Source organism: Arthrobacter sp. Leaf337 (assembly GCF_001423745.1).
GTDB lineage: Bacteria > Actinomycetota > Actinomycetes > Actinomycetales > Micrococcaceae > Arthrobacter.
The window spans coordinates 1-96977 of record NZ_LMPC01000009.1 but is presented as its reverse complement, the minus strand read 5'-3'; the positions used below and the strand labels follow the sequence as shown (position 1 = coordinate 96977).

Annotated in this window: 86 protein-coding genes and 1 tRNA gene; 64 read left to right on the top strand and 23 right to left on the bottom strand. The window is 65.3% G+C overall.

What is annotated here, in order from left to right:
• Positions 1–2595: 2595 nt before the first annotated feature.
• The 9 genes from ASF98_RS08570 to ASF98_RS08530 all read left to right on the top strand — a co-directional run bounded on the left by ASF98_RS08570 (position 2596) and on the right by ASF98_RS08530 (position 11594).
• The gene (locus tag ASF98_RS08570) at positions 2596–3588 is read left to right on the top strand and encodes an HAD-IIA family hydrolase (RefSeq protein ID WP_055800253.1); all 993 of its coding nucleotides are present in this window, start codon (positions 2596–2598) and stop codon (positions 3586–3588) included.
• A gap of 22 nt (positions 3589–3610) precedes the next feature.
• Complete coding sequence (locus ASF98_RS08565; protein ID WP_055800251.1) at positions 3611–3811, top strand: hypothetical protein; 201 nt, start codon at positions 3611–3613, stop codon at positions 3809–3811.
• Between the two features lie 2 nt (positions 3812–3813).
• On the top strand, positions 3814–4626 hold the full coding sequence (locus tag ASF98_RS08560) for a TlyA family RNA methyltransferase (protein ID WP_055800247.1): 813 nt from the start codon (positions 3814–3816) through the stop codon (positions 4624–4626).
• A 13-nt stretch (positions 4627–4639) separates the two neighbouring features.
• Complete coding sequence (locus tag ASF98_RS08555; RefSeq protein ID WP_055800244.1) at positions 4640–5662, top strand: NAD kinase; 1023 nt, start codon at positions 4640–4642, stop codon at positions 5660–5662.
• Between the two features lie 3 nt (positions 5663–5665).
• Positions 5666–7405: a DNA repair protein RecN gene (recN, locus tag ASF98_RS08550; RefSeq protein ID WP_055800240.1), complete on the top strand. Its 1740-nt coding sequence runs from the start codon at positions 5666–5668 to the stop codon at positions 7403–7405.
• A 145-nt stretch (positions 7406–7550) separates the two neighbouring features.
• Positions 7551–9359 carry a CTP synthase gene (locus ASF98_RS08545; RefSeq protein WP_055800237.1) on the top strand — a complete coding sequence of 603 codons (1809 nt, stop codon included), beginning with the start codon at positions 7551–7553 and terminating at the stop codon, positions 9357–9359.
• A 27-nt stretch (positions 9360–9386) separates the two neighbouring features.
• A complete protein-coding gene (locus ASF98_RS08540; RefSeq protein ID WP_055800232.1) occupies positions 9387–10049 on the top strand; it encodes an NUDIX domain-containing protein in 663 nt (220 codons plus the stop codon).
• Positions 10049–11071, top strand: a complete 1023-nt coding sequence (xerD, locus tag ASF98_RS08535; RefSeq protein WP_055800230.1) for a site-specific tyrosine recombinase XerD — start codon at positions 10049–10051, stop codon at positions 11069–11071. Before ASF98_RS08540 ends, xerD begins: the two co-directional genes overlap by 1 nt.
• A gap of 31 nt (positions 11072–11102) precedes the next feature.
• Positions 11103–11594: an 8-oxo-dGTP diphosphatase gene (locus ASF98_RS08530; protein ID WP_055800227.1), complete on the top strand. Its 492-nt coding sequence runs from the start codon at positions 11103–11105 to the stop codon at positions 11592–11594.
• Positions 11595–11682: 88 nt separating this feature from the next.
• On the opposite strand, the gene ASF98_RS08525 is transcribed toward ASF98_RS08530, so the two are convergent.
• From ASF98_RS08525 to ASF98_RS08510, 4 genes are all read right to left on the bottom strand, one after another.
• Positions 11683–12822, bottom strand: a complete 1140-nt coding sequence (locus ASF98_RS08525; RefSeq protein ID WP_055800224.1) for a bifunctional 2-methylcitrate synthase/citrate synthase — start codon at positions 12820–12822, stop codon at positions 11683–11685.
• Positions 12823–12887: 65 nt separating this feature from the next.
• A complete protein-coding gene (gene prpB / locus ASF98_RS08520) occupies positions 12888–13793 on the bottom strand; it encodes a methylisocitrate lyase (protein WP_055800220.1) in 906 nt (301 codons plus the stop codon).
• Entirely contained in the window at positions 13793–15313 is a 1521-nt protein-coding gene (locus ASF98_RS08515; RefSeq protein WP_055800217.1) for an MmgE/PrpD family protein, read from the bottom strand. Before ASF98_RS08515 ends, prpB begins: the two co-directional genes overlap by 1 nt.
• A 10-nt stretch (positions 15314–15323) precedes the next feature.
• Positions 15324–15965: a GntR family transcriptional regulator gene (locus ASF98_RS08510; protein ID WP_055800214.1), complete on the bottom strand. Its 642-nt coding sequence runs from the start codon at positions 15963–15965 to the stop codon at positions 15324–15326.
• A gap of 175 nt (positions 15966–16140) precedes the next feature.
• Between ASF98_RS08510 and ASF98_RS08505 the strand changes: the two genes are divergently transcribed.
• Positions 16141–18039, top strand: a complete 1899-nt coding sequence (locus ASF98_RS08505; RefSeq protein WP_055800268.1) for an AMP-binding protein — start codon at positions 16141–16143, stop codon at positions 18037–18039.
• A 3-nt stretch (positions 18040–18042) separates the two neighbouring features.
• Here the strand turns inward: ASF98_RS08505 and ASF98_RS08500 are convergent, their stop codons facing one another.
• Complete coding sequence (locus ASF98_RS08500) at positions 18043–18753, bottom strand: response regulator (protein ID WP_055800212.1); 711 nt, start codon at positions 18751–18753, stop codon at positions 18043–18045.
• Positions 18750–20381: a sensor histidine kinase gene (locus ASF98_RS08495; protein ID WP_055800209.1), complete on the bottom strand. Its 1632-nt coding sequence runs from the start codon at positions 20379–20381 to the stop codon at positions 18750–18752. The genes ASF98_RS08500 and ASF98_RS08495 overlap by 4 nt, the downstream gene beginning before the upstream one ends.
• Before the next feature lie 140 nt (positions 20382–20521).
• Between ASF98_RS08495 and ASF98_RS08490 the strand changes: the two genes are divergently transcribed.
• From ASF98_RS08490 to ASF98_RS08445, 10 genes are all read left to right on the top strand, one after another.
• The gene (locus ASF98_RS08490; protein ID WP_055800208.1) at positions 20522–21859 is read left to right on the top strand and encodes a cation:dicarboxylate symporter family transporter; all 1338 of its coding nucleotides are present in this window, start codon (positions 20522–20524) and stop codon (positions 21857–21859) included.
• Between the two features lie 246 nt (positions 21860–22105).
• Entirely contained in the window at positions 22106–23005 is a 900-nt protein-coding gene (locus ASF98_RS08485) for a ParA family protein (protein WP_043480364.1), read from the top strand.
• An 8-nt stretch (positions 23006–23013) separates the two neighbouring features.
• The gene (locus tag ASF98_RS08480) at positions 23014–23865 is read left to right on the top strand and encodes a segregation and condensation protein A (protein ID WP_055800205.1); all 852 of its coding nucleotides are present in this window, start codon (positions 23014–23016) and stop codon (positions 23863–23865) included.
• On the top strand, positions 23862–24545 hold the full coding sequence (scpB, locus tag ASF98_RS08475) for an SMC-Scp complex subunit ScpB (RefSeq protein WP_055800200.1): 684 nt from the start codon (positions 23862–23864) through the stop codon (positions 24543–24545). Before ASF98_RS08480 ends, scpB begins: the two co-directional genes overlap by 4 nt.
• A gap of 109 nt (positions 24546–24654) precedes the next feature.
• The gene (locus ASF98_RS08470) at positions 24655–25854 is read left to right on the top strand and encodes a pseudouridine synthase (protein WP_055800197.1); all 1200 of its coding nucleotides are present in this window, start codon (positions 24655–24657) and stop codon (positions 25852–25854) included.
• Positions 25855–25857: 3 nt separating this feature from the next.
• The gene (locus tag ASF98_RS08465; RefSeq protein WP_055800195.1) at positions 25858–26967 is read left to right on the top strand and encodes a prephenate dehydrogenase; all 1110 of its coding nucleotides are present in this window, start codon (positions 25858–25860) and stop codon (positions 26965–26967) included.
• Positions 26967–27680 carry a (d)CMP kinase gene (gene cmk, locus ASF98_RS08460; protein ID WP_028271702.1) on the top strand — a complete coding sequence of 238 codons (714 nt, stop codon included), beginning with the start codon at positions 26967–26969 and terminating at the stop codon, positions 27678–27680. The genes ASF98_RS08465 and cmk overlap by 1 nt, the downstream gene beginning before the upstream one ends.
• A gap of 64 nt (positions 27681–27744) precedes the next feature.
• A complete protein-coding gene (locus ASF98_RS08455; RefSeq protein ID WP_055800265.1) occupies positions 27745–28428 on the top strand; it encodes a lysophospholipid acyltransferase family protein in 684 nt (227 codons plus the stop codon).
• A gap of 10 nt (positions 28429–28438) precedes the next feature.
• Positions 28439–29989 (top strand): ribosome biogenesis GTPase Der, encoded by a 1551-nt coding sequence (gene der / locus ASF98_RS08450; protein ID WP_055800193.1) that lies wholly within the window; start codon positions 28439–28441, stop codon positions 29987–29989.
• Between the two features lie 150 nt (positions 29990–30139).
• Positions 30140–30216: transfer RNA gene (locus tag ASF98_RS08445), tRNA-Pro, on the top strand.
• Between the two features lie 99 nt (positions 30217–30315).
• Here ASF98_RS08445 and ASF98_RS08440 read toward each other — a convergent pair.
• On the bottom strand, positions 30316–31200 hold the full coding sequence (locus ASF98_RS08440) for an Fpg/Nei family DNA glycosylase (protein ID WP_055800190.1): 885 nt from the start codon (positions 31198–31200) through the stop codon (positions 30316–30318).
• 147 nt (positions 31201–31347) lie between these two features.
• On the opposite strand from ASF98_RS08440, the gene gcvH reads away from it, so the two are divergent.
• The 5 genes from gcvH to ASF98_RS08415 all read left to right on the top strand — a co-directional run bounded on the left by gcvH (position 31348) and on the right by ASF98_RS08415 (position 34426).
• Positions 31348–31734 (top strand): glycine cleavage system protein GcvH, encoded by a 387-nt coding sequence (gene gcvH / locus ASF98_RS08435; RefSeq protein WP_055800187.1) that lies wholly within the window; start codon positions 31348–31350, stop codon positions 31732–31734.
• Positions 31735–31869: 135 nt separating this feature from the next.
• Positions 31870–32346 (top strand): FHA domain-containing protein, encoded by a 477-nt coding sequence (locus tag ASF98_RS08430; protein WP_055800185.1) that lies wholly within the window; start codon positions 31870–31872, stop codon positions 32344–32346.
• A gap of 23 nt (positions 32347–32369) precedes the next feature.
• On the top strand, positions 32370–33086 hold the full coding sequence (gene ftsR / locus ASF98_RS08425) for a transcriptional regulator FtsR (RefSeq protein ID WP_055800262.1): 717 nt from the start codon (positions 32370–32372) through the stop codon (positions 33084–33086).
• Complete coding sequence (locus tag ASF98_RS08420; RefSeq protein ID WP_043480385.1) at positions 33086–33589, top strand: bifunctional nuclease family protein; 504 nt, start codon at positions 33086–33088, stop codon at positions 33587–33589. Before ftsR ends, ASF98_RS08420 begins: the two co-directional genes overlap by 1 nt.
• Positions 33590–33829: 240 nt before the next feature.
• On the top strand, positions 33830–34426 hold the full coding sequence (locus ASF98_RS08415; protein ID WP_028271710.1) for a MerR family transcriptional regulator: 597 nt from the start codon (positions 33830–33832) through the stop codon (positions 34424–34426).
• Positions 34427–34555: 129 nt separating this feature from the next.
• On the opposite strand, the gene ASF98_RS08410 is transcribed toward ASF98_RS08415, so the two are convergent.
• On the bottom strand, positions 34556–35392 hold the full coding sequence (locus ASF98_RS08410; RefSeq protein ID WP_055800182.1) for a ParA family protein: 837 nt from the start codon (positions 35390–35392) through the stop codon (positions 34556–34558).
• Between the two features lie 307 nt (positions 35393–35699).
• Here ASF98_RS08410 and ASF98_RS08405 point away from each other — a divergent pair, with 307 nt between their 5' ends.
• Positions 35700–39095, top strand: a complete 3396-nt coding sequence (locus tag ASF98_RS08405; protein WP_055800178.1) for a pyruvate carboxylase — start codon at positions 35700–35702, stop codon at positions 39093–39095.
• Positions 39096–39165: 70 nt separating this feature from the next.
• On the opposite strand, the gene ASF98_RS08400 is transcribed toward ASF98_RS08405, so the two are convergent.
• Positions 39166–41004 (bottom strand): AMP-dependent synthetase/ligase, encoded by a 1839-nt coding sequence (locus ASF98_RS08400; protein WP_055800175.1) that lies wholly within the window; start codon positions 41002–41004, stop codon positions 39166–39168.
• A gap of 214 nt (positions 41005–41218) precedes the next feature.
• Between ASF98_RS08400 and ASF98_RS08395 the strand changes: the two genes are divergently transcribed.
• Positions 41219–42310, top strand: a complete 1092-nt coding sequence (locus ASF98_RS08395; RefSeq protein ID WP_156372335.1) for an ROK family glucokinase — start codon at positions 41219–41221, stop codon at positions 42308–42310.
• A gap of 30 nt (positions 42311–42340) precedes the next feature.
• On the opposite strand, the gene ASF98_RS08390 is transcribed toward ASF98_RS08395, so the two are convergent.
• The 3 genes from ASF98_RS08390 to ASF98_RS08380 are packed head-to-tail and all read right to left on the bottom strand — an operon-like array spanning position 42341 to position 44474.
• The gene (locus ASF98_RS08390; RefSeq protein ID WP_055800172.1) at positions 42341–42895 is read right to left on the bottom strand and encodes a hypothetical protein; all 555 of its coding nucleotides are present in this window, start codon (positions 42893–42895) and stop codon (positions 42341–42343) included.
• Positions 42892–43689, bottom strand: a complete 798-nt coding sequence (locus ASF98_RS08385; RefSeq protein WP_055800169.1) for an alpha/beta hydrolase — start codon at positions 43687–43689, stop codon at positions 42892–42894. The genes ASF98_RS08390 and ASF98_RS08385 overlap by 4 nt, the downstream gene beginning before the upstream one ends.
• Entirely contained in the window at positions 43686–44474 is a 789-nt protein-coding gene (locus ASF98_RS08380; protein ID WP_055800165.1) for an alpha/beta hydrolase, read from the bottom strand. The genes ASF98_RS08385 and ASF98_RS08380 overlap by 4 nt, the downstream gene beginning before the upstream one ends.
• A gap of 111 nt (positions 44475–44585) precedes the next feature.
• Here ASF98_RS08380 and ASF98_RS08375 point away from each other — a divergent pair, with 111 nt between their 5' ends.
• Together ASF98_RS08375 and ASF98_RS08370 are read left to right on the top strand one after the other, a co-directional pair.
• Positions 44586–45356, top strand: a complete 771-nt coding sequence (locus tag ASF98_RS08375; RefSeq protein WP_055800162.1) for a lysophospholipid acyltransferase family protein — start codon at positions 44586–44588, stop codon at positions 45354–45356.
• Positions 45357–45434: 78 nt separating this feature from the next.
• The gene (locus ASF98_RS08370; protein WP_055800159.1) at positions 45435–46829 is read left to right on the top strand and encodes a class II 3-deoxy-7-phosphoheptulonate synthase; all 1395 of its coding nucleotides are present in this window, start codon (positions 45435–45437) and stop codon (positions 46827–46829) included.
• A 95-nt stretch (positions 46830–46924) separates the two neighbouring features.
• On the opposite strand, the gene ASF98_RS08365 is transcribed toward ASF98_RS08370, so the two are convergent.
• Together ASF98_RS08365 and ASF98_RS08360 are read right to left on the bottom strand one after the other, a co-directional pair.
• On the bottom strand, positions 46925–49060 hold the full coding sequence (locus ASF98_RS08365) for a Stk1 family PASTA domain-containing Ser/Thr kinase (protein WP_055800156.1): 2136 nt from the start codon (positions 49058–49060) through the stop codon (positions 46925–46927).
• Positions 49061–49163: 103 nt separating this feature from the next.
• Positions 49164–50510, bottom strand: coding sequence for a lytic transglycosylase domain-containing protein (locus ASF98_RS08360; RefSeq protein ID WP_055800153.1), 1347 nt, complete (start codon positions 50508–50510; stop codon positions 49164–49166).
• A 243-nt stretch (positions 50511–50753) separates the two neighbouring features.
• Between ASF98_RS08360 and ASF98_RS08355 the strand changes: the two genes are divergently transcribed.
• Positions 50754–51107 (top strand): Rv2175c family DNA-binding protein, encoded by a 354-nt coding sequence (locus ASF98_RS08355; protein WP_055800152.1) that lies wholly within the window; start codon positions 50754–50756, stop codon positions 51105–51107.
• A 68-nt stretch (positions 51108–51175) separates the two neighbouring features.
• Here the strand turns inward: ASF98_RS08355 and ASF98_RS08350 are convergent, their stop codons facing one another.
• Together ASF98_RS08350 and ASF98_RS08345 are read right to left on the bottom strand one after the other, a co-directional pair.
• On the bottom strand, positions 51176–52270 hold the full coding sequence (locus tag ASF98_RS08350) for a polyprenyl synthetase family protein (RefSeq protein WP_055800149.1): 1095 nt from the start codon (positions 52268–52270) through the stop codon (positions 51176–51178).
• Positions 52267–52797, bottom strand: a complete 531-nt coding sequence (locus ASF98_RS08345; RefSeq protein ID WP_055800146.1) for a hypothetical protein — start codon at positions 52795–52797, stop codon at positions 52267–52269. Before ASF98_RS08345 ends, ASF98_RS08350 begins: the two co-directional genes overlap by 4 nt.
• A 140-nt stretch (positions 52798–52937) precedes the next feature.
• On the opposite strand from ASF98_RS08345, the gene dinB reads away from it, so the two are divergent.
• From dinB to ASF98_RS08225, 24 genes are all read left to right on the top strand, one after another.
• Positions 52938–54098, top strand: coding sequence for a DNA polymerase IV (dinB, locus tag ASF98_RS08340; RefSeq protein WP_156372340.1), 1161 nt, complete (start codon positions 52938–52940; stop codon positions 54096–54098).
• Positions 54099–54357: 259 nt separating this feature from the next.
• Complete coding sequence (locus ASF98_RS08335) at positions 54358–54729, top strand: DUF3040 domain-containing protein (RefSeq protein WP_055800140.1); 372 nt, start codon at positions 54358–54360, stop codon at positions 54727–54729.
• Between the two features lie 375 nt (positions 54730–55104).
• Positions 55105–55533, top strand: coding sequence for a division/cell wall cluster transcriptional repressor MraZ (gene mraZ, locus ASF98_RS08330; protein WP_028271726.1), 429 nt, complete (start codon positions 55105–55107; stop codon positions 55531–55533).
• A gap of 187 nt (positions 55534–55720) precedes the next feature.
• Positions 55721–56719, top strand: a complete 999-nt coding sequence (gene rsmH / locus ASF98_RS08325; protein WP_055800129.1) for a 16S rRNA (cytosine(1402)-N(4))-methyltransferase RsmH — start codon at positions 55721–55723, stop codon at positions 56717–56719.
• Positions 56716–57399 (top strand): hypothetical protein, encoded by a 684-nt coding sequence (locus ASF98_RS08320; protein ID WP_055800127.1) that lies wholly within the window; start codon positions 56716–56718, stop codon positions 57397–57399. The genes rsmH and ASF98_RS08320 overlap by 4 nt, the downstream gene beginning before the upstream one ends.
• Before the next feature lie 39 nt (positions 57400–57438).
• The gene (locus ASF98_RS08315; RefSeq protein ID WP_055800124.1) at positions 57439–59241 is read left to right on the top strand and encodes a peptidoglycan D,D-transpeptidase FtsI family protein; all 1803 of its coding nucleotides are present in this window, start codon (positions 57439–57441) and stop codon (positions 59239–59241) included.
• 77 nt (positions 59242–59318) lie between these two features.
• Entirely contained in the window at positions 59319–60971 is a 1653-nt protein-coding gene (locus ASF98_RS08310; RefSeq protein ID WP_055800120.1) for a UDP-N-acetylmuramoyl-L-alanyl-D-glutamate--2,6-diaminopimelate ligase, read from the top strand.
• 6 nt (positions 60972–60977) lie between these two features.
• Positions 60978–62453 carry a UDP-N-acetylmuramoyl-tripeptide--D-alanyl-D-alanine ligase gene (locus ASF98_RS08305; protein ID WP_055800116.1) on the top strand — a complete coding sequence of 492 codons (1476 nt, stop codon included), beginning with the start codon at positions 60978–60980 and terminating at the stop codon, positions 62451–62453.
• Positions 62450–63559 (top strand): phospho-N-acetylmuramoyl-pentapeptide-transferase, encoded by a 1110-nt coding sequence (gene mraY, locus ASF98_RS08300; protein WP_055800114.1) that lies wholly within the window; start codon positions 62450–62452, stop codon positions 63557–63559. The genes ASF98_RS08305 and mraY overlap by 4 nt, the downstream gene beginning before the upstream one ends.
• Positions 63541–65142 carry a UDP-N-acetylmuramoyl-L-alanine--D-glutamate ligase gene (murD, locus tag ASF98_RS08295; RefSeq protein WP_055800111.1) on the top strand — a complete coding sequence of 534 codons (1602 nt, stop codon included), beginning with the start codon at positions 63541–63543 and terminating at the stop codon, positions 65140–65142. Before mraY ends, murD begins: the two co-directional genes overlap by 19 nt.
• Before the next feature lie 2 nt (positions 65143–65144).
• Complete coding sequence (ftsW, locus tag ASF98_RS08290; RefSeq protein WP_055800108.1) at positions 65145–66527, top strand: putative lipid II flippase FtsW; 1383 nt, start codon at positions 65145–65147, stop codon at positions 66525–66527.
• Between the two features lie 6 nt (positions 66528–66533).
• Positions 66534–67634, top strand: coding sequence for an undecaprenyldiphospho-muramoylpentapeptide beta-N-acetylglucosaminyltransferase (murG, locus tag ASF98_RS08285; RefSeq protein WP_055800105.1), 1101 nt, complete (start codon positions 66534–66536; stop codon positions 67632–67634).
• The gene (gene murC, locus ASF98_RS08280; RefSeq protein ID WP_055800102.1) at positions 67631–69034 is read left to right on the top strand and encodes a UDP-N-acetylmuramate--L-alanine ligase; all 1404 of its coding nucleotides are present in this window, start codon (positions 67631–67633) and stop codon (positions 69032–69034) included. The genes murG and murC overlap by 4 nt, the downstream gene beginning before the upstream one ends.
• Positions 69027–69896 carry an FtsQ-type POTRA domain-containing protein gene (locus ASF98_RS08275; RefSeq protein WP_055800099.1) on the top strand — a complete coding sequence of 290 codons (870 nt, stop codon included), beginning with the start codon at positions 69027–69029 and terminating at the stop codon, positions 69894–69896. The genes murC and ASF98_RS08275 overlap by 8 nt, the downstream gene beginning before the upstream one ends.
• Before the next feature lie 274 nt (positions 69897–70170).
• Positions 70171–71394 carry a cell division protein FtsZ gene (gene ftsZ / locus ASF98_RS08270; RefSeq protein WP_055800096.1) on the top strand — a complete coding sequence of 408 codons (1224 nt, stop codon included), beginning with the start codon at positions 70171–70173 and terminating at the stop codon, positions 71392–71394.
• A 62-nt stretch (positions 71395–71456) separates the two neighbouring features.
• Positions 71457–72164 carry a polyphenol oxidase family protein gene (locus ASF98_RS08265; protein WP_055800093.1) on the top strand — a complete coding sequence of 236 codons (708 nt, stop codon included), beginning with the start codon at positions 71457–71459 and terminating at the stop codon, positions 72162–72164.
• Entirely contained in the window at positions 72157–72903 is a 747-nt protein-coding gene (locus tag ASF98_RS08260) for a YggS family pyridoxal phosphate-dependent enzyme (RefSeq protein ID WP_055800090.1), read from the top strand. The genes ASF98_RS08265 and ASF98_RS08260 overlap by 8 nt, the downstream gene beginning before the upstream one ends.
• 88 nt (positions 72904–72991) lie before the next feature.
• Positions 72992–73528, top strand: a complete 537-nt coding sequence (locus ASF98_RS08255; protein WP_055800087.1) for a cell division protein SepF — start codon at positions 72992–72994, stop codon at positions 73526–73528.
• A gap of 117 nt (positions 73529–73645) precedes the next feature.
• Positions 73646–73933, top strand: a complete 288-nt coding sequence (locus ASF98_RS08250; protein WP_028271742.1) for a YggT family protein — start codon at positions 73646–73648, stop codon at positions 73931–73933.
• 174 nt (positions 73934–74107) lie between these two features.
• Positions 74108–74809, top strand: coding sequence for a DivIVA domain-containing protein (locus ASF98_RS08245; RefSeq protein ID WP_055800084.1), 702 nt, complete (start codon positions 74108–74110; stop codon positions 74807–74809).
• 133 nt (positions 74810–74942) lie between these two features.
• The gene (lspA, locus tag ASF98_RS08240; protein ID WP_055800081.1) at positions 74943–75509 is read left to right on the top strand and encodes a signal peptidase II; all 567 of its coding nucleotides are present in this window, start codon (positions 74943–74945) and stop codon (positions 75507–75509) included.
• Entirely contained in the window at positions 75502–76428 is a 927-nt protein-coding gene (locus ASF98_RS08235) for an RluA family pseudouridine synthase (RefSeq protein WP_055800078.1), read from the top strand. The genes lspA and ASF98_RS08235 overlap by 8 nt, the downstream gene beginning before the upstream one ends.
• 36 nt (positions 76429–76464) lie before the next feature.
• Positions 76465–80022, top strand: a complete 3558-nt coding sequence (gene dnaE, locus ASF98_RS08230) for a DNA polymerase III subunit alpha (RefSeq protein WP_055800075.1) — start codon at positions 76465–76467, stop codon at positions 80020–80022.
• 79 nt (positions 80023–80101) lie between these two features.
• Entirely contained in the window at positions 80102–80620 is a 519-nt protein-coding gene (locus ASF98_RS08225) for an SDR family NAD(P)-dependent oxidoreductase (protein WP_055800072.1), read from the top strand.
• A 4-nt stretch (positions 80621–80624) separates the two neighbouring features.
• On the opposite strand, the gene ASF98_RS08220 is transcribed toward ASF98_RS08225, so the two are convergent.
• The gene (locus ASF98_RS08220) at positions 80625–81083 is read right to left on the bottom strand and encodes a flavin reductase family protein (RefSeq protein WP_436059294.1); all 459 of its coding nucleotides are present in this window, start codon (positions 81081–81083) and stop codon (positions 80625–80627) included.
• Positions 81084–81262: 179 nt separating this feature from the next.
• Here ASF98_RS08220 and ASF98_RS08215 point away from each other — a divergent pair, with 179 nt between their 5' ends.
• The 3 genes from ASF98_RS08215 to nrdR all read left to right on the top strand — a co-directional run bounded on the left by ASF98_RS08215 (position 81263) and on the right by nrdR (position 83813).
• Positions 81263–81835, top strand: coding sequence for a hypothetical protein (locus tag ASF98_RS08215; RefSeq protein WP_055800068.1), 573 nt, complete (start codon positions 81263–81265; stop codon positions 81833–81835).
• Positions 81832–83208 (top strand): histidinol dehydrogenase, encoded by a 1377-nt coding sequence (gene hisD / locus ASF98_RS08210; protein WP_055800066.1) that lies wholly within the window; start codon positions 81832–81834, stop codon positions 83206–83208. The genes ASF98_RS08215 and hisD overlap by 4 nt, the downstream gene beginning before the upstream one ends.
• Positions 83209–83315: 107 nt before the next feature.
• Entirely contained in the window at positions 83316–83813 is a 498-nt protein-coding gene (nrdR, locus tag ASF98_RS08205) for a transcriptional regulator NrdR (RefSeq protein WP_055800063.1), read from the top strand.
• 107 nt (positions 83814–83920) lie between these two features.
• Here nrdR and ppgK read toward each other — a convergent pair whose 3' ends face one another.
• Both ppgK and map read right to left on the bottom strand, forming a co-directional pair.
• Positions 83921–84724 (bottom strand): polyphosphate--glucose phosphotransferase, encoded by an 804-nt coding sequence (ppgK, locus tag ASF98_RS08200; RefSeq protein WP_028271751.1) that lies wholly within the window; start codon positions 84722–84724, stop codon positions 83921–83923.
• A 73-nt stretch (positions 84725–84797) separates the two neighbouring features.
• On the bottom strand, positions 84798–85676 hold the full coding sequence (gene map / locus ASF98_RS08195) for a type I methionyl aminopeptidase (RefSeq protein WP_055800060.1): 879 nt from the start codon (positions 85674–85676) through the stop codon (positions 84798–84800).
• A 125-nt stretch (positions 85677–85801) separates the two neighbouring features.
• On the opposite strand from map, the gene ASF98_RS24100 reads away from it, so the two are divergent.
• Together ASF98_RS24100 and ASF98_RS08190 are read left to right on the top strand one after the other, a co-directional pair.
• A complete protein-coding gene (locus tag ASF98_RS24100; RefSeq protein WP_156372338.1) occupies positions 85802–85966 on the top strand; it encodes an SPOR domain-containing protein in 165 nt (54 codons plus the stop codon).
• Positions 85967–86035: 69 nt separating this feature from the next.
• On the top strand, positions 86036–86608 hold the full coding sequence (locus ASF98_RS08190; protein ID WP_055800057.1) for a YceI family protein: 573 nt from the start codon (positions 86036–86038) through the stop codon (positions 86606–86608).
• Positions 86609–86631: 23 nt separating this feature from the next.
• Here ASF98_RS08190 and panB read toward each other — a convergent pair whose 3' ends face one another.
• The gene (panB, locus tag ASF98_RS08185) at positions 86632–87537 is read right to left on the bottom strand and encodes a 3-methyl-2-oxobutanoate hydroxymethyltransferase (RefSeq protein WP_055800054.1); all 906 of its coding nucleotides are present in this window, start codon (positions 87535–87537) and stop codon (positions 86632–86634) included.
• Positions 87538–87803: 266 nt separating this feature from the next.
• Between panB and glnA (ASF98_RS08180) the strand changes: the two genes are divergently transcribed.
• The 4 genes from glnA (ASF98_RS08180) to ASF98_RS08165 all read left to right on the top strand — a co-directional run bounded on the left by glnA (ASF98_RS08180) (position 87804) and on the right by ASF98_RS08165 (position 93285).
• Positions 87804–89144: a type I glutamate--ammonia ligase gene (glnA, locus tag ASF98_RS08180; RefSeq protein ID WP_011691452.1), complete on the top strand. Its 1341-nt coding sequence runs from the start codon at positions 87804–87806 to the stop codon at positions 89142–89144.
• Between the two features lie 9 nt (positions 89145–89153).
• Positions 89154–92165 (top strand): bifunctional [glutamine synthetase] adenylyltransferase/[glutamine synthetase]-adenylyl-L-tyrosine phosphorylase, encoded by a 3012-nt coding sequence (locus ASF98_RS08175; protein WP_055800051.1) that lies wholly within the window; start codon positions 89154–89156, stop codon positions 92163–92165.
• Between the two features lie 77 nt (positions 92166–92242).
• Positions 92243–92662, top strand: a complete 420-nt coding sequence (locus ASF98_RS08170) for a VOC family protein (protein ID WP_055800047.1) — start codon at positions 92243–92245, stop codon at positions 92660–92662.
• Positions 92663–92769: 107 nt separating this feature from the next.
• Positions 92770–93285, top strand: coding sequence for a GNAT family N-acetyltransferase (locus ASF98_RS08165; RefSeq protein WP_055800045.1), 516 nt, complete (start codon positions 92770–92772; stop codon positions 93283–93285).
• A 97-nt stretch (positions 93286–93382) separates the two neighbouring features.
• On the opposite strand, the gene glnA (ASF98_RS08160) is transcribed toward ASF98_RS08165, so the two are convergent.
• A complete protein-coding gene (gene glnA / locus ASF98_RS08160) occupies positions 93383–94807 on the bottom strand; it encodes a type I glutamate--ammonia ligase (RefSeq protein ID WP_011691460.1) in 1425 nt (474 codons plus the stop codon).
• A 273-nt stretch (positions 94808–95080) separates the two neighbouring features.
• On the opposite strand from glnA (ASF98_RS08160), the gene ASF98_RS08155 reads away from it, so the two are divergent.
• Positions 95081–95518 carry an RDD family protein gene (locus ASF98_RS08155; protein WP_055800042.1) on the top strand — a complete coding sequence of 146 codons (438 nt, stop codon included), beginning with the start codon at positions 95081–95083 and terminating at the stop codon, positions 95516–95518.
• Positions 95519–95528: 10 nt separating this feature from the next.
• Here the strand turns inward: ASF98_RS08155 and ASF98_RS08150 are convergent, their stop codons facing one another.
• Entirely contained in the window at positions 95529–95891 is a 363-nt protein-coding gene (locus ASF98_RS08150; RefSeq protein WP_055800040.1) for a DUF3817 domain-containing protein, read from the bottom strand.
• Between the two features lie 137 nt (positions 95892–96028).
• Positions 96029–96793, bottom strand: coding sequence for a DUF4191 domain-containing protein (locus ASF98_RS08145; protein WP_055800037.1), 765 nt, complete (start codon positions 96791–96793; stop codon positions 96029–96031).
• Positions 96794–96977 lie beyond the last annotated feature (184 nt).

Below are 96977 nucleotides of genomic sequence, written 5' to 3'. Positions count from 1 at the left end.
CGGCAAAACCGGCCAGGCACCCACGCCAGCCACCGCCGTCGAACCTCCCCCCAAGTGCGAGAGCGACGGGGAAAAACCCGCAGGAAGTGAGAGAGCGTCCGTAGGGGAGGAACGTCCGCTGCTCAGGGATTGCCCCGGAACGAAGCGGACTGGAAGCCCGGCCGTGCCCAAACGCTGAGTTGGGTTCGACGTCCTTGTGAGGCTTGCCACGGGAGCGGCTCATGGGGCTGCGGCAGTTAGTTCGTGAGCGGTGACTCGCCTAGAATTGCATGAGATGTACGGACTACGAAGCGCTTTATTTCGGGTTGCGTAGGATAACGAAACACGGATAAGAGCGGCTGCGATTGCGCCAGTGGTCGGCTCATAACAGGAGGAATCCAACATGGCTGAGCACAACGGCGGAAATCGAAGCGGAAAAGACCGCGGCAGTTCTGGAGGCGGCCGGCCCTCCGGCGGTGGCCCCTTCCGCCCATCGAACAACTCAGGCGGCGATCCCCGCGGATTCCGCGCCAGGGATGAGCGCGGTGAGCGTCCGTCCCGCGAAAGTGGGGGAGAGCGTCGCAGCTTTGGCGCCGGTGCTGGCGACCGTGACCGGAAGCCGTTTGGCGCCGGTGGCGATCGCGATCGTAAGCCGTTTGGCGCCGGTGGCGATCGTGACCGGAAGCCGTTTGGCGCCGGTGGCGATCGTGACCGGAAGCCGTTTGGCGCCGGTGGCGATCGTGACCGGAAGCCGTTTGGCGCCGGTGGCGATCGTGACCGGAAGCCGTTTGGCGCCGGTGGCGATCGTGNCCGGAAGCCGTTTGGCGCCGGTGGCGATCGTGACCGGAAGCCGTTTGGCGCCGGTGGCGATCGTGACCGGAAGCCGTTTGGCGCCGGTGGCGATCGTGACCGGAAGCCGTTTGGCGCCGGTGGCGACCGTGATCGTAAGCCGTTTGGTGACCGTCCGTCCCGTGAAGGCGGCGGGGAGCGTCGCAGCTTTGGTGGTGGCGATCGTGACCGNTGGCGCCGGTGGCGACCGTGATCGTAAGCCGTTTGGTGACCGTCCGTCCCGTGAAGGCGGCGGGGAGCGTCGCAGCTTTGGTGGTGGCGATCGTGACCGGAAGCCTTTCGGCGCCGGTGGCGACCGTGACCGGAAGCCTTTCGGCGCCGGTGGCGACCGTGATCGTAAGCCGTTTGGTGACCGTCCGTCCCGTGAAGGCGGCGGGGAGCGTCGCAGCTTTGGTGGTGGCGATCGTGACCGNCGGCGCCGGTGGCGACCGTGATCGTAAGCCGTTTGGTGACCGTCCGTCCCGTGAAGGCGGCGGGGAGCGTCGCAGCTTTGGTGGTGGCGATCGTGACCGTAAGCCGTTTGGTGACCGTCCGCGCCGTGAGGGTGAGGGCGAACGCCGCAGCTTTGGTGGCGGCGACAACCGCAAGCCTTTCGGCGACCGCCAGGAACGTGCTCCCAGGAGCTTTGACCGCGGCGAATCGGGCCCCCGCGACTTCGGACGCGACCGCCCCGAGGACCGTCCCGCACGCGTACCCAACGCCCGCGACCTGCGCAGCGCCAACCGCCCGGACCGTGAGCGTTCACCCCAGATCGATGAAGATGTCACGGGCCAGGAGCTGGACCGCGCCACGAAGCACGAGATCAAGACCCTCGAACCCAAGAGCGCTGAGTGGGTCGCACGCCACCTGGTGATGGCGGGCCGCCTCATTGACGAAGAACCGGAACTTGCCTTCCAGCATGCTCTGGCTGCCAGCCGCCGCGGTGGACGCCTGTCCGCAGTGCGCGAGGCAGTTGGCCTGACCGCCTACGCTGCAGGCCACTACGGCGAAGCACTGCGTGAGTTCCGCACCTACCGCCGGATCAGTGGATCCAACGTGCACCTGCCCGTGATGGCCGACTGCGAACGCGGCCTGGGACGTCCGGACCGCGCCCTTGACGTGGCGCGCTCGGAGGAAGCCAACGACCTCGACGCGCCCGGCAAGGTTGAACTGGCCATCGTGGCTGCCGGCGCCCGCACCGACCTCGGCCAGCTGGATGCGGCCGTTGCCGAACTGGAAATCGCCCAGTTGGATATCAACCGCGCCTTCTCCTACAGCCCCCGACTGTTCCGTGCTTACGCTGATGCTCTCGCGGCAGTGGGCCGCACGGAGGAATCCGCAAAGTGGCAGCGCCAGGCCGTTGTCGCCGAGAACGCCCTCGGCCTTGGCGAGGATGAGGAACCTGACATCATCGACCTCGGCTGGGACGAGGAAGAAGAAGCCCGGGAAGAGGAAGCTCGGCGCCGCCTGCTTGCCCAGCAGCAGGCTGACAGCGCTCCGGCCGCAGCGCCCGGCGTCCGCGACGAGAGCCAGTCGGCCGTCGTCGAGGCTGCTGCCTCGGACGCTGCCGCATCAGACGCAGCTGCCTTGGACGAAGGCTCCGATGACGCCGAAGGCGATTACTTCGAATCCGACGACGCCGAGTCCGACCAGGACTCCGTCGAGGCGGACGAACTCGAAGACGGTACCAGCGAAGACGGCACCTCCGAGCACGGCACCTCCGAGGACGCCTACGATGCCGGGGATGCCGATACCGCAAACTCGGACCGCGAAAGGGAATAACTGCGCATGAGCGGTGCTTCATTGATCTCCAGGTTCGACGCCCTCCTGTCGGACCTTGACGGAGTCGTCTACGCCGGTCCCCACGCCATCCCGGGCGCCGTCGAGGCCCTGCGGCAACTGGCAGGAATCGACGTCGGACTTGGCTACGTCACCAACAACGCATCCCGGACGCCCGCGCAGGTGGCAGCCCACTTGCGCGAGCTTGGCGCTCCCGCCGCAGACGAGCAGGTGGTCAGTTCCTCGCAGGCGGCCGGCGAGCTGCTGGCCGGACTCCTGCCGGCGGGCGCGCGTGTCCTGGTGACAGGGAGCCCGGCACTGGCGCATGAGGTGGAGCTCGTGGGACTGACCCCGGTCCACAGTGCAAAGGACAATCCGGTAGCCGTGGTCCAGGGATTCAATCCCGAGATCGGCTGGAAGGACCTCGCTGAGGCCTCATACGTTATCGCCGGCGGCGCCCTCTGGGTTGCCACCAACACGGACATGTCCATCCCGCAGGCCCGGGGCATCGCTCCCGGCAACGGAACCCTGGTGGCTGCCGTTGCGGCGGCCACCGGACAGCGGCCCCTGGTGGCCGGAAAGCCCGAGGCGCCCCTGTTCCGCACCGCCGCCAAGCGGCTCACCTCCGACCGTCCGCTCGTCGTCGGCGACCGGCTGGACACCGACATCCTCGGCGGAAACAACGCCGGCTTCGCCACGGTGGCGGTGCTCACCGGCGTCGATACCCGGGAATCGATCCTCGCCGCCCGCACGGCCGAGCGGCCGGACTACCTCATCAATGACCTCAGCGATCTGTACCGCCCGTACCCCGTTGTGGAAGAGCACGACGGCGGCACGTTCCGTTGCGGTGCAGCCTCCGCCGTGGTGCGGGGAGAATCAGTCCACATCAGCGGGCTTCCCGGTGACCTGGACTCGTGGCGTGCGGCCTGCTCGGCGTGGTGGACGGCAAATCCGCAGGAAGACGCTCCGCTGGCACCGGCCATCGAATGGCTGACGCACTAAGACGACTCACTAGACTGGGAACATGACCGAGCTGAACAACATTCCGGACGCCGGCAGTGGCGTGAGCCCGGTCGGAGACTCTGCGGTCGACGAGGTCCTTGACCGCCTGGCCGACATTCAGGGCCTGCCTGTTGCCGGGCATGCCGAGGCCTACTCCGCACTCCACGACGCACTGCTGGACGCGCTGAATGACGACGACCCGTCGGCTGAGGGTGACGCCTGAGGATGGCAAGGCTTGATCAAATGCTCGTCGCCCGCGGGCTGGCGAGGTCCCGTACCCACGCCGCGCGCCTGATTGCCGAAGGCAAAGTCAGCTCAGACGGCAGTGTTCTCGCCAAAGCCTCCGTCCAGGTGGACGACCTCACGCCCCTGGACGTTGCCGATGACGGGCAGGACACGTATGTCAGCCGTGCCGGCCACAAACTGGCCGGGGCCCTGGACGCATTCCCGGACGTCACAGCGGAAGGAAAGCGCTGCCTGGACGCCGGAGCCTCCACCGGCGGCTTCACTGAGGTCCTGCTGAGGCGCGGCGCGGACCACGTGGTGGCGGTCGACGTCGGACACGGCCAGCTGGTTGCCCAGCTCAGGAACGACCCCCGCGTGTCCGTGCACGAAGGCCTCAACGTGCGCTACATGACGCCTGACGCGATCGGCGGCCCTGCGGCGCTGACTGTCGCTGACCTGTCGTTCATCTCGCTGACCCTGGTCCTGGTGCCGCTGGCGGCATGCACGCATCCCGGCGGTGACCTGGTCCTGATGGTCAAGCCGCAGTTCGAGATCGGCAAGGACCGGCTGGGCCGCACCGGCGTAGTGAATTCCGAACGTGAACGCCGGATGGCGGTGGAAAAAGTCGCCAATGCAGCGCTGGACGCCGGGCTCGAGCTGCGCGGCCTCGCAGCAAGCCCGCTGCCCGGCCAGGACGGAAACGTCGAATACTTCCTGTGGATAAAGCGCAGGATCACCTCAGACTTGCCTAAGATCGAAGAGCGGGACGCAGCCCTTGCTGCGTTGCTCGGAACAATCTGGCCGAACCACTAGAAAGCGGAACCCGATGAGCAGGCGTGTACTGGTCCTTGCCCACACCGGCCGCGAGGAATCACTGAAGGCTGCCTGGGAGGCGTGCATCCAGCTGCACGCCTCAGGCATTGTTCCCGTGATGCAAAAATCCGAACTCGAAGACATGGAAGGTTTTTTCGGCCGGCTCGATGATCCCGTCGAGATCCTCCACGACCACATCCAGCTTGCCGACGTCGAGCTTGTCATGGTCCTGGGCGGTGACGGCACCATCCTCCGTGCCGCCGAGCTGGTCCGGGAAGTGGACGTGCCGCTGCTCGGCGTCAACCTGGGCCATGTGGGCTTCCTCGCCGAGAGCGAGCGGGCCGACCTTGCCCAGACCGTGGAATGGATCGCCAGCCGCGACTACACGGTGGAAGAGCGGATGACCATCGACGTCCAGGTCTGGGTCCGCGGACAGAAGATCTGGCACACGTGGGCGCTGAACGAGGCCGCGATCGAGAAGGGCAACCGGGAACGGATGCTTGAGGTGGTCACGGAGGTGGATGAGCGTCCTCTGACTTCGTTCGGCTGTGACGGTGTGGTGATGGCAACGCCCACCGGCTCAACGGCCTATGCCTTCTCCGCCGGCGGTCCGGTGGTGTGGCCCGAAGTGGAAGCCCTGGTGATCGTTCCCATCAGCGCCCACGCGCTCTTCGCCAAGCCGCTGGTGGTCTCACCCCGGTCCAGGCTGGCTGTGGAGGTCCTGAACCGGACCGATGCCCAGGGTGTGCTCTGGTGTGACGGCCGCCGTTCCGTGGACCTGCCGCCGGGCGCACGCGTGGAAGTAACCCGCTCGGCCACGCCGGTGCGGCTCGCGCGGACGCACCAGACACCGTTCTCGGCGAGGCTGGTCCGGAAGTTCCAGCTTCCCATTCACGGCTGGCGCGGGCCCATGCCCCAGTCCGAGTCCATCCACACCGGGCCCGTGCCCATCATCCGTACCCCCAGGCCCATGGCGCCGCCCGCGGGTCCCCGGCACACCGGGACGTCCGAGACTGATCCGACGACTGCGAAGTGAATCATGCTTGAAGAACTGAGAATCCGCGACCTCGGCGTCATCACCGACGCAACCCTCCCGCTTGGCCCTGGCCTCAGCGTGGTGACCGGCGAGACCGGCGCCGGCAAGACCATGGTGGTCACCGCCGTCGGGCTCCTCCTGGGTGCCCGCTCGGATGCGGGCGCGGTCCGCAGCGGCGCGAAGAGCGCCTCGGCGGAGGCCGTCCTGAAGCTGGACGCCGGCCATGCCGCCGTGCACCGCGCACGGGAAGCCGGCGCCGACGTTGAAGAGTTCGACGGCGGCGCCGAACTGATCCTTGCCCGTCGCCTGGGGGCGGACGGACGCAGCCGTGCGTACCTTGGCGGGCGCGCCGCCCCCGTGGGGGTCCTCGCGGAGATCGGTGAAAGCCTGGTGGTGGTCCATGGCCAGTCGGACCAGATCAGGCTAAAGGGGGCAGTTGCCCAGCGCGGTGCCCTGGACAAATTTGCCGGCGACGCCCTGGCGGGCCCGCTGGGGACATACCAGTCGCTGTACAGCCACTGGAAGGCCAGCCAGACGGAGCTGGACACACTGCGCGGTGCCGCACGGGACAGGCTCCGCGAAGCGGAATCGCTGCAGATAGCCCTGGCAGAGATCGATGACGTGGATCCGCAGCCGGGGGAGGACGAGTCTCTCAAGGCTGAGGCCGTGAAACTGGCCAACGTGGAAGAACTCAGGATTGCGGCTAATACCGCGCACCAGGCGCTCATCGCGGAGGACTACGGCGACGAGGGCGACGCCACCACCCTGGTGGACGCGGCGAAACGGACCCTGGAACACGTGGCCGAGCACGACGCCGAACTCGGAGCGGCAGCCGCGCGCCTGGCGGAGGTCGGTTTCCTGCTGAACGACATTGCCACGGAACTGGCGAGCTACCAGGCCGGGCTGGATTCAGAGGGGCCGGAGCGGCTCGCGGAAATCGAGGACCGGCGGGCCGCCCTGGCCAAGCTGGTCCGCAAGTATGCCCCCAGCATCGACGAGGTCCTGGTCTGGGCGGAGAACGCGCGTGTCCGCTTCGACGAACTGCAGGACGACTCCACCCGGATCGAGGCGCTGGACGCGGAGGTCGCCCGGACCGAGGCTGAGCTGAAAAAAGAGGCTGCGGCCATCAGCAAGATCCGCGGCAAGGCAGCCAAGGACCTGTCGGCACGGGTCAGCGCCGAACTGAAGGCCCTGGCCATGGCCGACGCGACCCTGGTGATCACCATCGAGCCCGCCGCCCAGCTGATGCCGTACGGCGCGGACGAGATCTCGTTCCTGCTCCAGCCCCACTCCGGTGCGCCGGCGCGGCCGCTGGGCAAGGGCGCCTCCGGAGGCGAGCTTTCCCGCGTGATGCTGGCCATTGAGGTGGTGCTGGCTGCCGTGGATCCGGTGCCCACTTTTGTGTTCGACGAAGTGGATGCCGGCGTGGGCGGGCGGGCCGCCGTCGAGATCGGCCGCCGGCTGGCCATGCTGGCACAGCATGTGCAGGTCCTGGTGGTCACGCACCTGCCCCAGGTCGCCGCGTTCGCGGACCAGCACATCACCGTCACCAAAACATCGGTCAGAGGGGCCGACGGCGGCACCGCCACCGGGTTCACCTCGAGCGACGTGCGGCTGCTCGATGGCCCCGAAAGGGTCAAGGAGCTGGCCCGGATGCTTGCCGGCCAGGAGGATTCCGAGACGGCCCAGGCCCACGCCCAGGAGCTTCTGGACGACGCCAAGCTGCTGCCGCAGCGGGCCTGAGAATACTGCGAGACTGGTCACATCCGCCGGACCGGTCCGGCACCCGGAAGCCGCCGTCACCTGACCAGGCTTGATCAGGAGGGGACAGCGGGGGAGACTGAAGCATTTGGGGAATCCGATTTTCGACCCGTGGAAGGCTCAATTGATGATAGGCTCGAATTCCGTGGTGCAGCGATCAAATTCCCGTGTAAATTCCCGGTTCCCGGGCTCGTCCAAGACGACCAAACACATCTTCGTCACCGGCGGTGTGGCGTCCTCGCTAGGCAAGGGACTGACGGCTTCGAGCCTCGGCCACCTGCTGCGGGCACGCGGTTTGTCTGTAACAATGCAGAAGCTCGATCCCTACCTGAATGTGGATCCGGGCACGATGAACCCCTTCCAGCACGGCGAAGTCTTCGTGACTGACGACGGCGCCGAGACTGACCTGGACGTCGGCCACTACGAGCGCTTCCTCGATGAAAACCTTGAGGGGTCCGCCAACGTCACGACCGGCCAGGTCTACTCCACGGTTATCGCCAAGGAACGCCGCGGCGAGTACCTCGGCGACACCGTCCAGGTCATCCCGCACATCACCGATGAGATCAAGCGCCGGATGCGGCTTCCTGCCGAAGGCAAGAACGCTCCGGACGTCATCATCACGGAGATCGGCGGAACAGTAGGCGACATCGAGTCGCAGCCCTTCCTCGAGTCCGCCCGCCAGGTCCGCCAGGACATCGGCCGCGGCAATGTCTTCTTCCTGCACGTGTCCCTGGTCCCGTACATCGGACCGTCCCAGGAACTGAAGACCAAGCCGACGCAGCACTCCGTTGCCGCGCTGCGCTCCATCGGCATTCAGCCCGAGGCGATCGTGATCCGTTCGGACCGCGAAGTCCCGCAGGCCATGCGCGACAAGATCGGCCGCATGTGCGACGTCGACATCGACGCCGTGATCGGCTGCCCGGACGCCCCGAGCATCTACGACATTCCCAAGACCCTGCACTCCCAGGGCCTGGACTCCTACATCGTCCGTGCACTGGACCTGCCATTCAAGGATGTTGACTGGACCAGCTGGGACAAGCTGCTCGAAGCGGTCCACAATCCCAAGCACGAGGTGGAAATCGCCCTGGTGGGCAAGTACATCGACCTGCCGGACGCCTACCTCTCCGTCACCGAGGCCCTGCGCGCCGGCGGTTTCGCCAACGACACCAAGGTGAAGATCCGCTGGGTCCCCTCGGACGAATGCGAAACGCACGAAGGCGCCGTCAACTCCCTGGATGGCGTGGACGCCATCTGCGTGCCCGGGGGCTTCGGCATCCGCGGCCTCGAAGGCAAACTGGGCGCCCTGAAGTACGCCCGCGAAACCAAGCTGCCGGTCCTGGGCCTGTGCCTGGGTCTCCAGTGCATGGTCATCGAGTACGCCCGGAACGTGGTGGGCCTCGAGGGCGCATCGTCCAGCGAATTCGAGCCGGACTCCAAGTACCCGGTTATCGCCACCATGGAAGAGCAGCTGGACATCGTCGACGGCAAGGGCGACCTTGGCGGCACCATGCGCCTTGGCCTCTACGAAGCCAGGCTGGACGAAGGCTCCGTAATCGCCGAGACCTACGGCACCACCAAGGTCAGCGAACGGCACCGCCACCGCTACGAGGTCAACAACAAGTACCGCGACCAGATTGCGTCGAAGGGGCTCGTGTTCTCCGGCACGTCTCCGGACGGCAAGCTGGTGGAGTACGTGGAGCTTCCCCGCGACGTCCACCCGTACTACGTGGCCACGCAGGCGCACCCGGAGCTGAGCTCCCGCCCCACCCGGCCGCATCCTTTGTTCGCGGGCCTGGTCAAGGCTGCGCTGGATCACCAGAAGGGCGGGGACCTGCTTCCCTCCGCTAACGGCGCGGAAACGAAGACCGCGGAAGTAACCGGTGCGGAAGCACCGGCTGAGGCCGGCGGCTCCGCCCGCAAGGTCTCGGCCAAGTAGTCACCAACTAAATCAAAGGACGGCGCGATGCCCGGTATGCCTGAAACCCCCAATGCTGCACGGCAGGTTTCGGATGCGCCGAGCCCGCGCCGTCTTTTGTCGTCCCGGAAGGTGTATGAAGGCCGCATCTGGGACGTTGTCAGCGACAGCTTCCAGCTCAGCGAAAACGGCGACGAGCTGGTCCGCGATTACATCGACCATCCGGGCGCGGTGGCAGTCCTGCCTATGAACGAGGCCGGTGAAGTGCTGCTGATGAAGCAGTACCGGCATCCCGTGGGCATGGACCTGTGGGAGATCCCGGCCGGCCTGCTGGACATTGAGGGTGAGGACTTCGTCGTAGGCGCCGCTCGGGAGCTTGCCGAGGAAGCGGACCTGGTAGCCGGGACATGGAATGTGCTGGCAGACTTTTTCAACTCGCCCGGATCCTCCAGCGAGGCCATCCGCATCTACCTTGCCCGGGACCTGAGCGATGTGCCCGATCATGAACTCCATGTCCGCACCGATGAGGAAGCGGAGATCGAACTGCACTGGACGCCGCTGGAGGACGCAGTGGCGGCAGTCCTGGAGGGCCGGCTGCACAACCCGTCCGCCGTCGTCGGAATTCTTGCCGCAGCGGCGGCCCGCGCAGAAGGCTTCGAGCATCTGCGTCCGGGGAACGCACCCTGGCCCGCCCATCCCAGCCAGCGTTGATGGGCAGCACCGTCACTCCCGCGCCGGAACGTGCCGGTGCTGAACAGGCACAATCGGCGTCCGGCGCGGAAACGGCTGTTCGGCCGCGCAACGCCATAGACCGGGCAGTGGGCGACTACCTCCAGCACATGGGCGTGGAGCGGGGGCTGGCAGCGAACACGCTGTCCGCCTACCGCCGCGACCTGTCCCGTTACGCCAACTACCTCGCGGCGTGCGGTCCGGACCGCCCAGGCGAGGTCACCCGCCGGCACGTCACCGGCTTCGTGCAGGCATTGTCCGACGGTTCCGACGGCGGGACGGCCCTCGGTGTCAGGTCTGCGGCGCGGACGGTCGTGGCGGTCCGCGGGCTCCATAAGTTCTGGGCCCTGGAGGGAATCACGACGGCGGATCCCGCCAGCGACGTCCACCCGCCAATGCCGGGTAAGCGCCTGCCCAGGGCGATCAGCGTCGATGAGGTCACCAGGATCCTGGAAGCGGCCGGCACGGACACGGCAACAGGCCTGAGGGACCGGGCCCTGCTGGAATTCCTCTACTCCACCGGCGCCCGCATCAGCGAGGCGGTGGGCCTGGATGTGGACGACATCTCGCTGCAACCGGAGCTGGACGGCCCGGCGATTGTCCGGCTGTTCGGCAAGGGGTCCAAGGAACGTCTGGTGCCTTTGGGGTCGTACGGTGCACGCGCCCTTGACGCGTACCTGGTGCGGGGGCGGCCTTTGCTTGCAGCCAAAGGCAAGGGCACGCCGGCGCTTTTCCTGAACGCCCGCGGCGGCCGGATCAGCAGGCAGAGCGCCTGGACCATCCTCAAGGCAGCGGCGGACAAAGCCAACATCACCAAGGACGTCTCGCCGCACACCCTGCGCCATTCCTTTGCCACACACCTCCTGGAAGGCGGCGCGGACGTCCGGGTGGTCCAGGAACTCCTGGGCCACGCCTCGGTCACCACCACGCAGGTCTACACGCTGGTCACGGCCGATACCTTGCGGGAGATCTACGCCGCCGCCCACCCGCGGGCGCTGGGCTGAACTCTCAAGTCAACACAGCTAGTCTGGGTCCATGACGTCGACCCCCGTAACACTCTGCTTCCTGCTCCGGGACCGGCCCGACGGGGGAACGGATGTCCTCCTCGGCCTCAAAAAGACCGGCTTTGGCATTGGCAAGATCGTGGGGCTGGGCGGTCATGTGGAACCGGGGGAGAGCCACGCCGAGGCGGCATGCCGGGAAGTGCAGGAAGAGTCCGGCGTAGTAGTGCTCGAGCGGGACCTGCGCCCTGCCGGCGTCGTGGAGTTTGTCTTCCCCCACCGCCCGGAATGGAACATGCACACCACCTTGTTTACCACCCGCCGGTGGCACGGCGAACCGGCGGAAAGTCCGGAGATCGAGCCCGAATGGTTTGATGCGCTGTCGCTGCCGGTGGACCGCATGTGGCAGGACGCGGACCACTGGCTGCCGCCGGTGCTGGGAGGCGGGACGGTGGACATAGTGGTCACCCTCAACGCCGACAATGAAACCGTGGCGTCGTCAGTGAGCGTCCTGCGGAATTTGTAAGCAGGACCCACGACGGCGGCCGGTCACCTATGAAAGGTGACCGGCCGCCGTCGTGCGCTCCCAAACCTGGGGATAAGGACCTGAGGGCCTACGAAAGGTGCCGCTCTTCCACGCCGTTGTACTCGCTCAACGGACGGATCAGGGAGTTCGACTCCAGCTGTTCCATGATGTGCGCGGTCCAGCCGGTGATACGGCTGGCAACGAACAGGGGAGTGAACGTGGCGGTGTCGAAGCCCATGAGGTGATAGGTGGGGCCCGTGGGGTAGTCAAGGTTGGGCTTGATCCCCTTGGCCTCGTCCATGGCGCTCTCCAGCCCGTTATAGAGACCCAGGAGCTCCGGCCTGCCGTAGTGGGCAATCATCTTGTCCAGCGCGGCCTTCATGGTGGGGACACGGGAGTCGCCGTGCTTGTAGACGCGGTGGCCGAAACCCATGACCTTCTTCTTCTGTGCCAGGGCATCCTCCATCCAGGCCTTGGCCCGGGCGGCGGCGTCCTCCAGGGATTCCTCGGAACGGATGCCGATCTCATCGAAGGTGTGCATGACGGCTTCATTGGCGCCGCCATGGAGTGCACCCTTGAGTGCACCGATGGCCCCGGTCACGGCCGAATGAAGGTCCGACAGCGTGGACGTGATCACGCGGGCAGTGAAGGTGGACGCGTTGAAGGAGTGCTCCGCGTACAGAATCATGGACACATTGAACGCGTCCACGACCTCCGGCACCTGCTCTTCGCCGAAGGTCATCCAGAGGAAGTTGGCGTCGTATCCCAGGTCGTCACGGGGCTCCACCAGCTCCAGGCCATGGCGGCGGCGCTGATCGTAAGCCACCACGGCCGGCATGGCGGCGAACAGGTCGATGGCCTTGTGCATGTTCGCTTCGCGCGAGGAATCCTCGGCGAGCTCATGCCGGGCTCCCATCACGGACGCTGCCGTCCGGCAGACGTCCATCGGGTGGGACGTGATGGGCAGCGCGTCGATCACCTGCTTGACCACCGGATCCAGTGCGCGGCCGGCCTTTTCCTTGGCCGTGAACTCGGCCAGCTGCTCCGGCGTGGGCAGTTCACCGTTCCAGAGCAGGTAGGCCACTTCCTCGAAGCTGCACTTGGCGGCGAGTTCCTGGACCGGGTAGCCGCGGTACAGCAGCGAGTTGGTGTCGGGGTTGACCTTGGACACCGCGGTGTAGTCCACCACGACGCCGGCGAGGCCCTTTTTTATCTCGTTTTCAGCCATGCTGAAACTCCTTCGTTCCTTATGCTGTGTGCCGGCCGGAGCCGGAAGTCCGGATGAATAGGGGGTCAGTTGGTGCCGGGAATCCTGAAGTTGAAGACCCCGGTGTCAAAGCGGTTGTAGGCCTCGTAGTCCACCAGGTCATACAGCCGCGCACGGGTCAGCATGCTCTCTACCTGTGCCTCCTGGGTGCCGTCGGACTTGATCGATTCCAGAGTACGCTCAGCTGCCCCCATGGCACTACGGAGCAGGGTGACCGGGTAGATGACCATGTTCACCCCGACGTCCTGCAGCTGCTGCACGGTGAACAGCTCGCTCTGGCCGAACTCGGTCATGTTGGCGAGGATGGGCACGTCCACGGCGTCGCGGATGGCCTGGAACTCGCTGAGGTCCTTCATGGCTTCCGGGAAGATGGCGTCCGCCCCGGCCTCGACGAGGGCCTTGGCCCGCTCCTGTGCCGCTTCCAGACCGTCGGTGGCACGGATGTCCGTCCGGGCCATGATCAGGAAGTTGGGATCCCGGCGGGCGTCGGCGGCAGCGCGGATGCGTTTGGTGGCGGTGTCCAGGTCCACCACGTTCTTCCCGTCCAAGTGGCCGCACCTCTTGGGGTTGAACTGGTCCTCAATGTGCAGGCCGGCCAGGCCGGCGTTTTCGATTTCCTGGACGCTGCGGGCCACGTTCATGGGTTCGCCGAACCCGGTGTCCGCGTCAACGATGCTGGGCAGGTCGGTCATCCGGGCGATCTGTCCGGCCCGCGTTGCCACTTCGGTGAGCGTGGTCAGGCCGATGTCCGGCAGGCCAAGGTCGTTCGCCAGCACGGCGCCGGAAATGTAGACGCCGGCGAAGCCCTTCTCCTCGATCAGCCGCGCCGAGAGCGGGTTGAATGCACCCGGGAACTGCTGGATGGTCCCGGACGCCAGGAGCTCGCGGAACCGGATCCGTTTCTGCTCCGGCGTGACCTTCGAGTACAGCATCAGAAGAGTCCCTTCGGAGCGGCGGCGAGGTCGATCACGCCGTCGGCTGCCTTGATGTTGAGCTGGTCCAGCTCACCGGCGGCCAGTTCCGGGAGCCGGGCCGCGGCGGCAAGGAAGCGTTCGATCTCCTCTTCTGCGACCACACCGGCAGCGAGGGTCCGGAACTTGTTCACGTACTGCTCCCGGGCGAACGGCCGCGCACCGAGCGGGTGGGCGTCGGCCACAGCGATTTCGTCGTTGATGACCGTGCCGTCGTTCAGGGTGATCTCCACCGATCCGCCGAAGGCCTTCTCCGCGATGTCGAGGGAGTGGTAGCGGCGGGTCCATTCCGGGTCCTCCACCGTGGTGACCTTGTGCCACAGCTCCACGGTGTCCGGGCGCGCCGCCCGCTCCGGGGCGTAGGAGTCCACGTGGTGCCACGCGCCATCCTGCAAAGCGACCGTGAAAATGTACGGGATCGAGTGGTCCAGGGTTTCACGGCTGGCCGTGGGGCTGTACTTCTGCGGGTCGTTGGCGCCCGAGCCGATCACGTAATGGGTGTGGTGGCTGGTCTTGATCAGCACCGACTTCACGTTGGCCGGGTCGGTGGTTTCCGGGTGCTCCTTGTTCAGTTTCCGGGCAAGGTCGATCCAGGCCTGGGCCTGGTACTCGGCGGAGTGTTCCTTGGTGTAGGTGTCCAGGATGGCGCGCTTGGCCTCGCCGGGCGTCGGCAACGGCACCATGTAGGAGGCATCAGGGCCGTCCAGCATCCAGGCGATGACGCCGTCTTCGCCCTCATAGATCGGGACCGGCGACGTCTGGCCCCGCATGGAGCGGTCCGCGGCCTCGACGGCCATCTTCCCGGCGAACGCAGGCGCGTGCGCCTTCCAGGTGGAAATCTCGCCCTTGCGCGACTGGCGGGTGGCGGTGGTGGTGTGCAGTGCCTGGCCGACGGACTGGAAGATGGTTTCGACGTCGAGGCCGAGCAGGGTGCCGATGCCGGCGGCGGCGGACGGGCCGAGGTGGGCCACGTGGTCGATCTTGTGCTTATGCAGGCAGATGGCCTTGACCAGGTTCACCTGGATCTCGTAGCCGGTGGCGATGCCGCGGATCAGGTCCTGTCCGCTGGAGCCGACGTGCTGGGCGACGGCAAGGATCGGCGGGATGTTGTCGCCCGGGTGGGAGTAGTCCGCGGCCAGGAAGGTGTCGTGGTAGTCGAGTTCACGGACCGCGACGCCGTTGGCCCAGGCGGCCCATTCGGGGGACACCCGCTCGTCGATGCCGAAGACCTTGGATCCCTTGCCGCCGGTGGTGGGTCCGTGGCTCAGGGCCTGGGCGCGGGCCGCAACGATGGGGGCGCGGTTCAAGGAGGCGATGGCCACCGAAGCGTTGTCGATCACGCGGTTGATGACCATGTCGGTGACGTCGTCGGTGACGGCGACGGGATCGGTGGCAACTTTGGCGATCTTGTAGGCGAGCTGGTCCTCGCGGGGCAGGTTTTCCTCGCTCTTGTAAACGCGGACGTGGTGTTCCTTGACCATGGTGCTCCTTCTAGTGAGGTGTATGCGTGACTTTGACGTGGGACAGGCTTCGGTGCAGATGCACGGTGGTGGCAGCCTCGGCAAGCCGGGGGTTGCCGGCGGCGATCGCCTCGGCAATGGCGGCGTGCTCGGCGGCGGCAGCGGTGAGCCGCTGGGCGTCGTCCGCGGCCAGACGGCGGACCCGGACCAGATGCACGCGCAGGCTGCGCATGGCCTGGGCAAGGTAGGAGTTGGAAATCGCGGCGTCGATGGCCGCGTCGAGCCGGCCCGCGAGCTCGTAGTACGCGTGGAGGCCTGGCCCGCCGCCGTTGATCAGCTCCGGGGCCTGGAGCAGCTCAGTCCGGAGCTGCTCGAAGGTTGCGGGATCCCCGCGCTCGGCGGCCAGCGCAGCCGCCTTGCCTTCGAGGGTTTCGCGCAGTTCGAACAGCTCGTCGATGTCCTCGAGCGAAATATCGGTGACGACGACGCCGCGGCTGCCCGCCGTCGTCGTCAGTCCCTCCGCGGTGAGCCGGCTCAGGGCCTCCCGGAGGGGGGTGCGTGAGATGCCGAGCCGCTCTGACTGCTCAACCTCCGCCAATACCGTCCCTGGCAGGAGGCGCCATTCGATGATGTCGTCGCGCAGTGCCGCATAGGCCCTATCGCTGGCGCGCATCCTTGCCTCCTTCGTTGGTTGACGCTCTTCAGTGTATACATAGCTAGCGTTTTTGCCCAGCAATTGCCCTTGATCTCCGAAACTACTTCAAGTTTGTATACATAGACCCTTGTGCGCGCTTCGCCGCCCGGACTAGCATGGCTCGCATCACAATGTCGTGGACGGGATGCATTTCATGGTTACCAAGAGGTATCAGGACAGCTACGCACAGAGCCTGGAGAACCCCGAAGACTTCTGGCTGGATGCCGCCGGGAAGATTTCCTGGTCGGTGCCGCCGCGCCGTGCCCTGGATTCCAGCCGGGCACCGCTCTACAGCTGGTTTCCGGACGGCGTGCTCAACACGTCCTACAACGCCCTCGATCGCCATGTGGAGGCCGGACGGGGCGGCCAGGATGCGCTCATATACGATTCCGCGATGCTCGGGATCCAGCGGCGTTTCAGCTATGCCGAACTCACGGAGCTTGTGGCACGTTTTGCCGGCGTCCTCCGGGGCCGCGGGGTAGGCAAGGGGGACAGGGTTGTGATCTACATGCCGATGATCCCCGAAGCCGCCATCGCCATGCTGGCGACCGCGCGGCTGGGCGCTGTCCATTCGGTGGTCTTCGGCGGCTTTGCGCCCAAGGAACTGGCAGCCCGCATCCGGGACGCCGCTCCGGCAGTGGTGGTCACGGCATCCGGCGGCATTGAGCCCTCGCGCCGGATCGAATACCTCCCTGCGGTCGAGGAGGCCCTCCGCCTGGCCGGAACTCCGACGCTGCCGGTGATCGTCACGGCACGGGATGGCTTCGCCTCCTCAGCCTCGGACCATGGCTGGCTGGACTGGGAAACGGAGATGGCCGCCGCCGAACCGGCAGCTCCGGTGGACGTCAAAGCCACCGACCCGCTCTACATCCTCTACACCTCGGGAACCACCGGCACACCCAAGGGAGTGGTGCGGGACAACGGCGGCCACGCGGTGGCACTCAGCTGGACACTGGAAAGCATCTATGACATCAGCCCGGGGGACGTCATGTGGACCGCTTCGGACGTCGGCTGGGTAGTGGGGCACTCGTACATTGTCTACGGGCCGCTGCTGGCCGGCGCCACTACCGTCCTCTACGAGGGCAAACCCGTGGGGACTCCTGACGCGGGTGCGTTTTGGCGCGTGATCCGGGACCACAAGGTCAATGTCCTGTTCACCGCCCCCACCGCCCTGCGCGCCATCCGGAAGGCGGACCCTGACGCGAAGCTGCTGCGGGACTACGACATCTCCAGCCTGCGGACGCTTTTCGCCGCCGGGGAGCGGCTCGACACCGATACCTTCCACTGGGCCTCGAAGTCCCTGAACGTCCCGGTGGTGGACCACTGGTGGCAGACCGAGACGGGCTGGGCCATTTGCGCGAACCCGCGGGGACTGGAAGAACTCCCGATCAAGGCAGGATCGCCGAGCGTCCCGATGCCGGGCTTCAAACTCAACATAGTGGACGGCCTGGGGGAGGACGTCGAACCCGGGACCGAAGGCAACATCGTGCTCGGGCTCCCGCTTCCGCCCGGCACGCTGACCACGCTCTGGGGCGACGACGACCGCTTCATCTCCTCCTACCTCCAGGCGTTCGATGGCTATTATGCAACCGGTGACTCCGGTTACCGGGACGGGGACGGCTACGTGTTCGTGATGGGCCGCACGGACGACATCATCAACGTTGCCGGCCACCGGCTGTCCACCGGCGCCATGGAGCAGGTCATCGGCCAGCACCCCGCGGTTGCAGAGTGCGCCGTGATCGGCCTGGCGGACCCGCTGAAGGGCCAGCGTCCCAGCGGTTACGTGGTGCTGAAATCGGGCGTGGAGGTGGCGGAGGACGTCCTGGTCAAGGACCTGATCGCGCTGGTCCGCCGCGATATCGGGGCCGTTGCGGACTTCAAGCACGTGGCCGTGGTGGATGCGCTGCCCAAGACCCGCTCCGGCAAGATCCTCCGCAAGACCATGCGGCAGATTGCCGACGGCGAGGAGTACGTCGTGCCGTCCACCATTGAGGACGCCGGGGTGATCGACCAGCTGATCGGAACGCTTCGCCCCGCGACGCCCCGGAACTAGCAGTCAGCTCCGGTTCCAGCGGTACTCGTTCTCCGGCCTGCCCGGTGCGCCGTAGCGGGCTGTCCGGGAGACGGTACCGGCGTCCGCAAGGTACTCGAGGTAGCGCCGGGCAGTCACCCGCGACATCCCGAGCGCATCCATGACCTCCGTGGCCGAGACCGCCTCCGCCTGCTGCTTCATGAACTCCTGCACCGCGTCCAGGGTCGACGTCGACAGGCCCTTGGGCAGCGGCAGTTCGCTCGGCGCCCGTAGGCTCGCAAATGCCTGGTCCACGTCGCTCTGTGATGCTGCGGACCTGGTCCCGCCCGAGCCGGCGGCGAGCTGCTCGCGAAACTGCCGGTAACTGGCCAGCTTGTCCGCGAAAGTGGCGTAGGTGAAGGGCTTGATGAGGTACTGGACAACGCCGATGGACACGGCACTGCGCACGATGTTGAGCTCACGCACGGCTGTGATCGCGATGATGTCCGGGAGCAGTCCGGAGGCCCGCATCCGCCGGGCAATGTCCAGGCCGTGCAGATCCGGAAGGTTCATGTCCAGCAGTACGAGTTCAATCGGGTTGCCTGCCGCGGCGAATTCCGCCAGCAGGCGCAGCGCAGACTGGCCGTCCGGGGCCGTGCCTGCCAACGAAAAGCCGTTGAGTCGACCTACGTAGGCGCCGTGCGCTGCCGCGGCTACCGGCTCGTCCTCGACGACGAGGACGCGGATGTCGCTCATGATGTCTCCTTGGTGGTGCCCGCTGCAGGGAGGAATATGTGAAAATGCGCCCCGCGGGGATTCGTAATGGCCATCGTGCCGCCCAACCGGTGGACGGCCTGCCGGACCAGGGCCAGGCCCAGACCCCGGCCGTACTTGCCGGGGGCCTTAGTGCTGAAACCGTGCCGGAACACATCATCCACGGCATCGGGGTCGATTCCGCGGCCGGAGTCCTCCACTGTAATCTCAACGCCCCGGACTCCCGACTCCACTGACAGCTCGACCCACTTCGGTGCCGGGGCATCGGCCGCCGCGTCGATGGCGTTGTCCAGCAGGTTGCCAAGAATGGTCACCAGGTCCTGGACGGCCACCCCGGCCGTCCCCGCCGAGCTGTTCGCCTGCAGGCCCAGTTCAACACCGCGTTCGTGCGCCTCGGCGGCCTTGCCCATGAGGAGTGCGCTCAGCACCGGCTCTTCCATGGCACCCACCATCTCATCGGTAAGCTGCTGGCTGAGCTCCAGGTCCTTGGTGGCAAAATCCAGGGCCTCGTCGGGCCGGCCCAGTTCCATCAGCGACACGATGGTGTGCAGGCGGTTGGCGTGCTCATGGGTCTGGGCCCGCAGGGCGTCCGAAAGCGTGCGCATGGTTTCCAGTTCGCTGCCCAGGGACTCGATCTCCGTGCGGTCGCGGATGGTTGCCACGGTCCCGAAGACCGCCGGGCGCTGCCGGCCGGCCGATGACGCCGGTCCCACCGCCGGACCCTGGTTGATCACCAGCACGCGGGGACCGGCCAGATGGATTTCATCCTGAATTGTCCGGCCGGATTCGAACAGGTCTTTCAAACTGGGTGCCAGGGGGAGATCGCTGAGCAGGACGGCGTCGGCAGGATCGCCCCCGGAAGTCCGCGGGGCAAGCCCCAGGAGCTCCGCGGCCTGGTCGTTGTACATCACCACCCGCCCCTTGGGGTCGATCAGGATGACTCCTTCACGGACGGAGTGCAGCACGGACTCGTAGTAGGCGAACAGTTGGGCGAGCTGCTCGGGTCCCCAGCCCCGGGTGACATTGCGCAGGTACCGGCCCAGCAGCCAGGACGCCACTGAGCCGCCCACCAGGAGGGCGAAGGCGATGGCCAGCAGGGCCGGCAGGCGCCCTGAGATGGCAACATCCACCGTCCGCACTGTCACGCCTGCGGCCACGAGGGCCCTGACCTTCCCCGACTGGTCCTTGACGGGCGCAATCGTCCGCACCGAGGGCCCCAGCGTCCCGGCCGTGATTTCGGTGAACACCTGCCCGTTCAAGGCGGCATCTATGGATCCGATATACGGTTTGCCGAGTTCCTCGCTGCGCGGGTGCGTCCAGCGGGTCCGGTCCGGGGCCATGATCGTGATGAAATCCGCGTCTGCATCGTCCATGACGTCCAGGGCGTAGGGCTGCAGCACCGCGGACGGGTCGGCCGACCCGGCTGCCTGCAGGACCAGGGGATTGTCCGCGATGGCCGTGGCAATCCCGGACATCCGCCGTCCGGCTTCGTCGTATGCGTGGTCCCGGGCGTCGATGAAGGTGGCGGTGCCGACTGTTGCTGTCAGCGCGAGCATGAACAGCAGATGCGCCACGAACAGCCGGCGCGCAATGCTCCACTTGTGCCTCATTCCAACCTTCCACGACCAATATGAACGCAACGGTGAGCCAGGTCACGCGATGCCCAATGATGGATATCACACCGGACGGACGTGTAGAGCCCAGAGACTGTGCCGCAACGTCTTCCAGATTATCCATAAGGAGACACATCATGGCTTCTCAACGAGGAGAGTCAGCCGCGCCTGTCAAGGCAAAGCGCAAAGGACTCGACAAGTCGCACTACCTCTACATCGCCGTTATCGCCGCCGTGATCCTCGGCGCCGTGATCGGGCTCCTGTTCCCGGAGGTCGGCAAATCACTCAAGCCGCTGGGCGACGGATTCATCAAGCTGATCAAGATGATGATCGCTCCGGTGATCTTCTGCACCATCGTCCTGGGCATCGGCTCCATCGCGAAGGCTGCCACCGTCGGCAAGGTCGGCGGCCTGGCGCTGGGCTACTTCATCGTGATGTCCACCTTCGCGCTGGCCATCGGCCTCGTGGTGGGCAACCTCATCCACCCCGGTGAGGGCCTGAAGCTGACGCCGTACGATCCCACCAAGAAGGCCGCCACCGACAGCACGGTTGACTTCCTGCTGGGAATCATCCCGGGAGACATTCCGGTGCTGCCCACCCTGCTGGCAGCGATCCTTGTGGGCTTCGCCCTGCAGAAGATGGGCCCCCAGGGTGCCCCGATCCTCAAGGCCATCGGCCACGGCCAGGCACTGGTATTCCGCATCCTCATCATGGTCATGTGGCTGGCGCCCGTGGGTGCCTTCGGCGCCATCGCCGCCGTCGTCGGTGCCACCGGCTTCCAGGCAATCGTCAGCATGTTCACCCTGATGCTCGCCTTCTACATCACCTGCGCCCTGTTCATCGTGATCATCCTCGGCGGCCTGCTGCAGGTTGTGGCCGGCGTCAACATCTTCCGGCTCATGAAGTACCTTGCCCGCGAATACCTGTTGATCTTCTCCACGTCGTCTTCCGAAGCAGCCCTGCCGCGCCTCATTGCCAAGATGGAGCACCTGGGTGTCTCCAAGCCGGTTGTCGGCGTCACCGTACCCACGGGCTACTCCTTCAACCTTGACGGCACGGCCATCTACCTGACCATGGCGTCCCTCTTCGTGGCCAACGCCATGGGCACCCCGCTGGACCTTGGCGCCCAGGTCTCCCTGCTGGTCTTCATGATCATCGCTTCCAAGGGCGCTGCCGGCGTCACCGGCGCCGGCCTCGCCACCCTGGCCGCAGGCCTGCAGGCCCACAAGCCCGAACTGCTCGGCGGCGTCGGCATGATCGTCGGCATCGACCGCTTTATGTCTGAGGCCCGCGCCCTGACCAACTTCACGGGCAACGCCGTTGCCACGGTCCTGATCGGCACCTGGGTCAAGGAGATCGACGGCGGCCAGGTGGAGCGTGTCCTGTCCGGCGAAGAGCCCTTCGACGAGCAGACCATGATTGCCGGTCACCACACCGAGCAGGAAGCTCCGGCTCCCGTTCCCGCCCGAGCCTGAAGCACCGGCCCGGACCAACACCCCTAGCAACAAAGGAACCGCCCGTGCAGGATCATCCTGCACGGGCGGTTTTGTGTGCCGCCGGCATCAACCTTCGACCTTTACCAGAAGGTAAAGGCTCAGGCAAGGGCGCGTGTCAAGTTCCGTTGAATCACGGATGCGGCGCTGTAACCTTGGTGGGAAGAACCATAGGCGCTGAACTTTCAGCGGCAGGACATCAACGTCATCGAAAGTGTGGATAGATACGTGAGCAGCGAGCAGGGTTCAGCAACTCTGGAAGGCACCGAACTCGATCTGGAAGACGCCGTCATGGGTCCTACCGGGCGCCCCTACCGCGAATTTCCCGAGCCTGCGCCGCTGTCGTCCCACGGCCCCGCGCGTGTGATCGCGATGGTGAACCAGAAGGGCGGCGTCGGCAAAACGACCTCCACCATTAATCTGGCCGCCGCGCTCGCCGAATACGGCCGCCGTGTCCTGCTGGTCGATTTCGATCCCCAGGGCGCACTGTCCGCGGGCCTCGGAACCAATCCGCATGAACTGGACCTGACGGTCTACAACGTCCTGATGGACCGCAAGGTGGACATCCGGGACGCCATCCAGCACACCGGCGTCGAGAATGTCGACCTGCTGCCGGCGAACATCGACCTCTCCGCCGCGGAAGTGCAGCTCGTCAACGAAGTTGCACGCGAACAGGTGCTGGACCGGGCCCTGAAGAAGGTTGAGGACGAATACGATGTCGTCCTGATTGACTGCCAGCCCTCGCTGGGCCTGCTGACCGTCAACGCCCTCACGGCGGCCCACGGTGTCATCATTCCGCTGATCTGCGAGTTCTTTGCACTCCGGGCTGTGGCCCTGCTGGTGGAAACCATCGACAAGGTCCAGGACCGGCTGAACCCCAGGCTGCAGGTGGACGGGGTGCTGGCCACTATGTACGACGCCCGCACGCTGCACAGCCGCGAGGTCATCAGCAGGCTTGTGGAAGCGTTCGGAGACAAAGTCTTCGAGACCGTTATCAAGCGCTCCATCAAGTTTGCCGACGCCACGGTGGCCGCGGAACCCATCACCAGCTACGCCGCCAACCACATCGGTGCCGACGCTTACCGCCGCCTGGCCAAGGAGCTGATTTCGCGCGGCGGCGCGCCCTAGCCAAGGCCGTGGCACTGGCAGTCACCCCGCAAGCGGAGGCACCGAAAAAAGCCGGCTTCGAAGTGCGGCTCGCCAACTTCACCGGGCCCTTTGACCTGCTGCTCGGCCTAATCAGCAAACATCAGCTGGACATCACCGAAGTGGCCCTGGCCACGGTGACTGATGAATTCATCAAATACATCAGGAACCTCCAACAGCTGGGCGAGGAGTGGGCGCTTGACGAGGCCAGCGAATTCCTGGTCATTGCCGCCACGCTCCTGGACCTCAAAGCCGCCCGGCTCCTGCCGGCCGGCGAGGTCGAGGACGACGAGGATGTCGCACTGCTCGAAGCGCGGGACCTGCTGTTCGCCCGCCTGCTCCAATACAAAGCCTTCAAACACGTGGCCGGACTGATCAACACCACCCTGGAGTTGGAAGCCCGCAGCTTCCCCCGGCAGGTTGCCTTGGAAGCACAGTTCGCGGCACTGTTGCCCGAACTCGTCTGGCGGCACACGCCCGGGCAGTTTGCCGCCCTGGCGGAGGCCGCGCTGGTGCCTAAGGAAACGCCGCCGAGCGAAGTCGGCCTGGCGCACCTGCACGGCAGCGCCGTCAGCGTCAAGGAACAGGCCGAAATCCTTGGACTCAAGCTTCAGGCGGGAAGGCCGTTGTCGTTCCGGGCCCTCACTGCCGACGCCGAATCAACACTTGTTGTGGTTGCGCGCTTCCTGGCGCTCCTGGAAATGTTCCGGGACAAGGTGGTCGCTTTCGACCAGATCCTTCCCCTGGGGGACCTGACGGTGCACTGGACGGCGGGCCCCGACGACTGGACCAGCGAAAATCTGACCGAGGAATACAGCGAGCAATACGAGGAGGAGCCTTGAGCGACACGACGCCGGATCCGGCCGCCCAGGGGGAGGCAGACACGGGAGTGGATGTCGCCGAACTCCCCGGCGGCGCACACGCCGCCATCGAGGCAGTGCTGATGGTCATCGACCAGCCGGCCACCGCCGTCGAGCTGGCCGCAGGACTCAACTTGACGGTGGACGCCGTCGAGCAGCTGCTCGCGGAACTTCAGCGTGAGTATAACGGCTATACTGTTAATGCCCCGGACTCGGACGTTGCCACTGCTATCAACACTGTTGGCCACAAATCCAGACCCCGGGGTTTTGAATTGCGGAATATCGCCGGAGGCTGGCGCATCTATTCCCGTGCGGATTTCGCCGACGTCGTAGGCGGGTTCGTGCTGGAAGGACAGACAGCCAGGCTGACGCAGGCGGCGCTGGAAACGCTCGCCGTCATCGCTTACCGCCAGCCCGTATCAAGGGCCAGGGTGTCTGCAATTCGAGGAGTTAATGTTGACTCTGTCGTGCGGACGCTGATGCAGCGGGGACTGATCGAAGACTCGGGGACCGATCCCGAATCCGGAGCCATCCTCTACCGCACGACGTCGTATTTCCTGGAACGCATGGGAATCGGCTCGGTGGCTGAGTTGCCGCAGCTTTCACCCCATCTTCCGGGGCTTGAAGGCATCGAAGAGTTCTACGACGCCGGAAGAATGTAGGCACATTTACGCCTGCGCACGAGTATCCACCAGGGCGGACTTAATCCGCCCGGCTGGCTAGTGTTGTCGGGAGACAACCATCGCCGGCCACCATAACGAAGGACGGGTCATGACACAGGCGGGACGCCAGGGTTCACCACGTAACAGTTCGGCACGCAACAGTGCCGGACAAAACAAATCCGGACGCAATCCGGTACAGGGCGGTGCCAGCCGCGCAGGCGGCGCCGCCGGCTACAAGGGAGGCGGCGACCGCCCCTTCAAGCGCCCCAAGCCTCGCGAAGAGGCCTTCATCGATCCGGACCTGCAGGGTCCGGCCGGCGCGCCGGCAGACCGCCCGGCGGCCGGTGACTGGAAGCAGGGCAAACCTGCCGCCCGGAAGCCCGGTTCCCGCAAGCCCGGCGCCGGCAAGGAGCCCGGCACGCCCGGCGCCCTCAAGCCCAAGCCGCGATCCGCATCAGCCAAAACCTTCGGTACGCGCGCTTTCGGCGGCGAACGGTTCGGCCAGAACCTTGGCGCCGTCCGCAAGCCTTCGCGCAAGCGCGGACCCCGCGGCGATGTTCCGCAGTCCGAGATGCACGACGCCGACGGCATCCGCCTGCAGAAGGTCATGGCCTCAGCCGGCGTCGCTTCACGGCGTGTCTGCGAGGAAATGATCTCCGAAGGCCGCGTTGAAGTGGACGGCAAGGTTGTCACCGAGCTCGGCGTCCGCGTCGACCCGAAAACTGCAGTGATCCACGTTGACGGACTGCGCATCCAGCTGGATGAGAACATGGTCTACATGGTGTTCAACAAGCCCAAGGGCGTTGTGTCCACCATGGAGGATCCCGACGGCCGTCCGTGCATCAGCGACTTCGTCCGCAACACGCACGGCGAACGCCTCTTCCACGTGGGACGCCTCGACGTCGCCACCGAGGGGCTGCTGCTGCTGACGAACGACGGCGAACTCGCCAACCGTCTGACGCACCCGTCCTACGAGGTGCCCAAGACGTACCTGGTCCAGGTCCGCGGCCCGTTCCCGCAGGGAATCGGCGCGCAGCTCAAGGCCGGTGTTGAACTGGAGGACGGCTTCGCATCGGTGGACTCGTTCAAGCTGGTGGACTCCACACCGGGCCACGTGCTGATCGAGGTTGTGCTGCACTCCGGCAAGAACCGCATCGTGCGCCGCCTCTTCGATGCTGTCGGGTTCCCGGTACTCCGGCTCGTCCGTGTCAAGGTGGGCCCCATCGGCCTGGGAGACCAGCGCCAGGGGAGCATCCGCAACCTCGGCAAGCAGGAAGTCGGCCACCTGCTGGCATCCGTAGGGCTGTAGCTTATGTCTGCCTTTCATACCCACGGCCGCGGGCACCTGAACGGCCCGGTAGTGGTTATCGGAACCGGACTGCTGGGAACCAGCATCGGCCTCGGACTGCGGGGGCGCGGCGTGTCCGTGTTCCTGTCCGACCCGTCGCCCACCAACCAGGCTGTCGCCGTCGACATCGGTGCAGGCCTTCCGTTGTCGCGCCTTGGCGACGAGCAGCCGGAACTCGTTGTGGTGGCCGTGCCCCCGGACGTAACTGCGGACGTGGTGGAAAGCTCACTGGCCGACTACCCTGCCGCGACGGTGGTGGACATCGCCAGCGTCAAGGCCGGAATCCTGGCCGACCTTCGGGGACGCGGCGTGGACCTCGCCCGTTACGTGGGAACACATCCCATGGCCGGGCGGGAAAAGTCAGGACCCGTAGCGGCCCGCGGCGAGCTTTTTACCTCCATGCCGTGGGTGGTCTGCCCCTCCGGGGAAACGTCGCCCGGTGCGCTGCAGGCCGCCCGCGCCCTGGCGACTGACCTGGGCGCCGTGGTCACACAGTTCGGCGTCGAGGAACATGACCAGGCCGTGGCGCTCGTGTCGCATCTTCCCCAGGTCATGTCCTCGCTGGTGGCCAGCCGGCTGCAGGGTACGCCCATGCACGCGCTGTCCCTGGCCGGCAACGGCCTGCGCGACGTCACCCGGATCGCAGCCAGCGATCCCACGCTGTGGGTGCAGATCCTGGGCGCCAATGCGGGCCCGATGGTCGACATCCTGCACGGCGTGCGTGACGACCTGAACCGGCTGATCGGGACCCTCGAAGACCCGGCAGCCCCAGGCGCCCGCCTGGACCTGGCGCAGCTGATCAGCGAGGGCAACGCCGGGCAGTCCCGCATTCCGGGCAAGCACGGCGGACCCCCGCAGGCCTATTCCTGGCTGACCGTCCTGGTGGACGACAAGCCGGGACAGATTGCCCGCCTCCTGACGGAGATCGGCGAAATCGGGGTCAACCTTGAAGACCTGCGGCTGGATCATTCCTCCGGGCAGAATGTGGGCATGGTGGAACTGTCGGTTTTGCCCAACAAACATGATCTGCTCATCGAAGCACTCAACGACCGTGGATGGCGGGTACTGCAGTAATGACACAGGAACTCATCGATACCGTGCCCATGCTTCGCCAGGGCAGGCCGCTGGTCGTTGCCATCGACGGTCCGTCCGGGTCCGGAAAATCCAGCGTCAGCAGGGAAGTGGCACGGCGCCTCCGCCTTGCCTACCTGGACACAGGAGCCATGTACCGTGCGCTGACCTGGTACTGCCTGGACCAGGGCATCGACCTGACCGACGCAGCGGCCATCGAGCAGGCCTCCGAGGACCTTCCGCTGGACGTCAGCACCACACCGAACGAGGAATACGTCCGGGTCGGTGGAACGGACGTCACCGAGGCGATCCGGGAACCGGCCATCTCCTCGGCCGTCAGTGCCATCGCCACCACCCTCGGTGCGCGGAAGGAACTGGTGCGCCGGCAGCGTGAGCTGATCGAGGTCCACCACCGGCGCATAGTGGTGGAAGGACGCGACATCACCACCGTCGTCGCTCCCGGCGCGGAAGTCCGCATGCTGCTGACCGCCAGCGAGGAAGCCAGGCTCCGACGCCGGGGCGTCCAGCTGGGCGGAACGCAGAGCGCAGAGCAGCTGGCCGCCCAGGTCACGCAGCGCGACGCCAAGGACTCGACCGTGGTCAACTTCACCACGGCTGCGGACGGTGTGGTCACCCTGGATTCTTCGGATCTGGACTTCGACGGCACCGTTGACGCGGCCCTGGGCATCGTCAACAAGGTGTTGAACCGTGACTGACGCCGGCGGCCGCATTTCCCGGCCCCTTCCGGCGGCCTGTCGCGAACTTCCGGGTGCGTGGACCATGGCCTGGAGCCGGCCCGTCGGCTGGTTCCTGGACCACGTCGTCTACCGGACCACAATCCACGGCCGGCAGAACGTTCCAACCGGAGGTCCCGTGATCTTCGCAGCGAACCACATCAGTTTCCTTGACGGACCGGTGATGTTCGGCGCGTCACCGCGCCCCATGCACATCCTGGTCAAGAAGGAAATGTTCAAGGGCTTCCTGGGACGGGTGCTCACGGCCTCCGGCCAGCTGCCGGTTGACCGCTCCGGCGATCGCGCCGCCCTGCAGCTGGGCAAAAGAGCGCTCGACGCCGGCCGGTGCGTCGGTATCCTCCCCGAAGGAACACGGGGGAGCGGCGAGGCCTCCACCATTAACAACGGGGTCGCCTGGCTTGCGCTGAACTCCAGCGCGACGGTAGTCCCCGTTGCGATCCTGGGCACCAGGATCGCCGGCGAACATCTCGACGCCGTTCCGAGGCCCGGCCGGCGGCTGCACGTCAGCTTCGGCGAGGCCGTGGATATCGGGCGCAGGCCCGGCGAGACAGGGCGTGCTTCAATGGACAGGGCGGGAAATGAGATCCGCGCTGCCCTGGCACGGCATGTCCAGCAAACGGTACAACTCAGCGGGCAGCCTTTGCCCGGCGCGGATTCCCCGCAAGAACGTCATGAAGAAGTAGCCGGGACGCCGGCAGATCACCACTAAGGAAAGTGCAATGAGCGATACGACTCAAGCCTCCGGCAAATTTGGCGCCGGCGAAGACGAATACACGCCCACCGGCACGGACCAGGTGGCGGAGCATCTTGCTGCCCTGGACGATGACGAGGCAGAGCTTCGGGCCGCCTCCCTCCGGGCGGGCCTGGACGACTACGAACTGGACGAGGAAGACGCCGCCCTCCTGAGCGGCCACTACGACGACCAGGACTTCGACGGTCCGGTCAAGCTCGATCCGGTCCTCGCGATCATCGGCCGGCCCAACGTGGGCAAGTCCACCCTGGTGAACCGCATCCTCGGCCGCCGCGAAGCCGTGGTGGAAGACACCCCCGGCGTAACGCGTGACCGTGTGATGTACTCGGCCACCTGGAACGGCCGGAACTTCACAGTGGTCGACACCGGCGGCTGGGAGCACGATGCCCGCGGCATCCACGCACGCGTCGCCGAACAGGCCGAGATGGCAGTGGAACTCGCTGACGCCGTGCTGTTCGTCGTCGACTCCGCGGTCGGCGCCACCGCCACGGACGAAGCAGTCGTGAAGATGCTCCGGAAGTCCAAGAAGCCGGTCATCATGGTGGCCAACAAGGTGGATGACTTCGCCCAGGAAGCCGACTCGGCAACGCTCTGGGGCCTCGGCTTCGGCGAGCCGTACCCGGTCTCGGCGCTGCACGGCCGCGGTGTGGCCGACCTCCTTGACCACGTCATGGAGACTCTGCCCGAGTTCTCCACCATCGAAGGCCTGGAGCGCTCCGGCGGCCCGCGCCGCATCGCCCTGATCGGGCGTCCGAACGTGGGCAAGTCCTCGCTGCTGAACAAGCTGGCCGGTTCCGAGCGCGTTGTGGTGGACAACACCGCCGGCACCACCCGCGACCCGGTCGATGAGTTCATCGAACTCGGCGGCCGCACCTGGCGCTTCGTCGATACCGCGGGCATCCGCCGACGCCAGCACATGGCACAGGGCGCAGACTTCTACGCGTCGCTGCGCACGCAGAGCGCCCTCGAAAAGGCGGAGGTCGCCGTCGTGCTCCTTGCCGTGGACGAAGTGCTCAGCGAACAGGATGTCCGCATCCTGCAGCTGGCCATCGAATCCGGCCGCGCGCTGGTTCTCGCGTTCAACAAATGGGACCTATTGGACGACGAACGCCGCACCTACCTGGAGCGCGAAATCGAGCAGGACCTGGCGCACGTGGCCTGGGCGCCGCGCGTCAACATTTCCGCGCTGACCGGCTGGCACAAGGACCGGCTGGTTCCGGCGCTGGACACGGCACTGGAAAGCTGGGACAAGCGCATCCCCACCGGACGCCTGAACGCGTTCCTGGGCGAACTGGTGGCCGCGCACCCGCACCCGGTCCGCGGCGGCAAGCAACCCCGCATCCTCTTCGGCACCCAGGCCTCCAGCCGTCCGCCGAAATTTGTGCTGTTCACCACCGGGTTCCTGGACCCCGGATACCGCCGGTTCATCACCAGGCGCCTCCGCGAAACCTTCGGTTTCGAGGGAACACCCATTGAGGTCAACATGCGTGTCCGTGAAAAGCGCGGCAAGAAGCGTTAATTACGACACACCTCGCTTGTGACACCCGCAAAGTGTCACTTGCACCCTCCGGAATCGTGTAAGCTTTTGGAGGTGGTTCGGCCGGACTGCTGAGGTAAAAATCCCGGGGTAACCCAGGAGGACAACCGAGGCGGAGAACGGCGGAACTAACGGGCTGTAGCGCAGCTTGGTAGCGCACTTGACTGGGGGTCAAGGGGTCGCAGGTTCAAATCCTGTCAGCCCGACCAGCAAGAATAACCGCTCCGTATCCGGGAAGTATCCCGGGAACGGGGCGGTTTTTCTTTGTGCCGGCTCCCACGGTATTTGTCTCAGGTTTTTGTCGGCCGCTATTTCAGGAAGCGTGACGTGCGCCGGTCCGCCAGGATCTTGCCGCCCGTCTGACAGGTAGCGCAGTACTGCAGCGCCCGGTCGGCAAATGACACTTCCCGGACGGTGTCCCCGCAGACGGGGCACTCCTGGCCGGTCCGGCCGTGGACGCGCATGGTGCTCCGCTTTGCGTCCTTCAGTTCGTTCGGCTGCTTGCCTACGGCCTCTGTGACTGCTGCGACCAGAACACTGTGGATGGAGTCGTAGAGAACGCGGACGGCCTCCGGGTCCAGGGACTTCGCGATGGCGAAGGGGGAGATCCGGGCTGCGTGCAGGATTTCGTCGCTGTAGGCGTTGCCGATCCCGGCGATTACCCCTTGATTCCGTAACAGTCCCTTAATCTGCTGGGTACTCGAGGCAAGAATTTCGGCGAAGACGTCGAGGCTGAACGAGGCGTCCAGCGGATCAGGGCCCAGGGTGGCGATGCCGGGAATCTCTTCCGGATCCCTGACCACATAGAGGGCGAGGCTCTTCTTTGTGCCTGCCTCGGTCAGGTCAATTCCGAGATGGGTTTCGCCGCCGCCGGCATCCGGCCGGACGAACTCCAGCCTCGCGGCGATATATCCCTTGCCCCGCGCCAGCACGGCGTTCGACGGCGATTCCGTGTACCGCAGCCAACCGGCCTTGGCCAGGTGGAACGCAAGGAAGATCCCGTCCGTGGCCAGGATAATGAACTTTCCCCGGCGCTCGACGCCGGAGACGGTGCGGCCCTCCACCGCCGTATACGGCGGGTCTGCCGTCTTGAGGACTGCGAAGGACACCACCTGGATTTTTGTCAGCACGGCTCCACGAAGCCGGGCGCCCAGGAAAGCGCTCAGCCCGGCCACTTCGGGAAGTTCTGGCATGTCACTACTGTGCCACAAGGGTCCGACCCGGTACTCCCTGTGGTGGATGTTGGTATGCATATACTTTCAGCGGCGGCTTGTTCTGCAGACCTCCGTTGACATTGCTGATTGACCAACATTCCTGGTTGACCCGATGAAAGGCCCCTGATGAGCAATATTCCCGAAGACCTGTCCTACACTGCCGAACACGAGTGGGTGACCGCCCCCAACGCCGACGGCGTGGTGCGGGTGGGCATCACTGATTTTGCCCAGGACGCCCTGGGCGACGTTGTGTACGCGCAGATGCCCGAAGTCGGCACCAAGGTGACGGCAAACGACGTCGTGGGCGAGGTTGAGTCAACCAAGAGCGTCAGCGACATTTACGCTCCGGTGAGCGGTGAAGTCGTCGCCAGGAACGAAGCGCTGGACACCGATTCGGCGCTCATTAACAGCGATCCGTACGGCGAGGGCTGGCTGATAGAGGTCAAGCTCGCAGAGGCCGACGCTGTGGAGTCCCTGCTCAGTGCATCGGAGTACGAACAACAGGTAGGCTAAAGATAACCGGCTTGGAGGTCCGGCTGTTGAGGGATTGACAGCCGGACGACACGCCGTAGTACCGGATCTGCCAGGCTTTTCCGGAGGGCACGCGTTGTTTGCAGGGGGACATCTGCAACGGAAGAGGAGGACTCCATGGTTGGTCACGAAAATAGCCACAGCAGTGATGATTACGGCACGGGCGGAGTGAAGGCTTCGGAGACCACCTCGATCCACCTCACGCCAATCCGTGACGAGCCGACCATCGCGCGCAAGCTCGCTCCGGAGGAGCGGGTGGCCGTTGAAGCCCTTCCGTTCGGTTCGGCGCTCCTGGTGGCGCACAGCGGCCCCAACGCCGGCGCACGATTCCTGCTGGACTCCGACGTCACCACCGCCGGGAGGCACCCGGACGCGGACATCTTCCTGGACGACGTCACAGTATCCCGCCGCCACGTCGAATTCCGCCGGACAGCGCGAAGCTTCGAAGTCGTTGATACGGGCAGCCTCAATGGAACCTACGTCAACCACGACCGCGTGGACAGTGTGGAACTCAAATCGGGTAATGAAGTCCAGATCGGCAAGTTCCGTCTCACTTTCTACCTCAGCCCTGCCCGCGCAGCAGGCAACGTCTGATCCCGGGGTAGTTGCCTGTGGCACTGGCACAACCGGAACGGCGCGGACCCCAGGTCCTGAACATCGGGGAAGTACTCGCGCAGCTGAGCGACGACTTTCCCGGAATGACTGCGTCCAAAATCAGGTTCCTTGAAGAAAAAGGCCTGATCAACCCGCAACGCACACCCGCCGGCTACCGGCAGTATGCGGACACGGATGTTGAGCGGCTCCGATTCGTGCTGGCACTCCAGCGCGACCAGTACCTTCCGCTGAAGGTCATCAAGGACTACCTCGACGCAATCGACCGCGGCGAACGCCCGGAGAACCTTCCGCCCGGCGTCACAGTGTCCCCGCGTATCGTCTCGGACGAGCTCGCCAGCGAGCTCCAAAACAAGGTTCGACGGCTGAGCGAGGATCAACTCCGGGCCGAGTCCGGCGCCAGCGTATCGCTCCTGCGCTCCCTCCTCGAATTCGGCCTCATCGGCCACGTCCATGGCAAGTTCGATGAACACGCCCTGCAGGTGGCCCGCGCATGCGTCCAGCTGGAAAGCCACGGCCTCGAACCGCGCCACTTGCGGCCCTTCCAGGCCGCCGCGGAGCGGGAGTTCGGACTGGTGGAGCGTGCCGTCGCGCCGCTGACCTCCCGCAAGGACGCTGCATCCCACGCCCGTGCTGCCGAAGCAGCCCGGGAAATCAGTGATCTCTGCCTGACGCTGCACCGCGCCCTGGTGCAGGACCGTATATCGCGAATGGATATCTGATGATTGAAGTCGAGATCGTGGGTGTGAGGATCGAACTGCCGTCCAACCAGCCGCTGGTGCTGCTGCGCGAAATCCACGGCGAACGGCACGTGCCCATCTGGATTGGCACCCCGGAAGCCAGCGCCATTGCCTTGGCCCAGCAGGGTGTGGTGCCGCCGCGGCCCATGACGCACGACCTCCTGATCGACGTCGTCGAATCGCTGGGCCACTCCATCGTCAGCGTGAACATCGTCGCCGTCGAAGACAACATCTTCTACGGACAGCTGCAGTTTGAAAACGGCACCACCGTCAGCTCCAGGGCTTCGGACGCCCTTGCCCTGGCGCTGCGTGCCAAGTGCCGCATCTGGTGCGCCGATTCGGTGATGGACGAGGCCGGGGTCCGGATCACCGAGCACGATGAAGGTGAAGACACGGAGCCGGGTCCCACCGTGGATGAGGAGCGCGAACTGCGGCGCTTCCGGGAGTTCCTGGACGACGTGGAGCCGGAAGACTTCGACGGCTGAGATCACGTTAAGGTTAAAGTTGAGGATGAAACTTTCGACACGCCCCCGAAATGGGGCCAGCCTCTTTGACCTTGGGGCGCGTCGGGCCTAACGTCGAAGTATCAAGTTCCCATTGCATACAACAGCCGCGCAAGTCACACTGGAATGTGCAGCCCCGGCTGAATTACACGGATGAATTTCAGATCTGTGTTCGCTGTTGCTGCGACTTCCCTAGGGGAGCATATGACGAGGAGGATCCACGTGAGTCCGAAAGGCGAAGCGGGCGAGCTAAAGCAGGCGTCAACGGCTGGCGTAGCGCTGCCTGCGAGCGGTGCTCAGGGCCTCCTCTTCACGGAGGACCTCCCCGTCCTGGACGAAGACGCGGGCTACCGCGGACCCACCGCCTGCAAGGCCGCGGGCATCACCTACCGCCAGCTCGACTACTGGGCCCGCACGGGCCTCGTTGAGCCTGCCGTGCGGGGAGCCGCCGGTTCCGGCTCGCAGCGGCTCTATGGCTTCCGCGACATCCTGGTGCTGAAAGTGGTCAAGCGGCTGCTGGACACCGGAGTATCACTGCAGCAGATCCGCTCCGCCGTGGAGCATCTGCGGGAACGCGGCGTTGAGGACCTCGCCCAGATCACCCTCATGAGCGACGGGGCGAGCGTTTACGAGTGCACGTCTGCCGATGAGGTCATTGATCTGGTGCAGGGCGGCCAGGGCGTCTTCGGGATCGCCGTCGGCCGGGTGTGGCGTGAAGTGGAAGGCAGCCTCGCGGCGCTTCCCAGCGAGCACGTCGTCGAGCAGTCCTTTCCGGATGACGAGCTCAGCAAGCGCCGGGCAGCCCGCAAGACCGGCTGAGGCCGTACCTGACGATTAGAGCCAAATAGAATGGCCGCCTTCCTTCGGGAAGGCGGCCATTCTTTGTTTAGTTCTTTAGGTGTTCAGTCAGCCCGCGTGCCGGCTTCGCGGGCGTTCCGGGGTGAGCCGCTACCGAAGGCTGCGTTCCCGGAGAGCTGCAGCCGAATCCGCGCCGTTGGAGGCCAGGAGGTTGTCGAGAAGCGTGTTGAAGAGGCTGGCCGCATTTTTCGCGGAATCGCCCGGCCAGTGGTGCACGGAATGCGCCGCACCCTGGATCTGCTGCCAGTTTGCCTGCTCCGGAATGTGCGGGGTCAACAGCAGTTCACCGAACATCGACTGCATCTCGGCCAGCCGGAAGGCGTGCTCGGACGAACCCGAGCGGACGCGGTTCGCAATGATGCCTGCGGGGGAGAGGTTCGGGGCGAACTCCTGGCGGAACAGCTGGATGGCGCGCATGGTGCGCTCCGTGCCGGCCACCGAGAAGAGGCCCGGTTCGGCGACGAGAGCCACTTTGTCGCTGGCGGACCACGCCATCCGGGTCAGTCCGTTCAGCGACGGCGGGCAGTCAACCAGGATCAGCTGGTACTTGTCCGTGCCTGCCAGGACTGCCGAGAGCCTGCGCAGGTCGCGGCGGCCCAGGTCCGGGCGGTCGTAAATGCCCGTATATGCGGAGCCCACTGCGACGTCCAGGACGGCGGGCCGGGCTCCGTTATAGTTTTCCCGGGCCACCCAGCTGCTGGTGACCACGTTCTCCGAAAGGCGGGCGCGGCGGGGACTCTTGAGCATCCTGCCGATGTCCAGCTGGTCATCCGGCTGGACGCCCAGTGCCGTGCTGGCATCCGCATGCGGATCAAGGTCCACCACAAGGGTGGGGATGCCGGCGGCCAGGGCCGCAGATGCCAATCCGGTGGTCACGGAAGTTTTGCCGACCCCGCCTTTGAGGCTGCTGATGCTGACTACTTGCACTTGAAAAACCAATACCTAACGCCGGTTGCCGTGTTGGGGTAGTGCCGGCTCCGGCTCCCCGGAGCGGAGGGCGCGCGTAAGCGCCCCCGACTCATCATATGTTGCCGAGGTGTTGAATCCCGTTTCATCGGGCGGGTGTGCGGCGGATCCCACGTGCGTGGGGGGGACCGTTGCCGGTTTGGCCTGCCTAAACCGGCCTGCATGACGGATAATTCTGTGATGGTCGACACAATGATTTGTGTTTCCCCGCGCCCGTCTTACACACTGTGACCACTTACCGATACACCCGCGATGATGCAGGAGAAGTATGTTTTCCAAGATTCTGGTGGCTAACCGCGGCGAAATCGCGATCCGCGCCTTCCGTGCCGGCTACGAGCTGGGTGCCAAGACTGTAGCTGTGTTCCCCAATGAGGACCGTAACTCCATCCACCGCCAGAAGGCTGATGAAGCGTACCTGATCGGCGAAGAGGGCCACCCCGTCCGGGCCTATCTCGATGTGGATGAAGTGGTTCGCGTGGCCAAGGAGGCCGGCGCCGACGCCATTTACCCCGGCTACGGCTTCCTTTCGGAGAACCCGCGCCTGGCCCGGGCGGCTAAAGAGGCCGGCATCACCTTTGTCGGCCCTCCGGCCGAGGTCCTTGAACTGGCAGGAAACAAGGTGGCTGCCCTTGAAGCCGCACGCGCCGCCGGTGTTCCCGTCCTCAAGTCGAGCCAGCCCTCCAAGGACCTGGATGAGCTGATCGCCGCCGCAGACGTCATCGGCTTCCCCATTTTCGCCAAGGCCGTGGCCGGCGGCGGAGGACGCGGCATGCGCCGCGTCGACACCCGTGAGGCTCTCCCGGAAGCGCTGCAGGCTGCCATGCGCGAGGCTGACGCCGCGTTCGGTGACCCCACCATGTTCCTCGAGCAGGCCGTTCTGCGCCCCCGCCACATCGAGGTGCAGATCCTGGCCGACGCCGAGGGTAACGTCATGCACCTCTTCGAACGCGATTGCTCCATCCAGCGCCGCCACCAGAAGGTCATCGAAATCGCGCCGGCCCCCAACCTGGATGAGGGCATCCGCCAGGCGCTCTACCGGGACGCCGTGAAGTTCGCCAAGGCGCTCAACTACGTCAACGCCGGCACGGTGGAATTCCTTGTGGACACCGTCGGCGAACGCGCAGGCCAGCACGTGTTCATCGAGATGAACCCGCGCATCCAGGTGGAGCACACGGTCACCGAGGAAGTCACCGATGTGGACCTGGTCCAGGCGCAGCTGCGCATCGCTTCGGGCGAGACGCTCGCCGACCTTGGCCTGTCGCAGGAAACCGTCCAGCTAAAGGGCGCCGCACTGCAGTGCCGCATCACCACCGAGGATCCGGCCAACGGATTCAGGCCCGACGTCGGAAAAATCACCGGTTACCGTTCCGCCGGCGGCGCCGGCGTACGGCTCGACGGCGGCACCGTCTACTCGGGTGCTGAAATCAGCCCGCACTTCGACTCCATGCTGGTCAAGCTGACCTGCCGCGGCCGCGACTACCCCGCCGCCGTCGCCCGTGCCCGGCGCGCCTTGGCGGAATTCCGCATCCGCGGCGTATCCACCAACATTTCCTTCCTCCAGGCCGTCCTGGACGATGCGGACTTCATAGCCGGCGATGTTGCCACCAACTTCATCGACCAGCGCCCGGAGCTGCTCAAGGCACGTGTCTCGGCGGACCGCGGCACCAAGCTGCTGACCTGGCTGGCAGAGGTCACCGTTAACAAGCCCAACGGCGAACTCAAGGTCCACTCCGACCCGGCGGCCAAGCTGCCCGCAGTCGGGGACACACCCGCTCCCGAAGGTTCGCGCCAGCGGCTCCTCGAGCTGGGGCCCGAGGGTTTCGCCAAGGCCCTGCGCGAGCAGCAGGCCGTCGCCGTCACCGATACCACTTTCCGGGACGCCCACCAGTCGCTGTTGGCCACCCGGGTCCGCACCCGCGACCTCGTGGCGGCCGGCCCCGCCGTGTCCGCGCTGCTTCCTGAATTGCTTTCCGTGGAGGCCTGGGGCGGTGCCACGTACGACGTCGCCCTGCGGTTCCTCGGCGAGGATCCCTGGGACCGGCTTGCCGCGCTGCGCAAGGCATTGCCCAACATCTGCCTGCAGATGCTGCTCCGCGGCCGCAACACCGTCGGCTACACGCCCTACCCCGAGGAAGTCACCGAGGCATTCGTCAACGAGGCCGCAGCAACCGGCATCGACATCTTCCGCATCTTCGATGCCCTCAACGACGTCAACCAGATGGCTCCGGCCATCCGTGCTGTCCGGGCCACCGGCACCGCCGTCGCTGAAGTTGCCCTCTGCTACACCGGCGACATGCTCGATCCCGACGAAAAGCTCTACACGCTGGATTACTACCTGGAGCTGGCGCAGAAGATCGTCGACGCCGGCGCCCACATCCTGGCCATCAAGGACATGGCAGGGCTCTTGCGTCCCGCGGCTGCTGCGAAGCTCGTGGCCGCCTTGCGTGAACGCTTTGACCTTCCGGTCCACCTGCACACCCACGACACCGCAGGCGGCCAGCTGGCTACGCTCCTGGCGGCAGTGGACGCCGGAGTGGACGCAGTGGACGTCGCTTCGGCTTCCCTTGCCGGCACCACCAGCCAGCCTTCGGCCTCCGCCCTGGTTGCCGCACTGGCCCATACCCCGCGCGACACAGGACTGGGTCTGGCTAAGGTGAGCTCGCTGGAACCCTACTGGGAGGCAGTGCGGCGCGTGTACGCTCCGTTCGAGTCGGGCCTACCGGGTCCCACCGGCCGTGTCTACCAGCACGAGATTCCGGGCGGACAGCTCTCCAACCTGCGGCAGCAGGCCATGGCCCTGGGCCTCGGCGAACGCTTCGAAGCCATCGAGGACATGTACACCGCGGCCGACCGCATCCTGGGCCGCCTTGTGAAGGTCACTCCGTCCTCGAAGGTGGTGGGCGACCTGGCCCTGCACCTCGTCGGCCTCAATGCCGATCCCGCGGACTTCAACGAAAACCCGCAGAGCTACGACATCCCCGATTCCGTCATCGGGTTCCTGTCCGGCGAACTTGGCGATCCTCCCGGAGGCTGGCCGGAGCCGTTCCGCACCAAGGCCCTCCAGGGCCGCAGCATCAAGGTGCGCGATGCCGAGCTCAGCGCCGAGGACAGCGCCGCCCTGAAGAGTGATTCCAAGACCCGCCAGCAGACCCTCAACCGTCTGCTCTTCGAGGGCCCCACCAAGGACTACCTGAAGAGCGTGGAGACGTACGGCAACCTGTCCGTCCTGGACACCCGCGACTACCTCTTCGGGCTCCAGCGCGGAGCGGAGCACGAGATCGAACTCGAGAAGGGCGTCCGCCTGATCGCCTCCCTCGAAGCCGTGTCGGAGCCGGACGAGAAGGGCATGCGCACCGTCATGTGCACGCTCAACGGCCAGTCCAGGCCCGTGGTGGTCCGCGACCGTTCCGTGGTCAGCAACGTCAAGGCAGCTGAAAAAGCGGATGCCAGCCAGCCGGGCCACGTCGCCGCACCGTTCGCCGGAGCCGTGACGCTCACGGTCAAGGTGGGCGACGCCGTGAATGCCGGCGACACCGTTGCCACCATCGAGGCCATGAAGATGGAGGCCTCCATCACGACGCCGGTGGCGGGCACCGTTGGACGCCTCGCAGTCGGCGCCGTGGAACAGGTCCAGGGCGGAGACCTGCTGCTCGTCGTCGAGTAACCCACGCACACAAAAAAGGGGCCTCCCGCCGGGAGGCCCCTTTTTTGTGTCTCGTTTTTTGTGTCTCGGGCTAATGCTGTCCGGACGGCTCGGCGCGGGCCGGGCGCGGGGCAGCGTACATTTCCCCGATGACCGATTCGAAGTCCTTCATCACCTGGGCCCGCTTGACCTTCATCGAAGGCGTCAGGTGGCCGGATGCCTCGGTGAAGTCGGACGGCACAATCCGGAACGACTTGATGGCTTCCGCCTGGGACACCGACTGGTTGGCGCGGGTGATGAGGTCCTGGACGGCCGCCTTGACCACGGGATGTTCCGCGGCTTCGGCGAGGGTGGTGGAGGCCGGCAGCCCGTGCCGATGCAGCCATCCCGGCAGGGCTTCCTCGTCGAGCGTCACCAGGGCGCCGATGAACGGCATGTTGTCGCCCACTACGAGCACCTGGGAAACGAGGGCGTCGGCCCTGATCTGGTCCTCCAGCAGGGCAGGGACTACGTTCTTTCCGCTGGCCGTCACGATGATTTCCTTCTTGCGGCCCGTGATGGTCAGGAAGCCGTCGGCATCCATTTGTCCGATGTCGCCGGTGCGGAACCAGCCGTCCACGAACGTGTCGGCCGCGAGGTCGTCGCGCTTGTAGTAGCCGCGCATCACGCAAACACCCTTGGCGAGGATCTCGCCGTCGTCGGCGATCTTCACCGCGTTCCCCGGCAGTGGAGCGCCCACGGTGCCGATCCTGATCAGCGACGGGGTGTTGACCGTGATGGGTGCGGTGGTCTCGGTCAGGCCGTAGCCTTCGAGGATCTGCATGCCGATGCCCTGGAAGAAGTGACCCAGGCGTTCGCCCAGGGGGCCGCCGCCGGAGACGGCGTGGGCAACCTGGCCGCCCATGGCCGCGCGCAGTTTGCTGTAGACGAGTTTGTCGAAGAGTGCGTGGCGGAGCTTGAGGCCCAGGCCGATGGAACCGGCCTGCCGTGCCCTCGAGTAGGCGATTGCGGTGTCGGATGCCTTGTGGAAGATGGCGCCTTTGCCGCCGTCCTCGGCCTTCGTCAGTGCGGAGTTGTAGACCTTTTCGAACACCCGCGGCACGGCCAGGATGAACGTGGGCTTGTAGCTCTGCAGGTCCGGCAGGAGGTGCTTGATGTCCGGGGTGTGCGCGACGGTGACGCCGGCGGCCACGGCGAGGACGGAAATGAACCGGGCGAACACATGGGCCAGGGGGAGGAACATAATGGTCCGTGCCTGCTCGTGGACGATGCCGGACAGCGACGTGGCCAGTGCGTTTTCGGACAATTCCACGAAGTTGCCGTGTGTCAGTTCGCAGCCCTTGGGCCTGCCGGTGGTGCCGGAGGTGTAGATGATCGTTGCGACGTCGGCGAGCGACGCCAGGCTCCGGCGGGCTTCCAGGTCCTCGTCGCTGACGGCAGTTCCTGCGGCGCGAAGTTCGTCCAGCCCGGCGCCCTCAAGCTGCCACACGTGGGCCAGCGACGAGAGTCCTTCCGAGGTGGCTGCCTGCCGGATGATGTCCTCGTGGTGCGAGGACTCGCCAAACGCGGCGACGGCACCCGAGTCGCCCAGGTTCCAGGCAACCTGGCTGGGGGAAGACGTTTCGTAGATGGGAACCGAGATGCCGCCCGCGAACCAGATGGCGAAGTCCACCAGCGCCCACTCGTACCGGGTGCGGGACATGATGCCCACGCGGTCGCCGGCCGCCACGCCGCTGGCCATGAGGCCCTTGGCGAGGACACGGACGTCGGCGACGAAATCAGTGGCAGCGATGTCCTGCCACTGCCCGGCGGCATCGAGCCGCGAATACAGGGACGGGTTCGAGGCCTTGGCGGCCTGCCGCAGCACCAGATCGGTAATGTTGGTTTCGGGGGGTACATTCACCAAGGGCGGAACACTGAATTCGCGCACGATAGCTCCTTTGTTATCCATAGACCCGCAGGGGGTACTGCTAACACTAGTACGCCCGTTGCGGAGGTGTGTCCTGTTTCACCTACTGGCGAGTAACTTTACGGTCAAGGGCTTGAAACCCGCCAATCTGCCCGCCGGGAGGCATGTCCTGAACTGTTTTACTCAGTTGCCGGCCACGCGGTAAAACACCGCCCGGGCAATAGAATGGGGAACCATGCACACACCAACGCCTGGCGACCCGCCCAGACCCTATCGACGGACGGCCTCCTGGCGGCGCAGGAAGCCCTCAGGGCAGGACGCGCTGGCCGCAAGCCAGGGATTTCGTGAGCATCTCCGGCTGGGGCGCAAGGGGCTGGCGATCGGCGTGGACATCGGCGGCACCAAGGTTGCCGCCGGCGTAGTTGATGCCGACGGCAGGATACTCAGCCAAGCCAGGCGCTCGACGCCCGGGAACGACCCCCGGGCAGTGGAACAGGTGATCGTGGAACTGGTCGAAGAGCTAAGCCGCGGCCACCGCATTTGGTCGGTGGGAATCGGCGCCGCCGGCTGGATGGACCTCGACGGCGGGACAGTGCTGTTCAGCCCCCACCTGGCCTGGCGCAACGAACCGCTGCGGGACAACCTCCAGCGCCTGCTGCGCCGGCCGGTCCTGCTGACCAACGACGCCGATGCCGCGGCCTGGGCCGAATGGCGCTTTGGTGCCGGGCAGGGACAAAACAGGCTCGTCTGCATCACCCTCGGCACCGGGATCGGCGGCGCCATGGTGATAGACGGCCGGGTGGAACGCGGACGCTTCGGCGTTGCCGGCGAATTCGGCCACCAGATCATCATGCCCGGCGGCCACCGGTGCGAGTGCGGAAACCGCGGCTGCTGGGAGCAGTATGCCTCCGGAAACGCCCTGGGCCGCGAGGCCCGCGAGCTGGCTGCCGCCAATTCACCCGTAGCGCAGGAACTCCTCAAGGCCGTGGACGGAGAGGTTGACCGGATCACCGGAGTCATCGTGACGGAGCTGGCCAAGGCGGGCGACCCTACGTCCAGGGAACTCCTGGAGGACGTCGGGGAGTGGCTGGGACTAGGGCTCGCCAACCTGGCTGCCGCGCTGGACCCCGGGAAGTTCGTGATCGGCGGAGGCCTCTGCGATGCCGGCGAGCTGCTGGTGGCGCCGGCACGCAAGGCCTTTGCCCGGAACCTGACCGGGCGCGGGTTCCGCCCGGCAGCGGAAATCGCACTGGCGGCGCTGGGCCCCAACGCCGGGCTGATCGGCGCCGCGGACCTGTCACGGGTCAGCAGCAGGATGCACGGCTAACCGGGAAATCGGCAGGCTAAGCCCGAGGCACTAAACCCGGGCGCCGTCGTCGTGCTCATCCTTTTCCTGCGGCAGCTGCATGATCAGGTAGATCACTGAGACGACGAATGCGGCGACGATTCCCAAAAGGGCCATCAGCGGCGCGGACCGCCAGAACATGGCGGCCAGCACCAGGGCGACGGGACCGCCCACGGCACCCAGCCAGGCGAGCATGGTCAGGGGATCCGTGCCGGCCAGGCTCGGCGGTTCCTCCGGTACGAACGGTTCGTCGTCGTCGGCGTCGTAATCCCGCGGCCCGCCGGTTGCCTCCGTGTCAGCTGTACCTGCGTGGTCCGCCCCCAGATGCGGTTGGCTGACGGCGGCCCGGCGTTCGGACGCCGAGGGTTCCGTCGGCGCGGCGCCGGACAGCCCCAGCGGATCGAAGTCGCGGAAGGGCCGCTTGGCTGGTTGGTTGCCATCCCCGGCATCAACGGTGCTGTCAGCAGCCGCAGTGTCGCTGCCCTCGAGCCGGGCCACCAGGTCGAGCCATACGGCGTCGTCCTGGTTCGCGCTCTGGTCAGAGGAATTGGAGTCGGATCGGGTCATCGGCCATGTCCTTCACGGCTAGCGGGGGACGAGTCCACGTTTCCCGGAACCACGGCGCGGATGAAGTCCGCGGTCCCGCTGAAAATCTCTTCGGCATCGTTGTCCAGTGTGGCCACGTGGTAGCTGTTGCCCAGGGCGCTCAGCTGAAGCGTGGCATGGGTGAGGCCGCGGCGCAGCGCCACGATGCTCGAATCCGACACTACGTGGTCCACCGTGGAACGGAACACCCGAACCGGTGCAGTGATGCGGGGCAGCAGCCGCCGCGTGTCCTTGAACAGCTTGTTCAGTTCGTGGGCAGCCGCCACCGGTGTCCGCGGGTAGGCGCCCTCGTCCGTGTCAGGCTTGAGGATGTCGTTCGCGATGGCGGGCGTGCTTTTCATGACCAGCTTCAGGACGCCGGCCAGCGGCGCCCGGGGATCGTCAATGACCAGGCCGGGATTGACCACGATGGCACCCGCCACCGGACGCTGCGCCGCCACCCTCAGAGCGAGTGCCCCTCCCATGGACAGGCCCGCCGTGAACACGTGGTCGCATTCGGCCTCAAGCTCCAGGTAGGCGGAGTCGTAGGCGGAATACCACTGCTGCCAGCGGGTCCTGGCAAGTTCCTGCCAGCTGGTCCCGTGCCCCGGCAGAAGCGGCATCCGTACGGCAAAGCCGGCGTCGGCCAGGGACTGGGCCCAGGCCCGCACACCGTGCGGGCTTCCGGTGAAGCCGTGGGATACGGCAACGCCGATCGACGGGCCGTCTCCGGTAAAGGGGGAGCTCAGGGGGCTGTGGTCGGCGGCGATGCTCATGATGTCTCCGAGGGTACGTGGTGCTGCGCGTGCTCATGGAAGAAAGCGGACGAATTCTGGAAGATCACGGGGGCATCGTTGTCCAGGGTGGCCACGTGGCCGCTATGGGGCAAAGGCACCACGAGAAGCGTGGCCGATCCCAGACGCCGCCTGATCAGCTCAAGGGACGATGGCGGCACAACGTCGTCGGTGTCCGATTTGAAAACCAGGACCGGCGCCGTCACCCGGGGCAGTCCGCGGCGGGCGGCGGCAAACAGCTTTTTCAGCTGGTGGACGGCGGCCAGGGGCGTCTGCGAATAGTCGCCGTCCTCGGTGGTGGCCGCGGTGGGGTTGGCCTCCACAATCGGCAGTGTGGTCCGTTGGAAGTACTTCAGGATGCCGATGATCCGGACTCTTCGGTCGTAGAAGCTGAGCCCGGGATTGACCACGGCCACGCCGGCAACGCGATGACGGGACGCCGTGCGCAGGGCGACGGCGCCGCCCATGGACAGTCCGGCGACGTAGCAGGTGTCAGTCCGGCCGGCGAGCTCAAGGTAGGCGGCTTCGAAGGCGCCGGCCCAGTCCCGCCAGCCCGAGCGGGCCAGCTCGCGCCAGTCAGTCCCGTGGCCGGGCAGGAGCGGGACGGAGACGGCGAACCCCTGCTCGGCCAGGTGCAGGGCCCACGGCATGACGCTGAGGGGACTTCCCGTGAAGCCGTGGCAAATGGCGACGCCGATCCGGGCATTGCTTCCGTGGCCGGGGTAGCTGAAAGCGGCAGGCACAGTCGGTTTGCTGCTTTCTCTCATGTGCCCATCGTGTCACCATTCACTACAAATCTCACTAGAGTAGGGTTGCATTGAAGTCCTGGCCGGGCCCGACGAAGGGGCGGCGAGACGCCTTCCGGAGAGGTACACCACGTGTTTTATTGGTTCATGAAGACGTTCGTCCTGGGACCGGTGCTGAAGCTCCTGTTCCGGCCCTGGGTCAAGGGGCTGGACAACGTCCCGGCCGAAGGCGCAGCCATCCTGGCTTCCAACCATCTGTCGTTTTCCGACTCCATCTTTATGCCGCTGATGGTTCCGCGTCCCGTGGTGTTCCTGGCGAAGTCGGAATACTTCACCGGTACAGGCCTCAAGGGCAGGCTGACTGCACTCTTCTTCCGGTTGACCAACCAGCTGCCCATGGACCGTTCGGGGGGAGCGGCGTCGGCAGCTTCGCTCAACGCCGGAATGGACGTCCTCTCGCACGGTTCTCTGCTGGGCATTTATCCCGAGGGAACCCGCAGCCCGGATTCACGGCTGTACCGCGGCAAAGTCGGTGTGGCAAAACTTGCCCTGCAGGCCAGGGTTCCCGTAATTCCCGTCGCCATGATCGGCACGGACAAGGTCCAGCCGATCGGTAAGCGGATGCCGAACATCAGGCGCATCGGCATGATCTTCGGCGAACCACTGGACTTCAGCCGCTACTACGGCATGGAGGAGGACCGCCTGATCCAGCGTTCCGTGACCGACGAAATCATGTACGAACTCATGCGCCTGTCCGGGCAGGAGTATGTGGACGAATACGCGGCAGTGGTCAAACTGCGGCTGGCGGGAAAACCTGCGGACGGCCCTGACGGCCCTGACGGCACGAACGGCTCAAACGGCTCCGGCGGCGGCACCGGTCCCGCGGAACCCGACAAAGCGTGACGCCGGTTCTGTGACGGCGGATCGGGTCGAATGACGGTTGCGGTGCGGAAACCCCGATCCGGGAACTAGTCTTGTAGTGTGACTGAGCTATCTGCAAAACCTGCCTCCCTGCTGACCAGTACCGCCCAGAGCGGCGCCGCCAACTATCCGGGACTGGACCACTGGCGGGACCTGCCGGTTTCCCAGCAGCCCAGCTGGCAAAACAAAGAGGTCTTTGACGCATCCGTGAAGGAACTTTCCGTCCTTCCGCCGCTCGTCTTCGCGGGCGAAGTGGACATCCTCCGCGAACGGCTGGCCGCTGCCGCGCAGGGCAAGGCGTTCCTGCTCCAGGGCGGGGACTGCGCCGAAACATTCGAGGCCGCCACGGCGGACAAGATCAGCGCAAGGGTCAAAACCATCCTGCAGATGGCGGTCGTCCTCACCTATGGCGCGGCCATGCCCGTCATCAAAATGGGCCGGATGGCCGGACAGTTCGCCAAGCCGCGATCCTCCAACGATGAAACGCGCGACGGCGTCACCCTCCCGGCGTACCGGGGCGACATTGTCAACGGCTACGATTTCACGCCGGAATCCCGGGGCCACGATGCCGGCCGGATGCTGAAGGCCTACCACACGTCGGCTTCCACGCTGAACCTCATCCGGGCATTCACGCAGGGCGGCTTCGCTGACCTGCGCCTGGTCCACCACTGGAACAAGGGCTTCACAGAGAACCCGGCCCACGCCCGCTACGAGTCGCTGGCACGCGACATTGACCGGGCCATCAAGTTCATGGCTTCCTGCGGCGCGGACTTCGAGGCCCTGAAACGGGTCGAATTCTTCGCGAGCCACGAGGCGCTGCTGCTCGACTACGAGCGCGCACTGACCCGCATCGATTCCCGCACCGGACTTCCGTACGACACGTCCGCCCATTTCCTCTGGATCGGCGAACGCACCCGCGAACTGGACCACGCCCACGTCGATTTCCTGTCCCGGGTCCGGAACCCGATCGGCGTCAAGCTGGGGCCTAAGACCTCCGGCGACGACGCCCTGCGGCTCATCGACAAGCTGGATCCGGACCGCGAACCCGGCAGGCTGACCTTCATCACCCGGATGGGCGCTGGCAACATCCGCGAGAAGCTGCCCGCCATGGTTGAGAAGGTCACGGCGTCCGGCGCGCAGGTCCTCTGGGTCACCGATCCCATGCACGGGAACACGGTCACGTCGCCCAACGGCTACAAGACGAGGAACTTCGACGACGTCATCGACGAAGTGCGCGGCTTCTTCGAAGTCCACCACTCGCTGGGCACCATTCCGGGCGGCCTGCACGTTGAGATGACCGGTGACGACGTCGCGGAGTGCCTCGGCGGTGCCGACCCGATCGACCAGGAAGCTTTCCTGGACCGCTATGAATCGGTCTGCGACCCGCGCCTGAACCACATGCAGTCCCTGGAGATGGCCTTCCTCGTCGCAGGAGCCCTTTCCAAGCGCCCCTGACCCCGGTTCGACGCGCTGATCCGACGCACTGATGGACCACAAAGCTCCGCCCGGCTGGAACCAGCCGGGCGGAGCTTTTTTGCTTAGGGTTCCGGTCAGACGACGGTGAGGGTGACGAGAGAACCTTCGGGCACCTGCGTGTCCACCGGATCCTGGTCGCGTACCGTTCCAAAGAAGCCGCCCAGGATGTTGTTTACCCGGACCTCGAAGCCGAGCTTTTCCAGCGCCTTGCGGGCATCATTGGCTTGCTTGCCGATGTAGCTCGGCACATCCACGAGTTTGGGTCCCTTGGACACCGTAAGGGTGACCGTGTCGCCACGGGTCAGGGTGCCGGAGGACGGGTCCTGGGCCACGACGGCGCCCTTGGGGACCTTCTTGTCGTTGACTGTTCCGGGGGAGATTGCGGCCTTGAGCCCCGCGGCTTCGAGCGCCTTGACCGCTGCGCCCTGTTCCTGCCCGCGCACGTCCGGAACGGGAATGGGCTCCGGCCCCTTCGAGACAGTGAGGCTGACGGGCGTGCCGCGTCGGGCGGGGGTTCCCGCCGCCGGATCCTGGGCGAGGACGGTTCCGGCCGGCTCGGTTTCGCTGTAGGTCTCCGTGACAGTGCCCAAGGCCATCTCGGCCCCGTTGAGTTGGGTCTTAGCTTCATGCAATGACTTGCCGCTCATTCCGGGCAGCGGAAAGAGTTGCGGGCCCTTGGACACGAAAAGCGACACCAACTGGAACTTGCGGATTTCCCGCCCTGCCTCAGGTTCGGTGCCGACGACGAGCCCGGCCCGAATATCGTCGTCGAAGACATCCTTCGTGGTGGACTGGAATCCAGCAGTGCCAAGCAGCTGCTGGGCCTCGGCCACGGTCTTGTTCGATACCCGCGGAATGGTTCCGGGGGAGCCGGGTCCCATGCCGAAGAACCAGCCGGCGCCCGTTGCGAGCAATGCAGCGATGACCAGGATGATGATCCAGAGGACGCCGCGACGCCGCGGGTTACCTTCGCGAAGGGACCGGACCGGAGTTGACGCTGCCTTCGACTGTGCCTTGGCGGCATCGCGGTCCTGCTTGCGCTGCGCCCGCTTACTCAGGGGAGCGGTGTCGTCCGGTCCGTCCCCGCCTGCCTCCCCGAAGTCGGATTCCGCGTCCGGCGGGGCCGCCAGGGCGCCGAACTGGCCCGTGCGCCCGGCCGAAGCCGACAGTACCGTGGTGGGATTGCTTTGGCGGGTGATGATTTCCGTTGGATGCTGCCCGGCGGACAGGACCTCCGTATGGTCCTGGCGCTCCGGGGGCCGGACCGCGGCGGGTCGACCGGAGGGCGGGTAGGCGGGCGGGCGCAGCCCGGCCGGAGAATGGGCGACGGCGGCGATCGCCGCCGGCGGCTGAAGATCCAGTTCCGCGTCGGTCAGGTTGGTCCGGATGTGCCTGAGCTCCGACAGCAGCGCATTGCCGTCCACCGGACGCTGTTCAGGGTCGCGTGCCGTGCACCACTGCACCAGCTCGTCCACTTCGGCAGCCAGCCCCGGCACGGCAGCCGAGGGGGCCTGGACGGAGGAGTTCACGTGCTGATAGGCCACCTGGATGGGGACTTCGCCGTCGAACGGCTGCTTGCCGGTGATCATTTCGTACAGCATGATGCCCACCGAGTAGATGTCGCTGCGGGCGTCCGCCTGCCTGCCGAGCACGAGCTCCGGGGACAGGTAGGCCACAGTGCCGATCAGCGCGCCGGTGCTCGTTGACGTGGTGACGGCCCGGGCCAGTCCGAAGTCGCCTACCTTGATTCGGCCGTCGTCGGCGATCAGGACGTTTTCGGGCTTGATGTCCCGGTGGATCAGCCCTGCGGCGTGCGCCGCTCCCAGGCCTTCCACTACGGGGTCGATCAACGCCAGGGCTAGCCGCGGAGACAATGCACCCTTCTCCTTGATGACGTCCCGGAGAGTGTGGCCCTTGATGTACTCCATGACCAGGTAGGCCGTGTGGCCGTCGCTGCCCTGGTCCAGGACGCCCACCACATGGGCGTGGGACAGCTTGGCCGCGGCTTTTGCCTCCCGGCCCAGCCTGTCCAGGAAGTTTCCGTCATTGACGAGGTGCGGATGGAGGACCTTGAGTGCGACGTCGCGTTCCAGACGCTGGTCCGTGGCCAGGTAGACGGTGGACATTCCGCCGCGCGCCACCCTGGACTGAACCCGGTAACGGTTATCCACCAGGGTTCCAACGAGGGAGTCCGACACTTTTTCCTGCACCCTACGATCCTAAGTGCTACACGGAAACGGGCCCGAATCGACATGCAATCCGGACCCGTATCGTTACCCTCGCGGCACTTGCCTTTGCGGTGCCGTTATGGTTCTAGCTGAAGTTCTTCTGGTGCGCCTTGATCGCTGCAACGTAGGCCTTGGTGTCGTCGAACATGCCGTTCTTGCTGACGGAGTACTGGCCCTGGTAGTAGCCGGCGATGGCGTGGTCCAGGTCCTTGCTCGTGCGGATCAGCTGGCGGATTATGGCTACGCCTGCCGTTGCGTTGTCATAGGGATCGAGCAGGTTCAGCTTGCGGCCCACAAGGTCGGAGGCCCATTCGCCCGACGTCGGGATGACCTGCATCGTGCCGATGGCGTTGGCCGGCGAGACCGCGCGCTGGTTGAAGCCGGACTCCTGGTAGGCGAAGGCGAGGGCAAGGGAGGGATCCACCCCCATCCGACGTGCCGTATCAGCGACGATCGACTTCATCTGTTCCCGGGTGGGAACGGGAGAGGCGTTGAGCAGGGCCTTGTTCTGGTTGGCGGACGAGACCACGGCGTCGGGGTAGGTAAAACCGAGGAATGAGCTCGGCACCAGGGGAGTGACGCTCGCAGCCGGCTGGATGGAGGCGCCGGGGATGACCAGCTTGTTGCCCGGGTAGATAACGCTGGACATGGTCAGCTTGTTCGCCGACAGGATGTCTGAGAGCTTGACGCCGTGCTTTGCGGCGATGGCGGACAACGTGTCCCCGGACTTCACCGTGTAAGAGCCGGAGCTGGGGGCGGGAGCCGGAGCAGGGGCCGGCGTGGCCGCGGGAGCCGGAGCCGGGGCGGAGGACTGGCCGCCGCCGATCTTGATCTTCTGGCCCGGGTAAATGATGGAATTCATGTTGAGGCCGTTCCAGCTCAACACCTCGGACAGCTTCACGCCGTGGCGTGCGGCGATGGCTCCCAGGGTGTCACCGGACTTTACGGTGTAGACACTGCCGCCGGAAGTGGCGGGCGCAGGAGCCTCGGGCTTCGCTGCGGGGGCGGAAGGGGCCGGCGCGGACCCGGTCAGTTTGATCTTCTGTCCCGGGTAAATGATGGTGTTGGGCTGCAGGTTGTTCAGCTTCAGGATGGCATTGGTATCGAGGCCGAAGCGGCCGGCAATGCCGCTGATGGTGTCACCACGCGCAATGGTGTACTCGGCCGGAGCGGAAGGCTGGGCGGGCCGAAGGGAGGCGGGAATGGACGTGGAGACCGATGCCGCGGGAATGACACCCGACTTGAGCGCGGCTTCCTGGGCCTGCATGGCGGCCGCCAGGGTGGCAGGAACAGCCCGCGGACGAGATTCCGCCGCCGCCGGCTGGGCGATGGCGAGCGAGGACAGGACGACGGCCGGGAGAGCGGCCGTGGTCGCCGCAATCATAGGCAGGCTCGGCCTGGGGTGCTGCTTTGGCGATCGGGGCGTCGTCATGGGAATGATCCTCTTCTCAGCGGCGAATGCTGTCGGTCAGGCCGTTGTTACGAATGGTACTAGTGTTACTAAAGTTAGCGTTGATGCAAATGTGATCTATGTGAATCTCTCACGAATTGCTGATTAGCACAAGAAATGTATGGCATCTCTTATATGCCTTTTTTCGGAGTGTCGATTTACGCCATCGGCCCGCCTCATTGGGCTGACTAGGCGCAACAGTGCACCGCGTGGCAATCTTGATCCGTGAGTACTGTAGAAAGCCTTGTAGGCGAATGGCTGCCCCTGCCCGACGTTGCAGAAATGATGAACGTTTCCATTACTAAGGTCCACGGTTTGCTGGACGAAAAAGCACTGGTGGCGCTGAGGGTCGGTGAACGTCGCATCAGGTCGGTGCCCGCCGGCTTTATGCAGGACGGCCATCCGGTCGAGAGCCTTAAGGGGACCATCGTGGTCCTGTCGGATGCAGGGTATTCCGACGAGGAACTCATCACGTGGCTTTTCACGCCGGATGAATCACTGCGGGGCCGCCCTATTGACGCATTGCGTGAAGGCCGGAAGACCGAGATCCGCCGCAGGGCACAGTCCCTCGCCTGGTAGTCCTCACCCGGTAGCACTGCCCGGTAGCACCGCGCGGTTATTCCAAGCGCGGTGGCCGCGCCCCCAAGTCAGGAGGCGCGGCTGACGGTTGCCTCGGCGAGTTTCCGCAGGGCCGTCTTTGGCAGGTCTTCCAGTGGAAGCATGTCCAGTTCACTAAAGGCGGCGCGGCCGAATTCCTCAATCAGGACTTCGGTGGCCTGGAGCGCACCGCAGTCCACGATGATGCGGCGTATCTCCTCCACATCATCGTCGGACAGGTCCGGGCTTCCGAGCTTTGCGTCGAGGAAGCGTGATTCCTCCGGCGACGCCTGGTCGAGGGCGAAGGCAACCAGGACCGTCCTCTTCCCCTCCCTGAGGTCATCGCCCGCCGGCTTCCCTGTGGTCACGGGATCGCCGAACACTCCCAGCACGTCGTCCCGGAGCTGGAAGGCTTCGCCCAGCGGCAGCGCGAACGCTGAGTAGCCGCGGAGCAGTTCATCGGAAGCGCCGGCCAGAGCGCCGCCGAGCGCGAGCGGGTGCTCCGTGGAATACTTCGCCGACTTGAACCGGATTATTGACTGGGCCCGGCTGACCGCGCCGGCCCGGTCGCGCATGGGACCTGCGACTTCTTCCAGGATGTCCAGGTACTGCCCGGCCATCACTTCGGCCCTCATCAGGTTGAAGATCAGCCGGGCCTGGCTCCCCGATGCTGCCGCCTGGCCGATGTCCGTGAACGTTTCCTCGCTGAACGAGAGGCAGAGGTCGCCGGTCAGGATGGCTGCGGCATGGCCGAAGCGCTCGCTGTCCAGGGCCCAGCCCTGGTCTTCATGCAGCTGGCTGAAGCGGCGGTGGACGCTGGGTCCTCCGCGCCGAGTATCCGAGCGGTCGATGATGTCATCGTGAATCAGCGCCGCCGCCTGGAAGAGCTCCAGTGCCGATCCGGCAGTGACCACCTCGGTGGCAGCCGCATCCCCGCCTGCTCCGCGCCACCCCCAGTAGCACATCAGCGCACGCAGCCGCTTGCCGCCGGTGACCAGATTGGAAATGGACCCCATCAGGGGGTCGATGTCCTGGGAAATGGCGGACATCACGGACTGGCGGGTCGCCAGAAAATCATTGAGCTTGCCGGCGACAGCGGCTACGTAGGCCGTCTGCTCCAGGCGCAGCTGCTCCGCGACCGTCACTTCGCGGACTCGGCTGCGACGTTGGCGCCGATGGTGAACGTGGAGATCCCGCCGGTTTCCACCACGGCGATGTTCACGGTTTCGTTGTCACCGCGGAGGAAATCCTTGGACGCGACCGCGCCCACGTTCTCGCCGGGCACTGCTTTGAAGCCCTGGGCCTCCAGCTCTTTGGTGTAGAAAGCCACGACGGCGGCAGCCGGCGAGGTGATGTTTCCCACCAAAGCCGCTGTTGCCGGAGTGGTCGTCTTGTCGAAGCTGCTGGACACGACCTTTGCCCCCGGCATCACGGGCAGCAGTTTCTCGGGGAAGCCGGCCACCAGCGCGCCGACGGCGGCGGTGGTTCCGGGCGAGGCTGTGGGACTCGCGGGGGCCGTGGTGGATGCCTGTCCGGTGACGGAAGCTGAAGCGCTGGCAGTCCCGGTGGCCGTAGCGCCGGGATTGGCCGGGGTGCACGCCGCCAGGGCCAGCACCACGCCGGCCACAATCACGGCGCAGCCCGCAGGCTTGAGCTTTCCAATTACCTTCACAGGGACATTCCTCCTGGTGTTGACGCCGGATGCAGCCTCCAGTTTAGTCAGTACCACGGCATAGGATTGAAGACGTGGGGTCGGAACAGGATAAACAGCAGCTCGAAGCGACCCTCCGGGAGCTCCGGCGAAGCAGCATCATGCATGTGGACATGGACGCTTTTTTCGTCTCCGTTGAGCTCCGGACCCGGCCGGAACTTCGCGGCAAACCCGTGATAGTGGGTTACCCGGCGGAGCGTTCGGTGGTGCTGTCAGCGTCCTATGAGGCCCGGAAATTCGGGGTCAAGTCCGCGATGCCCATGGCAATGGCGGCGCGCATGTGCCCCTCGGCAGTCATTATCGAGCCACGGCACAAGCTCTACTACGAGGTGTCCGCCCAGCTCATGGCCATCTTCGGCTCGATCACGGAGTTGGTGGAGCCGCTGAGCGTCGACGAGGCCTTCCTTGACGTCGGCGGAGCAATCCGGAGGCTGGGTAGTCCGCGCGAGATCGGCGGGATCATCCGTCGGCGCGTGCACGAGGAACTCGGCATCACGGCGTCCGTCGGCATTGCGGCCAGCAAATTTGTGGCCAAGATAGCCTCTACCCGCTGTAAGCCGGACGGGCTCCTGCTGATCGGGCCGGATGAAACGGTTGCCTACCTGCACAGCCTTCCGGTCAACGCACTGTGGGGCGTCGGGGCGAAGACGGGCGAGGTGCTGGCCCGCATGGGAATCCGGACCGTGGCCGATGTCGCCGCAACGCCGCCGTCAGCACTAAAGAAGCTGCTTGGGGTGTCAGGGGAGCACGTCTACCGGCTGTCGTGGGGGATTGATCCCCGTCCCGTAACTCCGGTCCGACTCGAGAAGAGCATCGGCGCCGAGGAAACGTTCGCCGTGGATACAGCCGACGACGCTCTCCTGCACCGTGAATTGCTGCGCCTGTCGCACCGGACCGCCGAGCGGCTCCGAAGCACGGGGATGGTGGCGAGGACCATCTCCCTCAAGCTCCGCTACACCGATTTCTCCACCATCACGCGCAGCCGGACGGTGCACGCTCCGGTAGACAGTGCACAGCTGATCTACGCCGTGGCCGTTCAGCTCCTCGAATCGCTCGGTCCGCGGGCCATGACGGTACGCCTCGTCGGTGTCAGGGCTGAGCAGCTTGAAGATGCTGCCCAGACTTCGCTGCAGCTGAGCTTTGACCGCCGCGACGACAACTGGCGGGCTGCGGAACAGGCCCTGGACAAGGTGGCGGCTAAGTTCGGCTCGAAATCCGTGCTTCCGGCCCGCCTGATGGACCCGCACACGCCCGGAGGGTGACCCGTCCCGCCGCGCTGGGAGTGTCTTTCAGAACAGGGCGCAACAAACTATCCTTAGATATACATAGATTTCGAACGTCTGGACATACCTAAGAAGTAAGCCCTGAACAGCCTGCTGAATCGGTCCGCCGTCCGAATGCGTGGAACCCGGCCTTTCGTTGTACGGTGGCCGGGAACCTCCTGCGCACGCCGGACGTTAGTGGATTGACAACACGGGGGCCAGAGCAGGTCCCGACGTTGGCCGACTTAAGGAGGTCGTGATGCCGCTCTCGGAGCACGAACAGAAGTTGCTCGAGCAGCTGGAGAAGCAGCTGCACGAGGACGATCCGAAGTTTGCCAATTCAATGGGATCGGATCCGGGCCGTAACTGGTCCACGCGCCACATCGTGATCGGCGTGCTGGCCACACTGGCCGGCGTCCTCCTCCTGCTGGTGGGCGTATCACTTCAGAGCATTTTTGTTGGTGTCCTCGGATTTATCGTGATGGGAGCCGGAGTCTATTTCGCAACGATGCGCAGTTCCGCCGCCGGCAAAGCGAAATCGACCGGTGGCAAGAAAGCCGGCAAGGGGCGCAGTTCGTTCATGAGCGGCCTTGAAGAACGCTGGGACGAACGACGCCGGGGCGAGCAGTAGTAGCTCGACCGCGACCTCGACCGCGACAGCGTAAGCTAACGCTCCACTTCGCACCACCTGCCCCTGGCAGACCTGCAGAAAGACCCGCCCCGGTGGGTCTTTTGCATTTAACGGCCTGCAATCGTGGGCGCGATGCCGTCCCGTCCGCACCTTCCGCCGTCGTGCGGTCCCTCGCGGCCCTTTAGCCGCCGTTATCCCTCCACTTTCCACCACCCGCCCGAAACCCCGGATTTGCGGGATTGGATTTGTCCAAACCCGGGACGAATCTTCCGTGTCGCGTTGACTGTGGAGCGATGTGGAGTAAAGTGGAGCAGGTAAGAGGGTAGTGGCAGCACAGGGGACGTGCAGCTCCTGACGACAGACAGGCGGGTGGCCATGTTTCTTGGCACTCACTCGCCGCGTTTGGACGAAAAGGGGCGGATCATCCTCCCAGCGAAGTTCCGTGAGGAACTTGCCAGCGGACTGGTTCTCACAAGGGGCCAGGAGCGCTGCATCTACGTCTTCAGTGAGCGGGAATTCGAACGGATTCACGAGCAAATGCGGGAGGCGCCCATCTCCTCCAAGCAGACTCGTGACTACATCCGGGTTTTCCTCTCTGGAGCCTCGGACGAGGTACCTGACAAGCAGGGGCGCGTGACTATTCCTCCCGCACTCCGGGCATATGCAGGTCTTGGCAGGGAGCTCGCCGTTATCGGCGCCGGTTCCCGAGCGGAGATCTGGGATGCCCAGGCCTGGAACGAGTACCTGGCAGAGAAGGAAACCTCCTTCTCTGAAACCGACGACGCCATCCCGGGAATCTTCTGAGGCCCGGAAACGACGACGGCAGCGTTTCTTGAACGAGATCTCCAGCCGCCCATCCGAACGTTGTCCTGGCTCACTTCCCCGGAGCCAGGCGGACGTTGGGTTAGGCGCGGATGGGGATCTGGCTTAAGAAGCGCACCGAGGACCAGCCAGGCCCACAAGGCAAACAGCGGCACGAAAGGACGAAGGTATGAGCGATCCCAACCAGCCAAAACCCACGTCCGAACGCCATGTACCGGTCCTCAAGGACCGGTGCATCAATTTGTTGGCCCCTGGCATCGAGGCGGCCCGCCACCGGGGCGAGACGCCGGTGGTCATCGACGCAACCCTGGGAATGGGCGGTCACTCCGAAGCCCTGCTCCAGCGGTTTCCGGACCTTCACCTCATCGGAATCGACCGCGACGAAGAAGCCCTGGCCCTGGCCGGGGAGCGTCTTAAGCCCTTCGAAAACCGCACCGATCTGGTCCATGCCGTCTACGACGAAATCCCGGACGTCCTCCGGGACCTTGGCATCGAGGAAGTCCACGGCGTCCTGATGGACCTGGGCGTATCCTCCCTCCAGCTGGATGAGCGCGATCGCGGTTTTGCCTATTCTTTTGACGCGCCCCTGGATATGCGCATGGACACGAGCCGGGGCCAGACGGCCGCGGACGTCGTGAACAACTACAGCGAAGAGGACCTGGTCCGGATCATCCGCAAATGGGGTGAGGAAAAGTTCGCCGGCCGGATCGCCAACCGCATCGTGGCCGCGCGTGCAGCCAAGCCGTTCGCCACCACAGGGGAACTGGTTGACACCATCCGTGCGGTGGTTCCGGCAGGGGCAGCGAAGACCGGCGGCCACCCGGCCAAACGGACCTTCCAGGCACTGCGGATCGAAGTCAATGAGGAACTCGACGTCCTGGAACGTGCGGTGCCTGCCGCTGTGGACGCCCTCGCGATGGGGGGCCGCGTTGTAGTCATGTCCTACCACTCGCTGGAGGACAAAATCGTCAAGAAAGTCTTCCAGACCGGATCCAAGTCCTCCGCGCCGCTGGGCTTCCCGGTGGAACTGGAAGAACACAAGCCCGAACTCAAAACCCTGACTAAGGGCACCGAAGTGCCCACCGCCGATGAAATCGCCGAGAACCCACGCGCAGCGTCCGCGCGGTTGCGCGCAGTTGAACGAATCAGAGCCAGGAGGGCCGCATGAGCACCGCCGCTGCCAAGAACTTCCCAGTCGTGTCCGGCACGGCGGCCCGAGCCCTCACGGGACTTAAGCTCTCCGGCGGATCCGAGCGGAAGCTGCGGACCCCGCTGTCCGTGGTCCGCTCGACCCCGCGCAAGCGCAGGGCCCCTTTTGTGGTGCTGTGCTTCGCACTGCTGGCTGTCGCGCTCATGGCGGTCCTGGTGCTGAACATCTCCGTTTCCACAGCGCAGTACCAGCTGGTGCAACTCAGGAGCGACCAAACCACGCTGACGAAGCAGAACCAGGACCTGACACAGCAGGTCCAGAATTTCGATGCTCCCCAGAACCTGGCTGCCAAGGCCACGGAACTGGGAATGGTGGCTTCCACAGGCAAGGGGCAGATCGACCTTTCCACTCTTACCGTCAGCGGCACCCCTAAACCAGCAGTTAAGGGTGACAAGCCCGGTTCCATCCTTGCAGCGCCGGCAGTCGCCGGGCAGCTGACGGTGGTTCCGCCAGCCACCACCAAGGAGCCGCTGGCCGTCCGCAAGCCGGCGGACGCCGCAGCTCCGGCTGCGGCACCGGCCGCAGCCGCAGCCGCTGCCCAGGCTGCCGCGAAGCCGCCCGCCGCCGCGAAGCCCGCGGCTGATCTCCACGGAGGATCCGTTCCGGCACCAAAGCAGAAGACGCCGGGCAGTAACTGACAGGACTGAACACCAGTAAGCAAGCAGCAAGGACTCACCGTGGCGCAGAGCACCGGCAAGAAAACAATCGCAAAAGTGCCGAACGCCACCAGGAGGCTCCGCCTCGGCTTGGGCATGATGCTTGCGTTGCTGTTGGTGGTCGGCGGCAAACTGTTCATGGTCCAGGGACTGGACATCGGCGGAATGGCTGAGGCCGCCTTGAACAACCGCCTCACCCCGATCGAGCTCCCCGCCGAACGCGGCAGCATCCTGGACGCGAACGGAACCGTCCTCGCCAACAGCGTCATCCGCTACAACGTGGTGGTGGACCAGCGCGTCAACACGAAGACGGAGTCCTTCAAGCGCCTGGACACAGTCGGCGACAAGGAAGAGCTCGTTACCGTTTCCAGGGACAAGGGCATCGAGGAGCTGGCCGCCGTGCTGGGGCAGGACCCAGCGGACGTCAAAGAGGCCCTGACGGGGGAGAAGCCCTATTACATCGTGGCGAAGGATCTCAAGCCCGATATGGAGGACCGGATCTCCCAGCTCCAGATCCCGGGAATAGTCACCGTCGGCACTAGCAAGCGCGTTTACCCGAACGGCTCTGTTGCCGGCGGGATCGTAGGATTCCTGCAGGACGGAACAACCGGCCAGGCGGGGCTGGAGCAGACCCAGGACGAAGTCCTCAAGGGGACTCCCGGCAAGCGGCTTTTCGAAATCGGCGCCGATGGCCTGCGCATCCCTGTCGGCGTGGATGAACTGACGCCCGCCGTCGACGGCAAGGACATCCGGCTCACGCTCAATTCCGACCTCCAGTATTTTGCCCAGCAGGCAATCCAGAACCAGTCGGACAAGCTGAGCGCCGAGTGGGGCGTCATCATCGTCCAGGACATCAAGACCGGCAATATCATCGCCATGGCAGACACCAACGCACCGGATCCCAACGACCCCGGCAAGGTGGCCGCCACGGACCGCGGTGTACGGTCGGTGACGGCCGCCTACGAACCGGGCTCCGTAGAGAAGATGATTACGGCCGCCGCCGTCATCGAGGAGGGCAAGTCGAGCCCGCTGGACAAGTTCACCATCCCGTCGTCCTATGTGGTGGACGGTCAGGTCTTCACCGACTCGTTCGATCACGGGACCGAGGAACGGACCTTGGCCGGGATCCTGGGCTGGTCGATGAATACCGGAACGGTGATGGCGGGCCAGCGGCTTACCAAGGAACAGCGCCACGACTGGCTGCAGAAGTTCGGCATCGGCGAAGCCCCCGACATCGGGATTCCTGCCGAAGCGACCGGCATCCTCACTCCTGCTGACCAGTGGGACGGCCGGCAGGAGTACACCGTCCTGTTCGGGCAGGGCGTTTCGCAGTCCACGCTTCAGACCGTGCGGGCCTACCAGTCGATAGCCAACAACGGCGTAATGCTCCAGCCCCGCCTGATCGACAGCTACATCAGCCCGGACGGAACTGAGGAAAAGGTCCCGGCGAAGGAGAGCCGGCAGATCGTGTCCAAGGAAACCGCACAGCAGGTCCGGGACATCCTGGAGAGCGCCGTGACCGAGGGGCAGATCAAGGAAGCAGCAATCGACGGCTACCGCGTCGGCGCTAAAACCGGGACATCCCAGTCGCCGTGTGACGACGGCAAGTCGGGATACTGCGGCTACACCGCTTCCATGGTGGGGATGGCGCCGATGGACGATCCGCGGTTTATTGTTGAAGTTGTCCTGCAGCGCCCCAAAGGCAGCATCTACGGAATCACCAACGGTCCGGTGTTCCGCTCGGTGATGAGCCAGGTGCTGCGGACGTACAACGTTCCGCCCTCAACAGGCGAGCCTGCCAGGCTGCCCCAATACGTCAAGTAGCACGTCCACAACATCGTACGCATCAGGGGATCTTCCCCTACGCCCGGTGTGATCCACTAGCGCCAACGGAGATCCACTTGTCAGAGCACCATGCCCCAGACAGTACCGACGCAACGAGAGGCGCGGTTCCCGGTTCCGGGTTCCGGCCGTCCGCCGTTGCCGCGGTTCCGCTGGGTATCATCGGCGAGTCCGTCGGCGTCGTCGTTCCCGGGGCATCCAGCGCCATTCCGGTCACCGGGATCTCCCTGAACTCCAGGTCCGTGCAGCCGGGTGACCTCTACGTTGCCCTCCCCGGCGCCGCCCGGCACGGGGCGGACTTCGTATCGCAGGCCGTCACGGCGGGCGCTGTTGCGGTTGTCACGGACGACGACGGCGCCAGGCTCCTTGCGCTGTCCGCTGACACTCCCGTGCCGGTCCTCGTGGTTGACAAGCCTCGCAGCGCGGTGGGCGGGCTGGCGGCACTGATCTACCAGAGCCGGCCTGTAGGCGGCGCTGTGCCCGCACTGTTCGGCGTCACCGGCACCAACGGCAAGACCACCACGACCTATTTCATCAACGCCCTGCTGCAGGCCCTGGGCCGCAAGACCGGGCTGATCGGCACCATCGAGATCCTGGCCGGCGGTGAGCCCATTCCCAGCCTGCTGACGACACCGGAGTCCACCGACATCCACGCACTGCTGGCCCTGATGCGGGAGCGTGGCCTGGACGCCGCCTCCATGGAGGTTTCCTCGCACGCCGTGTCGTTCCACCGCGTGGACGGTGTGCAGTTCGACGTCGCCGGGTTCACCAACCTGACCCAGGACCATCTGGACCTGCACGGCACCATGGACGAATATTTCCAGACCAAAGCGGAGCTCTTTACGCGCCCCCGCGCCAAGCAGGCGGTAGTCACCGTGGACGACGATTGGGGCCGCCGCCTTGCTGCCGGTGCCGGTATTCCGGTCACCACCCTGGCAACAGCCCAGGGCATCGATCCCGCAGCATCCGGTGCTGACTGGGCTGTCACGGCCACCGCGCCCCGGGGCCTGGGAACGCAGTTCCGGCTACGGCACCGTGACGGCACGGAACTCCACGTTCACACGGGGCTTCCGGGCAGCTTCAATGTTTCCAACGCCGCCCTCGCAACCGTCATGGTACTGGCTAGCGGAGTCGACCCTGAGACGCTGCAGTCAGCCCTCGACTCGGCCGATCCGTTCACCGTGGCCGTCCCCGGGCGCATGCAGCTCGTCTGCACCGCCCCGGCCGCCGTCGTCGACTTTGCCCACAACCCGGACGCCCTGCAGCGGGCCCTGGAAGCAGTGCGCTCACCCGAACCCGGCTCGAAGGTGATTGTGGTCTTCGGAGCCACAGGGCAGCGCGACCAAGGCAAACGGCCGGCCATGGGTGCCATCGCCGCCCGGCTGGCGGATGTGGTGATCATTACCGACGACGACCCCCATGACGAGGACGCCGCGGCCATCCGCGCGGACGTCCTGGCGGGCGCGCACGAGGCCAAGGAAACCGACCGCCTTGGCTGCACCATCCTGGAGTCGTTTCCGCGCGACGCGGCAATCAGGCAGGCTGTGGAGATGGCGCAGGCGAAGGACACGATCCTGGTGGCCGGCCGCGGCCATGAAGTGTGGCAGGAAGTCAAAGGCGTCAATCTGGCGCTCGACGACAGGGTGGAGCTCCGCGAGGCCTTGACAGCCCGCGGATTCACCGTTCTGAATGACGAGCGGATAGAGTCCTAGACCGAGATGATTGCATTTACTGCGGCGGAAATTGCCGAAATTACAGACGGCCGCCTTGCCGCCGATCCGACCATCACGCCCACGACAGTGGTCACGGACTCCCGGGAAGCCACGGAGGGGTCCCTCTACGTGGCGAAGCCCGGGGAGACTGCTGACGGCCACGACTTCATCGGCGCGGCCTTCGCGCGCGGCGCTGTCCTTGCCCTGGTGGAACGGGACGCTGCCGATCACTCCGGCAGTCCCCACCCCTCCATTGTGGTGGAAGACGCGGTCCTCGCCATGGGCGCTCTGGCCGCCGAATCCGTGCGCCGGATCCGGGCCCGACGCGAGGCCGAGGGTTCGGAGTTCACGGTTATCGGCATCACCGGTTCGGCCGGGAAAACCACCACCAAGGACCTCCTTGCCGGAATCCTTTCCGCGGAAGGCAATACTGTCTCGCCCCAAGGCTCCTACAACGGCGAAGTGGGAGTTCCGCTGACGGTATTCAAAGCCGGCTTCGGAACCCGTTACCTCGTGATCGAAATGGGCGCCACCGGGGTGGGACACATCCGCTACCTCGCAGACATGGTCCAGCCCGAGATCGGGGTGGTCCTGGGCATCGGTACCGCCCATGCAGGGGAGTTCGGCGGCGTGGACAACATCGCCGTTGCCAAGGGCGAACTCGTAGAAGCCCTCCCTGACAGCGGGACGGCCGTGCTCAACCTCGATGACGGCCGCGTCGCAGCCATGACAAGCAGGACCAAAGCGAACGTCCTGGGGTTCTCCGCGCAGGCCGCAGATGACGTCCCGGCCGCCGGACTGCGCGCCGTCCACGTCGAGACGAATGCGGCAGGCAATCCCGAGTTCGAGCTTCTCTTCCCCGGCGACGCCGCGGGGCACCAGGTCCGCAGCCGGCTGATCGGGGCGCACCATGTGACCAACCTCCTGGCGGCAGCCGGCGCGGCCTATGCCGCCGGCATCCCGGCGGAACGGATCACGGCATCCCTCAGCGCACAGACCGCCGCCAGCCGCTGGCGGATGGAACGCACCGAGCGGCCTGACGGCGTAACCATCATCAACGATGCCTACAACGCCAACCCTGAATCGATGCGGGCCGCGCTGCGGACGCTGGCGGACCTGGGCCGCGGACGCCGCACCTGGGCCGTCCTGGGCGCCATGCTGGAACTGGGCGACGAGTCCATTCGGGAGCACATGGCAGTGGGCACGCAGGTGGTGCGGCTCAACATTTCCCGCCTGGTGGTAGTTGGCCGCGAGGCGCGTTCGCTCTATGTCTCCGCCGTGAACGAAGGCTCATGGGGGGACGAATGCGTCTTCGCTGAGTCCGTCGACGAAGCCTACGATCTGCTCCAACGGGAACTGGAACCCGGCGATCTGGTCCTCTTCAAGTCTTCCAACAGCGTGGGACTGAGGCATTTGGGGGATCGGATAGCATTACCCCCACAAGTCCGAGCAACCGCCAATGAAGGGAGCGAGTCGCTGTGATTGCACTGCTGATCGGCGCTGGCCTGGCCCTGCTGTTTGCATTGGTGGGAACCCCGCTGTTCATCCGTCTGCTGGTACGGAAGAGCTACGGCCAGTTCATCCGCGACGACGGACCTACCTCCCATCACACGAAACGCGGCACGCCCACCATGGGCGGTACCGTCGTGGTCTTCGCGGTCCTGCTGAGCTACGCGCTGACCCACCTCATCATGTGGATGCTGAATCCGCGGTCAGCCGGACCGTCGGCCTCTGCGCTCCTGCTGCTGTTCCTGATGGTGGGAATGGGTCTCGTAGGCTTCCTGGACGACTTCATCAAGATTTCCAAGCAGCGCAGCCTTGGCCTGGACGCAAAAGCCAAACTGGTGCTGCAGGGCGCCGTCGGCATCATTTTCGCGGTCCTGGCCTTGAATTTTCCCAATGCGGACGGCGTAACTCCGGCATCCACGCAGATCTCCCTGGTGCGGGACATCCCCTGGCTGAACCTTGCCTTCGGCGGCACCGTCCTGGGCGCCATCCTGTTTGTTCTGTGGTCCAACCTGATCGTCACGGCGGCCACCAATGGCGTGAACCTCACGGACGGTCTGGACGGACTGGCTGCCGGGGCATCGGTCATGGTGTTCGGCGCGTACACGCTGATGGGAATCTGGCAGAGCAACCAGGCCTGCGGCTCGCCGCGGCAGGCCGGCGGCGGCTGCTATTCGGTCCGGGACCCGCTGGACCTGGCACTCCTTGCAGCAATCCTCAGCGCTGCCCTGGTTGGCTTCCTGTGGTGGAACACGTCTCCGGCGAAGATCTTCATGGGCGACACCGGCTCGCTGGCCATTGGCGGCGCCGTTGCCGGTTTCGCCATCCTGTCCCGGACCGAACTGCTGCTCGCCTTCATCGGCGGACTCTTCGTCCTGATCACCCTTTCGGTGATCATCCAGGTGGGCTACTTCAAGATCACCAAGGGCAAGCGCTTCTTCAAAATGGCCCCGCTCCAGCACCACTTTGAACTCAAGGGCTGGGCGGAAGTCACCGTGGTGGTTCGGTTCTGGATCCTCGGCGGCCTCTTCGTCGCCGCAGGCCTTGGTATCTTCTACGCAGAATGGGTGGTCCTGCTGTGAGCAGTCCTATACCTTCGCCGCTGGCAACGTCCCCCCGGCTCGAGAACCTCGTGAGCTGGGACTCCGACTGGTCCGGCCTCCGGGTGGTCGTGACGGGCATCGGCGTATCCGGATTCGCTGCCGCCGACACCCTGATCGAACTCGGTGCCCGCGTGGTGGTAGTGGACGCGGCCACGAGCCCGAAGGCCCGCGCCCAGGCGGACACCCTGAAAATCGTCGGCGCCGTGGATGTCCTCCTCGGCGAGGATGCCGTGCACACCATGCCGAAGATCGACGGCCAGAAGCCGGACCTGATCGTGACCTCACCGGGATGGCGGCCGGACCAGGCCCTCCTCGCGTTGGCTGCCCGGACCCACATCCCGGTCTGGGGCGATGTGGAACTCGCCTGGCGGGTGCGTGAGCGGAAGGGCCGCAAGACCGCGGACTGGCTGACCATCACCGGAACGAACGGGAAGACCACAACCGTGGGCCTGACCGAATCCATGCTGCAGGCCGCCGGGCTCAAGGCCATCGCCGTCGGGAACGTCGGCACGCCCATCCTGGACGCCCTGCGGGATCCGGTGGAGTACGACGTCCTTGCGGTCGAATTGTCGAGTTTCCAGCTGCACTGGAGCCACTCCGTCTCTCCGGTGGCAAGTGTCTGCCTCAACGTCGCCGAGGACCACGTGGACTGGCACGGATCCTACGCTTCGTACCTGGCCGACAAGGCCAAGGTCTACGAGCAGACCCAAAAGGCCTGCATCTACAACGCCGAACAGATCGAAACCGAACGGATGGTGGAGGGCGCGGACGTCGTGGAAGGCTGCCGCGCCGTCGGATTCACCACGCTGACGCCGGCCATCAGCATGCTCGGCGTGGTCGAGGGCCTCCTGGTGGACCGCGCTTTCATCGCCGAGCGCAAGGACAGCGCCGCCGAGCTTGCCGCCATGGCGGACCTCGGTCCGGTGGCACCGCGCCACATGGTGGCCAACGCCCTGGCAGCGGCAGCGCTGGTCCGGGCGTACGGTGTGGAACCACAGGCCGTGCGGCAGGGACTGAAGAACTACATTCCGGGAGAGCACCGGATCCAGCTCGTTGCCCGCCACAACGACGTGCTGTGGATCAACGACTCGAAAGCAACCAACCCGCACGCAGCGGCGGCGTCCCTGTCCGCGTTCAGCAACGTCATCTGGATTGCCGGCGGCCTCTCCAAGGGTGTGAGCTACGACGAGCTGGTCAAGGAACAGGCGGGCCGCCTGAAGGCCGTCGTCCTGATCGGAGCTGACACTGCCCCGCTCTCGGACGCCCTCAAGCGACACGCACCGGATGTCCCCGTGATCGGGCGCAGCAAGGGCGACACTGAAAATGTGCAGTCTGCCGAAACGGACGACGCCGGCACGGTGCCCTCGCCGATCTACGGGGAAACTGTAATGGCCCAGGCCGTAGCCGCGGCAGCGCAGCTGGCCTCTCCGGGGGACACTGTGCTGATGGCCCCGGCGGCTGCTTCCATGGATCAGTTCTCTTCCTACGCTCACCGTGGCGATGCCTTCATCGAAGCTGTCCGCGGGCTCGTGGAAGGGCAGGCTCAGACCGGCGAGGAGTAACAATGGTCAGCACGCCCACCCGTGCCCCGGCTGCCAAGCAGCGGGGTGCCACCCGGCTTCCCCCGGCCCCGCGGACAGGCAAGGCCGCCGGGACCCGGCCGCCGTCACCCCAGGCTCCGGCCCGCGGGACTGCACGGGCAGGCCATGTGCCTCCGCTGGCCAGGCTCCGCGGCTGGTACCGAAGCTTCTGGGCGAAGCTGGAAGGAACCGGAAAGTCACGCAACGGTTCCACCTACTACCTCATCCTGGGTTCCACCCTCGCGCTTACGGCCATCGGCATCATGATGGTTCTGTCCGCGTCCAGCGTCGAGGCCATTGCCGCGGGGGAGTCGCCGTACACGGCAGCACTCAAACAGGGCATGTTCGCCGCCATCGGGGTGTTCCTGATGTTTGTGCTCTCGCGGGTTAATGTCGTCTGGCTTAAGCGCCTCGCCTGGCCTGGGATCGCCGGCGCCTATGTGCTCCTCGTCCTGGTCTTGCTCATCGGTACCAGCACCAACGGCAACCAGAACTGGATTGAATTCGGCGGCATTACCTTCCAGCCGTCAGAAGCGGCCAAACTGGCCCTCGCACTCTGGATGGCCACGGTGCTGGCCGTCAAAGCCAAACTGCTCCACCGCTGGCAGCATGTGGTGGTCCCGGTCCTTCCCATTGCCGCCGGCATCATCGGCCTCGTCCTGGCCGGAAATGACCTCGGCACCGGCATGATCATCATGATGATCATGGCCGCCGCCCTGTTCTTCGCCGGGGTCCCGCTCTACATGTTCGGCATAGCAGCTTTGATTGCCGTGGCGGGTGCCGGGTTCATGGCTGTGACAAGCTCAAACCGGATGTGCCGGATTACCTCGTGGTGGACCGGAAACTCCTGTGGCGAAGGCATCGACGCCAACTACCAGTCAACCAACGGCCTGTACGGACTGGCCTCCGGGGGCTGGCTCGGGGTCGGCCTGGGGCAAAGCCGGCAGAAGTACAGCTGGATCCCGGAAGCCCATAACGACTTCATCTTCGCGATCATCGGCGAGGAACTCGGCCTGGTAGGCACCGTCGTCGTACTCATCCTCTTTGCCATCCTCGGTGCCGCGATCTACCGCGTCGTGGTGGCGCAGGAGGACCTCTTCCACCGTGTGCTGGCCGGGACCATCATGGTGTGGCTCCTGGGCCAGGCCACCGTCAACATGTCCGTGGTCACCGGGCTCGTCCCTGTCATCGGAGTGCCGCTGCCGTTCATTTCCTATGGCGGTTCGGCGCTGCTGATGTCACTGTGCGCCGTCGGCGTAGTGTTGTCGTTGGCCCGGGAACAGATGGCGCCCAGCGTCCAGCCCAAGCGGCTCCTCAAGTTCCGCACCAAGGGCGGGCGACCACACACCTCACGAAAGCGTAAATAGCACTTAATGAATGCCGAGTCTTTGTCAGTAGTCCTTGCCGGCGGCGGAACAGCGGGACACATCAGTCCGCTGCTGGCCATAGCGGCCGCGTTGCGTGACGTGCGTCCGGACGTGCAACTCCTGGCCGTGGGAACGCCCAGCGGGATGGAGACCAGGCTGGTCCCGGCAGCCGGCCTTGAGCTGGCCACCATCGACCGCGTGCCCTTTCCCCGCAGGCCATCGCTCGACCTGCTGCGGCTCCCCGGACGGCTGGCGGGCGCGGTCAAACAGGCCGGAAGAATCCTCGACGACGCCCAGGCGGACGTTCTGGTCGGTGTTGGCGGCTACGTCTGTACACCGCTCTACCTCGCCGCCCGGCGCCGCCGGATCCCCGTCGTCATCCATGAAGCCAACACGCGGGCCGGCCTGGCCAACAAAGTGGGCGCCCGGTTCAGCCATCATGTCGGCGTAGCCTTCGCCGGCACGAAACTCCGCGGGGCGCGCCACGTCGGCATGCCGATGCGCAAGGAAGTATCCGGGCTCGACCGTGCCGGCGCCCGGCAGGCGGCACGTGAACTGCTGGGGCTGGACCAGGACAAACCCGCGCTCATTGTCACCGGCGGCTCATCCGGTGCGCAGAGCATCAACCGGACGATCGCAGCGTCCGTGGAAGCACTGGCCAAGGCCGGCATCCAGACCCTCCACATCACCGGAAAGGGCAAGGTGGTCCTTGACGGCGAAGGAAAGCCCCTCGCCGCTGACGGCTACCGGCAAGTGGAGTATGTCGACGGCATGGAGAACATCTACGCGGCCGCCGACCTGCTGGTGGGGCGCGCAGGGGCCGCCACCGTCTGCGAAACCGCGGCCGTGGGTGTTCCGGCCGTGTTCGTCCCGCTCCCGATCGGCAACGGCGAGCAGGCCCTCAACGCCGCCGGGCCGGTAGCGGCAGGAGGGGCGCTGGTCATTGATGACGAATCGTTCACGCCCGCATGGGTCAGCAGTGAAATCATCCCGCTGCTGTCAGATCCCGCCCGCCTGGCGAAGATGGCAGCCAGCGCCGAAGCACTCGGTATCCGAAACGCAGATCAGCGCATGGCTGGTCTTGTCCTGGAAGCGGTAAGCAAATGACCACGCCCACAGCAGCTACGGGCACGCAGAGCCTTGAATCCCTGGGCCGCGTGCACTTCATCGGCGTGGGCGGCGTGGGCATGTCCGCCGTGGCCCGGATCATGGTGGCCCGGGGCGTCCCCGTGACCGGTTCCGACGCCAAGGACCTGCCCGTCATGGCGGACCTCGCCGCTGCAGGCGCAGGCATCCATGTGGGCTATGCCGCGGGCAACCTTGGTGCTGCCCAGTCCGTGGTGGCGGGCTCCGCCATCCGCCCGGACAATCCGGAACTCCTGGCCGCGCGTGACGCCGGGCTGCCCGTGCTTCACCGGTCCGAGGCGCTGGCGGCGACCATGGCCGGTGACCGTGTGGTCACGGTAGCCGGAACCCACGGGAAGTCAACCACGACGTCGATGATCACAGTGCTGCTGCAGGGCGCCGGCCTGGACCCCACGTTTGCAATAGGCGCCAACGTCCCGGCGCTGGGGGTCAACGCGGCCAGCGGCACGTCGGACATCTTCGTTGCCGAGGCCGACGAATCCGACGGATCGTTCCTCAACTACCGTCCGCACATTGCCGTTGTCACCAACGTCGAACCCGACCACCTCGACTACTACGGCACCGCCGAGGCCGTCTACGAGTCGTTTGACCGTTTCACCGAACTGCTCCCGGCCGACGGCGTCCTGGTGGCCTGTGCCGATGATCCCGGCGCCCGCGCGCTGGCGGAGCGGACAACGGCACGGGGCAACACCAGGGTGGTCACCTACGGCACTGCCGAAGATTCGCAGCTGAGGCTGCACGACGGCGGACCGGGCGACGTGTGGGTTTCCACCCCCGCGGGAAAGTTTGCGCTGGAGCTCCAGGTTCCCGGCCGCCACAACGCGCTCAATGCTGCCGCGGCATTCGCCGTGGCACTGGAACTGGGTGTCGCCCCCGGGCCGGCCTCCGGCGCCCTGGCCCATTTCTCCGGAGCATCACGGCGCTTCGAATTCAAAGGCGAAGGGCGGGGCGTCCGGGTCTACGATGACTACGCCCACCACCCCACGGAAGTCCGGGCGGCGCTTGCTGCGGCACGATCCGTCGCAGGGAACCACAAGGTGCATGTCCTTTTCCAGCCGCACCTGTTTTCCCGCACACGCGAGTTTGCTGCCGAGTTTGCCGAAGCGCTCAATGCTGCCGACACCGCTCTGGTGCTGGACATCTACCCGGCCCGCGAGGATCCGATTCCCGGGGTCAGCAGCCAGCTGATCGGTGACCGCCTCTCCGGGGGCGGCCGGCTGGTCGCTGCCGACGATGCAGTCCGCGCCGTCGTCGCCAACGCGGCGCCCGGGGATATTGTGCTCACGGCCGGCGCCGGCGACGTTACCGCCTACGGCCCGCTGATCGTTGAGGCACTAGTGGCGGAGGCACCGGGTGCCTAGTACGCGCCGGCCCACGTACAAGACGGGGGCACCCGCCGGCAGGGGAAAGGCCGAACCGGCAAGCGGCCGCTCAGACGTGATTTCCGCGTCCAGGCCCGCGCCCGCTGCCGACGTCGCATCTGCTCCCCAACGCGCCACGGACAATGTGCTGTCCTTCCCGGAACCCAAAGGCAAGCGGATCCGGCGGAACATCATCCTGGCTGTGTGCATCGTAGCTGCCCTGGTGGCCGGCCTGCTGGCAGCCGCCGTCTACTCGCCGGTGTTCGCCGTGCAGACCGTGTCCGTGGACGGAACCAAGATGCTCACGCCGCAGCAGGTCCAGGACGCGCTCAAGCCGCTGCACGGCAAGCCGCTGCCGCAGGTCCACGACGACGAGGTGAAGCAGCTCCTGCAACCCCTCGTGCAGGTCAAGGACGTGACCACCGAAGCGCGGCCGCCGTCGGTACTGGTGGTACACATCCAGGAACGCACCCCGGTCGCCCTGGTGAAGCAGGGGGAGGTGTTCCAGCTCGTTGATGTTGACGGCGTGCAGCTCGGCACCACCCAGGAGCCGGGCAGCATCCTGTTGCCGGTGATCGACGGCGGGGCAGGGGTGATCGGCAAGGATCTTTTCAAGGCCATCACCGCGGTGCTGGCCGCGCTGCCTGCCGACGTCCTCGCCCGGCTGTCCGATGCGTCGGCGAAATCCGTTGACGCCGTCGAACTCAAACTTGTTGACGGACAGACCATTGTCTGGGGCAACGCGGGGGAGAAGGAGCTTAAGGCCAAGGTGCTCGAAGCCTTGCTCAAGGCGCCGGCCAACCCCAAGAATCCTGTCCAGGTCTACGATGTCAGCGTGCCGCGGCATCCCGTGACACGATAGTGGACGATCTCCCGGTGCAAGCAGCGGGACAGGCATTCACATGCGCTCTGGGGCCGGCAGGCCGGCGACCGTCATCCGCGGCGATTTCCGCTCTATTTAGCGGGTATTCCAACGACACGCGGATCAGGTCATTGAATGTCTCAGGCATAGGAAATAGCGTCACAGCATGAGTTACTTGACATAACTATAACCTTCAAGTCGAAGGTTAAGGTTTGAACTTTCAAGCACGACTCCATCAGTTTTCGCAATAGGACACGAACAAGGGACACGTAACGTGGCAGCTCCGCAGAATTACTTGGCCGTCATCAAGGTCGTCGGCATCGGCGGCGGTGGCGTGAACGCAGTCAACCGCATGATCGAAGTCGGTCTCCGCGGTGTCGAATTCATCGCAATCAACACCGATGCCCAGGCTCTGCTCATGAGCGATGCCGACGTCAAACTTGACGTCGGCCGCGAGCTGACGCGTGGTCTCGGAGCCGGTGCAAACCCGGAGGTCGGCAAGCAGGCGGCCGAGGATCACGCCGACGAGATCGAAGAGGTCATCCGCGGCGCGGACATGGTCTTCGTGACCGCCGGTGAAGGTGGCGGCACCGGTACCGGCGGCGCTCCTGTCGTGGCCCGCATTGCCCGTTCGCTCGGTGCGCTCACCATCGGCGTGGTCACCCGCCCGTTCACCTTCGAAGGCCGCCGTCGCGCAGGTTCCGCCGAGGCGGGCATCGACGCCCTCCGCGACGAAGTCGACACCCTGATCGTGATCCCCAACGACCGGCTCCTGTCCATCAGCGACCGCAATGTCTCGGTCCTGGATGCCTTCCGCTCCGCCGATCAGGTCCTGTTGTCCGGTGTCCAGGGCATCACCGACCTGATCACCACTCCGGGCCTGATCAACCTCGACTTCGCAGACGTCAAGTCCGTAATGCAGGGCGCGGGTTCCGCGCTGATGGGCATCGGTTCGGCACGCGGCGAGGACCGCGCGGTCAAGGCCGCGGAACTCGCCATCGCGTCGCCCCTCCTGGAAGCTTCGATCGACGGCGCCCACGGCGTCCTGCTGTCCATCCAGGGCGGCTCGGACCTCGGCCTGTTCGAAATCAACGAGGCCGCCCGCCTGGTCCAGGAAGTGGCCCACCCCGAAGCCAACATCATCTTCGGTGCCGTCATCGACGACGCCCTCGGTGACGAGGCCCGCGTCACGGTCATCGCGGCGGGCTTCGACGACGTCAAAGCCACCTCGCCGTCCATGGACCAGTCGCAGCCGCAGGCCGCCCCGCAGCGCCCGGCTGCGCCGGCCTCCGCTCCTGCCCCCGCGCAGGCGCCGTCGCAGCACGTTCAGCCCGTGCACGCCGGCATCGGAGCGTCGGGTCTCAGCAACTGGGGTCAGCAGCGTCCCTCTGCCGTCCCCGCCGACTCCGGCTTCGACGTCGACCTTCCCTCGGTAGTGGAGCCGGACCTGTCCGGCAGCCGCTCCGACGACCTGGATGTCCCTGACTTCCTGAAGTAGGCACTTCCCGACGTAGGCATTGGCAGGACGTTTTATCAGCTCGTCAGTTAGCGGTGTTTTGATTGTTTTGGTGGCGAACCGAAGTCCGGCCCGGCGTCTGGGTGGCATTCACTGACGCCGGGGCCGGAAACCTCGCCCTCCACGTGGGGGACGATCCGGCCGAAGTCCTTCGCCGGCGTGAACTCCTTGAGGCCGAAGCCGGCCTGGCGGCCGGCGGCTTTCAGTACATGAACCAGGTTCACGGCAACGCCGTGGCCTTCATCGGCGACGGCGATGAGGCGGCCTGCCCTGCCGCCCCGACCGCAGATGCAATGGTGTCCTCCGGGCGTCCGCTGGCGGTGATGGTGGCGGACTGCGTCCCGGTAGTCCTTGCCGGGACAACATCGGGGGGACAGCCGGTCCTGGCTGTTGCCCATGCGGGGCGCCCGGGAGTGGCCAACGGGGTCCTCCCGGCAACCGTGGATCGCATGCGCGCCGAGGGGGCCGAAGACATCCGGGCCTGGATCGGCCCGTCAATCTGCGGATCCTGCTACGAAGTGCCGGAAGGCATGCGGACCGATGTCGCCGCGGCGGTCCCTGCCACATGGACCACAACATCCTGGGGCACCCCCGGCCTGGACCTTCCGGCCGGGGCGCGCAGCCAGCTGGAGGCCCGCGGGGTCGCCGTGGAGTATTCCGGACCCTGCACCCTCGAAAACGAAAATCTGTTCTCCTACCGCGGGAACCCGGCCACGGGCCGGTTCGCCGGGTTGGTGTGGACCAGTGAGTGAACCCCGTGCCGTAACAGCTGCGGACGACCCCCGCCTGCTCCAAATTCAGGACCGCCTGGCCGCGGTCCGGCGGAGGATTGCCGCCGCCACGGAAGCCGCCGGCCGGCAGGACAACCCGCCGGAGCTTATCGTGGTGACTAAATTCCACCCTGCTGACGATGTTCGCAGGCTGGCTGCCTTGGGTGTCACCGACGTCGGAGAGAACAGGGACCAGGAAGCGTCGGAAAAGGCCTCCGCGCTCAGTGACCTCGGACTCCGCTGGCATTTTGTGGGGCAGCTGCAGAGCAATAAGGCAAAGTCCGTTGTGCGGTATGCCCATGCCATCCATTCCGTGGACCGGCCGCAGCTGGCGGCCGCCCTTGCCCGGTCCGTGGCTGCGGAGCAGGAGCGGACCGGCCGGGGTCCGCTCGAGTGCTTCATCCAGGTCAGCCTGGACGAGGACGCCGGCAGCCACCGGGGCGGGGCGAGCCGCTTGGAGGTGCCGGCCCTGGCTGACCAGTTGGCCGGATCGCCGGGCATTGTGCTGGCCGGCCTGATGGCGGTGGCTCCGCTGGGTTCGGATCCGGAGGCGTCGTTCGCCAAACTGGCCGAAATTTCGGCGCAGCTGCTCAGCGACCACCCCTCGGCTTCGGGGATCTCCGCGGGCATGAGCCAGGATCTTGAATCGGCCGTCAGGGCGGGTGCGACACACCTGAGAATAGGCTCGGATATATTGGGTTCGCGTCCTGCGTTGAGGTAGCGTCAAAGTATTGGAAGAGAATGGCGGGGATTCCAATACTGTCAAGTCAACTCAGCGGCCCGCTTACGGACACGATTAGGAGTCGACCATGGCTGGCGCTCTGCGCAAGACAATGATCTATCTTGGGCTCGCCGATGGCGATGAACACTACGAGTCTGAGCACCACACACCGCACAAAGACGAGGACGATTCAATGGAGCATGACCGCGAGGAACGTCGGGCGCCGGCGCCCGTCCGCGAGGTCACCCGGGAAACGCCGACTCCACACGCCGCCGAAGAGGAATATCGCGCACCTGTGACACCTATCAAGCGCGCGGCCTCGAGCCGCGAAGAGACCACCGGACTCCGCCAGATCACCACGATCCACCCGCGGTCCTACAATGACGCCAAGCTGATCGGCGAAAGCTTCCGTGACGGCATCCCTGTCATCATGAACGTCACGGACATGGGTGAAGCCGATGCCAAGCGCCTGGTCGATTTCTCCGCCGGCCTGGTGTTCGGCCTCCGCGGCAGCATCGAACGGGTCACGAACAAAGTGTTCCTGCTCTCGCCGTCGTACATCGAGGTCATCGGCGATGACAAGAAGGTCAGCGAGACCCAGGCCAGCTTCTTCAACCAGAGCTAGCTCCGGACTCGAACGGATGCCAGGCAGGACATCTGTCTGGCATCCGTGCTGAAATAGATAAGAATGGCAACAGGAGACTGCGGGATCCGGAATGAACATGGAGATATGAGTTAACTCATGGGAATTGTTTTCGGACTTATCTATATCGCTTTATTATTCGTATTTGTGGCATTGATCATCCGGCTGGTCTACGACTGGGTGCAGATGTTTGCCCGTGAGTGGCGGCCCCGGGGTGCAGCGCTGGTGGCGGCCCACACTGTCTACTCCGTCACAGATCCGCCCCTGAAGGTGCTGAGGCGCCTCATTCCGCCCTTGCGCCTGGGCGGGATTTCGCTGGATCTCGGATTTTTGCTGTTCTTCATAGCCATCAGCGTGGCTATGGCAATCGTACGGAATCTCGCGTAATTTTCATTACAGCTTGCGGCGCAGTAGCGGGACGGGAAACCGCCATCCACGGCATCGTGTAGAAACTCCGGTTTGACACCTCAGTGTTGAATTAGAGGAACCAGACCATATTTAGGTACCGTAGTTTTGACGGCCGGAAGGCCTACTGACTAACTAGACCAACGAGGTGACCAGATGGCTTTGACGCCAGAAGACGTTGTCAACAAGCGCTTTCAGCCGACCAAGTTCCGCGAAGGCTACGACCAGGACGAAGTTGACGACTTCCTGGACGAAATCGTCGTCGAACTGCGCCGCCTGAACCAAGAGAACGACGAGCTTCGCAAGAAGCTTGCCGAGAGCGGCTCAGGCACGCCCGCCAGCTCCGCAGTAGCGGCGCCGGTGGTGGAGAAGGTCCCCGCGCCGGTCAAGGCTGAAAAGGACGAATCCCGGGCCAAGGCGGAAGCCGAGGCCAAGGCCGCCGCCGAAGCCAAGAAGAAGGCTCCCGAGCCGGCAGCGGCTCTTGCACCGGTTGCAGCTCCGGCTGCCCCTTCCGCGGTCAACCCGACCGCGGAGTCCGCCGCCGGCCTCCTGGCCATGGCGCAGCAGATGCACGACAAGCACGTCGCAGATGGCCAGCAGCAGAAGGACAAGATCATCGCCGAAGCGCAGATCGAAGCCAGCAGCCTGGTCAACGACGCGCAGGAGAAGTCCCGCAAGATCCTCGGCGCCCTTGAACAGCAGCGGTCTGTCCTGGAGCGCAAGGTGGAACAGCTGCGCGGCTTCGAACGCGACTACCGTTCACGCCTGAAGGCTTACATCGAAGGTCAGCTCCGCGACCTGGATGCCCGCGGTTCCGTGGCTGCGCCCGAGGTTGGCGACGGCAGCCCCGCTGTTTAGCAAGTATTCTGAAAGCCGGTGGCTGAGGACTCCTCGGCCGCCGGCTTTTGCCATTAACCGCTACCGGCGCTGCCGGCAGCGGGCACCAGCATCTTCCCTCCAGTCCCGGGACTGGCTCCTGAATGAAAGCTTTATGACTGACGAAACAGCACCTGCCGCAGCGCAGCCAGCAACGACGCAAGCCCGGCCGCGAAAGGCGGTCCTGCTGACGCTCTTCGCCGGCTTCGCTGTTTTCGCCTACGTCTTCGACCAGCTCACCAAGCTGTGGGTCACCTCCACCATGGCGGAGGGGGAGCGCATCCCGGTGCTGCCCCCGCTGCTGCACTGGTATTACATCAGGAACTCCGGGGCCGCGTTTTCCATCGGCGAGAATGTCACCTGGGTTTTCACCATCATCATGGCCGGCGTCTCCATCGCCATTCTTTTCCAGCTGCGGAAACTAGGTTCCGCCTGGTGGTCCCTGGCGCTTGGCCTGCTTCTGGGCGGTGCCCTGGGGAACCTCACGGACCGGCTGTTCCGTGAACCGTCCTTCGCCATGGGCCACGTGGTGGACTTCATCCAGTTGCCCAATTTTGCGATCTTCAATATCGCCGATTCCGCTGTTGTCTCCGCCGTCGTAATCATCTGCCTGCTGACGCTCCGCGGTATTTCACTTGACGGTTCACGGATCCAGAAGCCGGCGGGGCGCACCGATGCCTGAGAAACTCACCGTTCCCGAAGAGCTGGCCGGCACCCGCGTCGATGCGGGCCTCGCCAAGCTGATGGGCATATCCCGGTCCCAGGCAGCCACCCTGATCGCCGAGGGCAACGTCAGCTCCGCAGGCAAGGCCGTGGGCAAGTCCCTGAAGCTGGCCTCCGGCACCGTGCTGGAAGTCGTTGTCCCGGAACGCCGGGACCCCCTGGAAGTCGTGGAGGAAGTTGTGGAAGGCCTGAAGGTATTGCTGGACGATGAGGACTTCGTCGTCATCGACAAGCCGGTGGGTGTGGCCGCCCACCCGTCCCCGGGCTGGGTGGGACCCACTGTGGTGGGGGGACTGGCCGGGCTCGGTTACCGGATTTCGACGTCGGGAGCACCCGAGCGGGCGGGCATCGTGCACCGCCTCGACGTCGGCACGTCGGGGGTCATGGTGGTGGCCAAGTCCGAACGCGCCTATACGGCGCTCAAACGCGCCTTCAAGGAGCGCACCGTGGACAAGGTCTACCACGCAGTGGTCCAGGGTCTGCCGGATCCCCTGGCGGGCACGATCGATGCACCCATCGGCCGCCACCCGGGCCATGACTGGCGCTTTGCCGTCATAGAGGACGGCCGGGAATCCGTGACCCACTACGAGGTCCTGGAGGCCTTCGGCAAGGCTTCACTCGTGGAAGTGCACCTGGAAACCGGCCGCACCCACCAGATCCGGGTCCACTTTTCGGCCCTGCGCCACCCCTGCGCCGGTGACCTGACCTACGGAGCGGATCCGCGGCTTGCCGCAACCCTGGGACTGACCCGGCAGTGGCTTCACGCCCGGCAGCTCGGGTTCGACAGTCCCAGGACCGGAGAGCGCGTGACGGTCACCAGTGAGTACCCGCAGGATCTCGCGTATGCACTCGAAGTTCTAGCCTCCGGGGACGCCTGAGCCGGAATTGTCCCTGCCCGGCACTAGAATGGTCCGGTGACTTCCAGCAACGACTCGTTTGTCCATCTCCACAACCACACCGAGTACTCGATGCTGGACGGCGCCGCCCGGCTCGGTGAGCTCTTCGATGAAACCGAGCGGCTGGGCATGCCCGCGCTGGCCACCACCGACCATGGCTACCTCTTCGGCGCGTTCGATTTCTGGAAGAGGGCCACGGACAAGGGCATCAGGCCCATCATCGGCGTCGAAGCGTATGTGACCCCCGGGACCGCCCGCGGTGACAAGAGCCGCGTCCGCTGGGGCGAGGAAAGCCAGCGCAAGGACGACGTCTCCGGCGGTGGCTCGTACACCCACATGACCCTGCTGAGCTACAACAACGTGGGCATGCGGAACCTGTTCCGTGCCTCGTCGATCGCCTCGCTGGACTCGGTCTTCGGCAAATGGCCCCGGCTGGACCGCGAGCTGCTCAACACCTACTCGGAAGGGCTCATCGCCACCACCGGCTGCCCGTCCGGTGAGGTCCAGACCCGGCTGCGGCTCGGCCAGTATCGCGAAGCGCTGGAGGCTGCTGCAGAGTTCCGCGACATCTTCGGCGCGGAGAACTACTTCTGCGAACTCATGGACCACGGCCTGGATATCGAGCGGCGCGTCACAGGCGACCTTCTGCGCCTGGCCAAGGACCTGAACCTGCCGCTGGTGGCCACCAATGACCTGCACTACACGCACGAGCACGATGCGAAGGCGCACGAGGCCCTGCTGGCCATCCAGTCCGGGTCCACCCTCCTGGAACCGACCTACGACAACGGCGGCTCCCGGTTTGCCTTCTCCGGCAGCGGCTACTACCTGAAGTCACCGCAGGAAATGCGCGAACTCTTCCGCGACCACCCCGACGCGTGTGACAACACGCTGCTGATCGCCGAGCGCTGTGAAGTCTCGTTCAACACCGGCGCCAACTACATGCCACGCTTCCCTTGCCCCGAGGGGGAGGACGAGACGTCCTGGCTGGTCAAGGAAGTCGACAAGGGACTCCAGTACCGCTATCCGAAGGGCATCCCGGACAAGGTCCGCCAGCAGGCCGACTATGAGCTCGAAGTCATCACCTCCATGGGATTCCCGGGCTACTTCCTCGTGGTGGCCGACTTCATCAACTGGGCCAAGAACAACGGCATCCGCGTGGGTCCCGGGCGTGGCTCCGGTGCAGGTTCCATGGTGGCCTACGCCATGCGCATCACCGACCTGGATCCGCTGCACCACGGCCTGATCTTCGAACGCTTCCTCAACCCGGACCGCGTTTCCATGCCTGACTTCGACGTCGACTTCGATGACCGGCGCCGCTCCGAAGTCATCGACTACGTCACGCGCAAATACGGCGACGAACGCGTTGCCATGATCGTCACGTACGGCACCATCAAGACCAAGCAGGCCCTGAAGGATTCCTCGCGTGTCCTGGGCTACCCCTTCAGCATGGGTGAGACGCTGACCAAGGCGCTGCCGCCGGCGGTGATGGCCAAGGACATTCCGCTGGCCGACATTCAGAACAAGGAAGCAAAGCGATACGGCGAAGCCGGTGACTTCCGCCAGCTGATCAGCACCGACCCGGAGGCCGCCAAAGTCTTCGAAACTGCACTGGGTATCGAAGGCCTGAAACGGCAGTGGGGCGTGCACGCCGCCGGTGTCATCATGTCCTCGGACCCCATTATCGACGTGATTCCGATCATGCGCCGCTTCCAGGACGGCCAGGTCATCACGCAGTTCGACTACCCGACGTCCGAAGGCCTCGGCCTCATCAAGATGGACTTCCTCGGCCTGCGGAACCTGACGATCATTTCGGACGCCCTGGAAAACATCAAGATGAACCGCGGCATCGATCTTGACCTCGAAACCCTGGAACTCGACGACACCGCTTCCTACGAGCTGCTGGCCCGGGGTGACACCCTGGGCGTGTTCCAGCTTGACGGCGGCCCCATGCGTTCGCTGCTCAAGCTCATGAAGCCTGACAACTTCGAAGACATCTCCGCGGTGCTGGCCCTGTACCGGCCCGGCCCCATGGGTGCCAACGCCCACACCGACTACGCGCTGCGCAAGAACAAGATCCAGGAAGTCATTCCGATCCATCCGGAGCTGGAAGAACCGCTCTCCGAAATCCTGGGCGGCACCTACGGGCTGATCGTTTACCAGGAGCAGGTCATGGCCGTGGCGCAGAAGCTCGCCGGCTACACGCTGGGCCAGGCCGACATCCTGCGCCGTGCCATGGGCAAGAAGAAGAAGTCCGAACTGGACAAACAGTTCGCCGGCTTCTCGCAGGGCATGCAGGACAACGGATATTCCATGGCCGCCGTCAAGACCCTCTGGGACATCCTGCTTCCGTTCTCCGACTACGCCTTCAACAAGGCGCACTCGGCCGCCTACGGCGTAATCTCCTATTGGACCGCGTACCTCAAGGCGCACTACGCGCCGGAATACATGGCTGCCCTGCTGACCTCGGTGGGCGATGACAAGGACAAATCGGCGATCTACCTGAATGAATGCCGGCGCATGGGCATCACGGTGCTGCCGCCCGATGTCAACGAGTCAGCCCTCAACTTCACCCCTGTGGGCAACGACATCCGCTTCGGGATGGGCGCCATCCGCAACGTCGGCGTGAACGCCGTCGAAGCCATGGTGGCGGCGCGGGAAAAGGAAGGCGCGTACACGTCCTTCAAGGACTACCTCATGAAGGTCCCTGCGGTGGTGTGCAACAAACGCACCATTGAATCGCTGATCAAGGCTGGCGCGTTCGACTCCCTGAACCACCATCGGCGCGCGCTTGCCATGATCCATGAAGAAGCCATCGACTCCGTCATCACCCTCAAGCGCAACGAAGCGATCGGGCAGTTCGACCTCTTCGCGGGTTTCGACGAGGCCGAATCCGAAGCGTCCCTGAGCATCGAAATCCCGGACCTTCCCGAGTGGGAGAAAAAAGACAAGCTCTCCTTCGAACGCGACATGCTGGGCCTCTACGTCTCGGACCACCCGCTGCAGGGCCTCGAAGGGCTGCTGAGCCAGCACGCCGACCAGTCCATCACCTCGGTCATCGCAGAGGACGGCCCGCACGACGGCGCCATCATCACTATTGCGGGCATGATCACCTCGCTGAGCCGGCGGATCGCGAAAGCCAGCGGAAACGCCTATGCCCGCGCGGAAATCGAGGACCTGGGCGGTTCCATGGAGGTCATGTTCTTCGGCCAGGTCTACGGTCCCATTGCGTCCGTTCTGGCTGAAGACCTGATCGTGGTGGTCAAGGGCAGGCTGCAGCGCCGTGACGACGGCGCCGTCGCATTGAACTGCATGGAGCTGTCCGTCCCGGACCTCAGCGAAGGCCTGAACGGGCCCCTGGTGATCACCATGCAGACGCACAAGGCCACCGAGGCCGTGGTGACCGAGCTTGGGGACGTGCTGAGGACCCACCGGGGCAACTCGGAGGTCAGGCTGCACCTGCAGGGAGACACCAGGGTGGAAGTGATGGCGCTTCCCGTGCACCTGAGGGTCAACCCGAGCCCATCACTGTTCGGCGACCTGAAGGTGCTGCTCGGACCCACCTGCCTGGACAGCTAGTTGCCCGGAAATCCGGTGAACCCGGCCCCGGGCGTCGCAGTGATTTCCGGCGCGGGCAGGGCATTCCTGCCCTGAGGAAGTGTCGCAGGCTCTTGCGGAAGCCAGCATCGACGTCGTGGTCAATAATGCCGCGATGGGCAGCAGCCAGAAGACGCTGGCGGCAGTTGACCCCGATTCCCTCGCGCAGCTCCTCGACAATAACGTCGCGGGCGCAGTCAGGGTGACCCAGGCGTCGCTGGCCGGGCTGCTTCGCCCGAGTGCAGGCAGCCGCCGGCCCCTTGTGGTCAACGTATCGTCCTGGCTGGGTTCGGCCGCTCTGCAGGCGAACGGTGAATTCGCCGGCTTCGGGACGAGTTACGGCTACCGGCTCGGCAAAGCGGCGCTCAACATGCTGACGCTTAGCCTGCATGAGGAATTCGGCGCGGAACTGGACGTTTGGTCCGTGCATCCGGGAGCACTGGCGACCGGGATGGGACGAAGCGGTGCCTCGAAGGAGCCCGCGACGGCGGCCAGTGAGCTGCTGCGGGAGCTTTCCGAACCCGGTGGCAGCAGTCCGCGGTTCTTCGAACTCGGATCGTCCGTGCCGCTGCCCTGGTAGGGCGCTAGATTTCGTAGTCGAGCGGGACGGGCTGGCTGTAGGCGCCGGAGTGGTAAAGCAGCGGAGAGCCGTCCTCGCCCACCTGTCCTTCCACGACTTCCACCACGACCACCGCGTTGTTCTCAAAGGAGAGGCGCATCTGGATCTTGCCGATCAGCCATCCGGCGACGTCCTTGAGGACTGGTACATCGTGCGGTCCAAGTTCCCAATGGTCGCCCTCAAACCGGTTTTTGGTCCGTGCGAAGCGGTCCGCGAGTTCCTGGTTCTCCAGCCCAAGCATGTGGACACCAATGTGCGTGGTGTTGGCGATGGCCGGCCATGAACTGGAGCTGCGGGCCATGTTGAAGGTAAAACGCGGCGGCTGGGCGGACAGCGAGGCCACGGAGGTGGCCGTGAATCCGTACGGGATGCCGTTGTAGTTCACCGTGATAATTGCCACGCCGGCCGCATGCCGGCGGAACATCTCCTTGAACGTGCCTTCGAAGGCTGCGTTATCTGAGGTCACTGTGATCTAACTCCCTGCTGAAACTAATCCTGGTTTGTCCTGCTTGCCAGCGTATGGGGCCCCCGATGCCGTCCGTGACTTGGTTACCTGCCGCGTCATTTGTTGAACGGCGGTGAACGTTTGTTAATGTTTGTTTCATGAAACAGCCATCAGGCACCGGGCCGGCTCCGCAAAATCCGAGCCATCACGGGGATGCCGGACTCCCTCCCGCCTATGGTGAACTTTACCGCGGTGACGGGGGTTCGTGGCGAGTGCCCGCAGCCATAGCCGCCGCCGGGATCCCCGTCGGACTTGCGTGGTGGCTGCTGGCGCCCGGGGGACTGAACCTGTTGTCCGGCGACCCCTCGTTGGCCACCGGAACGAATGCCGAAGGCTGGCTTCCCCGGGACCTTGTGCTGGCCGGCCTGTTTCTGTTGGCAGGCTGCGTCACCGGGTTCCTCCTCGACGGAAAACGAACCGGAGCACCCGCGCCACGGACGGTGCTGTTCGCCGTGATCGGCGGTGCGCTTGGCGCCGTCGTCGCCTGGCAGGCAGGGGTGCTGGCGGGGCAGTGGTGGGGACCGGCTGAAGATACCGCCCCGAACGCCAGCATCGCCTTCTCGCTCCGTGCCCTCGCCGTCCTGGCCATCTGGCCGGCAGCGGTGGCCATTTCCGTCTTTGTGGCAAACCTGCTCAGCCTCTTGGGCAAACCACGTAAAATGGACGGGTGACTATTTCTCCCGACAGCCCCGCCCAGATCACCACGCCGGCCGTCAGCTACCGCACCATTGACCTGCGCGGCCAGCGGCTCTCCCTGGCCGAACTCCGGGCGGCTGTTCCGCGGGCCCGGCACCAGACCATGGCGGACGCCGAGCAGAAGGTCACGGACATCATCACGGCGGTCCGTTCCCGGGGCTTCGCCGCCCTGAGCGACTACGCGCAGGCGTTCGACGGCGTCGAGCAGGCTCACCCGAGGGTGCCGGCCGCTGCGCTGCAGGAAGCGCTGGAGACACTGGACCCCGCGGTGCGGGCAGCCCTGGAAGAATCCATCAGCCGCGCGCGGAAGTTCGCTGACAGTCAGCGGCCGGCAAACGTCGACGTCGAACTCGGCGAGGGCGCCGTCGTGAGCCAGAACTGGGTGCCGGTTGGCCGCGTGGGGCTTTATGTCCCCGGCGGACTGGCCGTATATCCGTCGTCGGTCATCATGAACGTCGTCCCCGCACTGGCGGCAGGGGTGGCATCCATTGCCCTGGCCTCGCCTCCGCAGAAAGACTTCGGCGGACTCCCGCACCCCACCATCCTGGCCGCTGCGGCGCTGCTGGGCATCGACGAGGTGTACGCCATTGGCGGGGCCCAGGCCATTGCGGCCTTTGCTTACGGAGTTCCCGCGGAAGACCCGGCGGCAGCCCTGGATCCGGTGGATGTGGTGACCGGGCCAGGCAACATTTTTGTGGCGACGGCCAAACGGCTGGTCAAGGGCGTTGTGGGCATCGATTCCGAGGCCGGCACCACGGAAATCGCCATCCTTGCCGACGGCAGCGCCCGCCCGTCCCTGGTCGCGGCCGACCTCATCAGCCAGGCAGAACACGATCCGAAGGCCGCGTCCGTCCTCATCACCGATTCCGAGGAGCTCGCGGCGGCCGTCCGGGTCGAGCTTGACGTGCAGGCTGCCCTGACCAAACACTCAGAGCGGGTGCGGGAAGCCCTGTCCGGCCCGCAGTCCGGCGTGGTGCTGGTGGACGACCTCGACCAGGGAATCGCTGCCTGCGATGCTTACGCCGCGGAGCACCTGGAGATCATGACGGCGGACGCCTCGGCTGTCGCTGCACGCATCCGCAACGCGGGCGCCATCTTCGTGGGGGACTACAGCCCCGTCAGCCTCGGGGATTACTGCGCAGGGTCCAACCACGTGCTGCCCACCAGCGGCACGGCAGCCTTCTCTTCCGGCCTCAATGTCACCACGTTCCTTCGCGCCATCCAAGTGGTCAACTACAGCAAGCCGGCCCTCGAAAGGGTCAGCGGGCACATCGTCAGCCTCGCCGGGGCAGAGGACCTGCCCGCCCACGGCGAGGCCGTGACGGCACGGTTTACCGGCGATGCCTAACCACTACATGTAGTAATTACAGGCTTGTGATTCGGCTACATGTAGTCGTAAACTGATTTTGGAAGAATATTCCGGCCAAATGTTTTCCGGCCAGGGAAGGAAGCAACGTGTATTGCCCGTTTTGCCGCAACCCTGATTCCCGCGTGGTGGACAGCCGGATGGCCGACGACGGTTCCGCGATCCGCCGCCGCCGTCAGTGTCCTGAATGCGGCCGCCGCTTCACCACGGTGGAAACCACCAGCCTCACGGTGATCAAACGCTCCGGCGTCGGCGAACCTTTCAGCCGCAGCAAGGTGATCAACGGTGTGCGAAAAGCATGCCAGGGCAGGCCCGTGACCGAAGACGACCTTGCCATGCTGGCGCAGGAAGTCGAGGAAACGATCCGCGCGTCCGGCGCTGCGGAAATCGACGCCCATGAAGTGGGCCTTGCCATCCTCAGCCCGCTGCAGAAGCTGGACGAAGTCGCCTACCTCCGGTTCGCGAGCGTGTACCAGGCGTTCGAGTCCCTCGAGGACTTTGAGACCGCCATTGCCATCCTTCGCCATGAAGCGGAAGTCGAGGCAAAGGCCGCTAAGGGCAAGAACTCCGAGAAGAGCCCCCTCTAGACTCCGGTGGTGGCAGCGGAGGGGAAGCCGAAGCCACCACCGGCACCACGTGCTGTACCCGGGCCGGGCCAAAGCCGGCGCCACGATTGCGGCGCCGGCGGCTCCGGCTACTTGGCCAGTTTGTGCGTCAGCGCGACCTCGATCGCGGCGCCCACAATGCCGGCGTCGTTCTTAAGTTCGGCCGGGACGATCTTCGTGCGCAGTTTCATGTGCGGCAAATACTCGTCGGCTCGCTTGGAGATGCCGCCGCCGACGATGAACAGTTCCGGGGAGAACAGGAACTCAACGTGCGAGAAATAGCGCTGGAGTAGCACGCTGTACTCGGTCCAGCTGAGGCCGTCGCGTTCCCGGGCCACGGCGGAGGCCTTGCTCTCGGCGTCGTAGCCGTCGATTTCAAGGTGCCCGAGTTCGGCGTTCGGAACCAGCTTGCCGTTGAAGATGAAGGCCGAGCCAATGCCGGTTCCCAGCGTGATCACGAGGACCGTACCGGAGACGCCCTCGCCGGCGCCGTAGCGGGCTTCTGCAAGGCCGGCGGCGTCGGCGTCGTTAATGACCTCCACGGGGCGGCCCAGGCGTTTGGTCAGCAGGGCGTCAATATCCGTGTTGAGCCAGGACTTGTCGACGTTGGCTGCGGAATGGACCACGCCGTGCTGGATGATGCCGGGGAAGGTTACGCCGATCGGAGAATCGGGGGCCGGCGCATCCGGCCGCGCGTCGAGCTCGGCGACCACAGCGGCCACCGTTTCGGCGACCGACTCGGGCGTCGCCGGCTGCGGCGTGGGAACACGGAAGCGGTCGCCTACGAGTTTGCCCTTCTTGAGGTCGACAATGCCGCCCTTGATTCCGGTGCCGCCGATATCAATACCGATCAGCGGGGCGTTCTTGGTTGACTTGTCGTCCTTCTTGGCCAATGTGATTCCGTTCGTGGCTGTGGGCGGGAAAGGGGTAACTGGGCAAATGTGCCGGCGGGGCCGGGCGGGGCAATCAGGGCAGGGTGAGGATTTCTGCGCCTGATTCGGTGACGAGCAGGGTGTGCTCGAACTGGGCGGTGCGCTTGTGGTCGCGCGTCACGACGGTCCAATCGTCGGCCCACATGTCCCACTCCACGGTACCGAGCGTCAGCATCGGTTCAATGGTGAACACCATGCCCGCCTCCATGACCGTGTTGTAGGCGGGGGCGGCATCGTAGTGCGGAATGATCAGGCCGGTGTGGAACGCTTCGCCGACACCGTGACCGGTGAAATCCCGGACAACGCCGTAGCCGAAGCGCTTGGCGTAGGACTGGATGGCGCGGCCGATGACGTTGATTTCGCGTCCGGGGGCCACGGCCTTGATGGCACGGTTGAGGGATTCCTTGGTGCGTTCCACCAGGAGCCGCGACTCTTCGTCGACGTCGCCAACGAGGAACGTGAAATTGGTGTCGCCGTGGACCCCTCCGATGAAGGCCGTGATGTCGATGTTCAAGATGTCGCCGTCCTGGACCACCGTGCTGTCCGGTATTCCGTGGCAGATCACTTCGTTCAGTGACGAGCACAACGACTTGGGGAAACCCCGGTAGCCCAGTGTCGACGGATAGGCGTGATGGTCGACCAGGAACTCATGGCCGATCCTGTCCAGCTGGTCGGTCGTTACGCCAGGTTCGATGTGCTTGCCCACCTCGACGATTGCCTGGGCCGCGATCCGGCTGGCGATCCTGATCTTCTCGATGGTCTCGGCAGACTTCACCTCGGAGCCGGTGAACTTCTCCGGACCCGGTTTGCCCACATACTCGGGGCGGGGGATTGACGCCGGGACCGGCAGCTGCGGGCTGATGGTTCCGGGGACCAGTGTGCCGGTGGGTGCAGTCGAGGCAAGAGAAGGCATAGATTGATCATATAAGCAGGCGTAGAACCCCATGTAACGGAAAGCCGGATCGGAACACGATGTAGCCCTACGTTACGTGGATCACTTTCAGCGGGCGTGGAGCCTGCGTGATGCGAGGAGCAGCGATGACCGAGTACTGGTACAACGTCAAAACCCACGAGGTGGAGGAAGACGCGATGTCCGATTGGACGCAGCTGATCGGGCCCTACAAGACGCGCGAAGAAGCAGAGCATGCGCTCGAAAAGGTCAAAGCGCGAAACGAATCATGGGAAAAGGGCGACGAGGACTGACCTGTATCGTCTGCGAGAGTTAGTACACGTTCGAGTACCGGACCGGCCGGTACCGCATTTAGGAGAGTCATGGCCGCAATCAAGCCAGAATACACAGGAGAGTGGCGGTTCGACCCGACGCATACGCGAATCGGCTTCTCCACCCGCCACGCAATGGTCACCAAGGTCCGCGGAGCTTTCAACGATCTCGAAGGCTCGATCACAGTCGACTCGCAGAACATTGACCGCTCAAAGGTTGGACTGACTCTCAAGGTAGCGAGTATTGACACCCGCAATGCCGACCGTGATCAGCACCTGCGGACGAATGACTTCTTTGACGCTCCCCGGTTCCCCGAGATCACTTTCCTGAGCAACCGGGTGGATCAGGTTGACGAGGGCCACTTCATTGTCAGCGGAGACGTGACCATCCGGGGCGTCACCAAGGAGATTTCGATTCCGATCGACTTCATCGGCGTCGAGCGGGACCCGATGGGCAACCTCCGGGCCGGCTTCGAAGGTTCCCGTCGCATCGACCGCCAGGATTTCGGGCTCAAATGGAACACGGCCCTGGACTCCGGCGGCGTACTCGTGTCGGACAAGATCACCCTGGAGTTTGAAGTGTCCGCCATCAAAGTCGGTGACGGCCCTATCGCAGCCGAATAGGGGAGCCCCGGCCCGGAGCTTCGTTAGAACGAATGCTCGGGGCCGGGGAACTGGCCCGTCCGCACGTCCTCGCCATATGCCTTGGCCGCGTTGCTCAGCGAGGTGCGCAGGTCAGCATACTGCTTGACGAACTTGGCCATCTTCCCGCCTCGAAGTCCGGCCATGTCCTGCCAGACCAGGACCTGGCCGGTCGTCGTGTTTCCGGCGCCGATGCCGACGGTAGGAACAGAAATGGCAGCATCGACGGCCGCAGCGGTGACGGCGGGAACCATTTCCATCAGGACGCTGAAGGCGCCGGCGTCGGCGAGTGCCACCGCGTCGTCGATAAGCCGCTGTGCGTCATCGCCGCGGCCTTGCACCCGGTAGCCGCCCAGCGAGTGCTCGCTCTGGGGAGTGAAGCCGATGTGCGCCATGACCGGAATGCCGGCCTGGACCATGGCGCGGACGGTGTCCGCGTAGTACTTGCCGCCTTCAATCTTCACGGCATGGGCAAGGCCCTCCTTCAGGAAGCGGACGCCAGTGGCCACGGCCTGCTCGGCTGAAACCTCGTAGCTTCCGAACGGAAGGTCAGCGACCACCAAGGCCCGCTTCGCGGACCGGGCCACGGCACGGCACAGCGGAAGGAGCTCATCGACGGTGACCGGCAGGCTGGTTTCGTTGCCGAAGACGTTGTTGGACGCGGAATCGCCGACGAGGAGCACCTCAATGCCTGCTTCGTCGAAAATCTCGGCAGTGTACTGTTCGTAGGCCGTGAGCATCGCAAAATGCTCACCTTTTTCCTTGGCCTGCTGCAGGTGGTGGGTCCGGATTCGGGCCGCGGGCTTCCTGGCGGCGTCCGACGGCGTTGCGGCCGGCCCGGCGGGACCGTTGCCGTAGGGAGCAGGTACTTCGGCGGACATGCTGGAATCGGAACTGTTGCTTGTGGCCATGGCTAGAGCGTAATGCGATACTGCGCGTCCTAGCTACCGGGCGTCCGGCCGGAGCCGGTGAATCTCGTCACAAAGACATCGCCCGGGGCCGGTCGCGGCGGCTCTGCCGGGCCCAGAGGGCCGGTGTACGTGTTAACGCTGTGTTACGCGGACCTCCGGCTCCAACATTCCGCGCGAATGCTTAGTAAAGTGAATCGTGAGCTGCCGCCGGCTCTAGCGAATACGGACCCGGGGCATCAATACGTTGACCCGGAGAAGAGGCCATCATGGACCGCCAGCAAGAGTTTGTCCTGCGGACAATCGAAGAGCGCGACGTACGGTTTGTGCGTCTGTGGTTCACGGACGTCGTGGGTTCACTCAAGTCTGTTGCGCTTGCCCCCGCTGAAGTTGAAGGTGCCTTCGAGGAGGGCCTCGGCTTCGACGGCTCCGCGATCGAGGGCCTGGCCCGCGTGTTCGAGTCGGACATGCTGGCACAGCCGGACCCCTCGACGTTCCAGATCCTGCCGTGGCGCGGTGAGACTGAACAGACCTCGCGCATGTACTGCGACATCCTGACCCCCGACGGCGAGCCCTCCGCAGCGGACCCGCGCAACGTCCTGAAGCGCACCCTCGCCAAGGCCGCGGACATGGGCTTCACCTGCTATACGCATCCCGAGATCGAGTTCTACCTGCTGAAGTCGCAGGAGCCCGGCCCGGACGGTTCACCCGTCCCCGTGGACGAGGGCGGCTACTTCGACCACGTTCCCGGCGGCGTCGCGCAGGACTTCCGGCGCACCGCGGTCACGATGCTGGAGTCCGTGGGCATCTCGGTCGAGTTCAGCCACCACGAGGCCGGTCCCGGCCAGAACGAGATCGACCTTCGTTACGCTGACGCCCTGCAGACAGCGGACAACATCATGACCTTCCGCACCGTCATCAAGGAAGTCGCCCTGCAGCAGGGCACCTACGCCACCTTTATGCCCAAGCCGTTCACGGCGCACCCGGGCTCGGGCATGCACACCCACTTCTCCCTCTTCGAAGGCGACACCAACGCGTTCTACGAAGCCGGCGCGGAATTCCAGCTGTCCAAGACGGCCAAACAGTTCATCGCGGGCATCCTTAAGCACGCCCCCGAGTTCACCGCCGTGACCAACCAGTTCGTGAACTCCTACAAGCGCCTTTGGGGCGGCGGCGAAGCACCCAGTTACCTGAGCTGGGGCCACAACAACCGTTCCGCGCTGGTGCGCGTTCCGCTGTACAAGCCCGGCAAGGGGCAGTCCGCCCGCATCGAGTACCGCGGCATCGACTCCGCGGCCAACCCCTACCTGGCATACGCCGTCCTGCTCGGTGCCGGCCTCAAAGGCATCGAAGAGGGCTACGAGATTCCGGCAGCCGCAGAAGACGACATCTGGTCGCTGAGCTCGGCCGAACGCCGCGCCATGGGCCACGATCCGCTCCCCGCGAGCCTGCACGATGCGATCCGGGCCATGGAGGATTCCGAGCTTATGCCGCAGATCCTTGGCGAACAGGTCTTCGAGTACTTCCTGCGCAACAAGCGCGCAGAATGGCAGGACTACCGTCTCCAGGTGACGCCCTACGAGCTGCAGCGCAACCTCGGCATTCTGTAGGGGGCTGCGGTGAGCCTCGCCCGTCGCCTGATCTCCGCTGGTTTCAGTGACCTGGAAAAGGGGGAGCGGTTCCTTGCTGCCCGGGAACTGGAAGGGATCGACCAAGAGGCACTGTTCGCTGGCTTCCATCTGGCCGCCAACCCCGACACCGCCCTGCAGTCGCTGGTGCGCCTGATCGAAAAGCATCCCGATCTTCGGAAGCTCGCTGCTGCCGACATCGACACCAGCGAGCCCCTGTACCGGGTCCTGGGTGCCTCCGAGGCGCTGGGTGAATTCCTGATCCGCCACCCGGAGCACCTTGACGCCTTTGACGTGGTGGCAAGCCCGGAGCCTGCGGCGGCGGATGCCGGGGAACTGAGGGCGCGTCTCCTGCGATCCGTCCACGCCGACCCGAAGGCGCGCAGGCCGGTGGCCGGGCTCTCCGGCCCGGAGGCCTACGTGGCCCTGCGAACTGCTTACCGCAGGGGCGTGGTTGATCTGGCGGTGAAGGACCTGTGTGCCGCCGATCCGCTGGACTTCATGCCCGCGGCCGGCGCGGAACTGGCGGATCTTGCCGGCGCTGCCATCGAGGCGGCCCTGGCAGTATCCCGTGCCGAGGCAGGTGAGCAGTTCTCGGCATCGGAAGTCGCCGAAGTAGGACTCGCCGTCATCGGCATGGGCAAGTGCGGTGCCCGCGAACTCAACTACATTTCCGACGTCGACGTCATTTACGTGATCGACGCCGGCGAGCTGGATGATGCCCGCGCCAACACGATCGGGACGGCCCTTGCCACCGGGATCTCGCGGGCCATCATGTCCATCGGCCGGGAACCCGGCCTCTGGGAGGTGGACGCCAACCTGCGGCCGGAGGGAAAATCGGGACCGCTGGTGCGGACGCTGGCGTCGCATCAGAGCTATTACGCCCGGTGGGCGGAAAGCTGGGAATTCCAGGCCCTCCTGAAGGCGCGGACCATTGCGGGGGACGCGGAGCTGGGCGCCCGGTACGAGGCCGCGGTCCTTCCGCTGATCTGGGGTTCGGCGAACCGCGAAGGATTTGTGGAATCCGTGCAGGCCATGCGCCGGCGCGTCACGGACAACATTCCCGCAGATGAGGAACAGCGCCAGATCAAACTGGGCCGCGGCGGCCTGAGGGACGTCGAATTCACGGTCCAGTTGCTGCAGCTGGTGCACGGCAAAGCCGACGAATCCCTCCGGCACCGGGACACCACCTCAGCCATCGCCGCGCTCTCGGCCGGCGGCTACATCGGGCGGACGGACGCCGCCGAATTCGACCATGCCTACCGGTACCTCCGGCTCCTGGAACACCGGATCCAGCTCTTCCAGCTGCGCCGCACCCATCTCATGCCGGTGAGGGAAGACGCCCTGCGTGCACTGGCGAAGGGCGTGCTCGGCCCCTTTGCCCGGGAACGCCCGCACCCGGATGCCCTCCTGGCTGCCTGGCAGAAAACCAAACGCGCGGTCCGCGAACTGCACGAACGCATTTTCTACCGGCCTCTGCTGAACACCGCCGCCAAGCTGAGCAGCGAAGAAGCGCGGCTGACGCCGGAGGCCGCACAAGGCCGCCTTGCCGCCCTTGGTTACCAGGATCCCCGGGGCGCCATGAGGCATATCGAGGCGCTCACCGCCGGGGTGAGCCGGCGTGCGGCGCTGCAGCGCCAGCTCCTGCCCATCCTGCTCGGGTGGCTGGCCGACGGCGTGGATCCCGACGCCGGGCTGCTGGGCTTCCGCCGCGTCAGCGAGGCGCTGGGAACAACGCACTGGTATCTGGGAATGTTGCGGGATTCGACGGCGGCGGCCGAGCGGCTCTGCCATGTCCTCTCCAACTCGCGCCTGATCGCAGACCTCCTGGAGGTTTCCCCGGAATCGGTGGCCTGGCTCGGGACGGACAAGGAGCTGGCCCCGCTGGGATTCGAAGCCCAGTGGCTGGAAATCACCTCGAAGATGTCGCGGCATGAGGACCCGGAAAGCGCCATGCGGCTCATCCGGCTGATCCGGCGCCGGGAGATCCTGCGGGTTGCCATTGCGGACAGCGCCGGGCTGCTGGACCAGGACCAGGTGGGGGCTGCCCTTGCGGACACGGACCGCGCAGCAGTGCTGGGCGCCCTCCGGGTTGCGGAAGGCATCGTGGGTGCCTCGGGTCCGCTGAAGACACGTGTCCTGGTGGTGGCCATGGGCAGGCAGGGCGGCCGCGAAATCGGTTATGGCTCCGACGCGGATGTCATGTACGTGCACCGCGGTCTGCCGGGCGTTCCCGAGGAGGAAGCCCAGAACCAGGCCGCGCAGATCGTGGGTCACATTTCGAACCTTTTGACGCAGCCGCTCAAGCCCGCCATCCTGGCCGAACGCGTGCTGATGGTGGACGCCGACCTGCGGCCCGAAGGCAAGAGCGGAGCCATGGTCCGCTCCCTGGATTCCTACGCCGAGTACTACCGCCGGTGGTCGCTCGTCTGGGAAGCCCAGGCGCTGCTGCGGGCCCTGCCCATCGCAGGGGATGATGACCTGGCAGCGGACTTCGTGGAGCTGATCGACACCATCCGCTATCCGGAAGAACTGTCGGACAAGGACGTGCGCGAAATCCGCCGCGTCAAAGCAAGGGTGGAAGCGGAGCGGCTGCCCCGCGGCGCGGATCCGGCGCGGCACCTCAAACTGGGACGCGGCGGCCTCAGCGACGTTGAATGGCTCGTTCAGCTGCTGCAGTTGCAGCACGCGGGCAAGCATCCGGAGCTGCGGACCACGTCCACCGTGCCGGCGCTGGATGCCGCTGCCTCCCTGGGGTTCCTGGAAGCGGACGAGGCGGAACTCCTCCTCAAAGCCTGGCGCCTGGCTAGCCGTATCAGGTCGGCCAACGTGATCTGGACCGGCCGCGCCTCCGACCTCCTGCCGTCTTCCCGCAGGGACCTGGAAGCCGTGGCCCGCTGGTGCGGCTACCCGCCAGGCAACGCTGCCGCGCTGGAAGAGGACTACCTGAGGATCAGCAGGCGCGCCCGCGGTGTTTTCGAACGGGTATTCTACGGGCAGTAGCCGGGCCGGTTTGGGGTGTGGTGTGGCAACCCGCCGCGGGGGCTGACACGTTGCGGGCTGGATGCTAGTTTGAGCCAATGGCCACGCAACTCTTTCTGAATCTCCCTGTCAAGGACCTGAACAGGTCGGTCGAGTTCTTCACCGCGCTCGGCTTTTCCTTCAACCCGGATTTCACCGACGAAAATGCCACCTGCGTGATCATCAATGACGGTGCCTATGTCATGCTGCTGGTGGAAGGCTACTTCAAGACGTTCATTTCCAAGGGCATCGCGGATACCGGCGGCACCGCTGAAGCGATCGTGGCATTCTCCGTTGACAGCCGTGAAGCCGTTGACGACACGATCCGGAAAGCCATGACCGCTGGAGGCGCGCCTTCGCAGGAAGCCCAGGACTACGGGTTTATGTACAACCACAGCTTCCAGGATCCGGACGGCCATCTCTGGGAGGTCTTCTGGATGGATCCTGCCGGGCCGCCTGCTGACGCTCAGACGCCATAGCTTCACCCCTGTCCTGCAAACAGCCGCCGCACCGTCGACATCCGCGACGCCGGCCGTCACCCCAAAAGATGGCGGCCGGCGTCGCAGGTTCTGGGTAGGCTCGATCCATGTCTGAATCCGTCTGGCTTATCGCCCTGAAGAACCTCGACGACGACGCCAGGGCCATCAAGCTGGGCGAAGTCGCGGAAATGGAACTGGGGGAAGGCCAGCGGGACTTCGCCGGTGATCCGCTACGCATGATGCTCGTTGCGCTGGAGGAGGACTCGCGTTTTCCCTATGTGGTGGACTCCGGCGGAGAAGCCGTCGGCGTGTTCACGTTGCAGCGCGGTGCGGCGTCGCTGGCGGGCTGGGAGGACGACCACGCCGTCTGGCTGTTGCGCGGCTTCCTCATCGACAGGAACCGGCAAGGCAGGGGACTCGGCACCCTTGCGGCCGCCGCAGCGGTCAGGGAAGCCGCGAAACTGACGGCAAAGCTGGGCGGCGGAGAGGCCGGCGTCGTACTTTCCGTCAACGAACGCAACCCCGCAGGAATTGCCGCCTACCGCAGGGCGGGTTTCGAGGACCTTGGGCAGTACCTGGGCGGGGATGCCGGCCCGCAGCGGACGATGTACCGCTCCTTCTAGTCCAGCTGGTCCCCACGACAAAAAAGTCCGCATGTGCTGCCGGAGCAGCACATGCGGACTTTCTGCGGACTAAACCATGGTTAGGCCCGGGGTCTGACTAGACGCCGTAGTACAGCTCGAACTCGTACGGGTTCGGGCGCAGGGACAGCGGGCGGATCTCGTTCTCGTACTTGTACTCGATCCAGGTGTCGATCAGGTCCTGGGTGAACACGCCGCCGGCCTGGAGGAACTCGTTGTCCTCAGCCAGTGCGTCCAGGGCTTCCTCGAGCGTGCCCGGAGCCTTGGGGATGTCCTTGGCTTCCTCGGCGGGGAGCTCGTAGAGGTCCTTGTCGATGGGAGCCGGGGGTTCGATGCGGTTGCGGATACCGTCAATGCCGGCCATCAGCTGGGCAGCGAACGCCAGGTACGGGTTGGAGGAGGGGTCCGGAGCGCGGAACTCGATGCGCTTGGCCTTCGGGTTGGAGCCCGTGATCGGGATACGGATACCGGCGGAGCGGTTGCCCTGCGAGTAGACCATGTTGACCGGAGCTTCGAAGCCCTTGACCAGGCGGCGGTACGAGTTGACCGTCGGGTTGGTGAACGCGAGAACGGCGGAGGAGTGCTTCAGCAGGCCACCGATGTACCAGCGGGCCATGTCGGAGAGGCCTGCGTAGCCCTTTTCGTCGTAGAACAGCGGCTCGCCGCCGTTCCACAGCGACTGGTGGCAGTGCATGCCCGAGCCGTTGTCGCCGAAGACCGGCTTCGGCATGAAGGTGACCGACTTGCCCCAGGCGTCAGCGGTGTTCTTGATGACGTACTTGAACTTCTGCAGGTCATCAGCCGCGTGCGTCAGCGTGGTGAACTTGTAGTTGATTTCAGCCTGGCCGGCGGAGCCCACTTCGTGGTGGCTGCGCTCGACCTCAAGGCCGGCTTCGTCCAGGGCAACACACATGGCGTCGCGCAGGTCGGCCTGCTTGTCCGTGGGGGAGACCGGGAAGTAACCGCCCTTGACGGGGGTCTTGTAGCCCAGGTTTCCGCCTTCTTCTTCGCGGCCGGTGTTCCAGTGGGCTTCTTCAGAGTCGATCTTGTAGAAGCTGCCCTGCGGGGAGGACTGGTACTGGACGTTGTCGAACACGAAGAACTCGGCCTCGGGGGCGAAGAACGCGGTGTCGGCGATGCCGGTGGAAGCGAGGTAGGCCTCAGCCTTCTCGGCCACGCCGCGGGGGTCGCGGTGGTAAGGGTCACCGGTGCGGGGGTTAACGATGGAGAAGTTCAGTGCCAGCGTCTTCTCCATGCGGAACGTGTCCAGGAATGCCGTGGTGACATCCGGGATGAGCTGCATGTCGGACTCAGCGATGCCCTGGAAACCGCGGATGGACGAACCGTCGAAGAGCTGGCCGTTGATGAAGAAGTCTGCATCAACGCTCTTGGCCGGCACGTTGAAGTGCTGCTGCACGCCAGGAAGGTCGGTGAAGCGGATATCGACGAATTTAATATCTTCGTCCTTGATGAACTTGAGGACTTCGTCCGCAGTCTTGAACATCTATGCTCCTTACGCATAAGTAATAACTGGCTGGAAAGCCATATGGTCCAGCGCAATCCGACGGCGCGAAAACACAAAAGTGTCCCCGCTCCCAGCTCGCTAGCAACTGTTACCACCCTAGGGACACGGGATTTCCCGTCCGTGTCCGCTATGTTTCCGGCAGGTTACAGAACCGCCTGATATGTAAACGCTATACGGTGTCCACACTGTGGTCCATCCGCATCCATACTGTGAACTTAACTGCGGGGGCCGTGCAGCGGATAGGCTTGGTCCGTGGTTGATCGCAAAGACATAGGTTCCTGGCTCAGCGGGCCGGATACGTCCGGCATTTCCAAGTACCCGGGGGAGCGCCTCGGCCTGCCAGAGGCAGGCTCCGGCTCGATCGCCCGGGCCGGACGCAGGATCCTTGCCATTTGCATCGACTGGGGACTGGCGCTGCTGATCAGCAACTACGCGTTCGGCGGGGATCCGTGGGGCACACTTGCCGTGTTCGCCGCAGAGCAGATCCTCCTGATCGGCACACTCGGCTACAGCATCGGCCACCGGCTCCTTGGCATCCACGTAGTCCGCCTGGGTGGGGCTCCGGCCGGGCCGCTGGCCGCGCTGGTCCGCACCATTTTGCTGTGCCTCGTGATTCCGGCGGTCATCTTTGATCCGGATCACCGCGGCCCGCACGACAAGGCGATGAACACCGTCCTCGTGCGCATGTAGCCGGTCCCGCCTAGACCCCGGCGGTTACGTGATCCCGCTGCTCACGCTGCCCGCTGCCCGCCGGCGTCAGGTAGCCGCGCTTGCCCGCCCACCGTTCGAACAGGACTGTGGCAAGCGGCAACACCGCTGAGAAGCCCGCGAGGAACGCCACCAGGAAGGGCCACCGCTGCAGGCGCCACAGGGCAAGCGCCGCCACTCCGTAGGCGATGAACAGTGCCCCGTGAATTGGTCCTGCAATCTCCACGCCAAGCTCGGAGGTCCGGGCAATCCATTTGAAGTACATTCCGGTCAGGAGGGCCGCCCAGCTGAAGGCTTCGGCCACGGCGAGGACCCGGAAGAGCCGGATCACGGTGGATTTCGAGGGCAGTTTCACGGGTACTCCGGTTTCTCTGGGTAGTGCGGTTTCGCTGGGGGTGCTGCCGGGCGGACGAAGCCGTCATCCGGGCTGACGGCTCAAAACAAACGCCCCGGTGCCGGCTGATGACCGGTTCCGGGGCGTTGCCAAGGCTGCTAGCGGCCGCGGGCTGCTTTGCGGTCCGGCCGTGCCTTGTAAGGATCGATTCCCTTGGGGATCGGGAGGCGGTTTCCGAGCGAGGAAATTCGCTTCGACACCGCACTCACCTCAAGCTTGGTCAGTTCCTTGTCCAGTTTGTTCATCTTCTTGGCGATCTGGCTGAGGGGAACCTGGCCTTCGCCGCGGCCGCTCTCGATCACGTGGACTGTGACGTTGGGCAGGATGCGCGCCAGCCGCTTGCGCTCGGCGTCGACGAGCGGCCGGACCCGGTGGGTGGGGCCTTCACTGACGAGGACGACGCCGGGACGGCCGATGGCGCGGAAGACTGCGTCCTGGGTGCGCGGGTTGACCGCGACCGGCTGGTCCTCGGTGATCCAGCCGCGCTTCAGGGTACCCAGTGCGGCGCCCGAGGCGCCGGGCTGGTTCTCAATCTGGGCGAACGCGGCCCGCTCAGCGCGCCGCGAGAGGATGAGGGTCGCGGCCAGCAGACCGAGGGGGATGCCGATAATCAGGCCCGTGATCCAGTTTTCCAGGAGGTAGCCCACCAGGAAGCTGACGGCTACGACGCCCAGGAAAGCAAGCAGCATCATCCAGACCACCATGGGGTCATGGCGGCGCGTCATCTGGAAGACTTCGTTGATCTGCTTCAGCCTGCTGGGCTTCTTGACCTTGGCTTCCTTCGGCTTGCGAGAGAAGAGGCCACGCTTCGGAGCGTCGGAGGCTGCCGGAGTCGGTTTGCTGGAATCAGGGGAATTCGCCATAGTGCCTTAATTCTACGTGATTTATGCCTGAGGGCCGGACGCCGGAATGCTCCGGTGCCGGCCCTCAGGCATAAATGTTACGAAAGGTCCTAGTGGTGTGCCGCGATGAGGGAGCTGGCTTCCTGGCGGGTGCTGCCGGAGGACTCGATGTGCGCGAGTTCGGCCGGGATTTCCCAGCCCTTCT

Excerpts from the sequence above, each read along its gene's own strand:
- ASF98_RS08570 (WP_055800253.1), top strand. The coding sequence starts at position 2,596 with ATGAGCGGTGCTTCATTGATCTCCAGGTTCGACGCCCTCCTGTCGGAC.
- ASF98_RS08565 (WP_055800251.1), top strand. The coding sequence starts at position 3,611 with ATGACCGAGCTGAACAACATTCCGGACGCCGGCAGTGGCGTGAGCCCG.
- ASF98_RS08560 (WP_055800247.1), top strand. The coding sequence starts at position 3,814 with ATGGCAAGGCTTGATCAAATGCTCGTCGCCCGCGGGCTGGCGAGGTCC.
- ASF98_RS08555 (WP_055800244.1), top strand. The coding sequence starts at position 4,640 with ATGAGCAGGCGTGTACTGGTCCTTGCCCACACCGGCCGCGAGGAATCA.
- recN (WP_055800240.1), top strand. The coding sequence starts at position 5,666 with ATGCTTGAAGAACTGAGAATCCGCGACCTCGGCGTCATCACCGACGCA.
- ASF98_RS08545 (WP_055800237.1), top strand. The coding sequence starts at position 7,551 with ATGATAGGCTCGAATTCCGTGGTGCAGCGATCAAATTCCCGTGTAAAT.
- ASF98_RS08540 (WP_055800232.1), top strand. The coding sequence starts at position 9,387 with ATGCCCGGTATGCCTGAAACCCCCAATGCTGCACGGCAGGTTTCGGAT.
- xerD (WP_055800230.1), top strand. The coding sequence starts at position 10,049 with ATGGGCAGCACCGTCACTCCCGCGCCGGAACGTGCCGGTGCTGAACAG.
- ASF98_RS08530 (WP_055800227.1), top strand. The coding sequence starts at position 11,103 with ATGACGTCGACCCCCGTAACACTCTGCTTCCTGCTCCGGGACCGGCCC.
- ASF98_RS08525 (WP_055800224.1), bottom strand. The coding sequence starts at position 12,822 with ATGGCTGAAAACGAGATAAAAAAGGGCCTCGCCGGCGTCGTGGTGGAC.
- prpB (WP_055800220.1), bottom strand. The coding sequence starts at position 13,793 with ATGCTGTACTCGAAGGTCACGCCGGAGCAGAAACGGATCCGGTTCCGC.
- ASF98_RS08515 (WP_055800217.1), bottom strand. The coding sequence starts at position 15,313 with ATGGTCAAGGAACACCACGTCCGCGTTTACAAGAGCGAGGAAAACCTG.
- ASF98_RS08510 (WP_055800214.1), bottom strand. The coding sequence starts at position 15,965 with ATGCGCGCCAGCGATAGGGCCTATGCGGCACTGCGCGACGACATCATC.
- ASF98_RS08505 (WP_055800268.1), top strand. The coding sequence starts at position 16,141 with ATGGTTACCAAGAGGTATCAGGACAGCTACGCACAGAGCCTGGAGAAC.
- ASF98_RS08500 (WP_055800212.1), bottom strand. The coding sequence starts at position 18,753 with ATGAGCGACATCCGCGTCCTCGTCGTCGAGGACGAGCCGGTAGCCGCG.
- ASF98_RS08495 (WP_055800209.1), bottom strand. The coding sequence starts at position 20,381 with ATGAGGCACAAGTGGAGCATTGCGCGCCGGCTGTTCGTGGCGCATCTG.
- ASF98_RS08490 (WP_055800208.1), top strand. The coding sequence starts at position 20,522 with ATGGCTTCTCAACGAGGAGAGTCAGCCGCGCCTGTCAAGGCAAAGCGC.
- ASF98_RS08470 (WP_055800197.1), top strand. The coding sequence starts at position 24,655 with ATGACACAGGCGGGACGCCAGGGTTCACCACGTAACAGTTCGGCACGC.
- ASF98_RS08465 (WP_055800195.1), top strand. The coding sequence starts at position 25,858 with ATGTCTGCCTTTCATACCCACGGCCGCGGGCACCTGAACGGCCCGGTA.
- cmk (WP_028271702.1), top strand. The coding sequence starts at position 26,967 with ATGACACAGGAACTCATCGATACCGTGCCCATGCTTCGCCAGGGCAGG.
- ASF98_RS08455 (WP_055800265.1), top strand. The coding sequence starts at position 27,745 with ATGGCCTGGAGCCGGCCCGTCGGCTGGTTCCTGGACCACGTCGTCTAC.
- der (WP_055800193.1), top strand. The coding sequence starts at position 28,439 with ATGAGCGATACGACTCAAGCCTCCGGCAAATTTGGCGCCGGCGAAGAC.
- ASF98_RS08440 (WP_055800190.1), bottom strand. The coding sequence starts at position 31,200 with ATGCCAGAACTTCCCGAAGTGGCCGGGCTGAGCGCTTTCCTGGGCGCC.
- gcvH (WP_055800187.1), top strand. The coding sequence starts at position 31,348 with ATGAGCAATATTCCCGAAGACCTGTCCTACACTGCCGAACACGAGTGG.
- ASF98_RS08430 (WP_055800185.1), top strand. The coding sequence starts at position 31,870 with ATGGTTGGTCACGAAAATAGCCACAGCAGTGATGATTACGGCACGGGC.
- ASF98_RS08420 (WP_043480385.1), top strand. The coding sequence starts at position 33,086 with ATGATTGAAGTCGAGATCGTGGGTGTGAGGATCGAACTGCCGTCCAAC.
- ASF98_RS08405 (WP_055800178.1), top strand. The coding sequence starts at position 35,700 with ATGTTTTCCAAGATTCTGGTGGCTAACCGCGGCGAAATCGCGATCCGC.
- ASF98_RS08395 (WP_156372335.1), top strand. The coding sequence starts at position 41,219 with ATGCACACACCAACGCCTGGCGACCCGCCCAGACCCTATCGACGGACG.
- ASF98_RS08390 (WP_055800172.1), bottom strand. The coding sequence starts at position 42,895 with ATGACCCGATCCGACTCCAATTCCTCTGACCAGAGCGCGAACCAGGAC.
- ASF98_RS08385 (WP_055800169.1), bottom strand. The coding sequence starts at position 43,689 with ATGAGCATCGCCGCCGACCACAGCCCCCTGAGCTCCCCCTTTACCGGA.
- ASF98_RS08380 (WP_055800165.1), bottom strand. The coding sequence starts at position 44,474 with ATGAGAGAAAGCAGCAAACCGACTGTGCCTGCCGCTTTCAGCTACCCC.
- ASF98_RS08360 (WP_055800153.1), bottom strand. The coding sequence starts at position 50,510 with ATGACGACGCCCCGATCGCCAAAGCAGCACCCCAGGCCGAGCCTGCCT.
- dinB (WP_156372340.1), top strand. The coding sequence starts at position 52,938 with ATGCATGTGGACATGGACGCTTTTTTCGTCTCCGTTGAGCTCCGGACC.
- ASF98_RS08335 (WP_055800140.1), top strand. The coding sequence starts at position 54,358 with ATGCCGCTCTCGGAGCACGAACAGAAGTTGCTCGAGCAGCTGGAGAAG.
- mraZ (WP_028271726.1), top strand. The coding sequence starts at position 55,105 with ATGTTTCTTGGCACTCACTCGCCGCGTTTGGACGAAAAGGGGCGGATC.
- rsmH (WP_055800129.1), top strand. The coding sequence starts at position 55,721 with ATGAGCGATCCCAACCAGCCAAAACCCACGTCCGAACGCCATGTACCG.
- ASF98_RS08320 (WP_055800127.1), top strand. The coding sequence starts at position 56,716 with ATGAGCACCGCCGCTGCCAAGAACTTCCCAGTCGTGTCCGGCACGGCG.
- ASF98_RS08305 (WP_055800116.1), top strand. The coding sequence starts at position 60,978 with ATGATTGCATTTACTGCGGCGGAAATTGCCGAAATTACAGACGGCCGC.
- murD (WP_055800111.1), top strand. The coding sequence starts at position 63,541 with ATGGGTGGTCCTGCTGTGAGCAGTCCTATACCTTCGCCGCTGGCAACG.
- ftsW (WP_055800108.1), top strand. The coding sequence starts at position 65,145 with ATGGTCAGCACGCCCACCCGTGCCCCGGCTGCCAAGCAGCGGGGTGCC.
- murG (WP_055800105.1), top strand. The coding sequence starts at position 66,534 with ATGAATGCCGAGTCTTTGTCAGTAGTCCTTGCCGGCGGCGGAACAGCG.
- murC (WP_055800102.1), top strand. The coding sequence starts at position 67,631 with ATGACCACGCCCACAGCAGCTACGGGCACGCAGAGCCTTGAATCCCTG.
- ASF98_RS08255 (WP_055800087.1), top strand. The coding sequence starts at position 72,992 with ATGGCTGGCGCTCTGCGCAAGACAATGATCTATCTTGGGCTCGCCGAT.
- ASF98_RS08250 (WP_028271742.1), top strand. The coding sequence starts at position 73,646 with ATGGGAATTGTTTTCGGACTTATCTATATCGCTTTATTATTCGTATTT.
- ASF98_RS08245 (WP_055800084.1), top strand. The coding sequence starts at position 74,108 with ATGGCTTTGACGCCAGAAGACGTTGTCAACAAGCGCTTTCAGCCGACC.
- lspA (WP_055800081.1), top strand. The coding sequence starts at position 74,943 with ATGACTGACGAAACAGCACCTGCCGCAGCGCAGCCAGCAACGACGCAA.
- ASF98_RS08235 (WP_055800078.1), top strand. The coding sequence starts at position 75,502 with ATGCCTGAGAAACTCACCGTTCCCGAAGAGCTGGCCGGCACCCGCGTC.
- ASF98_RS08220 (WP_436059294.1), bottom strand. The coding sequence starts at position 81,083 with ATGTTCCGCCGGCATGCGGCCGGCGTGGCAATTATCACGGTGAACTAC.
- ASF98_RS08215 (WP_055800068.1), top strand. The coding sequence starts at position 81,263 with ATGAAACAGCCATCAGGCACCGGGCCGGCTCCGCAAAATCCGAGCCAT.
- map (WP_055800060.1), bottom strand. The coding sequence starts at position 85,676 with ATGCCTTCTCTTGCCTCGACTGCACCCACCGGCACACTGGTCCCCGGA.
- ASF98_RS24100 (WP_156372338.1), top strand. The coding sequence starts at position 85,802 with ATGACCGAGTACTGGTACAACGTCAAAACCCACGAGGTGGAGGAAGAC.
- ASF98_RS08190 (WP_055800057.1), top strand. The coding sequence starts at position 86,036 with ATGGCCGCAATCAAGCCAGAATACACAGGAGAGTGGCGGTTCGACCCG.
- panB (WP_055800054.1), bottom strand. The coding sequence starts at position 87,537 with ATGGCCACAAGCAACAGTTCCGATTCCAGCATGTCCGCCGAAGTACCT.
- glnA (WP_011691452.1), top strand. The coding sequence starts at position 87,804 with ATGGACCGCCAGCAAGAGTTTGTCCTGCGGACAATCGAAGAGCGCGAC.
- ASF98_RS08170 (WP_055800047.1), top strand. The coding sequence starts at position 92,243 with ATGGCCACGCAACTCTTTCTGAATCTCCCTGTCAAGGACCTGAACAGG.
- ASF98_RS08165 (WP_055800045.1), top strand. The coding sequence starts at position 92,770 with ATGTCTGAATCCGTCTGGCTTATCGCCCTGAAGAACCTCGACGACGAC.
- glnA (WP_011691460.1), bottom strand. The coding sequence starts at position 94,807 with ATGTTCAAGACTGCGGACGAAGTCCTCAAGTTCATCAAGGACGAAGAT.
- ASF98_RS08145 (WP_055800037.1), bottom strand. The coding sequence starts at position 96,793 with ATGGCGAATTCCCCTGATTCCAGCAAACCGACTCCGGCAGCCTCCGAC.